Here is a 115,092-nt window from a genome sequence, read left to right as displayed (position 1 = left end):
TCTGAGTCCGAGCTGGCGGACGGTGCTAGTGCGCATGGAACGATGTTAAAACTCACTGGTGGCGCGGTGGCGACAAGTGCGCAAAGTCCGCGAAGTCTTGAAATCAATGGTCAAGAATTTGGACACATCATTTCGCCAGCTGACGGTTGGCCAGTATCTCACATCAAGTCGGCAAGCGTTTACGCTGCTTCGGCGATCGAAGCCGACGCAATCGCGACTGCGTTGATGGTCATGGAACTGAAGGGTGGTCTTGAATTTATAGAGTCCAAGCCTGGCGTGGAAGCAGAGATCATATCCTCAGACGGGCGACACCACGCGACATCTGGCTGGTCCGGCTTGCTATTGCAGAATGCTAGAAGTGACGAAGTCGGGGCCGTATGGCCGGACGGCACAGAGTTCGCGGTGAGTTTTGAGATACCCGAACACAACGTTGCCGACTACGAGCGCCCATATGTTGCGGTTTGGATTGCGGATGCCGAACGCAATTTGGTTAGAATCCTCATGCTGGCCGGTGAAGAGGCGCGCTGGATGGAAGAGAATTATTACTGGCACAGGCGCTTTGGCCGCAAAGCGGGAAGTCTTGTTGATGCAGTGTCAGGACCGACACGTCGTCCCGGTGAATATACCTTGAAGTGGGATGGTCTGAATGACGATGGTGAACCGGTGCCGGAAGGTGAGTACACATTGCACCTGGAAGCTGCGCGCGAGCATGGGGGACATCAGCACGAGCGCTTGAGCTTTACGCTATCCGATCAAGCTATAGCAGAGAAGCTCGAAGCTGGAGAAGAGCTGGGCGCCATCGCCATCACTTTTGGTAAGACGGGATAGTGCTATCTGACTGTTTCTGAACGTCGATAGTCAAGAACGACCGTTATCGGATTAGGTGGAAGATGTTTAGGTGCCTGCAATTTCAACAGTGAACATGGTGTTCACACCAAAGGGTGGCTTCGGATAAGGAGCCGCCTTTTTCACGACAATGATTGCCTCTCTATCAAAGCGTGACGAGCCAGAACTTCTTGAAATCCTGATGCTTTTCACCGCGCCACGTGGGCTGATACGAAACTCGACGAATGCCGATCCCGGACTGGAGGCGCGAGGGCGCCTTTGACGTGATAGATGCTGCATCACCAGGCCCTTGTAATTTGACTCTGCAGCGTTGCCAGGCGCACCTGAATTCGCATCGTTCAGAGTGTCACTTGGCGCTTCGCCCGCGGGGGTGGTCTCGGTTTCCGTCGTGGCGTTTTCAGCATCACTGGATTTTTCCGAGCCGGTGTCCGCCGATACAGCCTGATCGAGGTCCTTTGATGAATCCAGATGCGCGGGGTCTGAAACCAGATTGCTGCTGTCATCCTCTTGTTCGGGTGCGGCCTTAGTTTCGACGACAGGCTCTTGCTCTATTGTTGGAGGTGGCTCCGGAAGAAGTGTCGTATCCGGGAGCAGGGGGGCGGTTTCTTTGTTTGGGTTTGGCGCGGGAGTAGAATCCGGTTTGATGGGTGCAGGCTGTGGTTCTGGTTCCGCCGGAGCCTGCTTTGTAGGCTTTGGATCCGAACTTGGGGTCGTTTCGGCGATGGAGCCCAGTTCCACGCTGAAAGAGTTGCCAGCAATCAATGCCGGCCCGGACAAGGGCTGGGACATCGTATAAGCCAACACAGTCAAATGTGTTGCGGTCGCAGCTGAAAGCGCAGCGGAAAAACGCAGAATATTCTTCTGAATCACTTACTCGTATCCTCGGTAACGATGATGATATCGGTCAGGCCTCTCACGCGAAGCTGTTTGATCCGTTGAAGCAGCCGCTTTGCGGGTAACTCTCTATCCGGCAGCAATCTTAGAGGCTCACTTTGGTCGCGGTGTTCCGCAACAAGTTTATCAATCGTGATCACACCGCCAGACTGGGTGAAATGTCCAAACTCATCTACTGAAATAGCATTCGGCGGGACGCAACATTCAAGGTTTTGCGTCTGAACAAACTTTATAGACGGATCTGGCGGTGACGACAGAGAACCAGCCACCATGAAAAAAATCAGAATAAGGAATACAATGTTGATCAACGAGATCACAGGATCGCGCTGAGGCTTTTGACGAAGACGCTTCATGAGGGCTCCTCGACGACGATCTCAAAGTTTTCGAATGTTCGAATGAGGGACAAAGCATCAATCAGGTTCTGCGTAGTCGCTTGTTCGGTAACGCCTACCGCTACAATGGAACTGCTCTCTGGTCTGATAAGATCTTGAAGCTCAGTGGATAGATTTTCGACATGAATAGTTTTTCCGTACAGGTCGACGCCATTACTAGTAACCAGTAGTTTGATCACATGAGGATCGCTATCGACACCGCCATGGGATTTCGCTGAGGAAATTTCAACTTCGGAGAATTCCGAGAAAGTGGATGCCAGCATGAAGAACAACAACAACAAGAATATCACATCTATAAGAGAGGTGATTGAAGCGCGACGGCGTCGGCGAACCCGTTTTAATGCCATGGTTCAGTTACTCCAGTTTGGTGCTGGTGGGCTCTTCCGATGTAGGAGTGATTAAGACGGTAAAAGCATGCTCTGCCATTGCGCGTTCACGATCAATTTGAGCTTCGAACCATGAGAGCGCGATCGATGTCGGCATGGCGACGGAAAGACCAGCGGCCGTTGTGAGCAGTGCGACCCAAATGCCGCCAGCAAGGGCGGCCGGATCAACTTGAGAGCCGGCGGTTTGAAGCGCCTGAAATGCCTCAATCATGCCCAGAACCGTTCCCAACAGTCCAAGCAGAGGTGCAAGTTGAGCGATTGTGTCCAGAATTCGAAAGCCACTTTCATACGGCTGCAGAGACTGCTCGGCTTCCGTTTCCAAGCGAGGAATCAGGCCCTCGCGATCCCTTAGCGGGATCGCGTCGATCAGGAGTTGAGCGAGCCAATGGCTTGACCCGGATAAAAGCGTGTAGACCTCTCTGACATCACCACGATTCAACGAGGACAGAGCGGACTTGATAGCTTTCAACTGTCCGATTTTGTCAGAGCGAAACTGCCAATACTTGTAAACTATTAACGCCAGAGTAAACGTCGATATTGCGATGATTAGTACGAGGACGGGGCCGCCGACCTGATAAAGGGATTGAAACATGGTGAGCATAAGTATGTCCGTTCACGGTTCGAAAATATCATAATTCGATGGTCGATGTCGTCTGCCGATGGCTGCAAGCACCGAGCAACAGTGCGCTCGGTGCTTGCCTTTCCACGGACTAGAAGGTCGGAGCTCCTTCTAGAAGGATTTTGACACCGTGAATTTGATATTGCGTCCCGCAGCGGTCCGGGTGGCGAGCGCTGGCATGTAGTTCATGTCCAGTGCATTCTCGATTCCGAAGCGGAATGAGGTGCCTTCCAGAACGCCTTCCTGTGGCGTGATTGTGGCGCGCAGATTGACCGTGACATAGCCGGGGCGATCATTAATCTCATCGTCCGCGGCTGCAACAAACTCCGTGGACAGGTCAGCGAGCGGCGAGAATCTCTTGCCAAGTGTCACGCGCATGCTGTCAGCAGTGAGGTTTCGCCAGTCAGACTTTGTGCCGGTCGTGTTGGTTTGCTCACCATCAATGATGTTGGCGTTGACATCGACGTAAGTGCCGTCGCGTCGAGCGTATGACCCTTCCAATTCCAGGCCGGACAGTTCAACGGAATCGACGCCGGAATAGGATGTATTGTCTTCAAGATCGGTCCGGTAAAAATTGGCTTTGATAGATAGCGAGTCATCGCGGCCAAACACGCCGATACGATCATATGAGCCACCGATTTCGACCGTTTCTCCTATTTCAGGCTGGGTCATATAGGTTTCGTTCTCAAGATCGTCGAGGATTGGAAGGCTTTCTGTGTACGCATAGCTGCCGAACAGAGCGATGCCATTGTCGAACTCATAGCGGAGCGAAGCGCCACCCATGAGCGCATCATTATCATAGCTCGCATTGCTGCCGTCATCGAGAACGCCTTCCACTTCTGAAGTCTCGAAGCGAAGTGCCGGAGTAAAGCTCCAACCCCCGCCGAACTCGATATTGTCCACAACAAAGAATGCGTATCTGTTGTCTTCGCCTCCTGGAGCAGAGCTGGCATCCAGACGTTCTTTCAAAATGTACTCGAGGCCAGCGCGAATGTCGTGCGTAAGGACCCCCGCCTCAATGAAGGCAGAGTTCTTCACCGTTAACTTTGAGGTTTCATACTGGTGGTCTGCATCAACTGTCGCGAAACACCCGAATGGCCCGCTGCCAACGATGCAGGTCTGATCGATTTCTTGATTTGCGTATGAGTAGATTACGTCGAGATTGATCAGGTCGTTCGTGAGAGGGTTGTAGTTGTATTTCAGTGCGATGGTTTCTGACGTCGTGTCTCGATCGACGTTACCGAATGATCCACCGGTGGTTCCAAAAGAGTCGTACGGCTTGTCGCGTTCGGTCGTCTCTGTGTTTGTGTAGCTGGCTGTGACACTGTGGTCTCCGGCGGAGTAGCGCGCTTTCACGAGGTAGGACGGCAGCTCAAATTCACTATTCTCGATGACGCGGTCGTGACCATCTTCTTGGTTGTGTTGTTCACGCCAGGAATAGTTTGCCAGTACTTCGAAATTTTCGGTTGGCTGAATTGCGAGTGTTGTTGAAGAGTTGAAGCCATCCATGTTCGTTGCGCCGCCGAGTGTCTGGCGAAGCGCGAAGCCTGGTTCACCACCTGTCAGATCTGACGCATCAATGGTTTCAAGGCGTACAACGCCGCCAATGATGCCGGATCCATATTCAAAGCTGCCGACCGTTCCCCGAATGACTTCAACGCTCTTGTAGAGGTATGGATCGGTAAACAATTGAGTGCCAACACGATATAGTTCTTCCGACCCGACACTCGCACCGTCAATTTGAATGGCAACTTTCTGGTCGGTGCCGTATGTGCCGTTCGCGCCGAAACCCCTGATGTTGATGCCTGAGCCAACTGGCGTGGATCCGTTCACGAGAGATACGCCGGGAACAGAATCGATCAACTCCGCCACCGTACTCGCTTGCCTGTCATCTATTTCCTCTTGATCGATTACCGTAACGGGCGTCGCCGTATCAGCTTGGACTTCGCGCTTACTCTCCCCAAGAGTTAGCGTTCCAAGGAATTCGGCGTCATCGGAACCTGATGCATCCTGCGCCAATGCAGGCGTGCTGAACGCGATGGCTGTGACGATAGCGGTGGCGCCTAGTAGGGTGTTCTTGCGAATAGTGTGGTTCATGGACCCCTCCATAGAAGTAGAAAATGCAACTCAGTCGCAACTAGGCGGCCCGAATACCTCCGCTGCGCTTTTTTTGCAAATGAAAATTACTCGCAATTAGGATTTGCCATCGCGGGGAGGTGTTTGGCGGTTTGTCTCGTATCAGGGACGAAGGAATGGCAACTGTCGGAGATCGTTGAGGTGAGAGGATGTGGCGGCTGCAGCATCGTCTTCGCCGTTCTTTCCAGAGCTATACATTTACCCGGCAGCGACTACATTTGTTCGCATGACAGATCTCGCCCCCACGCTTAAGCAATTGTCTGCGCTCGGACAGGAAACGCGACTATTGGCATTTCGTGCTTTGATGGAGGCGGGACCGGAGGGGCTCCAAGCGGGCGCTATCGCGAGAGAGTTGGATGTCGCGCCTAACAAATTGTCGGGGCACATGAATATCCTGGTCAGCTCCGGTCTCGTAAGCGTCGCGCGTGATGGTCGACATATGATCTATCGCGCAGAGTTCGAAAACGTCAGTGAACTATTGTCGGTTCTTGTCGAGAATTGTTGTCGAGGACGGCCCGAAGTCTGCGGGTCACTATCCAATATCAGCGTCGTCAAATGCTGATTTGATATTTCAATAAACGTTGAAATAATGATCTTGCCGTACTATGTGCGATCCGAAGCTGGCGGAGCGCATTTGTCTTGGTGTCCCGCTGGATCTGGCAAGAGTGCCGATTGGTAGGAGACCTCGATGGGAAAATTTGAACGGTACCTGTCGCTGTGGGTCGCTGCTGCGATCGCCCTGGGCATAGGATTGGGGCAGATGCTTCCCGGTATATTTCGGGACTTGGCGTCGTTCGAGTATGCAAACGTCAATTTTCCAGTAGCCGTGCTGATCTGGGCGATGGTTCTACCAATGATGATGGGTGTCGATTTCTCCACATTGAAGGACGTTGGCAAGAAGCCGAAGGGCTTGATGATAACCTTGATCGTAAATTGGTTCGTAAAGCCCTTCAGCATGGCCGCGCTGGGCGTTTTGTTCTTCCGATACGTGTTTGCAGATCTTATCCCTGCGGAAAACGCCAACCAATACATTGCCGGATTGATACTGTTGGGTGCGGCTCCGTGTACAGCAATGGTATTCGTGTGGTCCCAGCTTACGCGTGGAGATCCAAACTACACATTGGTTCAAGTCAGCGTGAATGACGCCATTATGGTATTCGCTTTTGCGCCAATTGTTGCCGTTCTTCTTGGTGTGACTGAATTGAGTGTTCCGTGGGAGACGCTGATACTATCTGTAGGACTGTACGTCCTGCTGCCGCTCGCAGCTGGTGTGGCGTTGCGTTCGTTTCTATTGGGTCGCGGGGGAGAACCGCACCTGCATCGCTTTCTGTCACATATGAAGCCGCTTTCCATTATTGGGTTGCTCGGCACAGTCATTTTGCTTTTTGGGTTCCAGGGCCGCGTGATTCTGTCTGATCCACTGATCATTGTTCTGATTTCTGTACCAATCCTGATCCAATCATATGCAATTTTTGCGCTTGCCTACGGAGCTGCCTGGGCCTGGAAGGTGCCACACAATATTGCCGCTCCTTGTGCTCTGATCGGGACTTCAAATTTCTTTGAACTTGCGGTGGCGGTAGCGATCAGTCTGTTCGGTTTGAACTCCGGCGCTGCGTTGGCGACTGTGGTTGGAGTGCTTGTTGAAGTGCCAGTCATGTTGTCGCTTGTCGCATTCGCGAACCGAACAAGAGGAAATTTTTCTTCCGACTAGAGGCTGCGTCTGATCCGATGAAACCTTGAGCGGTTCGGAGAGTTGATGAGTTTTAAAGAGGTGAACATGATGACCCGGAAGACTCTGGAAACCGCAGCCCATCCGCGAACAACACCTAGCGAGGCCAGTCAAATAGATCACGCAGCCAAGCGTCGGCGCGAGCAAATGTTGCCCGGTGAGGGGCCAGCCGAACCCGAGAAGGAGGACGCAGTAAGTCACTTTAAGGGAGATGGAGATCCGATTGCCCTCGGCCCGGTACCCACTCAGATTGAACGTGTCGACGAAGAGCCCGACTAACTTGAAGGTCACGCCAACCGGAGGATTGAATCGTGTTCAATTCTCTGCGCAGCGTTTCTCTTCAGACTGTTGAGGAATGTTCCAGTCCACCAATGCACATCGTGTCGTGCGATTTCGTTCCATTGCGACTGATGGCGCTCAATTCGTTCTTCACGGCTCATGCTTGCAGCACTTTGAATCGCTTCTGAGACAGACCCGGGGTCGAAGGGGTTCACCATCAGCGCGCCAACTTTCAGCTGCTCAGCAGCCCCAGCGGCTTCTGAGAGGATCAGAACGCCAGGATCTGCTGGATCCTGAGCAGCAATGTACTCTTTCGCCACAAGATTCATCCCGTCGATGAGGGGGGTCACCAATGCAATATCGGCTCGGCGATAAAGGCCGGCTAGATAGTCCCTGGGCACTGATCGATGAATGTATTGAATTGGAATGTAACCCAGCTCAGCAAACCTGCCGTTTACCTGGCCGGTAATTTGTTCCAGTTCTCGGCGAACCTCCTGGTACGCCTCAACATCTTCTCGCGTTGGTGACGCAATTTGAAGCAAGGTTAGCGGTGAATCGCTTGATGCTCTATCCTCAAGGTAGCGTTGGAAACCGCGAAACTTGTGAGGCAGGCCTTTTGAATAATCCAGTCTATCGACGCCGATAAGCAGTCTTTGCCCTGATGCGATTTGGGGCGCCAGGGGTTTCTGGGCTTCTGCTGTTCGCCGAAAATTCTCGGCCTCAATACCTATGGGGAAACTGGCCGGCCAGATATCCCGACCTTGGCATCTTATGCGACCGTCTGAAAGCATCTGTCCGCCGAATACTGTTCTACAGACTTCAATCATTGCTGACACATCGCGCTGGGTTTGTAGACCTACAAGGTCATAAGCAGACAACCAGTCCAACAGGTTGCGTTTGTGAGTGAGGGCGTGCACATCGCTTGTAGTCGGGAAAGGCGTGTGCAGAAAGAACCCGATCGGGTTTTGGACGCCCAATTTTCTTAATTCTGATGCCAGTGGGATGAAGTGATAATCGTGAATCCAGATCGTATCGTCGTCTGTAATCAAGTGTCTCGTTGCTTCAGCCAATTTTTGGTTCACACTGGCGTAAGCCGCTAGTTGGCCGTGAGCAACGTCCAGTAGGTCTGTGCGTCCATGAAACAATGGCCACAGGACCGAGTTCGCGTATCCCAGATAGTAGTCATTGTACTCGCTCGGCTGCAGATGAAGTGCGTGGCGATCAAACTTTCCGCCATCATACTCTTTCAAGAAATGATCGGAGATGGACTCATCGAGCTTGGTGCCAATCCATACGCCACCTTGGCTCTCCATGGTCTTCTGCAGTGCGACAACCAGGCCGCCAGATGCGGTTTGTCCCAATGGAAGTCTATTGGAGTACACGACTAATCTGGACACGGTATTCCTCATTATATGGTCGAAGCAAAGTTCAAGCTTTGACCACTGCAACACATTTCACTCGGAAAGGTTGCGAGAAAAGATGTGACTATTTGAGCAAGGCACGGGGTTTCGCACCATGAGACGGCAGCGCTTTTGAAGAACTCGTGTGGGTTGTTCTTAAGCCTTGCGCGTAGGGCGCACTATGCGAGCAGAGCAAAATGCTGCGAGCGATCAACCTGTCCCAAAAGGATGGCACCCATCAACCCGGCATTATCGCCTAGATCAGGCGTGGTGATTAGATCCACAGTTGCGTTCCAGCCCATGCTGAGATACCCGCCCATTTGATCATAAAATGCATGACGTATTCGGCCAATCAGGTGAGGCGCAAGCAGCAGGCCGCCGCCAAGTATGATCCGCTCTGGCCGAGCGGTCAAATACAGGCTCCGACACGCTTGAGCCAGATAGTCTGCGGCGATCTCCCAAACAGGGTCATCTTCTGTCAGAAGAGAAGGTTCGCCAACGCGTGCGCCAACCGCCTTCGCTGAAATCATTCCCTCCAGACAGTCGGAATGGAAGGGGCAAAGGCAATCAAACGACTTGTCCTGCTCATTTCGCCGAAGAGGTATATGCCCGAACTCTGGGTGCACTGGGCGTCCCAGAAAGGATCCGTTCGCAAAGATGCTTGCTCCAATGCCAGTGCCAACCGTGACGTACACGGCAGATTTCGTTCCTTTCGCTGCGCCCAGTGTGCGCTCAGCGAGCAGCGCGCCGTTTACGTCAACATCTACTGCTACGGGGAGGCCGATGGTTTTTTCAAAGGCGGCTCGCAGGTTTGTATGTGACCATGCAGGCTTGGGCGTAGACAAGATGGTGCCATAATCAGGCGAACTGAGGTCAACGTCGATTGGGCCGAAGCTGGCTATGCCAAAGGACCTCAAGCGCTCAGATTCGTAGAGCGGGCGAAAGAACTCAAGGCATTGCGAAATTGTCTCTGTTGGAGAGGTGACGCGGACTCGGCATTGCTGAACCAACACACCTTCTTCGTCAGCGACGCCACATTTGAATGTGGTGCCACCGGCGTCGATACCGCCGCGATAGAATTTGCCTCCCATGATATCGCCTCCGCCGGTACAACAAGAAAGACCGGATTTATGTATTGCAATCGATTGTATTATTTAATACCACAGATGGAGAGGAAACGACAAGATGCATAAAAGTGTACAGGAATCGCAGCAGTCGCGACGGACCGGTAGCCATCTGGTGTCGGCGCTTACCTATGCGATGTTCTTCATGTTTGCGATGACCACGGACGCAGTTGGCGAAATTATCAAGATCGCGCGCGTGGATATGAACCTCACCAACACCGAGGCGAGTGCTTTCCATTGGGCAACGATGGTCGCTATTGCCGCGAGCGGTATCGGCCTTGGCTTTCTTGCGGATCGGTTCGGGAGGAAGTCCACAATTATTGGCGGACTGGCCCTGTATGGTGTTGCCAGTGCGCTCTTTATGTCTGGTCAGAGTTTTCAGTTGTACTTCGCATTGCTCTTCATCTCGGGACTGGCGATCGGTGTATTCAAAACATCAGCATTGGCGTTGATTGGCGATCTGGCCGGTTCGACGCAAGATCACACGGCACGAATGAATGCTGTTGAAGGGTTTTTCGGTGTAGGCGCAATCATCGGTCCGCTACTTGTCGTGTGGCTCACATCGCAGGGACTGTCCTGGACGTGGCTCTACATGATTGCGGCATGCCTATGTGGTTTAATGGTTGTTGCGGCACTGGTGACAGAATATCCGCCCATGTCTGGCGAAAAAGAAACGCCAGCCTCGATTGGGCATACACTATCGCTTTTGGGGAATGTGCACGCGCTCGGATTTTCACTTGCGATAGCGCTCTACGTCGCTTGCGAGGTGGCGATATTTGTATGGCTACCGACCTTTCTTGAAGGGTTCACGGGAACAGAGTGGGCGATGGGATTTGCGGCCTATTCGGTGATGATCTTCTTCGTACTCCGCGCGATCGGTCGGTTCATGGGAGCAATTGTGTTGCGGTTCGTTGACTGGAAATTGGTAATGCTGGCTTTCACGGCAATTATCTTCGGCTGCTTTCTTGCGAGTGCGCTTCTCGGAAAAACGGCAGCGGTTTTCCTTCTTCCGTTGTCGGGACTTTTCATGTCGATGATTTATCCAACGTTGAATTCAAAAGGCATCAGTTGCTTCCCAAAAAGTGATCATGGCGCTGTTGCGGGCCTGATCTTGTTCTTCACGGCAGCATCCGCAGCTTTTGCGCCGTTGCTAATGGCAGTTGTGAGCGATCAGTTCGGCAATGGCGATATGAGAATTGGATTTATTCTGGCCACGGCCTTTGCAGGCCTCTTGTTTGTCATGGGGCTGATTAATTGGGTCGCAAATCCAGCTGCATCTGCTCTCGAAGCGGCTGATCAACACGAGTACACTTAGGAAATTTTATGGTTCGTCGTACCGCTCCCATACCAGCGCCAAGCGAAACGCCGTTCGTCGGCGGAATTCGTCATCCCGATCTGTGGCTATGGGATTCCTGGACAGAGAAAACCGAGGATGGTGCGTTGCATTTGTATTGCCTTGCGTTGAGTAGGCGGAGCCTCGATGGAGGCAATATTCAACCGTCGCGGCGCAACGATCACAGCTTTCATGTGCGCCATTTCAGTTCATTGGATGCGGGGGCTACGTGGACTGATTGTGGGGTCGCAATCGAGCCGGGAAGTGCACCAGATGGTGCAGACGCCCATAACGTATGGAGCGGGTCCGTTCTCCAGAACACTGACGGTAACGTGCTGTTCGGATATACCGGCATCCGAGATGTCGCTGACGACCGTGCTTTTCTCCAAACGATATGCATAGGCAAGTGCCAGTCTGATGGCACAGTCGAAAGTGGAAGCGTGCAGACAATTAGTTGCCCCATGCGCGACTATGATAAGATCACGGCGTTGGGTTTCTATCTCGGGCCACGTGATCGGCTTGGAGATAGCGCAGGGGAAGAGGGCGGGCCAATCATGGCCTGGCGAGATCCATTCTTGGTGCGAGACAAAGATGGACAATTGAACGCATTCTGGTCAGCAAAGGTCGGGCCCGCGGTGCCTGCAATTGCGCGTGCGGTCATATATCGGGATGAGGGCGGAAAGGTGAGCGCTGACCTTATGCCCCCCATCCTTCTTCCGGATGCCCATGAGTACAGTCAGTCCGAGGTGCCAAAGCTGTACTATGATGCCGAAACGGACAATTGGTTGCTTTTGATCTCCGCATGCAATCGAATGTATGAGGGGCAGCCGGATAGCGAAGTTGAGATGCAGCAGCGTCTTTATCTTTCAAGTGCGCTGGATGGCTCTTGGCGACCTTGCTCGAAATCCGGGAGTGTATTGGGCGGGCTGGACTGCATGTTTGGTGCGAGCATGCTCTCCCATGATTTGACGAATGGAAGTGCGACGATTGTTGGGCCGTTTACGGAGCGTGCAGGCGAAGATGCACAATTGAGCTTCCCGCCGGTCCGCCAAATAGAGCTGCCAGAATTAGATCTTTCTACTGAGTAGGCTGTGCCTCGCCCGAAGTGGATTCCCGAACAATCAGGCGGGTAGGTGTCAATTCCGATTTGACGGATTCTCCTGAGAGTTGCGCAAGCAGTTTCTCCACCATCATGCGTCCACCTTGTTCAATATTCTGATCAATCGTTGTCAGTGGAGGAGTCGTTGTGCTGGCCTGGCTGATATTATCATAACCCGTCACAGCGACGTCTTCAGGAACGCGGATGCCGCGGGATGTCAGTGCCATCAGGGCAGCCATCGCGAGCACGTCTGAGGCGGCGAAGATGGCGTCAAATTTGGTGCCGGAATCCAGCATTGCGATCACGGCTTCAAAGGCATTGCGGCCGCCAAACTCAATCTCCAGCAATAAGTTGGTGTCCCAGTGCTTTCCATGTTTCGCGTGGGCTTCCAGGAATCCTTGGTGTCTCAACTTTACCTCTGGCAGATTGATGGGCCCAAGAAAAAGTATCTGTGATCGACCAATCGAGATCAGGTGATCAGCTGCAAGCCGACCGCCATCCACATTGTCACTCCCGACGAGGGTGTAGTTTGTGTGCCCGGTCTGTCCGCCCCAAACGACTATTTTCGAAGCAAGCGGGCCTATGTGTTCAAGTCGCTTGGACATGCCAGCCTGGCCGATCACGATCAGACCGTCGGCTTTTCCAGTTTGTAGGAGACGGCGTTCAGCAATCGTTTCGTCTTCTCGCGGAATGCTGACAATCAGATCATATCCGTTGGCGGATGCGGCCTTGCTGACCGCACCGACCATTTCCAGGTAGAACGGGTCCGAGATCGTCTGACCGGACTCCGGCCGAAGGGGAATCACGATTCCCAAGGCTTCAGACGATTGTCGGCGCAGATTTCGAGCGGATGCGTTAACTGCATAGCCGGTCTCTGCAGCAATCTTCATGATCTGCTTCTTGGTCTCTTCCTTGACCAAGGGGCTGTCATTCAGTGCGCGAGAGACAGTGGAAACATCTACATCGGCTAGCTTGGCCAACTCAGCCATTGTCATTTTTCTGGATGATTTTGCCACGTGATCATTCATTTGGCTTATCTTCCCTTCTACTGGCTGTGTCTTGTTTGGCTGGCCGCATCTGACCATGGTTGCGTTCCTGGCGCAGCTATTCGACGCCAGTTACTGACTTGAATACGCAGAATAAATCAAGAAATTACTTATGCAAATTCAATTGGCGTGTGATTCAACAGCTGAGTGTTAGGCCAATACAGTACTGACATGTGGCGCAAATAAAAGGCCCGCCTGCGGGAGTAGGCGGGCCTTGCTGCGCAGGGGGATACGCAGCTTCCTGATCTGGGTGGATCAGAATCTGTAGCGCAAAGTTGCGGTCGCAGAAGTTCCGTTGATGGAGCGAGCTACAATTACGTCGGGTGTTCCGTTGCCGTCCGTGTCGAAAACGCGTCCATTTTCTGCTTCAGTGAACAGCACTTCGTCAAAGACATTGTTGACGCCAATGGAAAGCGTTGCCTGGTCGGTGATGTCCCAATCAGCGAAGAGATTTGTCACCGTGGCACCTGGCATGACGTAGACGTTATCGTCATCGACGTAAGTGTCAGTCGTGCCGGTGAAGTTCACGCCAATACGGCCGAGGCCATCAATTGTATAGGATGGCGTCAACGACCATATCCAATCCGCTTGACGGCGCGGCGTGTTGCCCACATTTGTCGGTGCCGTGTCGCTCGCGTCGATTTCTGCATCTGTGAACGTGACAGATCCGCTAAGGTCGAACCCTTCATAGGCATAGTTGAGTTCTGTCTCGATGCCTTGGGAAACATATGTGTTGCCCAGCGCGGTCATCGTTGTGATCTCGTAGTTGTCTTCCTTCGTTTCAGCATTGAAATAGGTGACGTAGAGATCGAGCTGGCCTGGAACGGCGTCGCCGGATTCCTGCCATTTCAGACCTGCCTCGAACTGTTGGGTTTCATCCACAAAGGTTTCTTCTCCACCTGGGACGAGCCCTCCGCCGGCGTTGAGCGAATTAAACAGTTGACGCTCGCCATTAAAGGCCGCTCCCTCGCTATAGCGTCCGAACACCGACAATGATTCCGAGATCAGGTAGTTTGCGCCAAGCGTGAAAGACGTATGGTCTACTTCGAAGTTCGCTACGCCTCCGAGCCCGGTATTGAGCGAGACCGATGTCTCCGGCGCATCAATGACCCCGTCACCATCGACATCAAATGCGCCGGGTGCACCTTCGGTGCGGGTGCCGGTCTGCTCCAATGTGTCCAGTCGGATGGATCCGTCGAGCGTCAGGCCATTGTCCAGTGCCCAGTTTGCGGCAACAAATGGCGCGCGCGCTTGGTATTCGAGATCATAATTTCGGTTGGTGCCCGTCCATCCGAAAGCTTGATTGTAGCCCAGAATGCCGTTGTCAGTGAAGCCAGCGATGTCGATCAGCGACGCATTGGTATCTGTTGACGTCAGGAAGCGATTCCAATGCCAATCCTGGACGAACTTCTGATTCATGAAGAAATAGCCTGCGGTCAGGTCAAGTGTTGACCCGTCCAGCGACAGAGATTTCGACGCACGCAATTCGCTAGCGAAATTGCTCATATCGTCGAGATCTGTGTTGAAATAGGCGACTTCAGAGATCAGCGAATTGCCAGTTGCAGCGAGCAAGGTGTCCGACGTGACCGGATTGCCCGTGCCGGGGCCGTTGAAAAAGCTTGCTGTCGCGCCCCCATAGGTGCCGGCGAGCAGGGTGTCCGCGTCGCTGACAGCGTGCGTGAAGGGGGCATTGAAATATCCTGAGATGTCTTGGTAGCGTGCCTTGGCGTCCAGATTGATACCTGCGCCGATATCAAAATTCGCCTGTACTCCCAATGACTTGAGCTGGGTGCGGATGCCATCAGCCAGATCGTAGTTGTTGACTGTGTTTTCGCCGTCCACATCGCGACCATTGCGGATGAAGGGGCTATGAAGGCTGTCATTGGTGGCGGAAAACCCGGCTATGCTGTCAGTGACTTCATTGCCTGACAGACCTGCCGCCTGCGGCATGTAGGTGGCGTCGGCCTTGTCGAGCCATTTTGTATTGACCCTGATGAAGCCACTTTCAAATTCCTTGGTCAAACTGGCGCGAATTTGGCCGCCACTTACTGCGTCAAACCCCAGATCGCGGTAGTCGCCACCTTGCTGCCAGTGGCCACCGACATGGAAATACAGGCTGTCAGACAATGAGCCGCCATACTCGAAATCGGCGCGATAGTCGTCATGATCGAGGCCTGTGCTGAGTGCGATTGATCCGCCTTCGGTACTACCGGTTTTTGAGATGAAATTGATGATGCCGCCGGGGCCATTCGTGGTCAGCGTGGAGGCCGTGCCGCCGCGGACTGATTCTACACGATCGAGCGTGCTGTCAACTTTGTAGAACCCGTCTGCTGGGCCGAAGTCGAAGTCGCCAAATAGAAGGATTGGGAGGCCATCTTCCTGCAGGCTGACATATTTAGCGCCGCCAGTGGACAGTGGCATGCCGCGCACCGCGATATTGGAATTGCCGCCTCCAGCTGAACTTTCAGCGCGAATGCCGGGCAGGGCGCGGAATATTTCGGATGTGCTCCGGGGCGCGGTCTTCATGAGTTCCGACTGGTCGAGACTGCTGACAGAGATAGAGCTGTCCAATCGGTTTTGACCACCAGATTTTACCACGCCGGTCACGACCACGACTTCCTGACGAGCCTCGGATTCGGTGGCCTCAATAGCGTCTTGCGCAGACGCGCCATAAACGAGCGCGACGGCGCCGGCGCTCAACAAAAGAGAATTGCGAGTGATCGACATGACTTCTTCCTCCCTGTCACTGCTGGTGTTTTCACCAGTCGATATCTCATCCGGTAATCCGGCATATTGCCTTATAGGCATCGACTGCAATCGATTGCAACAGAAAAATACAATCGATTGCATAGCGGTCATTTGTATGACGTATCCGACTCGGAAACTCTTCCATGGGCGTGGCGGCGTCCCGCTATAATAATTTTGATTGTCCGTGCATCTCCTGACTACAAGCTTAACCAATAGTCTTCGAAGGCAAGAAATTTTTCGATATGCCGCGTATTCGCAGGATGGACCGAACGTTGGCTCAAAGCCTCAAATGGCGGGATCAAGAACAGCTGAATCTCCCGTGATTTTTCGTTTGATCGCTTGTCTGTCCCAACGACACCTTCTCTAATTCTCCGCGACGATAGCGGACGACTGATCCGTGGAAATGAACGCGTAGGAGGAAGTGTGAATGCCCGGCACCAATATTCTGTCAGATATCAAGATCGCTGATATGACGACCGTGATATTCGGGCCATATTGCACCCAGACATTGGCAGACCTTGGCGCAGACGTTGTTAAAGTGGAGCCGCAGGGGGGGGATGACTTTCGAAACGTTGGTAAGCCCGCCAACAATCGGAACATGGGGCCATGCCACCTTACCATAAATCGCGGAAAAAGGTCTGTCGTCTGGGACCTCAAATCAGATGAGGGGAAGGCGGCCATCCGGAGACTCATCGGTGAAAGTGACGTATTCATTCACAATATTCGGCCAGACGCCGTGGCCCGGCTCGGCCTGACATTCGATGAGGTAAAGGCCATCAAGCCTGACATCGTTTATGTGCACTGTCTGGGCTTTGGGTCTGATGGCCCGTACGCCGGTCGTCCAGCCTATGACGACCTGATCCAGGGCCTGTCCGGCGCGACGATGCTATTGCCCAAAGTTGATGGGAATGAACGCCCCCGGTTCATCCCGACAGCGTTTGCTGACAAGGTATCCGGAATGCATGCAATGTATGCGACGCTGGCGGCCTTGCACCATCGTGATCGAACAGGGGAAGCTGTTCATGTGGAAGTTCCGATGTTTGAGTGCGTCACGCATTTCCTTCTGGAAGAGCATTTTTACGAGGCGGAGTTCGATCCACCAGTTGGACCGTTCCTTTATCAGCGGCAGGTTGATCCATCACGGCAGCCCCTCAAAACGTCAAATGGCTGGATTGTGATCGCACCTTATGTGGATGCTCGGTGGATCAAGCTGTTTGATGTCATGGGGGCGCCGCACGAGCTGGAGGATGAAAGAATATCTGATCGCAAGGGTCGGTTCTTCAACCAAGACTATATGATGGAGCGTGTTCAGGAGTATTTTGAAAAGCAGCCAACTGAGTATTGGCTGGATGAGTTGGGAAAGGCTGACATTCCGGCTGCTCGTGTGAATGACTTTCCGGATCTCCAGAAGGACCCTCATCTGATTGCCACAAACTTTTTCAAGAGACGTGAGCACCCAACTGAAGGCGGATACTGGGAAACCCAACCTCCAGTCGTGTTCCGCGGTCAGCCAGAAAGAGAAATTTCACCCGCTCCCAGAATTGGTGAGCATACAGAAATTGTGCTCTCTGAACTTGGGCTGGGGATAGATTAAACTCCGCCGTCGACCGTGATGATTGAGCCTGTTGAGAAGCTTGCGGCATCGCTCAGAAGGTAGAGTGCCGCCGACACAATCTCCTCCGGTCGTCCTGGTCTGCCTAGCGCGTTATCGGCAGATTGACGGGCCTCTTCTGTCCACGCTTCGGCTATATCCGTCAGGAAAGGGCCGGCGCAAATACAATTCACCCGGACTTCAGGGGCGTACTCTTTGGCCATGCCGACGGTCATGGCGTTAAGCCCTGCCTTGGCGGCGCTGTAAGGAACGACTTGGGCAAGGGGCTGAAGTGCTGCAACAGACGAAATGTTCAGGATACTGCCGCACCCTTGTGACTTCATGCGCTCACCGAGGGCGCTTGCGAGGCGGTAGGGGCCTTTCAAATTCAAATTCAGTATACTGTCGTACAGGTTTTCAGGCACGTCATGGCTAGCCATGCGAGGCCCCATTCCGGCATTGTTGATCAGAATGTCTACACGCCCAAATTCTGTATATGCCGTTTCAACCAAACGATCAATCTCGTCCCATTTTCCGCAGTGCGCGGCGACAGCAAGAGCGCGCCTTCCCAATTTGCGGATATCGTCCGCCGCCGCCTCGCACGCTTCAAGTTTGCGGCTCGCGACGATGATGTCGGCTCCTCTTTCAGCGAGAGCTATGGCCATCTGATAGCCAAGCCCTCGGCTTCCGCCGGTTATAAGGGCAACTTTACCTGTGAAGTTCAGCAATGGATCAGTCATGACGTTTCCCCTGTTTTTTAAGAAGGGGGAGTGTACCGCCGTCAGCCTGCGGCGCCACCTGTGTCCTAGGGAGAGGAATCTACAAAAAGGAATTCAGGTCCGAGATGAATTGGTCAAATTTGTCATGGTGCAGCCAGTGTCCTGCATCTTGATACAGTTTGACTTCAGCGTTTCGGAAATTCTGGAGACGCCCGTCTTTCGCAGGATTCGAAGCCCAACTTTTCTCGCCGTACAGCAGAAGCGTAGGGCAGGTGATCTGACCCCAAAGGTATTCAAGATCTGCATGCGCCATGTCGTATGGTGGAAATGTGCGGAAGTAGTTGTCAAATTTCCAAGACCAGGTGCCATCTTCATTTTGGCTGATTCCGTGGACGGTTAGATGGCGTGCCTGTTCGTCATTCAGATAGCTGTTTTCTTCTTTCATGCGCGTAAAGGCGTCTTCTAGGCTGGCGTATCGTTTTGGCACTCGGCCAGCGATACCGCGCTTTGCTTCGATCCACTCGCGCATGCGTTCGTCGATTGGTCGTCCGAAGCGTTCTTCCAGCATTTTGGGTGAAGGTCCGAGACCTTCGATCGCGACGAGTTTGCGAACATTTTCTGGGTAAATGCCCGCATATCGGAGTGCGATATTCCCGCCATAAGAGTGCGCGACGATTGTCACTGGCGCGAGTTTCTTCTGATGGATCAGCTGTGCGAAATCATAAACGCAAGCGCGCGCAGAATACTCTCCATCTGCAGACCAGGCACTGTCACCATGTCCGCGAAGATCGGGTGCGATAACGTGCCAGTCCTGCCGCAATTCCTGAGCTGTCCAGTCCCAACTGCGGCAATGGTCTCGCCCGCCGTGAAGCAGGATCAGGGGGGGCGCGCCTTCATTCCCCCAGTCGGCATAATGAAGACGGAGGCGTTGCGAAATATATGTTTGCGAAGTGGGACCATGGATCATTCTCATATAGTCAACATGCGTGCATTGAATGTCCACCCGCTCCGTGGCGGCAGGTTAGCTAGTCATAATCCAAGCTCGCACGGCTTCCGGTCCCGTAGAATATTCGAGATACATATTTATGTATTTTTCTCGGACAGGATGAATTGTAAGCGCATATTAATCCTTTTCAGTGCTAATTATTTAATAGCGTGGTTGATCGGATTGGGCGGTCGGGTATGCGAGGGGATTTCGGGGGGAGTCACACATGGGAAAGGCCGCGAGACACTCGCCAGACGTTATCGAACTGGACTTGAAGCGTGGTCGCCAACTTGGGTCAGCACTGCGTGATGCATACGCCAGTGTGCTCAACGAGCCGTGCCCTCAGCATCTTCTGGATTTGCTGGATGAGCTGCGGCTAAAAGAAAAATCCAATCAGGACAAACAGACGAGCTGAAATCAGCCGAGCTGCTGAGATATATCCAGTTTTCGGGATTCAGAAAACGCGTCTGCCTGATCGAGGCGTTTCCGTGCCAAGTCCTTCGCCGCCTCACCTTTGTGACGAGCGTCGTTATTTCTAGAGCGAAGTGTCGGCGTACTCCGACTCGACAGCTGAAGTGAATTCAGCGTCTTGCGCAAAAAGGGAAGTCTCCAAACCATCACCAACCTCCTGCTGTAATGGCGAAGCCTACGAGGGGTGACCCACTCGATTCATCGACGCCAATTCTGGCGGACGGCTTGAAATATCTTCCGCATTTCCTGCGCCTATCCGGCCAACAACTCGAATATGTTAACGCATATTCTTCCGTTGCGCGAGTTCGATTCTATTAAATCGTGGCAAAGGTGATCTATCTCGGTTGGACCGAGCGAATTCCAGCTGCAATGAATTGGCTACCGGCGACCAGTTGGATTGTCCGGTGTAGCCTCATCAGTTCGTGGCAGCTGAACGGCTCCGATTGTGCCGAAGATTTGCTCCCAGAAGCCGAGTTCGCGTCCCCGTGTGGGTGTTTCGCGAGAGGCGTAATTGACGATTTGGCCTGCATTCTCGTCGTATTCTACCACTTCCTCTACCGCGTCATCCTCTCCGAATCGGATGGCCACGATACTGCGAGATTTGACCTTCGGGTTCAAATACGCGACGCGTTCCTGGAGTTCGGACATGTAGATCCAGGTGTTCTCGTCGAAAATGCTTGTCGTCGAAGGCGAGCCGAGTTGCGCCAGAACGCTCGACCGAGTGTCTTCGCCAGGTTTCATTTCCCGGGGTTGTGCCTCATCAGCCACATAGCCATGATAGTCACGCGAGGGCGTGAGGCAGGCTGTAAGAGGCAGAGCCACAAGTGACAGTGCCAGTATCGCGCATCGCGACATAGGACTACTCCTGTTAATTCGACACGAAAGACCTAGCTGTTGGTGGCACGTCTTGGCAAGCGGAGGAGTGCAGGTTTGATGGCGTTTCCCAAGTTTTGGAACAGTGACAGCAAACAGATTCGAAAGTCTTCAGACTCCCTGTATTCCGGTATGGCTGCGGCATCGCTGAGACCGGTTTTGTACGAACAAGGGGCCGCGATAGACAGTTTTGAGGGCCGTGCCGCGATGATTACGATTCACGCCACGCTAGTGCTCGGCCGTCTCGGGCGAATCAACACTACGCGTGCGAGGAAAATTGCCGAACGGCTCAATACCACAGTGTTGGACCAGTTCGACGCGGCCTATCGGGAAACCGGAGTGGGCGATTCCTCTATTGCCCGCAAAGTCCGCAAACTTGCGGAAGTTCATTACGGTCTTGGGAAGGCGCTTACCGAGGCCGTCTATAAATCCGGCGAAGATTCCACGAAGGCGGTAATTGCTTGCATTCAGCGAAACGCTTTGAGTGAGGCGGGAAGAGAACGGCTTCTGGCGCTGTACTTGTTACACAACAGACATCGTTTGGATGCCCTTGACGATGATACTGTCCTTGCGGGCGATTTCGATTGGGCACTTCCTGCGGACGACGAGACCTCCAGCACATGAGCGGCGTTGCCAATGCCCGAGGCGCGCCGTAAACACCGCAAAGTAACCCAAGTGACTTCACGGAGCGTGATAGCCCTATGGCTGACGGCTTGATTCTGGCAATTGATGCGATGGGGGGCGACGACGCCCCGGACGTAACCGTCGCGGGTGCTGAGTTGTTTGTTGCCGCTCGCCCCAGTGCGCGCGTGCGTCTTCATGGCGATGAAACCAAACTCGCTTCATTGCTTTCGAAAGCAACAGAAAGAATTGAGATCGTTCATACGGACTTGGCCATTACAAGCGATATGAAGCCCAGCCAGGCTCTACGTCGAGGCAAGGGCTCTTCGATGTGGAATGCGATTGAGGACGTGAAAGCTGGCCGCGCCCATGCGTCGGTATCGGCGGGTAATACTGGTGCGCTGATGGCCATTTCGATGCTTGTCCTGCGCAAGATGGATGGCGTTCACAGGCCAGCCATGACGGCAGCCTGGCCAACGCTTCGTGGTCGCAGCGTCGTTTTGGACGTAGGTGCAAATCTTGAGGCGGATGCGGCACAATTGGTAACGTTCGCGATCATGGGCGAGGCCTATGCGCGCGCCATTCTTGGAATTGAGAAACCGACGATCGGAATTCTGAATATTGGCTCCGAAGAAATGAAAGGTCACGACGAGATCCGAGAAGCGCACGAGCTTCTGAGGAACTCGGATCTGGACCTTGATTATCATGGCTTCATCGAGGGCGACGACATTTCGACTGGAACAGTGGACGTCATTGTAACTGACGGTTTTACTGGCAATGTCGCATTGAAGGCTGGCGAAGGCGTTGCGCGGATGCTCGGTACTCGCGTGCGCGAAGCGCTGACATCAAACATTCTTTCCAAGGTTGGCGCAGTACTGGCCATTGGCGGCTTGAAGCAGCTGCGCGAGCAGATGAACCCCAGCAATGTAAATGGTGGTGTGTTGCTGGGTCTTGGCGGTGTCTCCGTGAAAAGCCACGGTGGTACAGACGCAAAAGGGTTTGCGCGTGCTTGTGAACTTGCAGCTGATCTCGCGAATAGCCACTTCCGGGAAGAGGTCGCCCACAATCTGAACAAGATCCGGCAGAAGGGTATAGCCGCCGAATAGGCGTCTTATGTAAAGGTAGATCATGGCACGGCGCAGCTTTATCCGTGGAACTGGCAGCTATCTGCCAGCCAAGGTTCTGACAAACGATGACATGTCCCAAATGGTCGATACGACCAATGAGTGGATCATCGAGAGAACTGGCATAACCCGTCGTCACGTGGCCGCTGATGACGAGGTCACATCAGATATTGCGGTTGGCGCAGCGAAGCAGGCACTTGAAGCGGCCGGAATGAATGCCTCTGATGTCGATCTGATCGTGCTGGCGACCACAACACCAGACCGAACCTTTCCGGCAACCGCCACTGCGGTTCAGGCGAAACTTGGAATTGAACAAGGTGCAGCCTTCGATGTGCAGGCTGTTTGCTCAGGCTTTCTCTTTGCCCTGGCAACTGCTGACTCGATTTTGAAGCAGGGGCTATTTAACACGGCTCTCGTGATTGGTGCGGAAACCTTCACGCGCATTCTCGATTGGTCGGACCGCGGCACGTGCGTCCTGTTCGGTGATGGCGGCGGCGCTGTGGTGCTGCAAGCTGAAGAGTGGGATGGCGCGGAAGATGCCGGTGTGATCACCCACCACATCCGAACTGACGGAACCAAGTCAGATCTGCTCTACGTCGATGGTGGAGTGAGCTCTACAGGGACGATTGGGCATGTGCGTATGGAAGGTAACAAGGTGTTCCGGCACGCAGTTGCCAATATTTCATCGGCAATTCAGGCGGTGCTGGATGAAACCGGACTGTCCTCCGAAGAAATCGATTGGTTCGTGCCTCATCAGGCGAACAAGCGTATTCTGGATGCCGTTGCCAAGCGCATGAACATCGATGACGAAAAAGTTGTCATCACGGTCGACCAACATGCGAATACGTCTGCCGCATCTATTCCACTGGCACTTGATTACGCAGTCCGCAGCGGTCGCGCCAAACCCGGCGACTTGATTCTGTCAGAAGCGATGGGCGGGGGATTTTCCTGGGGCGCAAGTCTATTCCGGCTCTAGCCTGATCATCAAAAATCAGCATTATCAAAGAACTGACGCAACGGATCCGCTAGGGATCCGTTAACGAAATTCGTTCAATCATTAACCAAAGCGGGAGAATCCCCATGAGCAATCAGACCGTCACCCGGGCCGAAGTCACGGATGCGATCGTACGGGAAGTTGGCGTTACGCGTCAGGAATCGTCCGATCTGCTGGATCGGACCCTGGAACTGATCGGTTCTGCTCTGGAGACAGAGGATGAGGTGAAGCTCTCCCGTTTTGGCAATTTCGTGGTGCGCTCGAAGGCACCACGGGAGGGCCGAAACCCAAAAACCGGGGAGGAAGCCGTGATTGCCGCGCGCCGCGTCGTCACGTTCCGCCCTTCACCAATGCTCAAATCATTGGTGGATCATAAATAGTCAGAAAGGACCTCTCATGTCGGCAAGCCGAGCCCGTATCCATAAATCCGCTCAAGCGTTCCGGTCTATCGGTGAAGCGGCAGGGGAACTCGGTCTGGAGACACATGTCATCCGATATTGGGAAACCAAATTCACAAAAGACGTACGCCCTATCAAACGTGCCGACGGGCGACGTATGTTCCGTCCGCAGGATCTGGATGCGCTCAGAGCAATTCAGATCCTGGTCCACGAAAAGGGACTGACCTTGAAGGGAGCCAAATCGCTGTTGGCAGAACAAGGCGTTGCAGCTGTGCTATCTGGCGCAGCAACACTCGGTACAAGCCCGGCTAGAGAGCTTCAGAAAACGGTTGAAGAGGCATTCAGGTCTGACCCAGCAGACGTTCGAGATGACAAGCTTCAAGACACGCTTGTGGGTCTTACGGATCTGAAGGCTCGTCTGGATGCCGTTCGCCAAGAACGCGCAGCCTGATCCCACATAAGACATTGCGGAAGAGAGGCGGCTTGGGTACAAGCCGCCGAAGTCGGAGCGTGGCGCAGCCCGGTAGCGCACTCGCCTGGGGGGCGAGGGGTCGTAGGTTCGAATCCTATCGCTCCGACCATTTCCGTCCGATCCTGAAGAAGGACCGGACGGTTCGGAATTGCGATTATTCGTCCTGCAGTTTTACGCTCTCAACCTTGCCCATCGCGGCGAGCGCAAACGCGTAGTCCAGTGCGACATCTTTCAGGCCTTCAAAACGCCCGGAAGCGCCGCCATGACCGCCTTCCATTTCAATACGCAGAAAGTAAGGGCCGCCATTCGGAGCATCGTGACGCAGTCGCGCCGCCCATTTCGTCGGCTCCCAATAGGTAACGCGAGGATCGGACAGCCCACCCGTGATCAACATCGGCGGATAGGCCAGATCAGCGACATTGTCATAAGGGCTGTAGGCCATGATCGTATCGTAGTCTTCCGCAGATGTAAGCGGATTGCCCCATTCCGGCCATTCCGGAGGGGTTAGCGGCAGGCTCTCATCAGACATGGTGTTTACCACGTCCACGAATGGCACTGCCGCAATGATTCCGCCGAACAGTTCCGGATCCATGTTTGCTACGGCGCCCATCAACAAGCCGCCTGCCGATCCGCCATAAGCGACGATGTTGCCCTTGCTCGTGTAATTCTGCTCAACGAGATAGTGTCCGGCTGCAATGAAATCCTTGAATGTGTTCGGCTTCTTTTCAAGCTTTCCATCCAGATACCACTGGTAACCCTTCGCCTTGCTGCCTCGCGGGTGAACGATGGCGTAGACAACTCCGCGATCGACCAGGCTGAGGCGGCTTGTGCGGAAGTCTGCCGGGTAGGTGATTCCGTAGGAGCCGTATCCGTAGAGAAGCATCGGTGCAGAACCATCCACCGGAGTTGTCTTGTGTCGCAACAGAGTGATTGGTACTTCCACGCCATCCCATGACGGTGCCATCAGGCGCTCTGCAATATACTCATCCGGGGAGTGGCCGGATGGCACTTCCCGCGTCTTCCGCAGAATTCGTTCATGCGTGTCTAGATTATAATCGAAAACCTGTTCCGGAGTAGTTGGAGACGAATACTCGAATCTCAGAACAGGCGTTTCGAAATCATAGCCGCTATCCAGACCGAGTGAGTACGCTGCCTCTTCAAAACTGATTTCATGACTGGAGCCGTCCTTGCGCGCATGAATGACGATGCGAGGCAGACCGTTTTCGCGCTCAATAATGGTTAAATAGTCCTTCTGTGGCTGCATGCCCAGAAGCAGCGTTCCGGGCCGATGGGGAATAACTTCCTCCCAATCATCCCTGCTCGTCGACTCCATGGGTGCACGCATCAGCTTGAAATCAACAGCGCCATCCAGATTGGTGAGAATGTAGAATTGGTCGTCCCAGTGGGCGACATTGTACTCATTGTCGGTTTCGCGCGCGGCGATGAGACGAGGGGCTGGATCGGCTTCTTCTACTGGGAACCAGTAGACTTCAGACGTCGTATGGCTTGAAGCGCTGATGAAGATAACTTCCTCACTCGTGCTCTTGTTGATGCTCAGGAATACTCCGGGATCTTCTTCGCGGTAAACCAGGGTGTCTTCGCCGGTTTCGAGATCACGCTGCCATACGGAGTCGGGCCGGGCATTCTCATCACGATGGATCCAGAAAATGCGCTTTCCATCAGACGACCACTCGAATGGACCGTAGGCGTTGTCTATATGGACGCCAAGGTCGTCTCCTGACTCGATGTTCTTGAGGCGGATCGAGTAGAATTCGCTTCCTTGAGTATCTGTCGCGTAGGCAATCAGAGTGTGGTCAGGTGAGGTGTCTATACCGCCAAATGAAAAGTATTCCTTGCCCTCGGCCAGTGCATCTCCATCGAGCAGGATCGTTTCTTCTGCGCTGTCGTCAAATGCCTTGTCTGCGGGCTTGCGCGCGATAATTGCATATTCGCCGCCTTCGCGGAAACGGGTATAGTAGGCGTAAGGACCATCGATTTCGGGGACAGAGCTGTCATCCTCCTTGATGCGCCCTCTCATTTCCTTGAACAACTCTTCGCGCAATGCGGTTGTCGGGTCTTCAAGTGCCGCTTTGGTGAAAGCGTTTTCTGCTTCGAGATAGTCTCGAATATCTTGGCGAAGCACGGAAGGGTCGCGCATCACCTCTTGCCAATTCTCATCCTTCATCCAGTTGTAGGGATCATTTCGCGTTCGACCGACTTGTGTGATCTCATGGTCGACACGGGCCGCGACTGGAGGTGCAGGCTGTGAGGTCACCGGCGAGTTTTCAGGTATTGGTGCTGCGGTTTGCGCTTTCTGGGAAGAAGTTTCGGTCATTGTGCATCCGGTGCTGAGCGCTACTGCGGCAGCGCTAATCATTAGAAGGGAAAGGCGCATAATTGAATCTCCGGGGGTATGATTTGCCCGAATAGGATCAGGTGCGCCAGATATTGTCCAGCGCTATTCGGCTGGTCTGAATTCCAGCACCACGCCGTTGATACACCAGCGCTCACCTGTTGGAGGCGGGCCATCCTTGAAGACATGACCTTGGTGCATTCCACAGATCGCGCAGTGGCATTCGGTGCGGGGCAAGATCATCTTGAAATCTGTCTTGGTTGCGACGACGCCCTCGCTGGCAGGTTGCCAGAAACTCGGCCAACCCGTGCCGGAGTCGAATTTGTGTTCAGACGACCAAAGCGGTGTATCGCATCCCTTGCAATGAAAGAGGCCGTCTCGCTTCTCATCATTATGATTGCCGGGCGTAAAAGCGCGTTCTGTGCCTTCACGAATACCAACTCGGTATTCTTCTTCTGTAAGCATTTCGCGCCATTCGCGGTCGGACCGCTCAATTCTGGTCTTGGTCATGACAGGCTCCGTATTCGCGTCTGACCATGATATAGGCGTTCGGCCTGATCACGCCATTGCCAACTCTGCAATGGCGACAAATGGCAAACAAAAAAAGACCGCCAAACTGGCGGTCTTTTCCTGGTATTTATCTCTGGGGCCGGGTCTAGCCGTACAGCACTGTGATAGACTCAGCGACGAGTGCCGGACGGTCCTGTCCTTCGATCTCCACGGTCGCTTCCATCTTCATTTGCTTGCCACCCGCCTTCGGTTCCACAGACAGGCATTTCTGACGCAGACGAACCTTGGAGCCAACGGGGACCATGTTCGTGAAACGAACTTTGTCAGAGCCATAATTGATGCCACGTGTTGTGCCGGAAACGCGGAGCACCTCAGAGCCCAGCATGGGCAGCAGTGACAATGTCAGGAAGCCATGCGCGATCGGGCTACCGAGCTCTTTGGTGGCGCGCTCCACGTCGACGTGGATCCACTGATGGTCTCCGGTCGCCTCAGCAAACATGTTGACGCGATCCTGATCAATCACATGCCAATCGGACACGCCAACTTCCTGGCCGGCAAGCGATTCGAGATCATCGTAAGCAATGGTGCGTGGGTCCGCCATATAATCCTCCTATTGGTTTGAAGATGTTGTGGACCGGGATCGCCCATTCCGCAAGATTTACGGAAGGGCAAGGCGCCAATCACACACACGAACCTTAAACGATCCGGCTTTCTTTCTTGCCCCAGTAACGATCGCGGATCAGCCGCTTGTAGAGCTTTCCGGTTGGGTGGCGTGGCAGCTCAAGATCGAAATCGACAGATTTTGGACATTTGATCTTGGACAGCTCGCTGCGACAGAACTCCAGTAGTTCGGAGGCCAACTCGTCTGATGGTGCAATTCCCGGCATTGGCTGCACAATGGCCTTAACAGCTTCGCCAAACTCTTCATCCGGCACACCGATGACGGCGACATCGGCGACTTTAGGATGTGTGATGAGGACGTTCTCTGCTTCCTGCGGATAGATATTCACCCCCCCTGAGATGATCATGAACGCCTTTCGGTCCGTCAGATACAAGAAGCCATCGTCGTCGACTTTTCCGACGTCTCCCAAAGAGGACCAGTCCGGATGCTTTGGATTGAGCGCGGAAGCGTTCTTCTCCGGGTCGTTGTGATAGTTTGGCGGGGCTGTGCCGCCGAAATATACTTGGCCTTCTTCGCCAACGGGCACTTCGTCGCCGTTTTCATCGCAGATGTGAAGTTCGCCGAATATGGCGCGGCCAACAGTGCCTTTGTGCTCCAGCCATTCCGCGCTCTTGGCCCATGTCATGCCGTTCCCTTCGGACCCGGCATAGTATTCGTCGATGATAGGGCCCCACCACTCTATCATTTGCTCTTTGACCGGGATCGGACAAGGCGCGGCAGCGTGGATGACGAATTTCAGGCTGCTTACATCATATGAATTGCGAACATCTTCCGGCAGTTTGAGCAGTTTCACGAACATGGTTGGCACCATTTGCGTGTGCGTGGCCTTGTAAGTCTGAACGCAGTCGAGGAAGGCTTCTGGATCAAATTTCTCCATCACCACCAGCGTTGCGCCGAGGCGAGTGAATGTCATGCACCAACGTAGCGGCGCAGCATGGTACAGCGGTGCTGGCGACAGATAGACATTGTCCGGCCCGGCCCCGGCAAGTGCGCGGGTGATCTGAAGGAGAACATTGTCTGCATCTATCGGGGTGTTTGGTTCCAGTGGCGGCCGAATGCCTTTTGGGCGGCCAGTGGTGCCGGAAGAATACAGCATATCTGTGCCGGCCATTTCGTCGGCTATAGGTGTTGTGGAAAAAGCCGTCTGATGTGCTTCCAGGCCATCAAAGCCGTCGATATTTCCGTCGATGCACCAGTAGTGACCTAACGATGTCAGTTCCTTCACCTGTTCTGCAATGTCGGCTTTGCCCGCGCTGGCGATCAAGAGAGTGCTACCGGAATCTTCAATAATATACTGAACCTCGGGTGCGGTGAGCCGGGACGATACGCAGACGAAGTAAAGGCCTGAGCGCTGCGCCGCCCAGCAGATTTCGAAGTAGCGAGCTGAGTTCTCTGCGAACAAGGCGATCGTGTCGCCGGGCTTCAGGCCAGCATTGCGAAACGCGTGAGCGATCTGATTTGACCGCTCGTCCAATTCCTTGAACGTGACGGTTTTCCCAGATGGAGCCATGATATAGGCGGGCTTGTCCGGATGGGTTTTGGCGTGGTGACAGGGATGCATGGTTTCCTCCAGAATCGGCGCGGCTACTGTCGAGCGCGTTCGACTTTCAGGAGAAGTTTCTAGTCAGACGTGGACGTTCGTCTACCGGCAACGTCGCGTCAGCTAGGGCTATTTCGGGAAGCCAGGCGAGTCTCGTTTGTCTGGATTGTCTTCCAGATATGCGAATTTAAGCTCGGTTGAGCGATTGTGGTTGCCATCAGGTGACCAGCCAGGCGCATTGATCAGTCGGCCGATCCAATGGTGCGGCCGCCATCCATCAGACGCGCAATCTTTCAAAAGACCGAAAAACTCATGGAACGCGATGACAATTGGGTTGTGATCGTTGAGCGGCTTCACGATTCCGTAAATTGGCTTCTCATCTTCCAGCTCGGGTACGAAAGTACCAAACGCCTTGTCCCAGATAATGAAGACGCCGGCAAAGTTGGTGTCGAGATAGCGGGGATTGGTGGCGTGATGCACTCTATGATGGCTCGGTGTGTTGAACACCGCCTCGAACCACCGAGGCATTTTGTCGATGGCCTCAGTATGAATCCAGAACTGGTAAAGCAGGTTCAGACCGCCCACAAAGAAAATGACGTAAGGGTGGAAGCCTATGACGACCATTGGCAAACCGATCCATATCAATCCAGTGAACGGGCCAAACCAAGGCTGCCTCAGGGCCGTCGTCAAATTGTAGTTGGTCGAGGAATGATGGGTGACATGTTCCATCCACCACCAGCGCGCCCGGTGCGCGAAGCGATGCTTCCAATAATAGATGAAGTCGTAGAGCACGAACCCTGCCAAGGCGGACCAGAGCGTGAAAGGCAAGGTCAGGATACGAAATGGCCAAGCCACGAGCATCATCCAGATCGCGACAGAACCGGTCAGCGTATTGATGATGACATTGCCGAGGCCCATAGCGAGCGAAGCCACAGCATCTTTGGTATCGTATCGCCCCTGAGCGCGACCTGATTTGACCGCCCACCACTCCAAGGCGACTGAAGCGACAAAAACAGGGGCCGCAAAGGTGGTGACGGCGGGCAGGGGATTGAATTCCATCGATCAGCAGACCGTTGAGTAAAATATTAGGTTTACGCCGAGCGTTGCGAACCGCGATCGTCTTCTTCTAATCAGGCTTGGTCGCGTTGCGAAAGGGCCTGCGTCAGTATGCATCGGCAATTGGTTTGCCGTCGCGCTTGTAGACTTTTCCGTCTTTCATGACGAAGTCGACTGACTCGAATAGGGAGATGTCTTCCATCGGGTCCGCTTTCACGGCGACAAAGTTCGCAAAACACCCGACATCACCACAGCCCAGTTTTCCCTCCTGTCCGAGCGCTTCCGCTGCCAGGTTTGTGCCTGCCTGCAAGGCTTGCATGGGCGTCATGCCAAGCATCACCATGCGTGAGAATTGTCGCCCATTGTCGCCATGAGGATAAATGCCTGAGTCAGAGCCGAATACGACCTTGACCCCGGATTTCACTGCCGCCGTGAAGCTATCACGCTGGATCTTCGAGATCGCGCGTTCCTTGGCCAAGGATTCTTCAAGCACGCCATTCTTTTCCCCCTCAGATAGCGTGTATTCTGTATTGTAGATATCCATGGACAAGAAGGTGCCGTTGTCCTTCGCGAGCTTAATCGTTTTCTCGTCGAGGATGCTGGCATGCTCGATAGTATCGATACCTGCCAGAATGGCGTTTTTGATCCCAATCGTGCCGTGCGCATGGGAAGCGACCTTTAAACCACGTGCATGAGCTTCATCGGCGACGGCGGCGAGTTCCTCGAGGGTGCCCTGGGCAGCGCCCAGACTTGTGCCTTTGGAAAACACGCCACCGGTGGAACACGTCTTGATAAGATCCACCCCGTATTTGATATTTCGGCGAACCTTTTCTCGCATCTCCCAAGGGCCGGTCGCGACGTTCTCTCCGACCAGATTGTATTCTGACGGCAGCAGATTGTTGTCTGAGCAATGTCCGCCAAGAATGCCGACGGGCGGCCCTGACACAAACATTCGTGGCCCCGGCACGTCGCCTTCATTGATCGCATCCCGTAATGCAACATCGCTATAGCTTGAGGCGCCAACATTTCTGACTGTCGTGAAGCCCGCCAACAAGGTTTTGCGTGCATTCTTGACGCCTGTGATCGCATCACGTTCGTCGGAAAAGCTCAGCGAATAGTAGGCAGGGTCCTCCGGATCCGATGTCAGATGCGTATGCATGTCGATGAACCCTGGTACCAGGGTTGCATTGCCAAGATCGATTATCTCAGCGCCACGGGGTTTGCGCAATTCGTTCGCGCTTCCTCGTTCGACGACCTTGCCGTCCTCAATCAGAAAAGCAGGATTCTCGATTGTTTCGGCAGCAACTGGATCCACGAAATACTCTGCGGTCAGGTAAATCTGCTCAGCCGAGGCTGTCTGGACTATAATCGCGCAGGCTGTGCCGGCCAGCAAATTGGAGAGTTTCATCTCGGAATCCCTTTAACTGAATGGATGAGACTATCCGGCTGAGCCTTGCGTCCCGTCAAGCGCAACCCTGTGTGCCGCCGGGTAAGTCTTGACGAATGCTGAGGCGCGGGCAGCTTGGCGCGGAAAAACAGCAAAGGGAGTCCAGCCATGGCGCAGCCGAAGCAATTTGAGCAGATCATTCTAGACATCGAGGATGGAATCGCGACGCTCACCCTGAACCGGCCCGACAAGATGAACGCTTTCACGGGCAAAATGATGTACGAATTGATCGAGGCGTTCGACATCACCGATGCGGATGACAGTGTTCGCGCCGTGATCGTGACGGGTTCGGGAGACCGAGCGTTTTGTGCTGGCGCGGACCTTTCCGAAGGAGCCAAGACATTTGATTACGACAAGCGGGCTGCAGATGGAGAGGCCGGCCGCACCGAAGATGTAGACATCCAGCGTGATGGCGGCGGGCGTGTGACGTTGCGTATCTTCGACAGCCTGAAACCGGTGATTGGTGCCATCAATGGCGCGGCTGTGGGCATCGGGGTTACGATGCAATTGCCGATGGACATTCGGATCGCGGCCGACAATGCCCGGTTCGGCTTCGTATTCAATCGTCGGGGCATTAACCCGGAGGCTGCGTCCAGCTGGTTCTTACCGCGTCTTGTGGGAATTTCGCAGGCCCTTGAATGGTGCTATTCTGGACGCGTCTTTCCCGCTCAGGAAGCGATGGAGGGCGGATTGGTTCGTTCAGTTCATCCGCAGACAGAATTTATGGATGTCGCACGCGCAATGGCACGTGAGATTGCCGACAATACTGCGGCTGTCTCAACGTCTCTCACACGCCAGATGATGTGGCGCATGCTCGGCGCCAGCCATCCGATGGAGGCTCACATCGTTGACTCCGCTGCCATCTACTCTCGAGGGAAGACGGAAGACGCAAAGGAGGGTGTGATGAGCTTCTTGGAGAAGCGAAAGCCGGTCTATCCTGTGAAGGTGTCCGACGGTATGCCGAATTTTTATCCTTGGTGGAATGAGCCCGAATTCAAATGGATCGGCGACAAGGATTGAGTCGCGATGACACCAGAACTGAGACTGATAGAGACCAACGGTGTCCGGCTCCGCGTTGCGCTCGCTGGTGATGGGCCGCTCGTCATTCTCGTTCACGGCTTTCCTGAAAGCTGGTATTCTTGGCGTCACCAGATCGAGGCGCTGTCGATAGCGGGCTACCGTGTGGCAGCGCCCGATGTTCGGGGTTATGGAGAGTCCGACCGCCCCCATGCCGTAGAAGCCTACGACATGGAGAGCCTGACTGGCGACATTGCAGGTCTTGTGGATGCTTTGTCCCCGAATGATCCCGCTGTTGTGGTAGGGCACGATTGGGGCGCGCCGATCGCGTGGAATACCGCACGCCTCCACGCCGGAAAGTTCAGGGCAGTTGCGGGTCTGTCTGTGCCCTACATTCCGCCAGGCGACGTGGTATTCATAGACGCAGCACGTGCCTTGTTCACGGATCGTGGACTGTTTTTTTATCAGATATACTTCCAAGACGAAGGGCCACCTGAGGCCGAACTCGAAGCGGACCCGGCGGAGACGATCCGTAAATTCTATTATGCGATTTCGGGCGACGCGCCAGCAGGGACGTGGCCCATCGACAAGAAGCACGGCGACACGTTGCTTCACCGCCTTCCGGAGCCGGACATGCCGCTTCCGTGGTTATCGGAGGAAGACGTGGCCTACTATGATGCCCAGTTCCGCAAGTCAGGATTCCGGGGGCCTCTTAACCGATATCGCAATTGGCACCGAGACCATGCATATCTGTCGGCTCATCCCTCTTCTCCGATCATCGCCCAGCCCTCCTTGTACATCGGCGGAACTGAGGATCTTGTCTTGAAGATGTTTCCCGGAGACATGATCGCCGCGATGAAGAAAGCCCTCGCCGATCTCAGAGGGGCGGAGTTGCTCGATGGATGCGGACACTGGACGCAGCAAGAGCGGCCAGTGGAGGTCAGTGAACGTTTGCTGAGTTGGCTCGCCGAGCTCTGAGACTATTCGAAGTCTGCGCCATATCCCTGCTGATCGTGAGACAGATCGCCAAAGCGTGTGACATTCGAGTCGAAGGCGAGTTCGACCCGGCCGATGGGGCCGTGGCGCTGCTTGCCGATAATGACTTCAGCTTTGCCGTAAACCTGGTCCATCCGCTGGCGCCATTGGCTCCATTTTTCGTTGGACGCCGGATCATTCGGGTCTGCGCCTGGCTCAGTACGGGAGAGATAATACTCTTCCCGATAGACGAACAGAACCACGTCGGCGTCTTGCTCGATCGAGCCTGATTCCCGAAGGTCTGAGAGTTGTGGACGTTTGTCATCCCGTTGCTCAACGGCGCGAGACAGCTGTGACAGCGCAATGATTGGAACGTTCAAATCCTTGGCGAGGGCCTTCAAGGATGTTGTGATCTGGGTAATTTCCTGCACGCGGTTTGCGTTTGAGTTTCCGCTCGTGACGGTGATCAGCTGCAAATAGTCGATCACAATCATGTCCAGGCCGACAGACCGTTGCAGGCGACGCGCGCGCGCAGCCAACTGGCTGATTGAGATGCCGCCCGTGTCGTCGATGTAAAGCGGCAAATTCTGCAGTTCTTCCGTTGCCTCGCGAAGTCGCTCAAAGTCGCTCTTGTCCAAGTCACCTTGGCGAATGCGGTGCGTCGTGATGCCGGTGCGTTCGGCGATGATCCGTGTCGCCAATTGTTCGTTCGACATCTCCAGCGAGAAGAACCCGACAATAGCGCCGTCGACAGTTTTCTTGGAGCCATCGTCCTGCACCTCAGCGCGATAGGCTGCCGCCGCGTTGTAGGCGATGTTTGTCGCCAGCGATGTTTTTCCCATCGACGGACGACCAGCCAGAATGATCAGGTCTGAGCGATGCAATCCACCAAGCTTTTCGTCGAGATCGCGCAATACGGTTGGAATACCCGCGATCTTTCCTTCGCGCTTGAAAGCGGCTTCGGCGTTTTTCAGCGACTCGGTCAGTGCTTCGGAAAACGAACTAAAGCCTCGTCCCGAAGATCCACGCTCTGCCAGATCGAACAATTGACGTTCGGCGAGTTCGATTTGTCGCTCACCGCTTTCTTCAGGCGTCGGGTTCAGCGCGCGGCCTTGGAGTTCGCTGCCGATGCCGACCAGTGTACGTCGCATCGCAAGGTCGCGAATCATGCGCGCATAGTCGCCAACTTCAGGGCCGAATGCGGCGGAATCCAGCAATTGCTCGAGATAAAGGGCCCCACCAATCTCTGTGAGCTTTTCGGCCTTTTCGAAATGCTCTCGAAGAGTGACGCCGTCAGCGATCCGGCCCTGCTGGATCATTGTGGCTGAAACGTCGAACAGTTCCTGATGGGCAGGCGCATAGAAGTCAGACGGCCGGAGGATATCGGCAACACGTTGATACGCGTTGTTGTCAAACAGAATCGCGCCCAGCACAGCTGCCTCAGCCGACAAATTGTGTGGTGGAGTGATCGAGGCGGCGGGGGCGTCATCAAGTGGCATCCGAGTCTTTTACCTCAGCCGGGAGGTGAATTCACGGACTTGTTGCGCTGCTGACTGCGCAATTCACACGTCGTCCACAAAAAAGGCCGCAGCTGTGAAAAGCTGCGGCCTTCAATTTTGTGCGAAAGCTGAAGATTATTCTTCGTCTTCGCCGCCAGCTTCTGCGCGCTCTGCAGCAGCTTCAGCGAGTTCGCCTGCCTGCTCTTGAGCGAGTTCCATGTTGGCGGCCTGCAGGGAAGCAACAATGTCTTCGCCAGCAGCCTGACGCTCAGCCTCTTCGGTCGAGCGGGCAACGTTTGCCTGAACTGTGATGGTCACTTCCGCGTGCAGGCGGATCGCAACGTCATAGATGCCGATAGCCTTGATCGGACGGTTCAGGCGAACGCCAGAACGCGGGATCTTGTGGCCGGCAGCTTCAGCAGCATCGGCCACGTCGCGTGCGGTAACCGAACCGTAGAGCTGTCCCGTGTCGCCAGCCTGACGGATCAGGGTGAAGATCATGCCATCGAGCGTGCTGCCTTCGGACTCGGCTTTCGCGCGAGCTTCAGCGTTGCGGGTCTCAATGGCTTCACGTTCCGCTTCGAAGCGGGCGCGATTACGATCATTGGCCAGCAGGGCCTTGCCTTGCGGGATCAGGAAGTTACGGGCGAAGCCGTTCTTTACGTTGACTTCGTCGCCGATCGTGCCGAGGCGTTCGATACGTTCAAGTAGGATCACTTGCATGTCGGTGTCTCCTTACTTCACTTCGAACGGAAGCAGGGCCAGCATGCGGGCGCGTTTAATCGCCTGAGCAAGCTTGCGCTGGTTCTTGAGGTTTACGGCCGTGATGCGGCTAGGCACGATTTTCCCTTTTTCAGAGATGTAGCGCTGCAGCAGTTTCACGTCCTTGTAGTCGATGACCTGCGCGTTCTGACCGGTGAACGGGTCGACCTTGCGGCGACGACCGAACGGGCGGCGGGCAGGGATATTCGTGATGTTCAGTTTCTGAGCCATTTCGAGTGTCCTTCCCTAGTCGCGACGGCGGTCTTTGCGAGAAAGAACCGGGGATGGCTCTTCGCTCAGTTCTTCGACGCGAATGGTCATGTAACGCATGACGTCGTCAGAGATGCGCAGGCGGCGCTCCAGCTCGTGAACCGCGTCGGCAGGGCCGTCGATGTTCAGAAGGGAGTAGTGGCCCTTGCGTTGTTTCTTGATCGGATAGGCAAGGTTGCGCAGACCCCAGTACTCGGTCTTGCCAACTTTTGCGCCTTTTTCCTTGAGGAAGCCGCTCAGTTCTTCGACGAATGTCTCGACTTGAGCAGGCGAAATGTCAGGCCGTGTGATCACGACATGCTCATAAAATGCCATATTTTCAGTCCCATAGTAGAGCCATGCGGCGCCGGACAGCGGGAAACTGCCTGGCGATGGCCCCCCTTCATCTGGCTCATTCCAGTTTACCAAGGGCCGCATGCCTGCGAGTGAAGGCGGGTGTAAAGCGCATTTGCGCCTGTTTTTCAAGCGCTTGCTTACATTCGCGGTCACCTTTAACCACGGGCGCAATCTGGAGAATACTGACATGAAAAAGTTTGCGCTGATCTTTCCTGGGCAAGGGAGCCAGGAAATCGGAATGGGTAAGGCACTGGCGGATGCGTTTCAGTCCGCGCGGGACGTGTTTACCGAGGTAGACGAAGCCCTTGGCCAGGACCTGTCAAAGCTGATGTGGGCAGGAGATATTGAAGAGTTGACGCTGACAGCGAATACGCAACCTGCCTTGATGGCCCATAGTATTGCAGCGGCGCGTGCGCTGGAGAGTGAATTTGGTCTGTCGGCGAAAGATGCGGCCTATGTTGCCGGTCACTCGCTCGGTGAATATTCCGCGTTGGCTGCGGCAGGTTCGATTGGCTTGTCTGACACGGCTAAACTGTTGCGCATTCGTGGCAACGCGATGCAGGCGGCAGTTCAACCGGGCGAAGGCGCAATGGCAGCGCTGCTCGGGGCTGACATCGAGCAGGCTGAAGCAGCTTGCGCAGCCGGACGCGAAACCGGGGGGGCGTGTGACATCGCCAATGACAATGCACCCGGACAGTTGGTCATTTCTGGCAGGAAGGACGCGGTGGAGGCGGCCTGCGCTCATGCGAAAGACAATGGCGTCAAAAAAGCGATGCTGCTGAACGTTTCAGCACCGTTCCATTGCTCGCTGATGCAACCCGCCGCTGATGCAATGGCGGAAGCCCTTGCAGATGTTGCGATTTCCAGCCCTGCGACTGAGCTTGTAGCAAATGTGTCTGCCAGTGCAGTGAACGACCCTGAAATTATTCGTAAAAACCTGATATCGCAGGTCACAGGACGTGTGCGCTGGACCGAAAGTGTGCAATTCATGGTGGCTCAGGGAGTTGAAGCAACCGGCGAAGCAGGCAATGGCAAGGTTCTGACGGTCATGCAGCGCCGCATTGAAAAGGCGCTGAATGGTTTCACGCTCGGCACCCCAGAGGATCTGGAAGCCTTTGCAGAAGCAATGAAGGGATAAGGTAGAATGTTTGATCTGACCGGGCGTACGGCCCTTGTAACCGGCGCATCAGGCGGCATCGGCCGGGCCATCGCTCAGGCATTGTCAGAGGCAGGCGCGAAGGTGGCGCTGTCCGGCACACGCGAGAATGTGCTGGAAGAGGTCGCTGGTACGCTGAAGGGCGAGACGGCCATTGTTCCATGTAATCTTTCAGACGCTGATTCTGTTGATGGGCTGGTTGGGAAGACGGAAGAAGCGATCGGGCCGCTCGACATACTGGTCGCCAACGCCGGCATAACGCGCGACAAGCTGCTGATGCAGATGAAAGATGATGACTGGAACGATGTCCTTTCGGTCAATCTGGGCAGCTATTTCCGGCTCACCAAGAGTTGTGTGCGAGGCATGATGAAGCGCCGTCATGGTCGGATTATCGGGATCACGTCAATTGTAGGTGTGACCGGAAACCCGGGGCAATCCAATTATTGCGCGTCCAAGGCCGGGATGATCGGATTTACCAAATCGCTCGCGCAGGAAGTTGCCAGTCGCGGCATTACTGCCAACACAATCGCACCGGGATTTATCGAATCCCCTATGACGGATGTGTTGCCGGAAAAGCAGAAAGAGGCGCTCCTGGGCCAAATTCCAGCAGGTCGGTTGGGGCAGGGCTCTGACATCGCTGCCGCCGCCGTTTATCTCGCGTCAGATCAAGCCGCCTACGTCACGGGACAGACGATCCATGTGAATGGTGGCATGGCAATGATCTGATTTCACAACAGCAAGCTCCACTCATAGGACTTGGCGCTCGTCCCAAGTGTATGCTAGGCGCAACACAATGGTTCGAATCTGGGCCAGTCCTCAGGCATTTTCAGAGAGGTACTCATGTCTGACGTTCTAGAACGCGTTAAAAAAATTGTTGTCGATAATCTCGACGTGGATGGTGACAAAGTCGTCGAAAGCGCAAGCTTCATCGATGATCTGGGCGCTGACTCGCTGGACCTGGTCGAACTGGTCATGGCCTTCGAGGAAGAGTTCAACATCGAAATTCCGGATGACGTGCAGGAATCCATCCGCACGGTTGGTGATGCGGTAACGCACATCAAGGCTCACATCTAAGTTTCGGGTACTCTATGTCAGACCGCCGCGTTGTTATTACCGGAATCGGGATTGTCTCGCCGTTGGCCAATGGTCGCGAGGCAACTTGGGAACGCCTGATTGATGGCAAGTCTGGAGCAGGGCGTATTGATACGTTCGATCCAGAAGACATGCCGTGCAAGATTGCGTTTCAGGTTCCGTGGGTAACAGGTCGCGGTGGCGGCGAGGGGGACCCCAACGCGTTTGATCCGGATAAATACCTGTCTCCGAAGGAGATACGCCGGATCGACGAGTTTATTCTTTACGCTATTGCTGCAGCTGATGAGGCTGTTGAAGATGCGGCTTGGAAACCTGAGGATGATGAAGGTCAGGAGCGCACGGGCGTTTTGATCGGATCCGGTATTGGTGGCCTTGAGTCGATCTACAGCACAGCAATCACGCTTCACGAGAACGGGCCGCGCAAGGTGAGCCCGTTCTTCATCCCCTCTGCCCTGATCAATCTGGCTTCCGGCCAAGTATCTATCCGGCACAAATTCAAAGGGCCGAACCATTCTGTGGTGACGGCTTGCGCGACAGGCGCTCACGCCATTGGTGACTCTGCGAGACTGATCAAGTTCGGCGACGCCGATGTCATGGTCGCAGGTGGTTCCGAGGCGGTGATCGGGCGAATTGGAATTGCTGGCTTCTGCGCGGCAAAAGCCATGTCCACGAATTTTAATGATACGCCTGAAAAGGCTTCGCGGCCTTATGACAAGGATCGCGATGGCTTTGTCATGGGCGAAGGCGCTGCCGTAGTGGTGCTCGAAGAGTACGAGCACGCCAAAGCGCGCGGTGCGAAGATTTACGCTGAAGTCTCCGGCTACGGCCTGACCGGCGACGCCTATCACATCACGGCCCCGGCCGAAGGTGCGGAAGGCGGATATCGGGCCATGAAGATGGCGCTGAAGAATTCCGGGATCGACCCGACTGAAATCGATTATGTGAATGCACACGGTACGTCGACGCCCAAGGGCGACGAGGGAGAGGCGGGCGCAGTCGAACGCGCCTTTGGCGATCACGCCAAGAACATGTCCATGTCTTCCACGAAATCCGCGGTTGGGCATTTGCTGGGCGCTGCTGGCGCGATCGAGACGGCGTTCTGCGCGCTTGCTATTCGCGATCAGGTCATGCCGCCCACCTTGAACCTCGACAATCCGAGCTTCGAAACAGTACTCGACCTTATCCCGCATAAGGCGAAGAAGGGACGCGTACGCGCCGCCATGTCCAATAGTTTCGGATTTGGTGGGACGAACGCTTCGCTGGTTCTCAAGGAAGTTCAGTAAGCCCGTTTCTCCGGGCTGGGGTTGGCATATAGGCTGGCACAGTCAGGATTCGCGAGGCGTTCATGAAATTTGTCAAAGCACTGCTTTCGTTGCTGGTGTTGCTCCTGTTTGTGGGCGGTGCCGCCCTGGGGGGTGGCTGGCTCTGGTTTCAGAATGAAATCACGAAAGCCGGGCCGTCGACACAAGAACATGTCTTTGTCGTTGAGCCAGGCGAAACCCTTTCTAGCGTCGCGGTACGATTGGAACAGGAAGGCATAGTCAGCGATGATCGGCTGATCAGGCTTAAAGCGCGACTGGACGGTACCGAACTCGCCATCAAGACCGGCGAATTCATACTTGAGCCTCAGGCAAGCATCGCCTCAGTCATGGACGTGCTGATCGAAGGCAAATCTGTGTTGCACAAAATCACATTGCCGGAAGGTCGAACGACTGCGCAATTGCTCAAGATCATTGAGGCAGATCCCATTTTGACCGGCGCGATGCCTGAGACAGAGGTGCCTGAGGGCTCATTGCTGCCAGACACCTATCTTTTCCAGCGCGGCACGACGCGAATGCAGCTGGTTGAACGCGTGCAGAAGGCACAATCTGCAGTACTGGAAGAGCTTTGGGCCGGCAGGGCCGAGGATCTACCGGTTGCGAGCCCGGAGGACGCAGTAATTCTTGCATCCATTGTCGAGAAAGAAACTGGCGTTTTTGGAGAGCGCGCAAAGATTGCGGGCCTGTTTGTTACGAGGCTCAAGCGCGGGATGCGGTTGGAGAGTGATCCAACAATCATTTATGGCATCTCAAAAGGCGAGCCGCTCTACAACAAGCGTGGCCAGCGGCGCACGCTCTATCGCTCAGAAATTGACCGCAAGACAGACTGGAACACCTACCAAATAGATGGACTGCCAAAGACGCCAATCTGCAATCCGGGACGTGAGGCAATTGCTGCGGTCCTCAATCCGGATGAGACGGGCCACATATTCTTTGTGGCAGATGGCAAGGGTGGGCATTTGTTTGCCAAGACGCTCGCCGAACACAATCGAAACGTCGCGGCGTATCGAAAATATGAGCGGGAAGAGATTCAGAGGGAGCGCGCTGGGGAATGAGCGTATTGTCGGGAATGACCGGCTTTGCCCGAGTGGCGGGCGAAGCCGATTGGGGGGGCTGGGCCTGGGAAGCCAAAAGCGTGAACGGGCGTGGACTGGATGTCCGGGTAAACACGCCTCCAGGATTTGACGGCCTGGATAGAGCTGTCAAAGCTATCGCAAGCAAGGCGTTCAATCGCGGATCCTTACAGGTGTCCTTGCGAATTGAATTGAGTGATCAGGCAGGCGGTGCCGTTATCGATGAGGCACTGCTGTCGTCGCTGAAAGACGCCGCAGAGCGCGCTCATGGCGGAGCGCTGTCGAGTGAAGCGATTGCGACGCTTATGACGATGAAGGGTGTGGTGGAAACCGGATCTACGAGCTTGCGAGATGTGGCCGCGGATGAAGGGGCCATGTCTTTGCTGCTCAAATCGGCAGAGCAGGTGATCAAGGAACTGGAAGTCGCGCGGCATGCCGAAGGTGTGTCTTTGGCGTCGATGCTGGGTGAACTGGTCGAGGAAATGTCTGCTGTCACGGATTCTGCGATCTCGCTTGCAGCTGAACAGCCGGCGCTTCTGAAGGCTCGACTCTCTAAGCAATTGGAAGAACTGGGTGCCGAACAAAAGATCGACCCCGACAGGTTGGCTGCCGAACTTGCGCTTACGGCGGCGAAAGCTGACGTTCGCGAAGAACTGGACAGATTGCAGGCCCATTTCCAGTCAGCCCGGGAGTTGATGAGTGCCGGTTCACCGGTTGGTCGGAAACTCGACTTTCTCGCACAGGAACTGAACCGTGAGGCGAATACGCTGTGCTCGAAATCGATCAGCCTCGATTTGACGAATGCTGGACTCAGCCTCAAAGGAACAATTGACCAGTTCAAGGAGCAGGCAGCCAATGTCGAATAGTGGACATCCAAAAGATAGCGGCAAACGCCGAGGGCTGATGCTGGTTCTGTCGAGCCCGTCAGGTGCGGGGAAGACCACGCTGGCAAGGAAGCTGATTGACGAATTTGAAGATGTGAACCTGTCTGTCTCCGCGACGACCAGACCGCCACGGCCAGGAGAGGTGGATGGGAAGGACTATCACTTCCGGTCCGTAGATCAGTTCCACGACATGATTGAGCGCCGCGAATTCCTTGAATGGGCTCACGTCTTCGACAAGTATTACGGGACGCCAAAGGCAGATACCGTCGCCAAACTGGAAGCAGGCGAAGACGTCTTGTTTGATGTGGACTGGCAGGGCGCTGACGCATTGCACGACCAGATGCCGAACGACGTCGTATCGGTTTTCATTCTACCGCCGAGTATCAGTGCGCTGGAGCAAAGGCTGGCCGCGCGTCCCGGTTCGACGCCTGAGATCGTTGCGCGCCGAATGGAAGACGCCAAGCGCGAAATCATGCACTGGCGGCGATATGACTATGTGATTGTGAATGATGACCTGGAAGTTGCCTATCAGCGGCTCTGGCGCATCTTGTTGACAGAACGGCTCAAGCGTTTGCGGCAATTGGACCTTGAGGATCATGTGCGCCAGCTTCTTGGAGAGGCTTGATGGACGACAAGAAAGACGGCCTGGGAAACGTCAAGGCGCGGCCTGTCTGGTTGATCGCGCTCATACCATTGTTGGGTGTTGTCTTCGGTGCATGGTTCGTGCTGAAACACCTTTTCTGACAACGAAAAAGCCCCGCAGTTTCCTGCGGGGCTCAACTTTAATCTGGTCCTGCAGGGATCAGGATTTGGACATGGCTTCCTGGAAGTTCTTGTCCACCGCTTCGATGAAGCCTTCGGTCGTCAGCCATTCCTGGTCCGGGCCGACGAGCAGGGCGAGGTCCTTGGTCATCTGGCCGTTCTCAACCGTCTTGATGATGGTCTCTTCCAGCTTCTGAGCGAACGCACGTACATCCGGCGTGTCGTCCATGCGGCCACGGTGGTCGAGACCACGCGTCCAGGCGAACATGGAGGCAATGGAGTTGGTCGACGTCGCTTCGCCCTTCTGGTGGTTACGGTAGTGACGCGTCACCGTGCCGTGTGCAGCTTCAGCTTCCACCGTGTTGCCATCCGGCGTCATCAGAACGGACGTCATCAGACCAAGCGAACCATAGCCCTGAGCGACCGTGTCGGACTGCACGTCGCCGTCATAGTTCTTACAAGCCCAGACATATCCGCCGGACCACTTCATGGCTGCCGCAACCATGTCGTCGATGAGGCGGTGCTCATAGGTGCCGCCGAATTCGGCGAACTTGTCAGCGAACTCATTGTCGAACACTTCCTGGAAGATGTCCTTGAAGCGGCCATCATAGGCTTTCAGGATTGTGTTCTTTGTCGATAGGTAAACCGGCCATTTGCGCTGCAGTCCATAGTTCATGCTGGCGCGGGCAAAGTCGCGGATCGACTCGTCCAGATTGTACATGCCCATGGCAATACCGGAGGATGGGAAGTCGAAGACCTCAAATTCCTTGGAGTCGGAGCCGTCGGATGCTTCCCATTTCATGGTCAGCTTGCCCTTGCCCGGCACAAGGAAGTCTGTCGCCTTGTACTGGTCGCCGAAGGCGTGACGGCCAACGACCACCGGCTGCGTCCAGCCGGGTACGAGGCGCGGCACGTTGGAAATCACGATCGGCTCGCGGAAGACGACGCCGCCCAGAATGTTGCGGATCGTGCCGTTTGGCGAGCGCCACATCTTCTTCAGATCGAATTCCTCAACGCGAGCTTCGTCCGGCGTGATCGTCGCACATTTGACAGCGACGCCGTACTGCTTCGTTGCATTGGCCGCATCGACGGTGATCTGGTCATCCGTTTCGTCGCGCTTCTGGATCGACAGGTCGTAATATTTCAGGTCGACATCGAGATAAGGGTGAATCAGTTTGTCCTTGATCATCTGCCAGATGATCCGGGTCATCTCATCCCCGTCCATCTCGACGATCGGGTTTTTGACCTTGATTTTCGCCATGTGCATGCTTCCTTTGCCATTCAAACGGTTTGGGCTCGGCTATAGCAGGTGTTTGGCCCGCGTCAAAAGAGCGGTTTGGCACTTCGGCGGTTCAGCTGTCATTCAGCCAAAAAGTGTTTGATCGACCGACGGATGGGGGACGCCGGGATGGTGATTTCAAGATTTCTGTTTGCAGGACTAAGTCTGTGGCTTGGGATTGGTTTATCGGCGTCTGGCTATCCGATTGATGATCTGAGTCTATACGAGAAAGTATATCTGGAAGGCATGGTCACAAACTCGCCGGTGCTGATCATCGATATTGATCGAGCGGGCAACCGGGTAAAGGTGCAGGAAGATGACGGCTTTTCCAAATGGGTGCCTGCTGGTCGCATCATGTCGAAATGGGAAAACCGCACGGATGCCATGAAAAAAGTCGGCGGGATCGGTCTGATCGCCTACTGTGTCTATAAGGTTCCAGATTGCGACTCCGCACGCCTTGGCAGCATGCTGTATCAAAATGAGTATGTTCCAGGCGCCCCTCTGCCCAAGGTAGGGGGTGGCTTCGTTCCGTTCGTTTCTTCGCCACGCGATTCCGATCCGGCGCGGCAGGCAAAATCAGGCGGCGTACCTGATTTCATGAACCCCGACACGTTCGAACGAATTCCCGGTGCCGCGCAAGATGGGGCATCCGGACAATCCGCTTCACTTCCACCGTCTTCGGATCTGTCGAAGTCGCCTGATGTTCCAGAAGTGGGAACGGTCGAGGCTGCAATTAATGCCGGGATGATAAGGTTTCATGTCGAAAATGGGTGTCAGGAGGCGGTGGAGATCGAATACGCATTGCAGACTCCAAACTTTCAACGGGCGTCTCCCTTCGTGATTGCGCTGGATCCCGGCGAGCGCAAAGGTGTTAAGCTTGGGTCCCATTCGGAATTTGATCGAGCTTCGATTCTGTACATCCATGCCAAAAGCCAAGGCCACGAGTGGGGTGGGGCCGAGCTGATCACGATTGACGGCAAAACTCAGAAGTTCATGGAGCCATCCTATACAACACTCCCAAATCAAATTCGCCTCGTTCGACTAACTTGCGAATAGATGGCCCGGTAAGGGCAGCGATGCTTGTTGACGTTCCAGGGCTGAATGGGCACTGGAGGCTGCATGTCAAATCCTGCAATTATTCTTCATTCGCCGCAGCTTGGCGAGAATATCGGTGCCGCCGCGCGCGTCATGCGCAATTTCGGTCTTACAGATTTGCGCCTCGTCACGCCGCGGGACGGCTGGCCGAACCCAGCGGCCGACACGATGTCCGCTGGCGCGTTCGAGGCCGGTGTCACAGTGCAGGTTTTCGAGAACCTCCCGGATGCGCTGGAGGGCATCATGTGGTTGGCCGCCGCCACGGCGCGTCTGAGGGGAATCGAAAAGCGCGTGGGCGACGCTGCCGACGCCGCTGACGCCGCGTTCGAGCGTCTCGGCGCCGGCCAGTCCGCCATCATGTTCGGGGCGGAGAAGTCCGGCCTCCCGAATGATGCGGTGGCTGTGTCGGACTTTCTTATGACCTATCCGGTGGACCCGGACTTCAAGAGCCTGAACCTCGCCCAGGCCGTTTGCGTTTTCTGCGCTGAATGGGGCAAGCGTCGCGAGGATGCGGACCGGGTGATTTCTCAAGACAAGGCGAAACTGGGCGAACCGGCTCCACGCGATGAACTCTACCGCATGTTTGAGCATTTCGAGGACGAACTGGCGCGCGCGGGGTACTTCTTCCCGCCCGAAAAGACGCCGCTGATGAAGGACAATCTGCGCGCCGCGCTGATCCGGGCCGACTGGACACGCCAGGAGGTGCAGACGTTCCGTGGCGCGATCAAGGCGCTGGCCCTGGGGCGCGGCAAGGCCCGGGTCGATCGTGACGATTGACGCCCCGCTCGATGCGGCTGTGATTGGCGCGGGACCTGCCGGACTCATGGCGGCGGAAATGATCGCGGATGCGGGGCGCCGCGTTGCTGTGTTCGAGGCCATGCCCAGCCCGGCCAGGAAATTCCTGATGGCCGGCAAGAGTGGACTGAACATCACCCATGTCGCCAGCGATGCAGACCTTGCGGCAGTCTATCCGAACGCACCCCAGCGCCTCTTGCAGGCCGTCACGGACTTTGGCCCATCCAGAATTCAGGACTGGATGGCACAGCTGGGTGTTCAGCCGCTGACCGGTCCGACCGGGCGCGTTTTTCCAGAACAGATGAAAGCGTCACCCCTGCTCAGGGCGTGGCTGGCACGTCTGGAAAGCAAAGGTGTGGAACTGCATACCCGTCATCATTGGATCGGGTGGGAAGAGTCCGGCGAACTTATCTTCCTCACGCCGGACGGGCAAAGGAGTATCCCGTGTCGTGCCCAGATTTTCTCGCTGGGTGGAGCAAGTTGGAAACGGCTGGGGTCAGACGGTTCGTGGCTTCCGGCATTTGAAACACTGGGCGTTCCTGTATCGCCCTTCCGCCCGTCGAATTGCGGCCTGAGGATCAATTGGTCGGACAGGATGCAAGCCGAATTTGCGGGCGCGCCCGTCAAGAATGTAGCCGTGCGCTTCGAAGACCAATCAAGCCGGGAGGAGTTCGTGATTACCTCGCGTGGTATGGAAAGCGGGGCTGTGTTCACCCTGTCTCTCAGCGTTCGCGATGCGCTAGAGCGCGCATGCGAAGCCACGATCCATCTTGATCTTCTGCCAGATGTTTCTGCTGAAGACGTTCGACACCGCCTTTCAAGGCCGCGAGGCAAACAGTCCCTGTCCAACCATCTTCGCAAGACGCTGAACCTGGCCGGAGTGAAGCGGGCATTGCTTTTCGAATTCGGTGGGCTGGAAGCGGCTGAAGCTCCAGATCAACTTGCCCGTCTGATTAAGCACTTGCCCGTGCCGGTCATCGGCCTTTTTCCTCTGGATGAAGCCATATCGACGGATGGCGGAATATCCTTTGAGGCGCTGGATGACCACTTCATGCTGAAACATCGTCCCGGACGGTTTTTCGCCGGCGAGATGCTGGACTGGGACGCGCCAACCGGGGGCTATTTGCTCACGGCATGTCTTGCCACCGGACGCGCAGCGGGGCGTGGCGCAGTCCGGTGGCTCAACAATGCGGAGAATACTTGACTAACGCCCCTTCCAGACGGGTGCACGCTTTTCGATAAAGGCCTTGGGGCCTTCCTTGAAGTCTTCTGTGCCAACGATGCTGGCAAACGCCTTGCCGCTGTCCTTCCAGAGTTCATCATCGCTCTTGCTGGTAGCGTCCATAGCAACGGCGCGGCTTGCAGACACCGCAAGAGGCGCGTTCGCTGTGATCCTGGCAGCCAGTGCCTCTGCTTCTTTCATCACGTCAGCTTCTGGCACGACCTTGTTGACCATACCAAGCTCATATGCGCGTTGAGACGGAAGTGGATCACCCGTCAAGATCGCTTCGAGTGCAACAGCCCTTCCGATTGCGCGGGGCAGCCGAAACAGACCACCGGCACCTGCAACGAGCGACCGTTTCACTTCGGGAAGGCCGAAGTTTGTATCGTCGGCGCATACAATCATGTCGCAGGACAAGGCGATTTCGGTACCGCCAGCGAGCGCTGAACCGGTGATTGCTGCAATTAGCGGCTTTGTGCGTTCACGACGCGCGATGCCAGCGAAACCACCCTTCTTCGTGGAGAGCGCTGCGCCATTACCTGCAGAAATCTCCTTCAGGTCTGCGCCTGCACAGAATGCCTTGCCGACAGCGGTGAGAATGCCCACCCAAACCTCCGGATCCGCTTCCATCTGGTCAATGGCGGCTTCCATTGTGCTGGCCATTTCGCCATTGATTGCGTTGCGCGCTTCCGGGCGGTTCATCGTGATGATCGCGACATTGCCTTGTTTCTTGTATTCGACGGGCATTGAGTGTCCTCCTTTGATGAAACTCAGCTAGCCAGCTTTACGCTACGGTGTGCAAGACTCAGTTCAATTTTGGTGTTGCCGGACCTTGGGGAAGTCGTTCGAGACTTGTTTCATGGACCTGACACTTAGCCCCGAATATGCCGAATTTCGTGACCATGTCGCGGAAACGCTCAAAACCAATGCCCACCTTGCGCCCGGACCGAACGACAAGGGACTGAAGCATCCGAAACGACTCGCCTGGCAGGCCTTCCTGATAAAGGAAGGGCTCACGGCGAGGACAATACCAACTGAGTATGGGGGGTACGGCGCTGAACCGGATATTCTGAAGTCACGCATCATTGCTGAAGAGTTTGCGCGATCCGGTTTGCCAAGACCGCTTGCCGGACAAGGAATATCCATGTTGGTTCCTACCTTGCTGGAACTCGGTACGCCGGAGCAGAAAGCAGCCTATATAGAGCGAACGCTGAAGGGAGAACTGATCTGGTGTCAGGGATATTCCGAACCCGGAGCAGGATCGGATCTGGCTGCGCTGCGAACAAGTGCGGTGGAAGATGGCGATGACTTTGTCATCAACGGCCAAAAGATATGGACGTCTACCGCACGACAGGCCGACATGATTTTCTGTTTGGTGCGAACCGATCCTGAAGCGAAAAAACATCACGGCATAACCTACATTCTTTTCCCGATGGATATTCCGGGTATCGAAGTTCGTCCGCTCGTAGACATGACGGGTGCTGCCAATTTCAACGAGGTTTTCTTCACAGATGTGCGCGTGCCGAAAAGCGGAGTGGTGTTCGAGGTCAATAAGGGCTGGCAGGTCGCCAATGCTACGCTGACCCATGAACGGGGCATGTTGGGGGACCCCAACGCGACGAAAGCTCGCTTTGTTGAACTGGTCGAACTGATGAAGTCGGAAATCTTCAACGGAGAGCGCTTGATCGACAATCCAGTACTGAGGGATCGATTGATGGCGTTGCAGGCTGAAGTCTACGCCATGCAAGCCAATGGGCTACGTATCATGACCAGTCGCCTAAAAAGAGAGTCCGCAGGAATTGCGGGGCTGATTGTTAAGCTGCAAGGTTGTGAACTCAATCATCAGATCGCGGGGCTGGCGATCGATGCGTTGGGGGAACTTGGCGTGCTCTATGAGGAGGGTGAGCATCTTCGTGCAGGCGGAAGCTGGCAATGGAGATACATGTACGACCTCGGACTGATCATCGGTGGGGGCACAGCCCAGATACAGAAGAATATTATTTCTGAGCGCGGTCTTGGAATGCCGCGTGAACCAAAATTGGTGAGAGGATAAAGCTATGGAGTTTGGACTCTCAGAAGATCAGGTGATGCTTCAGGAAACTATCCGGCGTTTTGTTGCTGATGAGGCCTCCCTGGATACAATTCGCGCAATTGCGGACCAAGAGAGCGGCGCTCAGAATGTTCTGGACGAAAAGATCGCCGCGTTGGGTTTGGATGGATTGCTGGTTCCTGAACCAGAGGGCGGTTCAGGACTCGGGGTTCTTGACGCCATTCTTGTTCAAGAGTGTTTCGGGTACGGACTTGTGCCGTCTAGATTTCTGGCAAACACGGTAGCGGCTTATGCTTTTGGCGCGAGCGGTTCGGAACTTGCTGGTAATATAGCGTCCGGTGCTGCCAAATTTGGTTTGGTTTTGAACGATGTTGTTTCCCGCCGGGACTCCTCCGGTATACAGGTTAGTGGCACGTCGGTAACCGGGAAATCGCTCATGGCTATTAATGTACGCGATGCAACGCATCTTCTGTTCTATTCGGATGATGCGATTCATTGTGGCGCGCCTGACGAGACAAGCGTTGTTAAAACTATTGACCGGACACGTGAATTCTTTGAGGTGGCTGTCGCGGGCGCCGATCCGGACGCAAAGACTGCTGACGTCGAACAAGTGTTTGCGGTTGCATCTGTATTGATCGCTTCGGACACGCTCGGCGCTGCTCAAGCGATGCTGGACAAGGCCGTGGTGTATGCATCTGAGCGTGAACAGTTCGGCCGTGTGATCGGATCGTTTCAGGCCGTCAAGCATCTGTGCGCCGAAATGGCGGCGAAGCTCGAACCATGTCGTGCCTTGCTTTGGCATGCCGCGCACGCAATTGACGAGAACGACGACGAGGCGATCACCATGGCATATCTCGCGAAGGCGCACATGTCTGACGTGGCGACATTTATCGCGCGCACGTCAACTGAGGTGCATGGTGGTATGGGGTTCACGGATTTAGTCGGGCTACACTATTGGTTCAAACGTATCGGCGTTAACCGGCAATTGTTTGGAACGCCAATGGTGCTTCGTGAACGGGCGGCGAGACAGCAAGGCCTCGTTGCCTAGCCTAAATTCAATGTGACATTCAATTGCCGGAACCAATCACTTTCTGTTGGTGAGAACAGCCCCACAAGCCAATCAAGAAACCCATCGGCGCTTTTCACTCTTCGCAAACGCGGAGACTGTGTGAGCCAAATATCCAGGGCGGGAAGACCGGGGATGGGGCAGGCAATGACGTCAGGATACCGATGTATGATATGCGTTGGAAGAATGGCGGGGGATACTCCAGCGCTACAGAACGAGATCATCGCTTCCATGCTGTTCATACGGCGCATCATATCCAGACCCGGGAACAGTGTACGGGATTGTTCCAGTTGGGAGGCGTAGGACGCATGCACGAGCGCGTGCGCTTGGGTTAAGTCGGAAACCGATGCGGGAGTCCCGTTCGATAATTTCCAGTCGGACGAAACGAATGCCGCAAAGTGGGAGCGGCCTATCCGGCGTGAAATCTGGTCCGGGTTTCTGGGGCGATACGTCTGGATCGAAATGTCCCAGGCCGAGTCCTGCGATTCTAACGATGAGTTGCTGATTGAAACATCTATTGTGAGTTCGGGATTGAGTAGTTGAAACTCTGCAAGTCGCGGCACAATCCAGTATTGAGCCAGTGGTTCATTGCAGACGAGGTGGATTGCACGTCCGACGTCGTTTGCCACAGAGCCGACCTCTATTTGGGCAGCATGAATTGTGTCAGCCATTAGATCCGCGTGACGTAACAATGTTCGGCCGGCATCGGTGAGGTCTACGCCGGTATGGTTCCGTTGGAACAGTTCCGCCTGGAGCGCAGCTTCAAGATCGGTCACCCGTCGGCTGATGGTCGGCAATGAACCGCCCAACACGATTGCAGCGGCGCTCATGCTGCCCGTTTTGGCCACAGCCCTGAACACACGCAGCCTGTCCCAATCGAACTGATCGAACGGCGCTTCACCGCCTATCGTGTGTGAAAGCCCCCGTTTCATTCTGTGCCGAAGTCGCCCGCCTGAAACTGTGTCATGGAAATTAACCATCTAATGGAGAAATTTCATGAATGCAACGCAGACTAGAAAAATGGTGGTTGCGGATGTGGATCCTTTGGCCTTCGAGAGACGAGCAGGCGACTTCGGGTTCAGATTGGCCACACGCAGCGAGCTCGACCAGGCCGTAGCGATGGCTGAAGAACTAATCGACGGGAAGCTGGCCTCCGTTGATTCTATCGCGGATATGAACAATTGGACGGGAATGACGGCTTGGGTCACTGGTGATCCTGTCGACGGAGTTTTTCTCACACTGCCCCTGACAGAGGCAGGAGAAAGCGCTGTGCGAGACGGTTCATACAATCCTGCGAAACCCCTGAAGGCGCACTTGGCCAACATGGGACGGTGTGTTTCGGCGTTTTACGTCGGTGTTTATGCGGGCAAGACGTACGAGGCACGAAAGAAGATCATGACCGTTTCCGCGGTCCTGCGCGTTGAAATGTTCGGGGCATTTCCCGCATATGCGCGCGGCGCGACGGCAGACGGTCGCCGGTCGATGGAAAGTCTGGGCTTTCAGAAATTTGAAGGCGGGCTTCCGGATTTATACGTGCAGCCGCCATTCCAAACGCTGATGGACCAGGCTTCGTGACTGGGGCGCGCAATCGGATCGGAGAGCAAGTATTGCTGCGCCCCGTGCCGCCGGAAGCCTACCTGTCTTACACGGCGGAGATGGTCAGAACGCTTGATGAATATCATCAGGTTAGCGCCATTCGGGCCGCAGTCTTCCTATCCGAGCAAGACTGCCCTTATGAAGAAGAATTTGACGGCAACGATCTATGCGCCACGCATTTCCTGTTAAAGGCGAAGGGGCGGCCGGTCGGAACTTTGCGGATCAGATGGTTTGCTGACTTCGCAAAGCTTGAGCGCATCGTATTGTTGCCCTGCCAACGCGGCCGACCAGGTCTGCGTGTACTGCTCGCGACGGCGTTTGAGCTGGTCGCCCGCAAGGGATACGAACGAATGATCGGCCAGATTCAAGCGCGCTTATGGCCAGTCTGGTCGCGGACGTTCAGGTGTCGTTTGATAGATGGCCGAGCTCCATTCTGGTTCTCCGATTATGAGTATCGGGAGATCGAGATATTCATCCCACGCCATCCTAAGGCACTTCAGATGCTTGAGGACCCGTACCTCATTATCCGACCCGAAGGTGCCTGGGATGAGCCCGGGGTTCTGGAGGCATCTGCCCAGAGGAGCAATTCAGGAGAACAGGCAGCTTAAGGAGACGCGATTTCACTGGAAATGGTGCCCGGGGGCGGTGTGGATTGGCGTAACTAATCCCGAGAAAACCCAATAGATTCAGGTGTTCGCGGAGATGTGGATAGCTCGGCACACTGCCATTTGCAAGGCTGGGTGTATCATTAGGGGGTCATTGGGTGTGTCAGAGTGTGTGGTACTGCACCTAGGGAGCGACGATGGTTTCGGTTGCACCGGTGAGAGTGATATTGCTGAAGCTAAGAAAAACTTCTTCTGTGTCGTACCTGTCCAACCAACGCCGGATCGGCATGATTAGTGTGACGTTGGTCACATCGTCAGCTCTATCGCCTTCAATCACTGCCTCTACGTGAACTAGTATGGAGTGCTTCGAGGTAACGGGCGTAGAATCGCTGTAGTCGAACATTGTGCAAATGTGGCTGCATTCATCGATGCCGTTAACACTGGTCGTGGTCGTTTCACTAAAAGCTGTTCGCACTTTGACATCTCTCATGTCAGAAATAGCAAACCGCCTCGTGTTTCTTTTGTTGTTCGTGAGAATGAAAGAGATGCTGATCTTCTCGCCAACCCGAGTGGCAGATTTGAGTTCGGCAACGATTCCGTCAGCTGAAATAATGAAGCCGTTGTCGATGCGGCTTCTGCATTCCTCTGGAATGATGGCGAACGGGGATTCGACCGTCGCGCGTGCCCGCTCAAGCGAACTCAACGACTCGGACGCGCTCTCAATCTCCTGCACAAACGCGAGCATCATAGACCGCACAGCTGAGTCGCACTCAAGGGATTCACCGCTGAGAGTGGACCGTTCGACGGGTTTCTGGTCCGTATCCGTCAACACCACGGCAGTAGGGTAGAAATTTGGACGGTTAAGCGCATAGGCAACTGCGGACGAGCCCATAACGCAAAGCACAGCAATGACCGCTCCAAAAATAGCAACTCGTCGGTTCGTCCAATCTGGTAGTTTCCTCATACAGCTAGAATCCCCTCAGCACGTCTATAGATCACTCTTAAGGTTTCGACGGATTGAGGTATAGCCCGGGCCTCTACTTGAGGTGGCGGTTTCAAGAGCTTAAGGTGGTGTCGGGTCGTTACTAAGGTGCGCCGTGAAGATTCGCGTATTTTTGATTGCACTCGTTTGTGCTGGAGGTTGCTTGCACGCAGCTGTCGGCGAGGAAAGGTTGCGTGACGAGGTAAACTTGGCACCGCTAGCTTGGGCGCAAATTGAGTGTGCAGTGTATTCTAATTATGCTGAACAACCGAGCGTTCGAGAACCCTCCAATATTCTCGCGGACGCTGGCATCAATAACCTCATCGCATTCTTGGAGGCTTTCAAAGCGGGGCGTATCTCGCAAGAAGACATTGGGTCTAAGGTGCCGACGGGTATCGCCCTAAACCTGCAAGGTTCTTGGGTTTCAGCTGATTTCCTAGCTGGCAGGCTATACCAGACAATCTTCACGGATGCCTCAGACAGTGTCTGGAAGTATGGGCCGGGAGACGGTGATCGCTTTGGGGAGTACCGGCCCCAAGAGTTGCGGCCTCTCGTTGCAGAGAATTTGTACTTCACAAACAATTGCCACCTACTGGTGCCTTGAATTGATGGAGAGAGCCAATGTTCAAAGTCTGCACAGTGTTCATCGCTTCGTTGTTCTTAGTCCCTATTGCGTCCGCAGACCCATGTGAGGCGGACCTGCCTTCTAAGGCTGGCACCGTGTTCACCGGCAAGGTGAAGTACATTGTCGATGGGGACGGTATTTGCGTAGGAACTTCGTCCGACAATAACACTTGGATTGAGGTGCGCCTTGTGGATTTCAATGCGCCCGAGTTGAGCACCCCAGAGGGCAAGCTCGCTAAGAAGTAAATGAAGAAGCTGGCGATGGGTAAGCGTGCCCAGTGCGTTACCAAACGAGGTAGGACTGGCCGGACAACCTCATGGGACAGGGTCCACGCAAGCTGCATGATTGAGGGTGCTAGTCTCGCCAGCCTGCTGAGAGAGGCGGGTGTCCCTGAGGGTGGCAATTAGGGGAGCATTGGGCCCTCTCAAAAGGACAGCCGAACACTCTGGCATGCCTATACCAGGCAAATGGAGCGTTGATGAAATCCAGGGGGAATCAGCTATTCTTAGCGGGTTAAGAAGCCTTAAAGGTGCAATCCAGTGATTGGGAGCGAAGTAACATATCAGTTGAGCGAGTTGGAGCTATATAAGGCAACATCGCTGTGAGATCGCTGCTCGGTATTTTGCGGAGAGGGGTCTGCGCGGCTATATGCATAGGTTGTGCTCTAGGCGCGCAGTCTCAAAATGTTGTTGATGCTCCGCAACAAGAGTCCGTGGAAACAGATGGTCAGCGATTGTCTGTTCCAAACCCGTTGCCTGTAACTATCGTTGAATCTGAAGAACAAGCTCTTGATCGAAAGTCCATTCTGGAGCGAACCGAGCTTCTAGAGCAGGATAATTTAGTCGCACAACAGGGCGTGAACGCAGCCACGCAGAGAATGGCAGACTATGCTCTGTGGCAAACAATGCTGGTGTTTATCGGTACTGTGGCGCTCCTATTCACGCTTTACTTGACCCGGCAGGCAAACAAAGCTGCCCAAAATGCGGTTCGGGTAACTGAGCGGATTGGAAGAGCGCAACTAAAGGCAAACATTGAAGTCACGGGTGGAAGATTTGTGATCGACTCCGACGACACGTTTAAGGCTTTTTTGGTGTTTAGGAACACGGGCCAATCTTCAGCCAAGATCATTCGGTTTGATCAAGAATTAAGCTGCCTCAAACAAGAGTACACTTCGCCCCCTAGAGCCTTCAAAACCTCCCGGTTTCCAGAGTGGACAGTTCCGGCTGGTGAAAGCCGTTGGCATCCAATTGGCGAGGACGCTGACGACGCAGACTTCGTGGAGGCTGTAGAGGGTGTGAAGCACGATGGCCACGTTTGGCTCAGAGGAACCGTTCATTGGGTCAACTTGTTGGACGGCAGCGAAGAGCGAATAAACTTTGATTTGAGCACACTCAATCCTTTTGAGCATTTCGGGAAGTCTATTCCCGGGCGTGTAGTCGGCCAACTCTGGGTGCTTGGCGAGCTAAACGCTGACTATGAGCCACCAGAAGTTTGGAGTAAGCGTGCTCAAGGGGGCACCGGGGAATAGGCGGTCTTTCCTAATGATGTTCCTACAGTGCCGACACGGTGGTGCCGTAGTCCGGCATCGATGTGCCAGATAGAACTCTAGGAAACTCAATGCCTTTATCTAGGCCCGACTTAGATCTGCTCTGCAAATGGCGCTGAGGCGATACACCGACGGTACACTGCCGAGCACCGGAGCGGCGGAACGGGTGTTTGTCAGATCGACTTTAGGAGACCCCCTACGGGGGAATCTCGGGGAGGCGTTAGGGGTCATAAGGGCGCTTAGATTTTTGCTGCCGTTTTCAATCTAGGTTGTGTACGCTCAGGCGAGTGAGTGGCCTAAATTCTCAGTCGCAAGACTACGTTTCGAGCAAGCGGCTCTATGCCTCTGTATGGGGGGCAGTAGAGAGCGCTGCCGGGTGGGGCGCTCAGGATTAGTCGCTACCGCGTAACCTTCAGGATACTCTGACGGCAGGACAAACCCTGAAGTGTTGTACCGGTAGGCGGCTTTAGCCTGGCTATGGATGGGGGGTGTTTATACACCACCACCCCCCTCTCTAACGCAGAGCTAAGTGTAACTGTCAGGGACTGACCGGAGGCACTAGGAGGAACTAGAGGTACACTAATAGTAGAACTTAATGTTACCCTTAGTGTATATCTTAATGGTATCTCACCCTTGGAGCCTCTCCGGTTAGTGAGGGTTTTGATAAGTACTTGTTTTTATTAGACCCTTGAGGCTTGGTGTAAGACCATCTTTCTCTGTCCTTTTGTGGACGCTAATCGCCGCCCTCCGTGTCCGCCCCAGCGTCGTCGTCATTCGCTGCACACTGTGCGGTGTCATCCGTTGACGGTTGGCTGTGGCGGCTCTCGACGCGCTTCAGAACTTTGACCTCAACCAACTCCACCTCACCGGCTTCCTCGAACATGCGGCTGACAATGGTGGACTTTCGTTTCTTCATGATGTCGCTCCTTAAAATGCCTCTAGAAGACTCTAGGAGAGTCACTGAGAGGCGTTTCGGGTTTCCCGGGTGTTCTGACACCGGCGAGGAAAAACGCCTCTCTACGGGACTCTCAGAGTCTTCAGGCTCAGTCGGCTCCAGCAACCAAGCCGAACGAATCTCCGCCCATGAAAATGACGGCGTTGCCTCCGGGGACGGCTGGCCAGACAGGATTATTCTCCACTAGGTCTAGGCGTAGCGGCACATCAACTTCTGCATCGTCCTTCGGCTGTAGATACGTCTTCATGTTTGGTAACCCAGAAAAAACTGGGAGCGTCGTAAACACAAAGCCCAATGGATAGTATTTCAGAATAAACATTGGGATTACGCGCATGGGTGATGTGATGCCCAAGAATGCCCGCCGTTGGACGAATAGAGACTGCCCAAGGTACGTCCAATAGAACAAGTTCCAAGGACAGGAGCGCAAAGGCGTTTTCCCATGAAACGCTTTTCGAGCGTCATCGTCAAAGTCCGTGGGGTATCCTTGGTCGTTCGCAGAAGCGAGGTGTGCGAGCAGTCCACGATAAATGAGGTTCGGCTTTACAGCGACCTTCACTGTCGGTGTTAGGATTAAAGGGGAATCAACAAGCTTTCGCGCCCGGTCATACATGGAGCCTATGGCCTTATCTTCCGAGCCACCCAACTTGCTATTGCAGTCCCGGCATATCGTTCTGAATTTGAGGCCGTTTGCGAAGTGTCTACCGAAGTACAAGTCTTTGTTGGACGTAGAGGCAGTAAGATAGCTCTGCGCCACGAGTTTGGTAGCATTTCCCACTGCTCGTGGAGGTACATGATTTTCTGTCAGGTCGGAGTAGTGAGAGCACAGGGCACAAGGGCCCCGTTTCCCATGCACCGGCGCAATAAATGGGTCGGGCAGACGCTGGACTTTCTTCGGGACGATGATCATGCGATCAATTGATGAGAGATCGCCCTTTCAATCAAGGGAAGTTTTGAGGCCCGTCTCCTTAAACCCATTCCTCCGCTGTGTAGATATGTTCAGGGGCCTCTCCAAGCCGCTCAAATGCGGCCTGCATGGCCTCCCTAAGTTCCGCTAGGTCCACACTGCCTGCACCGTACACGGCATTCGTAGAGCTCTCTGTGTGGCCCAACAGAGCGTGGCGAAGATAGGGCTTGGCTCCACTAACGAGCATCGCTTGGTTGACCGTGTGGCGGAAGCTGTAGGCAACCAAACGCCTTTCCTTCGGCACCCCTGCGGCCCTTATGGCTTTGTTGCCCTTGTTGGAAAGTGTCGTGGTGTTGTGGAAGCCTTTTGGGAAGAGCGGAGTGCTAGGCAGCGCAGCGTCGTCCACAAGTGCGCGCACCTCTCCCATGATCTCAGGCATGATGGGAATGCGTCGTTCGCTTCCCTTGGTCTTCAATCCCCTCAATGCGTTAACCTGAATGCGCAGGTACGGCGTCGGAACGTCTAGGATCACGTCCGCCTTCAAGAGTCCGCCAATCTCCAAGGGGCGGGCCCCGGTGTACTTCAACATTCTCAGGTAGGTCCGCATGTGCGGGTCGATGTCGTTGCGCAGCAGGTACGCATCGATGAGGTTGAGGTGTCCATTGGTGAACGGCAGGCGTTTCTGAGAGGCTACCTTCTCGGCCTCTCTGGCGACCTTGGGAGGTGTCTGCCGAGCCCATGGGTTTTTGCTGCGGAGGGGCTCGTCCTCGAAGTGGTCAGCGGCCCAATTCCAGATGGCACGCAACACCCCGATCCGTCGCCGGATGGTCTCTGCGCCGTTGTCTAGGCTCTCATATAGGTAGATGATGAAGTCACGCGCCAAGGCCCTGTTGATTGTTGTCATCGGGAGGCGTTTGGGGTTGCCTTTGGTTTGCTTGCTCAGGGTTGGATGACCTGCAATCCATTCCTCGAAGCGAGGCAGCGTAGCAGCTTCTGCCTTGTCCTCTTTGCCGCCCCAATGGTGCTTGTTGCGCTCGTCAATGACGCGACCAAGGGTCAACTCTGTGGGTACTCGGGAGCCGTGCTTTACGGTCTCGATCTTGATACGAGTTGCCGGGTCGAGTTCGTGCAGTTCGGGCTCGCGGTGGTGGAGGCGATAGAAGGGGCCAATCACTTCCCGATCCAGCCAGAGCTCATATTCGTCTGGGCCTATTTCGCGCCCTTCGCTGTCCGTTGGTCCATAGAGGCCCGAAGTGTAGGGGCCGATGAACTTGTTCCGTAGGGCCCATTGTTCGGCCTGGGTTGCGAGATAGTGGGGGTCTTGGTTGAGGCGGTACGCTTGTTCGGCCTCTAGGAAGTGGGCATTCCACTGAGCGTCCAAGGCTTGCACCATGGCGATGGCGCGGGCCTCCTGTCCAACGCGGAGCCCTAGGGACTGTACGATCTCTCGTTTGCCTCCAAAGTAGGGTCTGAGGCGTTGTGGTATCTTTCTGCGGTAGCGCAGGGCCCCTCCACGGACCTGCAAATGCTTGATGTTCATGCGCATGGAAATAGTCCCGAGTCTTTCGTCATTGAACCCCCGTGGCCAAGGCAGGGTGACGCAATGGGCGTAGGGGAAAGCTTGGCGATGAAGAAGCGGCTTAGAGTATTGCGAGCTCGTGGCAGCCCAGACGCAACTCAGTTTCCAAGCGCTTATCCCTCAGGGTCGGGAATCCCTCTCCGCTGTGGAGACGAAACAAGAGCCTCGCTGTGGTAACCTTGGTAGTGTCATTGTGTGTCATGGGTGTATCTCTCAGTGTATCGCTGTTGATGCGTAACACCTTAGAAATACTGAGTTTTCAGGGGGCTATGCCGTCCAAATGGTGCCCGGGGGCGGAATCGAACCACCGACACGCGGATTTTCAATCCGCTGCTCTACCCCTGAGCTACCCGGGCAGGTCACTGGGGAAGCGCGGTATCTAACGAAGGCTTTTGGTCTTGTCCATGCTGTTTTCAGTCTTCTTCTGACATCTCTTGTCCGGGCGTGTCATCCGCCATGTCAGCGGGCGCCCCGGGAATAGCGTATCCATCCGAGAGCCATTTGTTCAGATCAATGTCGGCACAACGCTTCGAACAGAACGGTCGATAGTCTGCTGCTACCGGTTTGCGGCGACACTGCGCGCATTTTGGCTTGGAAACTTTAGGCGAGATCGGCTTGCTCATGGACTTTTGTAGACACTCGGTTTGCTTTTAGTGAAACCCTGAATGGTCAGTCTTTGACCGTATTTATCGGCCAGTAGGTCTTTCAAGGGGCGACCCACTTTTTCCAGCCAATCATAAGCGCGTTCAGGCAGCTCAAGGGTGTACCTGTCCAGGCGATTCTGTGTCGCCGCTTGTTCAAGTATTCTAAGGCCCTCAAGGCACAAGGTTTCGTCTGAGGCGTCGCCATTGTTGTTTTGAAGGCGGTCGCAAATAGGTGTTTCGCGCCAAGGGAGAGACATTTCCATCAAGCCGAGTTGGGACGGGGCCAGTATGGTACTTGAAGTTAAATCGGCTGCTCTCAGCTCTGACTTCATCGCGTCCTTTATCTTCTGACGCGAGCCAGCATTTAGGGGGGCCACACAGTCCAACACGACAAGTCCACCGAGTTTTCGAAGTTTCAACTGTCGCGCCAATTCGCGGCATGCCTCGAGATTGATCTGAAGTGCGCGGCTCGCGGCGCTTCCGGTTCCCTGGCGACCGGCTGTGTCGATATCGACTGAAGTCAGCGCGTGAGTGCGCTCTATGCGCAATCGTCCGCCTCTCGGCAATGTCAGTGCGCTCGAGAGTGCCTCATCGAAGGCCGCGGCGACGATGGGATCTCCCGGAGCTACGTCTTTAGTAGCTCCGTTCGACCAGACCAATTGACCCTTTGCTGGTGTTTTGTCGTTGAGCAGTTCGGCTCGCGGCAGCTTGTCTCCCCGTGCTTCGGAGGCAATTGTAACACGCACGGCCTGTCCTTCGGTGAGGCGGTGTGCATTCGGGAGACGCATGAAGGCCTCTGGGCCCGTATCGGTTTCGATGAAGGCGCCTCCCTGGTCCGGTCGGAGGGCACGTATTCTGCCGTTTGTTTGCAAGCCGAACGTCAATCTTTGACCTTGGTCTGACCAGCGCTCAAGGTTCAGCGCAACTGGCCGGTCCGCGTTATCCAGCAACACTTGTCGCGTTTCACCGACACAGGTTTCACGGAGAATCCGGATTGCGTCAGTTCCCCGTGATCATTGCGATAAGCGAATTGGTGACTGTGTCCGCGGCCGTCGCTTCACCGGCGACCGCAGGCTTCAGCCGAGAGGCCATGGTCTTGCCACGCTCAACTCCCCATTGGTCGAAAGGGTTCAAGCCCCATAGGTGACCCGCGAAATAGGTCCGATGTTCGTAAAGGGCGACAAGGGAACCAAATGCCTGGGGCTCGAACTGGCTATGTGCAAAGAAAGTCGAGGCGCGTCCGCCCGCATGGACTTTCTGTCGGGCGACTTCGTCGGTCAGATCAGGTTCTTCCTGTTTCACTTCTTCGAGCGTTCGGCCATTCGCGAGTACTTCCGCTTGGGCCAGCGCGTGAGCCGTCAGCGCTTTAACGCCTTCCGCATCGCGATTGCGATCGGGCGCGAGGATAAACTCGCATGGGACGTCCTGTGAGCCCTGATGGAGCCACTGATGATAGGAATGCTGGCCGACCGATCCTTCGCCGCCCCAGAGCGCTGGGGCCGTTGCGCCTGAGACAGCATCGCCGTGCGGTCCTACCGATTTGCCGTTCGATTCCATTTCGAGCTGCTGCAAATACGTCGGCAGCATGCGCAACCGGTTTGCATAGGCGAGTAATACGCGCATCTTCTCTTTGCGAATTGTCGCGTTCCAGTAATCGAGAAGCGCGAGCTGCATCGCCGCATTCTGGGCCATTGACGTCGTTCTGACGTGTTCGTCCATGTCTGCGGCACCCGTCAGGATATCTTCGAATACGTCTGCGCCGAGATAGATCATGCAGGCGAGGGAGGCGGCGGACCAGAGCGAGAAGCGGCCGCCGACGGACAGGGGCATGTCGAAAACATGTGCTTCACGTCCATCAAGCCAATTCTTCGCCCGGTCGGGATTTGCTGTCACCAAGGCAAGGTGTTGTTGCGATTTGTCGCCGATTGTCGCTTCCAGCCATTTGCGTGCGCGCGCGAGGTTGTAGAGTGTCTCCTCTGTGCCGAAGGATTTTGAGACGCCAATGACGAGGGTGCGCTCCGGGTTGAGCCCGGCGATCGCACGATCAAGATCGAACGGGTCGACATTCGCGCAAAATCTCAGATCTATCTCATCCGATGCGTGATCCTGGAAAGCGTCCGCAATCAGGCGTGGTCCGAAATCAGATCCGCCAATGCCGATATGAAGGACGGCGTTGAAGCGCTCGCCGGTGGAGCTGGTGACCGCTCCGGACGCAACATCCCTGGCGAACGCCAGAGCGGGAAGTACGCTTTGGCGGACAGATTCTGCCTCTCCCGACAAAGAGGATTGCGCACGGAGGGCCCAGTGGAGAGCGGGGCGGTTTTCCGACGGATTGACGATGTCGCCGGCGAACATTTTGTCGGCCGCGTCTTGCAAGCCTGATGAATCTCCAAATTGCTGAAGAGCGGCAGTCGATTCGGCGTCAAGAAACTGGCGAGATAAATCGATAGACCAGCCGCAGGCGTTCAACCTGCTTGAGGTTGCGCGAGCATCGGCGAGTTTCTTCAAAGGCGTCCGAGCAAGACGGTCCGCGTGCAGGGTCAGGTCATCGATCATGTCATTGTCCTTGCGTGAATTTTGTCGATTTCGGCTTATCCGTGCTTTGCAGGCGGGGCAAGACGGGAAACCTGACCGCAGTGAACTGGCAATTGCGAGCTTGAAACCCGCGCCGCAGATGGCTATGAGGCGCGTTTAACGGGCTATCCAGCCTGAACGCGTAACCCGTCCGGCGGGCCGGACACCTAAACAGAATTGAGGAGAGGCCCGATGGCCAAGGCAAAGTTTGAACGCAACAAGCCGCACGTCAACATCGGCACGATTGGCCACGTTGACCACGGCAAGACGACGCTGACAGCAGCGATCACGATGACGCTTGCAGAGCAGGGCGGTGGTGAGAAGCGGTCCTATGAGGACATCGACTCCGCGCCGGAAGAGAAAGCCCGCGGCATCACGATCAACACGGCGCACGTGGAATATGAGACGGAAAACCGTCACTACGCCCACGTGGACTGCCCGGGACACGCTGACTACGTCAAGAACATGATCACGGGTGCTGCCCAGATGGACGGCGCGATCCTGGTTGTGAACGCGGCTGATGGCCCGATGCCACAGACCCGCGAGCACATCCTGCTGGCGCGTCAGGTCGGCGTGCCGGCCCTGGTTGTCTTCCTGAACAAGGTTGACCAGGTTGACGATGAAGAGCTGCTCGAACTGGTCGAGATGGAAGTTCGCGAATTGCTGTCTTCCTACGACTTCCCGGGCGACGACATTCCGATCGTAGCCGGCTCTGCGCTGGCAGCTGTTGAAGGCCGCGACGACAATATCGGCAAAGAGAAAGTTCTCGAGCTGATGGCGGCTGTCGACGACTACATCCCGACGCCAGAGCGTCCGCTGGACAAGCCATTCCTGATGCCGGTCGAGGACGTGTTCTCGATCTCCGGCCGGGGTACGGTTGTGACCGGCCGCGTTGAGCAGGGCGTCATCAAGGTGGGTGAGGAAATCGAGATCGTCGGTATCCGCGACACCGTGAAAACGACCTGTACCGGCGTTGAAATGTTCCGCAAGCTGCTCGACCAGGGCCAGGCTGGCGACAACATTGGTGCGCTGCTGCGCGGTATCGACCGTGAAGGCGTTGAGCGTGGTCAGGTCCTGTGTAAGCCAGGCTCCATCACGCCGCACACCACGTTCGAGGCAGAAGCCTACATCCTGACGAAAGAAGAGGGTGGCCGTCACACGCCGTTCTTCTCCAACTATCGTCCGCAATTCTACTTCCGTACGACGGACGTGACGGGTGTTGTGACCCTGCCGGCCGACAAGGAAATGGTTCTGCCGGGCGACAACGTCAAAATGGACGTCGAGCTGATCCAGCCAATCGCCATGGACCAGGGCCTGCGCTTCGCGATCCGCGAAGGTGGCCGTACCGTCGGCGCCGGCGTGGTCTCCGCGATCAAAAAGTAAGACTTGCCCCCATCAGGCAAGACCGAGACAAGGCCGTCCCATCCGGGGCGGCCTTTTTTCTTGGGGGGCGTCAGTCCAGTTTGATTTCCGTGCCTTTGGGGCCGCCCTCTTCGACTTCGACCCCAAATGTCTCGAGGAAGCGGCAGACCATCATGTAGTATCCGATGAGCAAGACGAGTTCTTCCAGTCGCTCGGCTCCGAAATGTTTGAGGACCGGTTTCAGTGCTCCATCGGAGGGATGTGGATGGGTAACGAGATGGTCAGTGAAGGTCAGGGCGAGCTTCTGTTCGTGGCTGAGGCCCTCGGAGGATGGGCCCGCTTTGACGGCCTCGATCAAATCTGCGTCCATGCCAACGGCAAGCCCGATCGCTTCGTGCTGAGTGGTTTCGTATTTCGCATTGGAGAGATAACCGACTCGAAGAATTACGCATTCGCGCGTCACCGGATCCAGTTTGCCATTCTGAAGAAAAGCTGTGCCCATGCCGACGAAGGGCTTCAAAAGGTGAGGAGCGTGTGACAACATTCGGAAGATATTGAGCGGCGCAAGTTTCTCCAACTGCGATTTTGTGTCTTCCGGGAGCGCTTCGGCGTCGGGATAGGGAATGCGGGTCACAGTTTTTCTCCTGAGGCTGAACCTCTAGTCTTGCGGCATGTCTTCAATTGAGGCAAACCGCTGTTTCGCCTGAAGGGGTATAGCTCAGTTGGTAGAGCATCGGTCTCCAAAACCGAGGGTCGCGGGTTCGAGTCCTGCTGCCCCTGCCAGGCGTCTTCCAGTTCACCGTCATGATTGGTCGTCCACAGGCGGGCGCTGATTGCTTATTTTTGACGCCATGCGATTGTTGATGGGCAATGCATGATTTGGACAGGAACATGACACAGCGATCACCGAGTTCTTTTGATCAGCCTTGGTGGAAGGGTGCCGTTATCTATCAGATCTATCCGCGTTCGTATCAGGATACGACCGGAAACGGGGTTGGTGACCTGTCCGGCATTACCAGCCGGTTGGAACATGTTGCGTCCCTAGGCGTGGATGGGATCTGGATATCGCCCTTCTTCACATCGCCGATGAAGGATTTTGGGTACGATGTCGCCGATTATTGCAACATCGATCCTGTCTTCGGCTCCCTTGCTGATTTCGATCGCCTTTTGGACGAGGCGCACCGATTAGGCCTCAAGGTCATCATAGATCAGGTATACGCCCACACGTCGGACGCGCACGCGTGGTTCGCGGAAAGCAGACAGGACCGTTCAAATGACCGATCGGACTGGTATGTGTGGAGAGACCCAAAGCCTGATGGTAGTCCGCCCAACAATTGGCAGGCGGTGTTTGGCGGGCCTTCATGGACCTGGGATGCGCGTCGACAGCAATATTACATGCACAATTTCCTGCCGAGTCAGCCGCAGCTCAATCTGCACAATGCGAGCGTTCAGGGGGCGTTGCTGGACGTGATGCGGTTCTGGCTTGATCGCGGGGTTGATGGATTCAGGCTGGACGCCCTGAATTTCGCGCTGTTTGATCCAGAGTTTCGGGATAATCCACCGAAGCAGCGCAGACCCGATGTGGTATCGCGTCCCTTCGATCTGCAGGAGCACATATACAACCAATCCCATCCCGACTTGCCCGCATTCCTGCGCCGCTTGCGGTCATTGATGGATGAGTATGGCGACATCTTTTCTGTGGCAGAAGTTCCTGGAACGGATCCGCTGGAAGAGATGCGGGCCTACACGGCTGGAGAGGCGCATTTGCATTCCGCCTACAATTTCGATTTCCTCTACGCTGGAAATCTGACGGCAGAGATATTCGCGCGTTCACAGCGCAATTGGCTGGGCAGTGCGGGGGAAGGCTGGCCGTCCTGGGCTTTCTCAAATCATGACGCACCGCGCTGCATCAGTCGCTGGCTGAGCGAGGCGGATATCAATGTCCGCGCAAAGCTTACCAACGCGCTCCTTTATTGCATGCGGGGCAATCCAATTCTGTACCAGGGAGAAGAGTTGGGGTTGCCGCAGGCTGATATAGCCTTTGAAGATCTGCAAGACCCTGAAGCGATTGCGAACTGGCCTCGAACCCTGGGACGTGATGGCGCGCGTACGCCAATGCCGTGGAGTGGTGATTCCGCGAATTGCGGGTTCAGCAGCTCGAAGCCATGGCTGCCTATCGGGCAAGGGCATGGTGAACGTGCGGTGGCCGTCCAGGAAGCGCAGGCCGATTCTGTGCTCAACTTCACGCGCATGCTGGCAAAGGTTCGTTCAGAGTCGCCAGCGTTGCGCATCGGCGATATTCGAATCGATGTGGCCGAAGGCGATATTCTGGTTTTCCGGCGGAGCATCGAAAGTGAGACCGTAGAATGCGTGTTTAATCTGGGGCCCGCTGAGCAGGACAGTTCTGTCTCACTCGCTGAACCGGAAGACGTTTTGTTCGCTGTCGGAATGCAGGGTTCAAGCCTAGGGGGCTTGCCGCCGTTTTCGTGTCGTGTGTCTCGAATCTAGTTGAGTCCGCAGGATTCCCTCACGATCAGGTCGGTCGGTAGCCGTTCGGACCTCATGGCGCCGTTTTCGCCGGTGGCGATCAGCTTTGCGACCATGACCCGTCCCGCGCGTGTCGGATCCTGTGAAATTGTCGTTAGCGACGGGTGTCCATAGGCTGACAGTTGCAGGTCGTCGTATCCGACAACTGAAACGTCAGACGGAACCTTGAGTCCCTCTCGGGTCAGGCAGCGAATGGCCGCCATCGCAATCAGATCATTACCGGCGACGACCGCGTCGAAGGGAATGCCGCGTTCGAGCAGACTGGTGATCGCGGCCTCTGATGACTCCACGTCAAATCCTGCCTGGAGAGTGAGGTCGGGGTCCACTTCAAGATCGGCACGACGATGCGCGGCAACGTATCCTTCGTAGCGTTGATTGATTTCCGTGTTTGATGTGTCGCCGACAAATGCAAGGCGCCGTCGACCGAGATTAATTAGGTGAGTCGTCGCCTTGTTCCCGCCGCCAATATTGTCTGAACCGATCGAACAGTACTTTTGTCCTGGAATCTCCGCGCCCCAGACGATGAAACGTTTTTCAGTTTCGGCGAGTCGATTGAAGCGCTCGTGCAGGAAGCTTTGCCCCAGGAAAATGACTCCCTCCGCGCGATTGGCCGTCATGATTGAAGCAAGATCATCCTGGTTTTTTGGTGTCAGGTAAGAGATCAACACGTCGCATCCTGCTGAGCGGCCCGCCTCGCTCAAGCCACCAATCAGTTCCTGAAAGAACGGATCCGACACTTCGGTCTGGCGACCGGCAAGCGTTGGGACGACAACTGCAATGGTCGCAGCAGCGCCTGACATGAGGGCGGGCATGGATGGCCGGAAATTGTAATTGTGATCGCGAGCAATCTTCCAGACCCGGCGCTTTGTCTCATCATTCACGGCTGGACTGTTGTTCAGTGCGCGCGATACCGTTGCGATTGAGACGCCCGCAATGGCGGCCAAATCTTCCAACCGCGTTCTAGAGCTGGACATCCTATGCTTCCTCCGCTTATGAACCCCGTAAAACAACGTTGTCACAAGTTATGGTGTATCGTCCATACCTGTGGTTGCGAACGCTGCAAATTTTGCAGTGAATGGTATCTGCCGGGGAGGCATGGACAAATGACTGTCAAATCTGTTCGCCAATTCACGCATATGGCTCGCTGGGCCGTAAAGAAGGCCGGGGATACTGGAAACTTCTCGCGAACTGTACGTAGATGACGCTAGCCCGCCCCGCATTTTTTCCGACTATTGTGGAGACTGCCTGATGGCAAAGTTCATACCCGTCGATCCATTCGACATCGTTATTTTTGGTGGAACAGGAGATTTGTCTCGGCGCAAATTGTTGCCGGCGCTGTTTCATCGCTGGCTTGATGGTCAGATTCCTGAAACCAGCTGCATCGTCGGAACCGCGCGTAGCGAGATGGATACAAAGGCCTATCGCCAGATGGCGAAAGAGGCGTGCGAGGCGGCATCAGGAGATAATTGGGATTCTAAGGAGTGGGCCAGGTTCGAGAAGCTGATCCACTATGTTTCAATCGATGCAACTCAGGAAGATGCGGACTGGGCGACGCTGAAATCGTTCCTCACTCTGGATGACGCGCGTCCGTGTGTTTTCTATCTCGCCACATCGCCCCGCCTGTATGTCCAGATTTGTGAGGCGTTGGGCAAGGCCGGGCTGGCCGAGGAAAACATGCGTGTCGTTCTCGAAAAACCCATCGGGACAGATCTTGAATCCGCCAAGGCGATTAATGATGGCGTCGCCAAGGTTTACGCAGAACGGCAGGTGTTCCGTATCGACCATTATCTTGGCAAGGAGACGGTGCAGAACCTGATGGTTCTCCGATTTGCCAATATGCTGTTCGAGCCGATCTGGTCGCGCAACTATGTTGATCACGTCCAGATCACAGTTGCGGAAGATTTGGGGCTTGAAGGGCGCGCGGACTATTATGACAAGTCCGGCGCACTGCGTGACATGGTGCAAAACCATATGCTGCAGCTGTTATGCCTCACCGCCATGGAGCCGCCCAACAAGCTCGAAGATGATGATGTGCGTACCGAGAAGATCAAGGTACTAAGCGCGCTTGTGCCGATCTCCGGAGATTCTGCCAAAAAGCTGACGGTGCGGGGGCAGTACAAGGCTGGTGTAAAAGACGGAAAGCCAGTGAAAGGCTATCTTGATGAACTCAGCTCGGATGCTGACAGCGCGACTGAGACTTTTGTGGCTATCAAGGCAAGCATTGATAATTGGCGCTGGTCTGGTGTGCCGTTTTACCTGCGCACAGGCAAACGCATGTCCCACCGGCATTCGGACATCGTCATTCAGTTCAAGCCGACCCCGCATTCGATCTTTGGGGAGGGCTATGAAAGCGCCAACCGCCTGGTCATTCGTCTTCAACCTGATGAGGGTGTCAGACTGTTCGTGCAGATCAAGGAGCCGGGCCCAGGTGGCCTGCGGGTAAAGTCTCTTCCCCTCAACTTGTCGTATGCTGAGAGTTTTACCGTCCGGTATCCGGATGCGTATGAGCGGCTTCTGATGGATGTGGTTCGCGGCAACCTGTCTTTGTTCATGCGAAAGGATGAAGTCGAGGCGGCTTGGACCTGGGTCGATGGATTGATCGAAGCCTGGGAGCAATCGGGTGACAGGCCTGAGAACTATTCTGCAGGATCGGACGGTCCACTCGCGGCGGCAATGATGATGGACCGCGATGGGCGGGCTTGGTGGGAGGGATCGTGATGAGTCTCTCGCATGAGTTCCTGTCGTTCAATAGCCGTGAAGAGGCGACGCAATTTGCAACGCGTTTTATTCAGGGTGGGCTTACAAAAGCGCTTGAATCCAAGGCGACTGCTTCTCTCATGGTATCTGGCGGATCGACACCTGGCGGTGTGTTTGATGCGCTGACCGAAACCGGGCTGGATTGGTCGCGCGTGATTGTCGGTCTGGTGGACGAGCGGTGGGTGAACCCGGAGGACGAAGCGTCGAATGAGCGTCTGGTCAGAAATCGGCTGTTAAAGGGTCAGGCAGGCGCGGCCGGCTTCCTTCCGATGAAAACACTGGGTGACGCACCGCAAACTGCCGTGGAGGATAGACATCGCGCATATGGCCCTCATTGTGAGCCTGCGGACGTCGTACTTCTGGGGATGGGAGAGGACGGACACACAGCCAGTTGGTTTCCAAACTCTGGTGGAGTGGCAGAAGCACTTGAAAGCAGTGCGGTGATCGCCGCGATCAATGCGGAGGGGTGCCCGGTCGCGGGCAATCATACGCAGCGCATGACCCTCACTGGTCGCGCAGTAACGGAAGCGGCATCCGCTATCCTTCTGATTTTCGGCGCTTCAAAAAAAGATGTGTACGATAAAGCCTTGTCTTCACCGGTAGAGGAAATGCCGGTTCGGCACGCAATCGACAAGCTAGGGCCGCGCCTGACGGTCGTATGGGCAGCATGATGACAAAAATGAATCCACGCATAGTTGAAATAACAGAACGTATCCGGGAGCGGTCTCGGGATTCGCGGCAAGCTTACCTGGAAATGATCCGTGGTCGACGACCATCAGATTTTGCCCGTCGCCGTATGTCTGAAAGCAGTCTTGCGCATGCATCTGCTGGGTGCGCTGTCATTGAAAAAACCCAGATACTGGGTGCAGGCTGGCCCAATATCGGCATTATTACTGCGTACAACGACATGTTGTCAGCTCATGCGCCGTATCAGGACTATCCCGAGATCATTCGAAATGCTGCGCGAGAGGTGAACGCCATTGCGCAGGTTGCGGGTGGCGTGCCCGCGATGTGTGACGGGGTTACACAAGGCTTCACGGGTATGGAGCTTTCGTTGTTCTCCCGAGATGTTATCGCGATGGCATCGGCAATCGGGCTTAGCCATGATGTGTTCGATGGCGCGATGCATTTGGGCGTGTGCGACAAGATTGTTCCGGGTCTGGTGATTGCTGCGTTGCGGTTTGGGTGGATTCCTTCCATTTTCGTGCCGGCCGGCCCGATGCCATCCGGTCTTCCCAATCCGGAGAAGCAACGTGTCCGGCAACTCTTTGCGGAAGGCAAGGTCGGTCGTGACGCGCTTTTGAAGGCGGAGTCTGAAAGTTACCACACCCAGGGCACTTGCACGTTCTACGGAACCGCGAACTCAAATCAGATGCTCATGGAAGTGATGGGCTTCCATCTGCCGGGCGCGGCGTTTGCAAATCCAGGTACGCCAGTTCGCGAAGCGCTGACACGCGCAGCAACACAAAGAATTGCGATGCTTCACGCGCAAGGTGACGCGTACCTTCCCGCTGGCGAGATGGTAGACGAGCGCTCGGTTGTGAATGCTGTGGTGGGGCTGATGGCTACGGGTGGATCCACCAATCACGCTCTTCACCTTCCTGCTATGGCAGCGGCGGCGGGCATTATTCTGACGCTTGAGGATTTTGCCGACATCAGCGCGGTGACACCTCTGTTGGCGCGTGTCTACCCGAATGGACCGGCAGACGTGAACCATTTTCACGCTGCAGGCGGCATGGGCTTTCTGGTGCGCGAGTTGCTGGCAGCAGGTCTTATGGACGGCAGTGCAATGGGCGTCGCGGGGCCGATCTCGGAATACGGGGTTGAGCCATACTTGAACGATGGCGTACTTTCCTGGAGGCTGGCACCTGAAGAAAGTGCGAATACCGATATACTTCGTCCGGTATCAGATCCTTTCTCGAAGGATGGCGGGCTGCGCATGATGGACGGGCCGATTGGTCTGGGCGTCAGCAAGGTGTCAGCCGTCAAGCCAGAGCATCGCGTTGTCGAGGCGCCCGCAATCGTCTTTGATTCCCAGGAAGCCTTGAAGGCCGCGTTTGATGCGGGACAGCTTGAGCGTGATTTTATCGCAATCGTTCGCTTTCAGGGGCCCGCGGCAAATGGAATGCCAGAGCTGCACACGCTGACACCGCCTCTTGCTGTGCTGCAAGACCGTGGGTTCAAGGTCGCGCTTGTCACCGATGGCCGAATGTCTGGCGCAAGCGGCAAGGTGCCATCTGCAATTCATGTCAGCCCCGAAGGCTCTCGCGGTGGGCCAATCGCGAAAGTGCGCGACGGAGACGTGATCGTCTTCGATGCGGAACGGGGCGTATTGGATATCAAGGTTGATCCGGTTGAATTCGAGGCGCGCTCTGCTGACGAGTATCGCCCGAACGATAGCGGCATGGGCCTGGGGAGAGAGATGTTCACATACTTCCGGGAATTGGCCGGGCCTGCAGCCAATGGTGCGAGTCACTTCAAATTTTCCGGCCGGGGAGACTGACGTATGGGTGACCGGGTATTGGTCGGGGATGTTGGGGGAACCAATGTCAGGTTCGCGCTCGCCAAACGGGCCGACGGAAAGATTGAAATAGAAGAGTTTGCGAAATTGGCCGGCGACAATTTCGATACTTTCGACGCCGCGCTGCAGCAATATTTCGACGATACCGGTCTAACCCCGAAGCAGGCGTGCTTTGCAATGGCGGGGCCAGTGCAGGGCGGAGAAGTGGAGCTTACCAACCGGAACTGGCAGGTGTCCGCAAAACGCCTGTGCGACCGATTTGAATTTGATGATGTTCAGATCATCAATGATTTCACAGCAATGGCACGTTCTGTGCCGGAACACTCCCCTGACTATTTCGAGGAAGTGCTGACCGGCGAAGAGAAGCCCGATCTGCCGGTAATCGTCGCTGGGCCAGGGACTGGGTTTGGCGTGGCCACACTATTTCCGCTTGGTGATGACGCTTGGCGTGTCTTGACGGGCGAGGGTGGTCACATCGCCTACGCTCCCCGAGACACGCTCGAATTCGACGTTGCGAGCGTGCTGATGCGTGATCAGGGCTACGTGTCAAATGAACTGGTCGCTTCAGGCATGGGGCTCGAATACGTCCATAGTGCGTTCTGCGAAGTGTTCGGACGCGACATGGAAGACGTGTCCCCGGAAGACATGCGAAAGCGAGCGGATGCCGGGGATGAAATGTTCGACCAACTCATAGCAATGCGCGCCAAAGCTGTGATGGGTGCAGTAGGAGACTTGGCCCTGGCGAACGGCGCGCTTGGAGGCATTGTGCTTGCTGGCGGCGTGACGGAGAGAATTGTCGATTATCTCCGGCGACCGGAGGCGATAGCGCGATTCAGGGAACGGGGTCCCATGTCTGGTTACCTTGCGAATTGTCCAGTACGCCTTATGCACGATCCCGAAGCGCCACTGATTGGTGCGGCAGCCTATTATGCTCAGGAGATGCAGACATGAATTCTTCGCTCGATGGCCTGAAGGCCGCCGCCAGCAAAGCGCCCATTGTACCGGTTTTGGTTGTTCCTGACGTCGCGGCAGCTGCGCCCTTGGCCAACGCGCTCGTCGAGGGCGGCCTGACGACGGCGGAAGTGACGTTGCGCACACCAAGCGGTCTGAAGGTCATTGAGGAAATGAAAAAAGCGTGTCCTGAACTCATCGTTGGTGCGGGCACGGTTCTGACAGGGGAAGACGTCAGGAACTCGCTGGCTGCTGGGGCAGACTTCCTGGTTTCTCCGGGCATGTCGCCGCGCCTGCTGGATGCGCTCGGCGATCACAAGGATGTCACCTTTCCGGGCGTTGCGACGGCGAGTGAGGCGATGACGCGCTACGAGGAAGGCTTCGGCATGCTGAAGCTGTTTCCCGCCGCGATTGCCGGTGGCGTGGCAGCCTTGAAGGCGCTTTCCGGGCCGCTGCCACATTTGCAATTCATGCCAACCGGTGGAGTGAGTGCCGACAATGCTGGAGAGTATCTGGCGTTGCCGAATGTCGTCGCAGTTGGCGGGTCATGGATCGCAACGGAGAAAGACGTCTCATCCGGCGCGTGGGCAGACGTGACGAGCAAAGCAAAAACGGCGCTCAGCAAAATCTGAGCGCCGTCTGCCAATTTTCCTGAGACGGCGCTATCAGGCGCGCCCGAAAACCCGTTCGAAGATCGTATCGACTTGTTTGAAGTGGTAGTCGAGATCGAACAGGTCTTCGAGTTCGGCATCTGACAGGCGAGACGAGACTTCTTCGTCCTGTTTAAGAAGGTCAAGAAGATCACCTTCCTTGTTCCAGGTGCGCATCGCATTGCGTTGCACGAGGCGATAGCTGTCTTCTCGGCTGATGCCCTTTTCTACGAGCGCGAGCAGAATCCGCTGGGAATTGTGCAGCCCGCCCATGCTGTTGATCGTACCGATCATGGCGTCGGGATAAATCACGAGATTCTCAACAACACCGCCCAGGCGATGAAGCGCGAAATCAAGGTGCACGGTTGCGTCAGGGCCGATGCCGCGTTCAACGGATGAGTGGGAAATGTCACGTTCATGCCAAAGAGCGACATTCTCCATCGCTGGCGTAACCGACGAGCGAACGAGCCGGGCGAGACCGGTAAGGTTTTCTGTAAGGACCGGGTTTCTCTTGTGAGGCATCGCAGAGGAGCCTTTTTGGCCAGCCGAGAAAAATTCTTCGGCTTCAAGCACTTCTGTGCGCTGCAGGTGGCGAACCTCAGTAGCCAGGCGCTCAATGGAGGATGCGATGACGCCCAACACGGAGAAGAACATTGCGTGGCGATCGCGTGGGATAATCTGCGTGGAAACGGGCTCTACCTGCAGGCCCAGCTTTTTGGCAACGTGTGCTTCAATGGCCGGGTCGATGTTGGCAAACGTCCCGACCGCTCCTGATATGGCGCAGGTCGCGACTTCTTCCCGTGCCAGCTCCAGGCGTTTACGGGCACGTTGGAACTCTGCGTGGAATGTCGCGAGCTTGACGCCAAATGTCGTCGGCTCGGCATGGATGCCGTGGCTGCGACCGATGGTCGGCGTGAGTTTGTGCTCGAATGCGCGCTTTTCCAACGCAGCCAGGACGCGATCCACTCCCGTCAGAAGCAGATCAGTTGCGCGGACGAGCTGGACGTTGAAACACGTGTCCAGAACGTCTGAAGATGTCATGCCTTTGTGGAGAAAGCGCGCTTCCTCGCCGACATGTTCGGCGACATTGGTGAGGAAGGCGATGACGTCGTGTTTTACTTCACGTTCGATTTCATCAATACGATCCACATCGAAACCGGCGCGCTCTCGTACAGCGGCGGTGACGCCTGCGGGGATAAGGCCTTTCTGCTCCATCGCTTCGGCGGCGAGCGTTTCAATCTCCAGCCAGATGCCGAATTTCGACTTGGGCGACCAAATGGCTGCCATTTCGGGGCGGGTGTATCTGGGGATCATGTTTTACCTCGGCGCTGGGAGTTCGGCCCTCTAATACTGATTGAGCCAGATAAAACCAGTGCCTGTTCCAAGGGATCGCAGGCCTAATTGCTTTGACAATTGCTGCGCAGCGGCGTCGACGACTTGGTTCGTCGCCGAAATAGGTGCATTTCTTGGCGAGTCAGGCGTGGTTTCGCGAGGAGTTCGGCGATGACAATGAGGTCTATGCTGGTGATTGGGGCGATTTCCTTCGTGGCGCTGGAAATGCGTGCCGAAGAAAATGCCCGCATATGCAAGGCTCCAGTTGTTGTGCCAGCAACGTTCGAGATTGTGACAGAGCAGATACTGGACCAGCCGGAACGCACCGAAATCCAGACCGTGCCCGCTAAATACGAATCTGTGGAAAGGCAATTCCAGGTCCAGGCTCCGACAATTCAGTATAAAATAGTGCCGGCAATCTATGAGACGGTCACTGAGCAGGTTCAGATCAAGCCTGAGCGTACTGAAACCGTTGTAATTCCAGCAGAATATGAGTCTTACACCGAGCAGATACTCGTTCAGCCAGCGCATACGGTTTGGCGGTTGAGGCCGCAATATCTGGGCGAGGCGTTGGGGCTGGATGAGCGTAGTTCGATAGATTTGAAGGATTACTTCGAGGCTGTGGATGTTCCCGCCGAGTACCAGTCGGTGACGAGAACGCGGATTGTTACGCCGGAGCGATCTGAAACACGCATTATTCCTGCGCAATATCAGACGCTGGTGAAGCGAGTTGTGGTGGAGCCGTCGCGTATTGAGGAAGTGTACAAGCCTGCTGAATACGAAATTGTTCAAGTAGAAGAGTTAGTGGCTCCGGCTCGGGAGGAATTTGTGTCCGTTCCTGCTACCTATCGCACGATTGAAAAAAAGGTCGCCGCCAGTGAAGCCGTTCTGTCCTGGCGAGATGCGCCGTGCGAGGATCAGCTCTCCGTTGGCGACATCCGGCGCATTCAAGCGGCCTTGGCTACGGCCGGATTCCAGCTTGAAATTGACGGAGTTCTGGGACCGACAACCCTGAATTCGTTGAGCGAGTATCAGCGTAAGAACGGGCTGGCCGAGGGGCGTGTCACGTTTGAGTCGCTCAACATGCTCGGCGTCCAGTTGACGCAGTAATTATTTTGAGAATGAATCTCAAAAATGCTTGAAAATTCATGGAATTGGCAGGCTAGCTGTTGATCTGGCGGAACTTTTCGGCGTGACGCACCGCCGCAGAAACATGCCCGTGAATTAGGCAATTATTCGAGCTAGACTTAGTCGCTGCGATATATTGCGTCTGTCTGTTGCGCCATAAGCGAAACCGTCCTAATCCGGCGCCAGATCAAGCCACCCTTGGGGCAGGAGAATAGGTGACATGTCAGAAATTGAACGCTTAGCGCTCGATTATTTGCCGGTGATAATTTTCCTGGTCATCGGCGCCGTGATTTCGGGCCTGTTCATTGCAGGTTCTGCGCTACTGGCGCCCAGCGACCCTGATCCGGAGAAGAACTCAGCCTATGAATGTGGATTCCCGGCATTCGATGATGCGCGGATGAAGTTCGACGTGCGATTCTATCTCGTCGCGATCCTTTTCATCATCTTCGACCTCGAAGTGGCTTTCCTGTTTCCATGGGCCGTTAGCCTCGGAACAATCGGCCTCGTTGGTTTCTGGTCGATGGTTGGTTTCCTCGGCGTTCTGACCATTGGGTTTGTTTACGAATGGCGCCGCGGCGCGCTGGAGTGGGAATAATGGCAGACGATTTCAAGACCTATGCTCTTGGCGGCGCCCGCACTGGCGTTGAGGGCGGCTTCGCGCCTGGAAATGATGATCCATTTTATACCGGATTGTCCGACCAGTTGGCCGATAAGGGCTATTTTACCGCTGCGGCGGATGATCTGATCACTTGGGCGCGCACGGGGTCACTGATGTGGATGACCTTCGGCTTGGCATGTTGCGCAGTAGAGATGATGCACGCGGGCAACCCACGCTACGACCTTGAGCGTTTTGGGATGGCACCGCGTGGCTCGCCGCGCCAGTCGGACGTCATGATCGTCGCCGGAACGCTGACCAACAAGATGGCTCCAGCGTTGCGGAAGGTTTACGATCAGATGCCGGAACCGCGCTATGTAATCTCGATGGGCAGCTGCGCGAATGGTGGTGGCTATTACCACTACAGCTACAGTGTTGTGCGGGGATGCGACCGCATCGTGCCGGTAGATATCTATATTCCGGGCTGCCCGCCGACAGCGGAGGCGCTGGTCTATGGTTTCCTCCAGTTGCAAAAGAAAATTCGCCGCGAAGGCTCCCTGGAGCGCTAGAGGCTGACATGATGACGAGTGAAGCAATCGAAGCCCTTACCGAGTTGGGCGCGCATATCGCAGGCCGACAGCCTGATGCTGTGAAGTCCGCCGATGTTAACGTTGGCGAGCTTACCATTATGGCTGAACGCGATCATGTCTTGGGTCTGCTGCGTTTTCTGCGGGATGACCAGCAGTGCAACTTCGAGACGTTGATTGATATCTGCGGTGTTGATTATCCGGAGAATGCAGAACGCTTTGAAGTTGTTTATCATCTGCTGTCCATGCGCATGAATCATCGCATCCGCGTGCGCGTGAGCACGGATGAAGATACACCGGTTGCAAGCATTACGAGTCTCTGGCCATGTGCTGACTGGTTCGAGCGTGAAGCCTTCGATATGTACGGCATCCAGTTCGCAGACCATCCGGATTTGCGCCGAATTCTGACTGATTACGGCTTCGAAGGGTTCCCGCTCCGCAAGGACTTCCCGCTGACAGGGCACTACGAGGTGCGTTACGACGATCTTGAAAAGCGCGTCGTGTATGAGCCTGTAGAGCTGCCGCAAGAGTATCGCAATTTCGATTTCCTCTCACCATGGGAAGGTATGACGGGTCATATTCCCGGTGACGAGAAGGCCGAGGAGCCGACCGAATAATGGCTGACACTGCGCACATCTCTGAAATGGAAGACCGCAAGTTCACTTTGAACTTTGGTCCGCAGCATCCTGCTGCGCACGGCGTGCTTCGCATGATCCTTGATCTCGATGGCGAGATCGTTACCCGTGTCGACAGCCACATTGGCTTGCTTCACCGTGGCACTGAAAAGCTGCTGGAGTACAAGACCTACCTGCAAGGTATGCCATACTTCGACCGGCTGGATTACTGCTCACCCATGAACCAGGAGCATGCCTGGTGTCTGGCGATCGAGAAACTTCTGGGCGTTGAGGTTCCGCGCCGTGCGAGCTTGATTCGTGTGCTTTATTCCGAGCTTGGCCGGATCATGTCACACCTGTTGAACGTTGGAACAGGGGTGATGGATGTCGGTGCGCTGACCCCGATTACCTGGTGTTTCGAAGAGCGTGAGAAACTTTGCGTGTTCTACGAGCGAGCGTCAGGCAGCCGGATGCACGCAGCCTATTTCCGTCCAGGGGGCGTCCATCAGGACCTACCTCAGAACCTGATCGACGATATTGCAGAATGGTGTGAGCATTTTCCTCGTCTGCTCGATCAGATTGAGAGCCTCGTCACCGAAAACCGTATCTTCAAGCAGCGCAATGTCGACATCGGCGTCGTTGATGAGAAAACCATCATGGACTGGGGATTTTCCGGTGTGATGGTGCGCGGATCCGGGTTTGCCTGGGATCTGCGTCGGTCCCAGCCATATGAGTGCTACTCGGAGCTCGACTTCAAGATTCCGGTTGGCCGCAATGGCGATAACTATGATCGCTATGTCTGTCGCATGGAAGAGATGCGCGAGTCGGTGAAGATCATGCAGCAGTGCATCGATTTGATGTCCAAAGAAGGGCCGGGCCCGGTTCTGCTGGCGGGGTCGAAAATGGCGCCACCGCGCCGCGCCGAGATGAAGAATTCGATGGAAGCGCTAATCCACCACTTCAAGCTGTACACGGAAGGGTTTCACGTTCCCGAAGGCGAGTGCTACGCGGCGGTCGAGGCCCCGAAGGGCGAGTTCGGCGTGTATCTGGTTTCTGACGGAACCAATCGGCCATACCGCGCGAAGATACGTGCGCCGGGCTATCCGCACCTGCAGGCGATGGATCATCTTTGCAAGGGGCATATGCTGGCGGATGTGTCGGCGATCCTGGGTACGCTGGACATCGTGTTCGGGGAGATCGACCGGTGATCACGATCTGGGCAAAATTTTTGCGCGCCTCCGCTAAGCGGAATGTTGGCGCGACTGTTTCGAGAAGGGGCGAGTAGTGGCACTGCGCCGTTTTGATATTGAGGCTGGTGGCGATACGTTCGCATTCAAGCCTGAGACCGAGGAAAAGATCTCGTTCTGGCGGAATAAATATCCGTCCGACAAACAGCGCTCGGCTGTAATTCCGCTGCTGTGGCTGGCGCAGAAGGACAACAATGGCTGGCTGTCCGAACCTGCGATGCGCGAAGTCGCGGATCGTCTGGAAATGCCATATATTCGCGTGTATGAGGTCGCGACCTTCTACACGATGTTCCGTCTGCAGCCGGTCGGAAAATACCATATCCAGCTTTGTGGAACGACGCCTTGTCAGTTGCGTGGTGCCGAAAAACTCAAGGAAGTTTGCCAGACAGAAATTGGCAAGCAAATGTACGTCACGGATGACGGCCGCCTTTCCTGGGAAGAAGTTGAATGTTTGGGTGCGTGCGTGAATGCGCCCATGGTTCAGGTCAATGATGACTACTACGAGGATCTGACGCCAGAGTCGCTCGCCGTCATTCTCAACAAGCTGAAGAATGGCGTGGAGACGCACGCCGGACCGCAAGTAGACCGGATCAATAGTGCGCCTGAAGGCGGCACGGCGATCTTGACCGATCCAGATCTGTTTAACGGTTCGCGCAACGAAGTCGCCTTCTTGCCAAACTTGCCAACGGCTGAGCCAGAGCCCGAAGCGACCGCAGCCGGTAATCCCGAGGAAGGCGCGCCGACAAACACGCAGCGCGAAGTTCCGCAAAAGGAGAATGCTGGCAAGACGACGCTGATCTCCAAGACCGAGAAGGTTTCAGAAGGTCAGAATGCGGCAAGTGCTGAAAAGCCTGCTGCGGTCGAAGTGCCGACGGATCAGCGTGACGATCTCAAGCGGATCAGCGGGATCGGCCCGAAGAATGAAGACGCGCTCAACGCGCTTGGTATCTTCACATTCCAGCAGATCGCCGACTGGACACCGGCAAATGTCGACTGGGTGGAAGACTATATGAGCTTCCCTGGTCGGATCGAGCGCGAAGACTGGATTGGTCAGGCAAAACTACTGGCCTCCGGAGGCGAGACGGATTTTTCAAAGCGTGTCGACGCTGGCGAAGTTGAATCCAGCAAGGATGACGAGGAATAGGGCATGCTGCAGGACAAGGATCGTATCTTCACGAACCTCTATGGTTTGCACTCGCCTGATCTTGAGTCGGCGAAAAAGCGTGGTGCGTGGCATCTGACCAAGGAGATGCTGGACCAAGGGCCGGATTGGATCTGTGATCAGATCAAGGCATCGGGTTTGCGCGGCCGTGGTGGTGCGGGATTCCCGACAGGTCTGAAGTGGACCTTCATGCCCAAGGAAGTGCGCGACCGTCCGCATTATCTCGTGGTCAATGCGGATGAATCCGAGCCAGGCACGTGCAAGGACCGTGAAATCATGCGTCACGATCCGCACTTGTTGATCGAAGGGTGCATGGTGGCTAGCCGCGCAATGCGTGCACACAAATGCTATGTGTACTTGCGCGGAGAATACATCAATGAACGCCACGCCTTGGAGAAGGCGGTCAAAGAGGCATACGAAGCCAAGTTGATTGGCAAGGATAACGTGAACGGTTGGGACTTCGATCTCTACGTTCATCACGGTGCAGGCGCGTATATTTGCGGTGAAGAGACGGCATTGTTGGAGAGCCTCGAAGGCAAGAAGGGACAGCCACGCCTGAAGCCACCATTCCCGGCCAATGCTGGACTTTATGGCTGCCCAACGACGGTGAACAATGTCGAGTCGATTGCGGTTGCGCCGACTATTCTGCGCCGCGGCGCTGAATGGTTTGCGGGCTTCGGTCGTCCGAACAATACCGGCACAAAACTCTTTTGCATCTCCGGTCATGTGAACAAGCCGTGCAATGTCGAGGAAGAAATGTCGGTCACCTTCCGTGAGCTGATCGACAATCATTGTGGTGGCATCCGGGGTGGATGGGACAATTTGAAGGCCGTCATCCCTGGTGGCTCGTCGGTGCCGATGGTGCCCGCCGAACAGATCATGGATGCCTACATGGATTTCGATACGCTGCGGGACTTGAAATCCGGTCTTGGCACTGCAGCGGTGATCGTGATGGACAAGGATACAGACCTGATCAAGGCGATCGCGCGTCTGGCATACTTCTACAAGCACGAATCATGCGGCCAATGTACGCCGTGCCGGGAAGGCACCGGCTGGATGTGGCGTGTTATGGAGCGCATGGTGAAGGGCGAGGCGGAGCACGATGAGATCGAGACTCTGCTCGACGTAACGAAGCAAGTGGAAGGTCATACGATCTGTGCGCTGGGCGACGCTGCGGCGTGGCCGATTCAGGGGCTGATCCGCCACTTCCGACATGAAATCGAAGATCGCATCAACCAATACAGGCTGCCGCGCGCCATGGTGCAGGGCGCAGTTGTGGCAGCGGAGTAGAGATTATGTCTGACGATCTTTTCAAGCTGAACGTGGATGGCAATGACATTGAGGTCCCGCGTTCGTATACGTTGATGCAAGCGTGCGAAGAGGCCGGTGCCGAAATTCCGCGCTTCTGCTATCACGAGCGCCTGTCTGTGGCCGGTAACTGCCGTATGTGTCTCGTCGAATGGGAAGGTGCGCCGAAGCCGATTGCATCCTGCGCTCAGACTGTTGGCGACATGCGTCCTAATCGCGATGGGTCTGCACCGAACATCCGCACCAAGGGTGCGTATGTGGAGAAGGCTCGCAATGGTGTGATGGAATTCCTGCTGATCAATCATCCGCTGGATTGCCCAATCTGCGACCAGGGTGGTGAATGCGACCTTCAGGACCAGGCTATGGCCTATGGGCGCTCCGGCAGCCGCTATGATGAGAATAAGCGCGCGGTTGAAGACAAGAATATGGGGCCTCTGGTCAAGACGATCATGACGCGCTGTATTCAGTGTACGCGCTGTGTTCGGTTTGCGGCTGAGGTAGCGGGCGTTGAAGAACTCGGCATGATTTCGCGTGGCGAGAATGCAGAGATCACAACCTATCTTGAGAAAAGCCTCACGTCTGAACTTTCGGGCAATGTGATCGACCTTTGCCCCGTCGGCGCGCTCACCTCCAAGCCATATGCGTTCAATGCGCGTCCGTGGGAATTGCGCAAGACGTCCTCTATCGATGTAATGGACGCTATGGGCGCTGCCATCCGAGTCGATGCGAAGGGCGATGGCGTGATGCGCATCCTGCCTGAGGTGAGCGAAGGCATCAATGAAGAGTGGCTCTCCGACAAGTCGCGCTTTGTCTGGGATGGTCTCGCGCGTCAGCGGCTCGACAGGCCTTACATTCGCGAGAATGGCAAGCTGCGGCCGGCCACTTGGGGCGAAGCGTTTGGGGCCGTCAAAGCAGCTCTCTCGGTTCCGGCTGAGAAGATTGGCGTGGTCGCAGGTGACCTGATCGAAGTCGAACAAGCAAAAGCGGCGCTCGACCTGTTCCGTAGCCTCGGCGTAGCGAGCACAGATTGCCGTCCAGTGGGGGCACAATATGGTGTAGACGGCGTGCGCGAGCGTTACATTCTCAACGGGACGCTCGCGGGCGTTGAAGACGCGGATGCGCTCCTTTTGATTGGGACGAACCCACGTGTTGAAGCCGCAGTCTGGAACGCTCGCATCCGCAAGACCTGGCTGTGGGCTGACTTGAAAATCGGTCGTATCGGCGAAGCTGCAGACCTGACCTATGACCATAGCTGGCTCGGCGACGGTGCTTCGGCGCTTGCAGATATCCGCAACACTGATTTCGGAAAAGTTCTGGCCGGTGCCAAGCGTCCGATGATCGTTGTGGGTGAGGGGGCGCTTTGTGGCGAGGGCGGGCGGGCCGTTCTTGCGGAGGCACTGAAACTCGCAAATGAGATCGGCGCAGTGCAGGACGGATGGGCAGGCTTTGGTGTGCTCCACACTGCTGCGGGCCGAGTGGGTGCGCTGGATGTAGGCTTCGTGCCGGGTGACGGCGGGGCTGCTACCGGTGAGATCCTGTCCGGAAGCAAGGACACGGTCGTGTTGCTCGGCGCGGACGAAGTGAATTTGTCCGGTTTGGACGGCTCGACGGTTATTTATGTTGGCTCGCATGGCGATGCCGGAGCGGCTCGGGCGGACATCATCTTGCCGAGTGCAGCCTACACGGAGATGACCGCGACCTATGTGAACACCGAAGGCCGTGTTCAAATGACTTCCCGGGCCGTGCAGCCAAAGGGCGAGGCTCGCGAAGGATGGGCGATTTTCCGTGCCCTGTCGGATGTGATGGGCAAGACCCTTCCTTACGATACCGCTGAGGCATTGAGAGATGTGCTTCGCGGTCCAGAAGGCGAAAGTACAGTTTTCTCTGGCTTGGGATTTGCGCCCGGGGCGATGGGCGCTGAGGCCCTCAAGGCACCCGTGGAGGGTGTGGAAGGTTCGCTTTCTACCGCGACATTCCGTCCGGTGTTTGACGATTTTTACCTGACGAACCCGATTGCACGGGCGTCCAAGACGATGGCCGAATGTTCAGCGCTGGCCTCAGCGCTAGACACTCCGGTAGCAGCGGAGTAGGGCGGCGCCATGAGTAACTACGTCGAATCTCTTGGGCAACTTTGGGGGCCGCTGATGGTCCTTGGCCAGATCGGCCTGTTTACGCTTGTATTGCTTTTGTCGATCGCCTTCTTGCTACTGCTGGACCGAAAGGTCTGGGCGGGCGTGATGATGCGGAAGGGCCCCAACGTGGTCGGGCCGTTTGGCCTGATGCAGTCTTTCGCCGACTTCGGAAAGTTCCTCCTCAAGGAGATCGTCATACCGGCCGGCGCGAACAAGACGGTATTCCTGATCGCGCCAATTCTTACATGTACTTTGGCGTTTGCCGCATGGGCGGCGATTCCGGTTGCGCCGGGCACAGTCAGCGGTACCAGCTGGGTGATCTCAAACCTCAATGTCGGTGTATTGTATTTGTTTGCGATCAGTTCGTTGGGTGTCTACGGCATCATCATGGGCGGTTGGGCGTCTAACTCGAAGTATCCGTTTCTCGGTGCCCTGCGGTCTGCAGCTCAGATGGTATCCTATGAGGTGTCCATCGGATTTGTAATTGTGACAGTTATCCTGCTTGTCGGTTCCATGAACCTGACGGATATCGTCAACGCTCAGGAAGGTGGCATTTGGACATGGCATGCCTTCAGCTTTCAGCATTTCCCGCTGATTGTCGTTATGTTCCCGATGTTCGTGATCTTCTTTGTATCCGCGCTTGCTGAGACAAACCGTCCACCATTCGACCTTCCAGAGGCTGAGTCCGAACTAGTGGCCGGCTATCAGGTTGAGTACGGATCTACCCCGTACCTGCTGTTTATGCTCGGCGAGTATCTAAACATTGTTCTGATGTGCGCGCTGATGACGATCCTGTTCCTTGGCGGCTGGCATGGTCCATTCTCGCTCGGCGAAGAGTTTGTACGCGATCACCCATTCATCAATGCGTTTTCGGGCCTGTTCTGGTTCATGTTCAAGATTCTGATCCTGTTCATCCTCTTCGCATTGGTGAAAGCAATTGTTCCGCGGTACCGCTACGATCAGTTGATGCGCCTTGGTTGGAAGATTTTCTTGCCCACTTCGCTTGTCGCCGTCCTGATCGTGTCGGGTTACGTCGTCTACTTGGGAGTTCAGTGATGAGTCTGGCTCAAACCATTCGCGGCGCGCTTCTCACAGACTTTCTCGGTGCGCTTGTTGTCGCTGTGCGGGAGATGTTCTCGCGCAAAGCAACTGTGAACTATCCTTTTGAAAAGAATCCGCTGTCTCCTCGTTTTCGTGGTGAGCACGCGCTTCGTCGCTATCCCAGCGGCGAAGAGCGCTGCATTGCATGCAAGCTGTGTGAGGCAATCTGTCCGGCCCAGGCAATTACGATTGAGGCTGAGCCGCGCGCGGATGGCGCTCGCCGCACGACGCGCTACGACATTGACATGGTGAAGTGCATTTATTGTGGCTTCTGTCAGGAAGCGTGTCCGGTCGATGCGATTGTCGAGGGACCGAACTTCGAATTTGCGACCGAGACGCGCGAAGAGCTGTTCTATGACAAGGACCGCCTGCTGGCGAACGGAGATCGCTGGGAACGGCTGATCGCCAAGAATCTGGAACTCGACGCGCCTTACCGTTAGGCGCCGGTATTTTTAACTCGCGGGGCGTAGGCTCCGCCAAGAAAGGGGCCTTGTAGGGCTGTGGCAGTCTTCGCTTTCTATCTGATTGCGGCCGTCGTGCTCGTCTCGGCGCTGTCCGTGATCATGGCACGCAACCCCGTGCATTCGGTGTTGTGGCTCATTCTCGCTTTCTTTTCATCGGCGGGGCTGTTGGTGCTGATTGGCGCCGAGTTCCTCGCGATGCTGCTCGTCGTTGTCTATGTTGGCGCCGTGGCGGTGTTGTTCCTGTTTGTCGTAATGATGCTCGATGTTGATTTTGTTGAGCTAAAACGCGGCACGCTGCGGTATTGGCCATTCGCCGTTCTGGTCGGCATCGTGTTTGCTGCCGAGATTGTTCTCGCCTCTGTCGTCGGTACGTCGGAAATGACCACGAATTTCGACGCGTCGCCCGGTGCAGAGACGAACGCTGAGGCGATCGGCCAGGTGATGTACACCCAGTACCTTCTGCTGTTCCAGATGGCCGGCGTAATTCTGCTGGTGGCAATGGTTGGGGCGATCGTCCTGACGCTTCGCCACCGTCCGGAGACCAAGCGTCAGAACATTGCCAAGCAGACGTCTCGCCGCCGTAGCGATGCCTATGAATTGAAGGACCCCAAACCGGGGCAGGGGATCTAGGATTATGGACCTCGGACTTTCTCATTATCTCGCCGTTTCTGCGGCCCTGTTCACGATTGGTGTCGTAGGCATATTCGTGAACCGCAAGAATATCATCGTCATTCTTATGGCGATCGAACTGATCCTTCTTTCCGTGAATCTCAATCTGATTGCATTTTCCGTGTTCAGCGGAACGATTGCGGGACAGATTTTCGCGATGTTGGTTCTGACCGTTGCCGCTGCTGAGGCTGCGGTCGGGCTCGCTATCCTTGTTGTTTATTTCCGCAACCGCGGCGACATCTCGGTTGAGAATGTCGACATGATGAAGGGGTAGGATGATGCTTCCAGATTTCCTGATCCTCTACATCGTCCTCGCTCCGGGGCTCGTGGCGTTGACCGGACTGGTTCATAAACAGATTGGCGACAAGCTGGTTATGGGTCTGACGACCGCGGTTGTCTTGTCGGCGGGCATCTTGTCCTTGATCCAATTGTTCGCCTATGCGGCCGGCATAGGTGGTCACTCCGGCGGAGAAGAGCATCATGCCAGCTTGGTCGCCGCTGCGACCAGCTATGAATTAAAGCAACACATCATCACCTTGATGCCCTGGATTCATGTGGGTGAGTTTCAGGCAAATTGGGCCATCCGAGTAGACACGCTGTCGATTGTCATGATGGCCGTGATCACCGGTGTCTCCGGTCTCGTTCACCTCTACTCCTGGGGCTACATGAGTGAAGAGCCGCACAAGGCGCGCTTCTTCAGCTACCTCTCGCTTTTTACCTTCATGATGCTCATGCTGGTGACAGCTGATAACTTCATCCAGCTGTTCTTCGGCTGGGAGGGCGTCGGCCTGGCTTCCTACCTTCTGATCGGTTTCTGGTATCAGAACAAGGCACCGAATGACGCCTCGATCAAAGCGTTCGTGACAAATCGCGTGGGCGATTTCGGGCTCGCGCTTGGTATCATGGCTGTGTTTTTCGTGTTCCGTTCCGTGGAGTTCGGACCCGTGCTCGAAGCGGTTCGGAACAATATTGAAGTTGTTCCGGTTGGCTTTACAGAGGCCTACCATGTGCGCGAGCTGGTCATTCCATTCCTGAACTGGAATTTCAGTGCTCTGGAAGTTATCGGCGTGCTGCTCTTCATCGGTGCGATGGGCAAGTCCGCCCAATTCTTCCTGCATGTCTGGCTGCCAGACGCCATGGAAGGTCCGACGCCTGTGTCAGCGCTCATCCACGCGGCGACTATGGTGACCGCAGGTGTCTACCTCGTTTGCCTTTTGTCGCCGATCTACGAGTATACATTCTACGCCGCCGGCATGATTACCATCGTTGGTGCTGTCACCGCGCTATACGCAGCGACAGTCGGCATGGCGCAGAACGATATCAAGCGCGTCATTGCTTACTCAACGTGTTCTCAGCTCGGCTATATGTTCTTTGTGGCCGGTGTGGGCGCTTATGAAGCTGCCATGTTCCACTTGTTCACGCACGCGTTCTTCAAGGCACTTCTGTTCCTTGGCGCTGGCTCTGTCATTCACGGGATGCACCATGAACAGGACATGCGCCGCATGGGCGGCCTCGCCAGATTCATGCCGCTAACCTATGCGGCGATGATGATCGGCACGATTGCAATCATCGGTCTCGGTATACCGCACACGAAGATCGGCTTTGCAGGATTCTTCTCCAAGGACGCAATTCTTGAAAGTGCGTTCGCGGCGGGACAGGCAGAAGTTGTGTTCGGTCAAATGGCCTTCTGGTTTGGCCTGATCGCGGCTTTCCTCACAAGCTTCTACTCGTGGCGCCTGATTTACATGACATTCCACGGGCCCAAGACTTGGGAATCTCATGGTCATGTTGATGATCATGCTCACGCGGATGCGCATGGGGCAGAGGACAATCACGGGCATGGCCATGATCACACGCCGCATGAAAGCCCGCTCGTGATGTTGGTTCCGTTGGCGCTACTCAGTCTCGGCGCAATTTTTGCGGGCGTATATTTCTATGATGCGTTCGTTGATCACAACAATGAAGCGTTCTGGGCCGGCACGATTTATCGCGCTGCGGAGAACCACGTCCTCCATGATCGCCACAATGTGCCGGAATGGGTTCTGTTTGCGCCGCTCATTGTGACGATTACAGGCTTCGTCGTGGCCACGCTCACTTACTACTTCAACAGAGGTGTAGGGAAACGCGTCGCAGATAGTGGCGGACCGCTTCACTCATTGTTCTACAACAAATGGTATTTCGATGAGATCTATCAGGCGACCTTCGTCAAAGGATCTGCCTTCTTGGGCAATGTCTTCTGGAAAGCAGACAAGAAGATCATCGACGGGATTGGACCTGACGGTATTGCAGCGGTGACCAAGTCATCAGCAGGGCGTCTGTCCAAGATGCATACCGGATATCTCTACCACTACGCTTTCGTGATTATCGGCGCTGCACTCGTATTCGGTGCAATACTGTGGCTGCGCGCTGGAGGAGCTAACTGATGGGCGGTTTCCCCATTCTTTCGGCGATGACTTTCCTGCCACTGGCAGGCGCGCTCATCATCATGCTTGTGCGTGCCGCAACAGCTGGCAGCCGTGAAGCGACATCAAGCGACAAGGAAGGGCGTACTGCCCTAATGGCTGGCCTGATCATTTCAGGCGCCACTTTCATTGCGTCGCTTGCCGCGTTTGCAGGGTTTGATGCCAGCCAGTCTGGGTATCAGCTCGTGGAGCAGTATTCCTGGTATCGCAACATCAGCTATAAGATGGGCGTCGATGGACTCTCCATCTCACTGATCCTGCTGACCACGTTCCTTATTCCAATTTGTCTGTTGGCGAGCTGGAATTCGATCCATAATCGCGTGACGGAATATGTTGTCGCGTTCCTTGTGCTGGAAACATTTATCATCGGGGTTTTCACCGCGATGGACCTGGTGCTGTTTTACATTTTCTTCGAGGCGGGGTTGATCCCCATGTTCCTCGTGATCGGTATCTGGGGTGGCAAGGACAAGATATACGCCGCTTTCAAATTTTTCTTGTACACGCTCATCGGATCCCTCCTGATGCTGGTGGCAGTTGTCTACATGTACCAGGCGGCCGGAAGCACGGACTTTGAGGTCCTGGAAAAGTATGCATTCGATCCGGGCGTTCAAACATGGCTCTGGTTGGCATTTGTAGCTTCCTTTGCGGTCAAGCTTCCGATGTGGCCCGTCCACACTTGGTTGCCAGATGCTCACGTTCAGGCACCTACAGCTGGCTCTGTCGTCCTGGCAGGCGTGCTGCTCAAAATGGGGGGCTATGGGTTCTTGCGGTTCTCGCTTCCAATGTTCCCGGATGCGAGCCAACTCTTCCAGCCTGTCATGTTCGCGCTGGCAGTCATCGCTATCGTATATACATCTCTCGTCGCTTGGCGTCAGACGGATATGAAAAAGCTGATCGCTTATTCTTCGGTCGCACACATGGGCTTTGTCACGCTGGGTGTGTTTGCGTTTAATGAAGCAGGCGTCCAAGGCGCGATCTTCCAGATGCTTAGCCACGGCCTGATTTCTGGCGCACTATTTCTGATCGTGGGCGTTGTATATGATCGCATGCACACGAGAGAGATTGCTGCCTATGGCGGCCTCGTGCATCGGATGCCGGTCTACGCGACCTTCTTCATGCTGTTCACGATGGCTAATGTCGGCTTGCCTGGCACATCAGGCTTCATTGGTGAAATTCTAACTATGGTTGGTGGTTTCCAGGCCTCCACCTGGGCAGCGGCCGGTGCAGCGCTGGGCGTGATTTTCTCAGCTGTCTATATGCTTACGCTTTATCGCCGCACCGTGTTCGGACAGATGACCAATCCAGATCTCAATTCGATCAGGGATATGAACTTGATCGAATGGGTCTGCATTGCGCCATTGGCGTTCCTGACGATCCTGTTCGGTGTCGCGCCTAATTTGATATTCAACATTACAGAGGGTTCTGCCTTGCGCATTCTGAACCTTATGGCGGGAGGCTGATCAGATGATTGATTTCACTGCCATGATCCTGACGATTGGCCCGGAACTTTGGCTCGTCGCAATCGCTCTGGCTGGTGTCCTCATTGGCGCCACGTTCAAGGATCGCTTCAACAGCGTATCCATCAAGTTTGGTGCGATTGCATTGTTTGCGGCCGCAGCCATCTCGCTGATGAACTACGAAGGTGGTGAAGCCTTCGGCGGGCTCGTGCGGACAAACACATTTGTCAATTTCGCCAAGTTTGTCAGTTACGTTCTCGCAGGGTTCGCTCTGATAGCTTCGGAAGGTTTCCTGAAGCGCCACGGCACTATCCGTTATGAGTATTCGCTGCTTATCCTGCTCGCATCCTTCGGGATGGGGATCATCCTGTCGGCGGCCGATTTGATGACACTTTACATGGGGGTAGAAACCCTCAGCCTGTCATCATACGTGCTCGCCGCTTTCCATCGGGACTCCACAAAGGCGGCAGAAGCGGGCCTGAAGTATTTCGTGCTGGGCGCGCTTGCTTCGGGAATGCTGCTCTATGGTGCGTCCCTGGTGTATGGCTTCTCCGGATCAACAGAATATGCGTTGATCGCCGCGGCGGAACCATCCATCGGAATGATGTTCGGTATGGTCCTCATGATTGTGGGGCTGGCCTTCAAAGTGTCTGCTGCGCCAATGCACATCTGGACGCCAGACGTTTATGAGGGGGCGCCCACTCCTGTTGTCGCGTTCTTCGCATCAGCGCCAAAAATGGCCAGCATGGTCGTTTTCGCAAACGTCATGTTCACAGTGTTCGGAGACGTGATTGACCAATGGCAAATCATCCTGTGCATCATTGCCGGCCTGTCCATGATCATCGGGTCACTGGGCGCTCTGACCCAAACAAATATCAAGCGTCTGCTGGGATATTCTTCGATCGCGAACATGGGCTATGCGCTCGTTGCTGTTGCAGCGGGTAAGGAACTCGGCGCTGGCCCGTTACTCGTCTTCATGACGCTCTATGTAATTGCCTCACTCGGCCTGTTCATGGGGGTGCTGGCTATGCGCCGGAAGGGCGGAATGGTCGAAGGGATCAACGAACTTGGCGGCCTGATGCGCAAACGTCCGGTTCTCACCATCGCTTTGTCAATCCTGATCTTCTCGATGGCTGGTCTGCCGCCATTTGGCGGGTTCTTTGGGAAATGGGAAGTTCTGACGGCTGGTGTCGACGCTGGATTGATGCCCGTGGTGATCATTCTTGTCCTCGCATCGGTGGTCTCGCTCGGCTATTATCTGCGTCTGATCAAGATCATGTGGTTCGATGAGCCGACCGAAAAGTTCGAGACGATCGATGGTTCTGTCACAATGACCGTTCTGCTCGCTGCTCTTGTGGCCGGTATTCTGTTCCTGTTCTTCATCAACGCGTTGTCGGGATGGGCAGGGTCAGCCGCGCTGGGGCTCGCAGGTTGAGTTTATCCTGGCCGGTCCATCACCTTGGCGTAATCGACAGCACAAACTCTGAAGCCAGACGCCGGGCGAAAGAGGGGCGATTTGAGGATTGCTGGCTGGTCGCAGAAGCGCAGACCGCCGGCCGGGGGCGACTTCAACGTCCCTGGATTTCTCCGACCGGAAATCTGTTTTCGACGGCGCTGTTCAAAGAGCCCGGCGGCATTCAGGTTGCGGCGCGCATTCCGTTTGCATCGGCTCTTGCGGTGTCTGACGTTGCTGCAATTGTAGCACCTGAGGCGCCGGTCAGGCTGAAATGGCCGAATGATGCCCGGGTGAATGGCGCGAAAATATCCGGCATCCTTGTCGAGACCGGTGGGCAGGGCGATGATTTCTGGGTCGCGTCTGGCATTGGCATCAATGTCGCAGAGGCACCCGAAGGCGCCGGCCAGTCTGCGACGAGTCTTCATGCCCTTCGAGGTGACACCGCATTGACGCCAGCAGACGTTCTCTCTGCATTGCGCGAGGCTTTTTCCAACAGAATCACGCAGGCGCGCCAAGGATTCGAGGGGTTACGTCAGGACTGGCTGAAAGTGGCTGAGGGCCTCGGTCAGACCGTCTCGGTGTCTCGAAACGGAGATCCACTGGTAGGCATTCTGGAGGATATGGCAGAAGATGGGTCGCTTGTACTGCGGCTGCCTGATGGTCGCCGCGAAATCGTACGGGCCGGCGATGTCAGCCTGATAGGGAGCGAATAGGCAATGCTGCTGGCAATTGACGTAGGCAATACAAATACGGTGTTTGGCATTCACGATGGTGAAAGCTGGATCAATCAGTGGCGAAGTGCAACGGACCCGACCAAGACGGCTGATGATCACGCCGCCTGGCTCTGGCGCTTGGCAGATATGTATGGGGTCGATCTGAAGCGTATCAAAGGCTGCGTCATTTCGACGGTGGTACCGCAAGCGCAATTCAATTTCCGGAATCTGGCCCGGCGGTACCTTGAAATCGAGCCGATGTTCATTGGCGACCCCAATTTGAAAACTGGTGTCGAGGTCCGCATTTATAGGCCAGAGCAGGTTGGCGCAGACCGTATTGTCAGCGCGCTCGGGGCGCACAAGACCTATGAGGGTAATTTGGTCGTAATCGATAGTGGAACGGCCACGACGTTCGACGTCGTCGCCGAGGATGGCGGTTTTGAAGGAGGGATCATTTCCCCCGGCATAAACCTGTCCATGCGGGCGCTGCACGACGCTGCCGCGCAACTGCCGCGCATTGCGATACAAAGGCCTTCTCGCGTTATCGGGCAGGACACTGTCAGCGCCATGCAATCAGGTGTGTTCTGGGGTTACATTGATCTGATCGACGGATTGGTCACACGTATCAAGGCGGAATATGGCAAGCCGATGAAAGTGATAGCCACGGGTGGCGTTGCGTCACTGTTCGAAGGTGCCAGCCAGACTATAGATTATTATGATCAAGATATTACCATACGGGGTCTGCTCGAAATTTACAGACGGAATAGTTGATAAGAATGGCGGACACGATTGGCGTTGAGGATGAGCTGGTATTCCTTCCCTTAGGGGGATGTGATGAAATCGGTATGAATCTGAATGCCTATGGATATGGGCCTGCTCATGACCGCCGCTGGATTATCGCAGATCTGGGGGTGACGTTCGGATCGCTTGAAACGCCTGGTGTTGATCTGATCTGCGCTGATCCGGAATACCTTATTGGCGAGCAGATCGATGCAATATTCCTGACGCATGCGCACGAAGATCATATCGGCGCCGTGGGTCTGCTTTACCCACGTTTGCAAACCAACGCGCCGATCTATGCAACGCCGTTCACGGCTGAGCTTGTGCGGTCGAAAATGGTCGAACGGGGCGTGGATCCGAGCTGGTTAAAACCCGTCGCACTTGGCGGGACCGTGACGGCAGGACCGTTTGAGGTGACCTATGTTACGTTGACCCACTCTATTCCGGAGCCGAACGCGCTTGCGATCAAGACGCCGCTTGGAACCATACTCCACACCGGAGATTGGAAGATTGATCCCGATCCGCAGATTGGTGAAACCACTGATGTGGAGGGCCTCACAGCCCTTGGCGATGAAGGTGTTCTCGCAATGGTATGCGACTCCACGAACGTGTTCGAGGAGGGTGAGTCCGGGTCAGAAGAATCAGTCAAACAGGGACTGATCGACCTTATTTCGGAGCAAAAACAAGCCGTCGCCGTTACGACATTCGCGTCGAACGTCGCGCGTGTGAAGTCCATTGTGGAGGCTGCGGAAGCGGCCGGTCGGGCCGTGTGTTTAGTTGGGCGCAGCATGCATCGTATCACCGACGCGGCCAAATCGGTTGGAATCCTGTCAGACACAATGGAGTTCGTCGACGAGTCGGACGCTAGCCAGATTCCGGCGGAACACATTCTCTACCTTTGCACTGGGAGTCAGGGTGAGGCCCGCGCAGCACTGACGCGCATTGCGCGCCGCGATCATCGAAACGTTACCTTTCACGAGGGCGACACGGTCATATTCTCGTCCAGGCAGATCCCGGGAAATGAGAAGGGTATTTTCGAGCTGCAGAATGCGCTCGCCGAGCAGGGAGTGCGCGTGATTACACCGCGCATGGTGCCATATCCGATCCACGTGTCCGGACACCCGTGTCGCGATGAGTTGCGCCGAATGTATGGCTGGGTTCGTCCGAAAGTATCGGTTCCGGTTCATGGTGAGCGACGGCATATCATGGAGCATGCGACATTTGCGAAGTCCCTACAGGTGCCGAATGCCGTCACGCCTCGGAATGGCAGCTTAGTGCGATTGGCTCCAGGTAAAGCTGAAATCACTGATTTGGTGCCATCAGGACGATTGTTTCTGGATGGGGACCGTTTGGTTCCGGAGGGAGCTCAGGGCATTGATGAGCGTCGTAAACTGTCTTTTTCGGGCATCCTTTTCGCGACGATGACCCTCGATGATTCTGGCGACGTGCTCGACGGGCCAGTGGTGATCGCAAAAGGTCTGTCAGAAAGTGACGGGCGTATTGCTGATGAAAGCATCGAGCCACTAGAGATCGCGGCGGAAGACGCGATTGGTCGCATGAAGAAACGAGATCGCATGGATGATGATGCGGTAGAGCGCGCTGTTGGCCGCGCACTTCGTAAAGCCTGTTTGAACACGTTTGGTCACCGCCCAATAATAGAAGTGATCGTGCTGAGGAGTTGAAACCCGTGTCAGAGTTTAAAATTGGTCCACTGAATCATGTTGGCGTTGCTGTTCCTGATTTGGCGGCAGCATGTGAAACCTATCGAACGCTGTATGGCGCGACAGATATCACGACGCCATTCGATATGCCTGAGCAGGGCGTGAAGGTCTGTTTTGTGAATCTGCCGAACAGCCAGATCGAATTGATTGAGCCTTTGAATGCCGAGTCACCGATTGCGAATTTCATCGCAAAGAATCCTAAGGGCGGCCAGCACCATGTCTGCTTTGAAGTGGACGACATCAATCAGGCCGTTGATGAGATGGAGAAGCGTGGCGCGACGGTGCTGGGTAAACCGCGCATCGGCGCACACGGCACGCCGATCATTTTCGTTCATCCAAAAAACTCGAACGGCGTACTCATCGAGCTGATGGAAACGCCTAAGGAAGCTCACTGATGACTCTTTTCGGTGCCGGTGTTGTTTTCACCATTGCTTGGTGGTTGTCGTTTTTTGTCGTCTTGCCGATTGGCGTTGCGGGACAATGGGAAGACGATTCAACGACGCCTGGCACCGAAGAGGCCGCTCCGAAGAACCCGATGCTTCGTAAAAAAGCGATATGGGCGACGGGCGGCGCGATTGTCCTGACCACATTAACAGCCATCATCGTGCCACGTTTGCTTGCGCAATAGGGGGCGCTGCGGCTAGTTGGCCTTCGTTTAGTGCGCGATCACGGAGATTCCATGCGTCTGTCGAAGTATTTTCTGCCTGTTTCCAAAGAAGCCCCTTCGGATGCGGCCATTGTTTCGCACCAGCTTATGCTACGCACCGGCATGGTTCGCCAGAATGGCGCGGGCATATACACGTGGTTGCCGCTTGGCCTGCGCGTACTGAAGAAGATCGAACAGATCGTGCGGGAGGAAATGAACCGCGCGGGTGCTGTTGAGATCCTGATGCCAACCCTCCAACAGGCCGATTTGTGGCGCGAATCCGGTCGTTACGAAGCGTATGGCAAGGAAATGCTTCGCATCACAGACCGACATGATCGCGATATGCTTTTCGGGCCGACGAATGAGGAACTGGTCACAGACGTGTTCCGCTCCTACGTGAAAAGCTACAAACAACTGCCATTGAATCTGTATCACCAGCAATGGAAGTTCCGGGACGAGATCCGTCCGCGGTTTGGTGTGATGCGTGGTCGCGAGTTCATGATGAAGGATGCCTATTCCTTCGATCTAACCGCTGAAGACGCGCGGCATTCTTATAACCGGATGTTCTGCGCCTATCTAAACACGTTTTCCCGTTTGGGACTGACGGCTGTGCCCATGCGTGCGGATACTGGACCGATTGGCGGCGAATTGAGCCATGAGTTCATCATTTTGGCAGACACAGGCGAGAGCGCAGTCTTCTGTGACAAGACGCTTCTGGATATGCCCGCGCCGGGCATTGATCTCGATTTCTCTGCGGATTTGAGCGCCGAAGTGGAGAAACGCACGCAATACTACGCTGCAACCGAGGAAATGCACGACGAGGCCGCTTTCGAGGCGCTGCCGGAAGACCGGAGGGTCTCTGCACGTGGCATCGAAGTTGGTCACATCTTCTATTTCGGCACAAAGTATTCCGAACCTATGAATGCAGTTGTTCAGGGACCTGATGGTCAGATGGTCCCGGTGGAAATGGGAAGTTACGGTATCGGCGTATCGCGTCTGGTCGGCGGAATCATTGAGGCCTGCCATGACGAGAACGGTATCGTATGGCCTGATGGCGTTGCGCCGTTCCATGTTGGCATCATCAATATGCGGGCTGGTGACGAAGAGTGCGATGCAGCGTGTGAACAGGCTTATCAAGCATTGGAACTGGCTGGGATTGATGCGCTCTATGACGATACCGAAGACCGTGCCGGCGGCAAATTCGCGCGGATGGATCTGATCGGTCTACCGTGGCAGATCGTTATCGGGCCGCGTGGCCTGAAGAACGGTGTGGTCGAAGTCAAAAATCGCAAGACCGGTGAGAAGGAAGAGCTGCCACTCGCCGATGCATTGGCAAAGGTGCGCCCTGAATGAGTGACTTGCCCGCAGCTGCATCTCCCTTTGGGAAACTCGAGCGGACGCTTGCGTGGCGGTATCTACGCGCCAAGCGTGAACATGGCGGTGCGAGTTTGATTTCCATCATCTCGTTTGTCGGCATTTTCTTCGCAGTCGCAGCTTTGATCATCACCATGTCAATCATGAGCGGCTTTCGCGCAACATTGCTTGACGCCTTGTTGGGTGGCCAGCCGCACGTCTACGGCGTTGTCGCGTCGTACACTGAGGAAGAAGCCGAACAAATTGCCGAGACGATCAGTCTGATAGATGGCGTATCAAGTGTTGCGCCTTACATCGAAGAATACGTGCTGGTGACAGCGAATGGGCGCAAAACTGGCGCTGCTGTCCGCGCGATCCGTCAGGAGGATTTGGCGACGATGCCGTTTCTGAAAGATGGTGGAGAGGCAGCCATCGCGTCAGGCTTCGGCGAAGGCAAGAATGGCGGCAATGTCATCATGATGGGGGCGTTCCTGGCTGCAGGCCGCGAAGGTCTTGGGGTCAGGCCCGGCGACAAGGTGGAGATAATCACATCTCAAACGAATTCAGGGCCGTTGGGGTCGACGCCGCGCAGCAAAGCCTACACAGTTGGCGACGTGTTTAAGACAGGAAGTGTGGAGTTGGATCGGCTCTATATGTTCATGCCGATGGAGCAGGCACAGATCCTGTTCCAGTCCAAGGACCGTTATCAAATGCTGGACATCCGGCTGGACGATCCCAACAAGACCACCGAGGCAATGGCAGCCATCGCCGACGCGACAGGCAATGCGCTCTACACGTTCGATTGGAAGAGCCAGCGGGCCGGTTACCTGAATGCACTGCAAGTTGAACGCACCATGGTTCGCTTGCTTGTGATGGTGATTATGGGGATCGCAACTCTGAACATCATTGTTGGTGTTGTCATGCTGGTTAAAAACAAGACCCGCGACATCGCTATCTTGCGGACGATTGGTTTGGGACGAGGTGGGGTGTTGCGCGTATTTCTGCTTGTTGGCACCATTCTTGGAACGTTGGGTGCAGTACTCGGTATGGCAGTTGGCATTCTCGTCGTCACAAACATTGATGCGGTCGAGGCGTTCATAAACCTGTTTGTTCCGGGCGAGGTTTTTGATGCCGAAGTCTATGGCCTTGAGGGCCTTCCGGCGATCCTGGACTGGGGAGAAGTGATCCGAACTGGGCTCTATGCACTAGGCATGTCAATGCTGGTGTCAATCATTCCGGCCTGGTGGGCATCCCGTCAAGATCCGGTCAGTGCGTTGAGGTTCGAGTAATGAGCCAGCCAGTACTCGAGCTTCGCGATATCGACCGTTTCTACAAGACGGCGGCAGGCGAACTGCATGTGTTGAGCGGAACCAATCTCCAGCTGAACGCCGGAGAGTTGGTTGGGCTTGTGGGTCCCTCCGGCTCGGGCAAATCAACTCTATTGCATACAGCCGGCCTGCTCGAGCGCCCGGAGTCCGGCAAGGTGTTGTTGGATGGCATTGATTGCCTCGCTCTTGACGACAAAGGCCGAACCGCAATCCGCCGAGCAAAAATCGGGTTTGTATACCAGTTTCACCACCTTCTTCCGGAGTTCAACGCCGCGGACAATATCGCGATGCCGTTGATGATCGCGGGCGTAAAACAGAAACTTGCGCGCGAGAAAGCGGCGGCGCTTCTCGCCGAAATGGGTTTGAAGGATCGGGGGCACCACCAGCCTGCGCAGATGTCTGGTGGTGAACAACAGCGTGTGGCCATTGCCAGGGCCTTGGCGAATGACCCCCGGTTGGTCATTGCTGACGAGCCAACGGGCAATCTGGACCCGGCCACGACAGAGCGTGTATTTGCGACACTCATTAAAATGGTGCGAGACGAAGGCGCAGCCGTGTTGGTGGCGACGCACAATCTCTCCCTGATCAAGCACATGGATCGCGTTTTGACGTTGTCGGACGGAAAACTGGTTGATTATCAGCCGGATTAAGTTGTGAAACGCGGCTGACAGCGTCTGGTCTGGAAGAGGGCTTCACGGCACTGTATCCTGTGAACAGGAGCCGCCCCGTGACTGAGTCGACCTTTATCCACCTCGCCGTTCGTTCGAGTTATTCCCTGCTCGAAAGCATGATCACGCCGAAAGGCCTGAAGGCGTGGTGTGCTGAGCAGGGCATGCCTGCGATTGCGATAACTGACCGCAACAACCTATTTGGCGCGCTGGAGATCTCGCTGACGCTGACGGATGCGGGCATTCAGCCAATCATGGCCTGCTGTTTTGACGTCACGGACGGCCTCCCAAAAAGCGAACCCAGCCGTATTTCGCTCTACGCTCAGAATGATGTGGGTTACAAGCGTTTGATGCTTTTGTCTTCGCGAGCGTACCTGGACGCTGCTGATGGCGTGCCCAAGTTACATCGCGATTTGCTACTCGACAACACAGAAGGTCTGATCCTGCTGACCGGAGGGGCTGAGGGGCAGGTGGCCAAACATCTGTTGAAAGGCCGAGTAGCGGACGCACGCACAGAGCTATCTACATTGGCTGCAGCTTATCCCGGTCGCTGCTATGTCGAGATTACCCGGCACGGCACCGAAGATGAGTATGCAACGGAAGAGGGGCTTGTGGATCTGGCATACGAGCTCAGTCTTCCGCTCGTGGCCACGCACGATGCCCGGTTCATGAAGTCAGCGGACGCGAAGGCGCACGACGCCATGATGTGCATCTCCAACGGCCAGTATCTCGGCCAGGATGATCGCAAACGCGTAGACCCTTCGCAGTATCTCAAAACCGCCGGCGAGATGGTCTCCTTGTTTGAGGACCTGCCCGAAGCGATTGCCAACACGTCTGAGATCGCACGACGTTGCGCGGTAAAGGCCGAAACGCATAAGCCTATTCTGCCGAACTTCTCCAAGGAAGGTCGTTCCGAGTCAGAGGAATTACGGAAACAGGCTGTTGAGGGATTGGAATTCAGACTGTCCGCCGCTGACAAACTTTATGCGGACCGTGACACCTATTTCGAACGTCTTGATTACGAGCTTTCGATCATCGAACGCATGGGGTTCCCCGGTTACTTCCTGATCGTTTCCGACTTTATCAAATGGGCCAAGGAAAACGGAATTCCGGTGGGTCCAGGCCGGGGGTCTGGTGCGGGGTCTCTTGTCGCTTGGGTGTTGTTGATCACAGACCTTGATCCGCTCAGGTTTGACCTGCTGTTCGAGCGCTTCCTGAACCCGGAACGTGTGTCGATGCCCGACTTCGACGTCGACTTCTGTCAGGAGCGACGTGGAGAGGTAATTCGCTATGTCCGCGATAAATATGGCGCCGATTCGGTGGCGATGATCATTACCTTCGGTACGTTGCAGGCCAAGGCTGTGGTGCGCGATGTAGGCCGGGTCATGCAGATGCCATATGGTCAGGTTGACCGGCTTGCGAAACTCATTCCGTTCAACCCGGCGAATCCCCCCAAGCTTCAGGACGCAATCGACGACGAACCGAAATTTCAAGACGAAATAGACGCGGACGAGCGTGTCGGGGAGTTGCTAGAGATAGCCTTGTCGCTGGAGGGCAAATACCGAAACGCAGGCACTCACGCCGCTGGCGTGGTGATCGGTGATCGGCCTCTGGTGGAGTTGGTCCCGCTTTACAACGATCCGCGTGCTGATTTGCCTGCGACGCAGTTCAATATGAAATATGCCGAAACGGCCGGGCTGGTGAAGTTCGACTTTCTCGGTCTGAAGACGCTGACGGTCATCGACCGCGCGCTCAAGCTTATTCGCCGTGACGGGCGCGATGTCGGGCCGGAATGGCAAAGCCTGGATGATCAGGCCACTTATGATCTTATGGCTAGTGGCGAAACCCTTGGCGTGTTCCAGCTTGAAGGTGCAGGCATGCGGGACACGCTGAAAAAGGTGCGTCCGCACAACCTGGAAGACGTCATCGCCATTATATCCCTTTATCGCCCCGGGCCTATGGAGAATATTCCGGTTTACGTTCAGGGTAAGGAGGACCCGTCGTCGGTTGTCTACCAACATCCAGATTTGAAACCCGTTCTTGAAGCGACCTATGGTGTTCCCGTTTACCAGGAACAGGTCATGCGGATGGCGCAGGAGATTGCCGGTTACTCCCTCGGTGAAGCTGACTTGTTGCGTCGTGCCATGGGTAAGAAGAAAGTTGAGGAGATGATTGCCCAGCGGAAGCGCTTTGTCGAAGGCGCGGCCGAATTGAAAGGGATGGAAGAGAAACTGGCGAACGACATCTTTGATACGATGGAAAAGTTCGCTGGCTATGGTTTCAATAAATCACATGCGGCCGCATATGCTCTGATCGGCTATCATACCGGATACCTTAAACGGCATTTCCCGGTTGAATTCCTGGCCGCATCGATGAGCCTCGATATTGGCAACACGGACAAGCTGGCGGCGTTCTTTCAGGAAGCCAAACGTCTCAAAATTCCGGTTCTTGCTCCTGACGTGAATTCATCGACGGCTGATTTCGACGTGAAGGATGGCGCGGTTGTCTACGCCCTCGGCGCGCTTAAAGGCGTCGGACTTGAAGCCATGAAGCACGTCGTTGAAATTCGCGAGCGCGATGGTCGTTTCGAAGACTTGTACGACTTTGCCGAGCGTGTGGATCCAAAGCATGTGAACAAGAAGGCTTTTGAATCCCTGTCGAAGGCCGGCGCCTTCGATTCGTTTGAGCCGAACCGCGCGAAGATGCTCGAGTCAGCGCCCTTGTTGGCGAATATGGCTGTGAGTGCCGCTCAAGACCGGCAAGGGGGGCAGGGTGGTCTTTTCGGTGAAGCAGAACCAGCTCTTCGCCCCGTCTTGCCGAAGGCGAAAGCTTGGAACGGTCAGCAGAAGCTGGATCAGGAGTTCAAATCCATCGGATTTTACTTTTCGGGGCACCCGCTCGATGACGTCCTTGAGGGCTTGGACCGCGAGCGGGTCACACTGGCCATGGAAGTTCAGGATCGAGCGGCTGATGGTAAACCGCTCGAAATGATTGGCGTTGTACGCGCGCGCAGCGACAAGCCAGCTCGGAATGGCGGCAAGTTCGCCTTCTTGACGCTGTCTGACCCTTCCGGCGAAGTCGAGATGATGGTGTTTCCGGAAACGCTCTCTCAAAATTACGATCTCTTGCAGGTTGGCAATGCCGTCGCGATTACAGTCGGCGTGAAACGGAATGCGGAGGAGATAAAGCTGAACGCCGAGCGGGTGCTCAAGCTAGAGGCTGCACGCCTGTCTAAGGCAATGGGGGCTTTGAAGATCAGGCTGGCCGTTGGTGCCTTCGTCGGAGATCTTGCGGGTGTTGTCGAGCATTTGACGAAGCTTCAAGACCTTGAAAAAGGAGAGCTTCTGATAGAAATGCCACTTGAGGATGGTCGAGTTGTGACCATGAAACTTCCATCTACTTACACGATTGGCCTCAGCGCGCAGAGAGCGCTTAAAGAGGCGCCTGGCGTTGAGCGTGTAGAACCGCTCAAAGCGGCCTGACAAAACCCAAGCTGAAAGCCTTGCAGCCATTGGCAATATCTGTATAAGCCGCCCCATTAGAAACCAGTTCACGGGTGCATCCGGTGCGAAGGGCCATGGTGGTCCAAAGTTCCACCCGTGACGGCCAACCGGATGGAGACAATCTATGGCCCTACCTGACTTCAACATGCGTCAGCTGCTCGAAGCTGGCGTTCACTTCGGTCACCAAACTCACCGCTGGAACCCACGCATGAAGCCGTACATCTACGGCGAGCGTTCCGGCATCCACATCATGGACCTTTCCCAGACAGTTCCAGCACTGCATCAGGCGCTCGTTTTCGTGCGCGATACAGTCGCAAAAGGCGGTCGTGTCCTGTTTGTTGGTACGAAGCGTCAGGCAGCAGACCCAGTTGCTGAAGCTGCACAGCGCTGTGCCCAGTACTACATGAATCACCGCTGGCTCGGCGGCACGCTGACCAACTGGTCAACTGTGTCCAATTCCATCAAACAGCTCAAAGAGCTGAATTCGATGTTTGAAAGCGGCAGCGGCCAAGGCTTGACCAAGAAAGAGCTGCTCGATCTGGAGCGTCGCCGCGACAAGCTGCAGATGTCCCTCGGCGGTATCGCCGACATGGGCGGTCTCCCGGCTGCAATGATCGTGATCGATACCAACAAAGAGGCGATCGCCGTTCAGGAAGCTCGCAAGCTGGGCATCCCGGTTGTGGCTGTACTCGACACGAATTGCGATCCGGCCGATGCGGATTACGGCTTTGCCGGAAACGACGATGCGGCTCGCGCTATTTCTCTCTACTGCAACCTGTTTGCGGACGCCGTGCTGGACGGCCTTGCCGAATCTACCGCAGGCCTTGGCGTAGACCTTGGTGAGCTGGAAGATGTAGACGCCATGGCTGAAGCTGATGCGGCTGTTGCCGCTGAGGGTGAAACCGCTGAAGACGCAACAGGCGCCTAAGACAGGGCGTCTGACCTGAAGACCAAACTGAAGGAATACAGCAATGGCTGAGATTACCGCTGCGCTTGTTAAAGCACTGCGCGAGAAGACTGGCGCAGGCATGATGGATGCCAAAAAGGCGCTCGTTGAAAACAATGGTGACGAAGCTGCAGCCGTGGATTGGTTGCGCGCAAAAGGCCTCTCGAAAGCCGCGAAGAAGTCCGGTCGGACTGCGGCAGACGGTCTTGTGTCTGTTAAAGTCTCTGAAGACGGCAAAACAGGCGCCATTGTTGAGCTGAACGCAGAAACCGACTTTGTGGCGCGGAACGAAAAGTTCCAGACTGCGCTCGCCGGGATCACCAAAGCCGCGCTCGATACCGATGGATCGGTTGAGGCGTTGTCGTCTGCCGGTTCGCCGGATGGCGAAGGCACTGTTGACGATCTGATCAAGCGCCTCATCGCGACAATCGGCGAAAACATGACTCTTCGCCGTAGCGCGAAACTGACTGCTGACGGCAAAGTGGCTTCCTACATCCACAACGCCGAAACTGCGGGCATGGGTAAAGTGGGCGTTCTGGTTGCTCTGGACGGATCAGGTGATCTGGAAGACATCGGTCGCAAGGTTGCGATGCACATTGCTGCCACATCGCCTGCCGCTGCAACGACCGATGAGCTGGATCCGGCAATCGTTGAAGCCGAGAAGCGTGTTTTGACCGAGCAGGCACGTGAAAGCGGCAAGCCAGACAATGTCATTGAGAAGATGATTGTTGGCCGCATGCAGAAATTCTACAAGGAAGTAGTCCTCGTAGAGCAGCCTTTTGTGATGAATCCAGACCAGACTGTCGGCAAGTTCCTTGAGGAACAAGGCGCCACTCTGAAAGGCTTCGTGCACTTCAAGCTGGGCGAAGGTGTCGAGAAAGAAGAAGACAACTTCGCGGATGAAGTTGCCTCAATGACAAAAGGCAGCTGATCTAGCTTGCCTTTCTGCCCGCAAAGGGCTTTGAACATCCCGGTCGCCCATGACAGGCGGCCGGGAATCTTTTAGGAGCCTATACAAGGCCGCCATATCCGGAGAACCCCCTCATGCAAGCTGAAGAGTCCGACTCCAACCCGTTGAAATACAAGAGGGTGTTGCTGAAGCTCTCCGGCGAGGCACTCATGGGGCCTGGGCAATTTGGCATTGATATTCCTACCTGCGAAAAATTTGCTCACGCGATCAAGGCGGCTCAGGATTCTGGCTCTGAAATCTGCCTTGTTATCGGCGGAGGGAATATATTCCGCGGTGTTGCTGGGGCGGCGAAAGGTATGGAGCGAGCACAAGCAGACTCCATGGGTATGCTCGCGACCATCATGAACGCTTTGGCGATGCAAAGCGTCTTGGAGAGCATCGGTGTTCCGACGCGCGTTCAGTCTGCAATTCGGATGGAATCGATTTGCGAGCCATATATCCGGCGGCGTGCTCAACGCCACATGGAAAAGGGTCGCGTGGTGATATTTGCGGCGGGTATCGGAAATCCGTTCTTTACAACTGATACCGGCGCAGCTCTCCGAGCGATTGAGATGAATTGCGACGCCTTGCTGAAGGGGACGCAGGTAGACGGCGTCTACACGGCCGATCCCAAGATCGACGCTAATGCCACGCGATACGATGAAGTTGGGTATCAGGAGCTCTTGGCCAAGGATCTTCGCGTGATGGACCCGTCAGCGGTAAGTCTCATGCGTGACAACAACATTCCAATCGTGGTCTTTTCTCTGAAAGAGGAAGGTTCGCTGCTTAAAGTTCTGCATGGTAAAGGCACATCCACAACAATCACAAATCATGGAGCGTAAGTGTCATGAGCTACAACAAAAAGGATCTTGAACGGCGCATGGAGGGCGCACTGGCGTCTCTCTCGACCGAATTTAGCGGACTCCGGACAGGACGTGCATCGGTGAACTTGCTGGATTCTGTCATGGTGCCAGCTTACGGATCTACCGTGCCGCTCAACCAGGTGGCTTCCGTGACGGTGTCTGATAACCGCATGTTGTCTGTAAATGTGTGGGATAAATCAGTTGTCGGCGCCACCGACCGCGCTATCCGGGATTCGGGCTTGGGGCTTAACCCCGTAACAGATGGACAGAATCTCCGCATTCCGATTCCACCGCTGAATGAAGAGCGTCGCATAGAGTTGCAAAAAGTCGCCGGCAAGTACGCTGAAGCTACGCGTGTTGCCATTCGTAACATTCGCCGCGACGGAATGGATGCTCTGAAGAAGATGGAAAAGGATGGAGAAATCAGTGAAGATCGTCTTCATTCTTTGTCTGACGAGGTTCAAAAACTGACTGATCAATATGTCGCCAAAGTTGACGAAGCACTCAAAGGCAAAGAAGCGGAGATCATGCAGGTCTGATGTCGAATGAAGATGCCTCTGTGACATCTGCGATTGACACGGTCCGTTCTGACGTTCCGAAACATATTGCTATTATCATGGATGGTAATGGCCGGTGGGCGAAGGCTCGCGGATTACCTCGAGCCTCCGGCCATGAGCGCGGGGTTGAGGCCCTCAGGCGCACGGTAGAGGGCGCCGCGGATATTGGTATCCGATATTTGACGGTTTACTCGTTCTCGACGGAGAACTGGCGTAGGCCTGCTTCTGAAGTGAATGCCCTTTTCGGGCTGCTCAAGCTTTTCATTCAGAAAGACTTGAGCCGTTTGAAGCGAGAGGGCGTCAAAATTCGGGTTATTGGGCGCCGGGAAGGCCTTCCCAAAGATATTTCCGAGTTGGTTGACAAGGCAGAGTTCGAAACTGCCGAGAACGACACTTTCTTTCTAAACATAGCCTTCAATTATGGTGGCAGGGAAGAGATTGCCCGAGCTGTAAAGCGGTTGGCAGCAGACGTTGGGAGCGGCGTTCACGCTTCATCTGATGTTACTGAAGACTTGGTTGCGAGCTACCTTGATACTGCGGGTATGCCAGATCCGGACCTGCTCATCCGAACAAGTGGAGAGTATCGCCTCAGCAATTTTTTACTTTGGCAGGCAGCGTATAGCGAACTCGTCTTCTTCGATGTTCTGTGGCCTGACTTCGACCAGGTCTGGCTTATGAAAGCTGTAGAAATGTTTCGCGAGAGGGAGCGTCGCTTCGGCGGCGTGACGCCGGAGGATAACTAATGGGCGACTGGACATCGCCCGAACGGCGTTTTTCTCAACTTGGCCAAAGGCTACTGACAGCCGCAGTTCTCATACCCACGGGCCTATTCGTCGTGTGGAATGGTGGTTGGTGGTTAGCCGCCGCATGCGCTTTTTTTGGGGCGATCATGGCTTGGGAATGGGCAGGGATGAGCGGTCATCCGCGTGGGGGGCTGATAGGGCTGGCCACCAGTCTGTTTTGCTTGGCCCTGCCACTCAAGATGCCAGCCGTCCTGATTTCAATTGCTGTGTTTGGCCTGGCACTCACGTTCGCTTCGCGAGCGGGCAACGTGCGGATACGTTCCGTCTCAGTGTTGGGCTGGGTATATGTTACTGGCATGGCTGCCGGGCTCTGGGTGCTTCGGGAAGGTCCGTGGGATGGACGTGCTGTCGCGCTATACTTCATGTCCTTCGTGTGGGCCTCGGATGCTGCGGCGTATTTCGTGGGGCGTGGCCTCGGTGGGCCCCGTTTGTTGCCTCAAGAGAGCCCGAACAAAACTTGGAGCGGCGCAATTGGCGCTCTGCTGTTCACGGCTGTTTGCGGTTTTGCTGCTGCGGACATACTCGAAGTGAATTCAGTATGGTGGATCGCGACTGGATTTGCGCTCTCGGCGACAGCGCAATTCGGCGATTTGTTTGAAAGTGGTTTGAAGCGGCGGTTCAAGGTAAAAGATTCAAGTAATCTGCTGCCCGGTCATGGAGGCGTACTGGATCGGGTGGATGGCTTGGGAGCTGTGGGAATCTTGGGTTCCATTGCACTTCTTCTTGTGCCCGATCTGCCGGGCGCGCTGGGGCTTTCATGACGCGGCCGCATCACATCAGCATAATGGGGTCGACGGGGTCGATCGGAAAATCAGCATTGGATGTGGTCCGACATGCCAATGCGTGTGGCGATCAGAAGTTCAAGATTGTGGCCTTGGCTGCCGGGAGTGACGCTGAAGGGTTGGCGGCGCAGGCTCGCGAATTTGATGCGGATGTCGCCGTCATTGCGGATGAAACCAAGATTGATGAGCTTCGAAGTCGACTGGCCGGAACAAACGTCACCGTCGATGCGGGATTAAGCGCTGTTGTTGAAGCCGCCAGCCGGCCCGTGGACCGTTTGCTTGCAGCGATTGTCGGGTCCGCCGGCCTTGAATCCACCATAGCCGCTGTGCGCGCGGGCAATGATGTTGCGATTGCCAATAAAGAGAGCGTCGTTTGCGGGGGCAAATTGATTCTGAGGGAGGCCGCTCGACGGGGCGTGAAGATCTTGCCTGTGGATTCCGAACATTCCGCCATTTTTCAATGCATTGGTGACGGTCGTTCGCTAGAGAAAATGACCATTACAGCTTCAGGGGGGCCGTTTAGAAAGGCTAGCCTCGAAGAGATGCGCAGCGCGTCACCTCAACAAGCCGCGGCTCACCCGAACTGGAGTATGGGCGTCAAGAACTCGATTGATAGCGCCACACTCATGAACAAAGCGCTGGAGTTTATCGAGGCAGGTTTCCTGTTCGACGTGGGAGAAGATCAATTGGACGTGGTGGTTCACCCTCAGTCCATTATTCATGGAATGGCCCATTTTTCTGACGGTTCCGTGATCGCGCAATTGGGCGCACCGGATATGAAAACGCCGATATCATACGCGCTTGCTTGGCCGGACAGGACTGCCACAAACGTCGACAGGCTCGATTTGGCCAAGTTGGGTTCTCTTGATTTTGAGTCGGTAGATGAAGACCGATTCCCGGCAATCAGGTTGGCTCGGTGCGCCTATCAGCACGGCGCAGCGGCTACCACGGTATTAAATTGTGCTAATGAAGTCGCCGTTTCTGCTTTTATCGCGGGTCAATGCGGGTTTCTGGACATAAGCTGGCTCGTGGAACAGGCGCTAAGCCGGTATTTGGAGGGAAGCATGCAAGGGATTGCGTGCGAGACGCTTGAAGAGATAGCGTTTCTTGATCGCATGACGCGTGAAATGACGCGGGACATTCTGGGGAGTGACCTGCGTCGCATGGGAGGATGAACGCTTTGGGTGATGTGATCAGCCAGGGACCACTGTTTCTTGTGTGCCTCATCTTCATGATGGGCATCGTGGTAATCGTACACGAACTCGGCCACTATCTTGTTGGCCGTTGGTTTGGTGCGGCGGTGGAATCGTTCTCCGTTGGCTTCGGTAAGCCCATGTTTGAACGGAAGGACAAATATGGCACGCGTTGGCGCGTGAATTGGATTCCGCTCGGGGGCTTTGTGAAATTTGTCGGTGAAAGCCAATTGGCCGGAGACGTTGGCAAGTTAGAGACAGGGCCCGTGGGCAAAGCGTACCCGGAATTGGGGGTAGGGCAGCGGTCGCTTGTCAGCCTTGCTGGGCCATTCGCCAATTTTGTGCTGTCGACGCTGATATTTGCATTGATTTTGGGCGCGCATGGCCGGCCAAACATGAAAGTAGGCGTGGCAGATGTAAGCCCAACAGGTGCGGCCGCTGCGGGCGGTATGCAGGCTGGGGACGTGATTCTCGCGGTAAACGGTAAGGAAATCAGCAATTCATCAGACGTTCTGATTCAGATTGTTCTCAACCCAAATGAGGCGATGAACTTTCGGGTGCAGCGCGATGATTCGGAAGAGTTGCTGACTATCACCCCCGAAGAAGTCATTCGAGAGAATGATTTTGGCCAGAAAGTGCCGCAGGCGACGATCGGAGTGGCTATTGCGCCTGTGTCCTATGGAGAACACATCACCTACAATCCCGTACAGGCGCTGGGTCAGGGAGTGATCGAAACGGGTGCCACAATAGATAGAACCATTACGATGTTGACCCGTATCGTGACGGGTAAGATGTCCATGCACGCCATGACAGGTCCAGTTGGCATTGGTGACATATCGCGACGCGCTGTTAACCGTGTTTGGGAACAGGAACAGGTTTCAACCGGTCAGAAGATAGAGCAGCTATTTTGGATGTTAGCCAGTATCTGCGCCGCAATTTCAGTCGGAGTTGGTTTTTTCAACCTGCTTCCACTGCCAGTTCTCGATGGTGGACATCTTGTTTTTAACGCCTATGAAGCGATTGCAGGCAAGGAAATGCCGCAGAAAGTGCAGGAAATGGCCCTGACATTCGGATTGATCCTGTTATTGGGGATGGTCGTTGTGATCACTTGGGGTGACCTCATCGAAGCCGGCTTGTTCGGAACAAGAGGCGGCTGACCCGCCCGCCGAAATTAACCAGAGAGTATATCGACGATGCGTAAGTTCCTTGCAGCAACCATGATGGCGAGCAGTGTTCTGGCTGTGAACACGGCTCTGGTTCCCATGGGAACTGCTGATGCTCAGGAAGATAGTCGATATGGCGGCACGATCCGATCGATCATCGTTGAGGGCAATCAGCGAATCGAAGCGAGAACGGTACAGTCTTATCTGCTGGTGGAACCGGGCGACGCATTTGACCCTGACCGTATCGATCTTTCCCTTAAGACGCTGTTTGCAACAAACCTGTTCGCGGACGTTTCAATTGACCGGGTAGATGACAATCTCGTCGTGCGCGTGGTGGAAAACCCGATCATCAACCGTGTGGTGTTTGAGGGCAACAGCGCGCTTGACGACGATAAACTTCGAGAAGATATCCAAGCTGCGCCTCGCGGTATTTTTACCGCGGCTCGTGTCCAATCAGATGTTCAGCGCATTTTGGAGCTTTATCGCCAATCAGGTCGTTTTGCTGCCAAAGTCGAGCCGCAGTACAAGCCGCTTGAGCAGAACCGGGTTGATCTGATATTCGAGATTACAGAAGGCCCGGTCACCGGCGTTCGAGCGATCAACTTCATCGGGAACGAAGCATATTCGGACTCGCGCCTGCGCAGCGAGATCGTCACACGTCAGTCGCGCCTGTGGCGTTTCTTCAGCTCGAACGACAATTACGATCCAGGGCGCCTTGAATACGACCGGGATCTTCTTCGCCAATTCTACCAGAACAATGGCTATTACGATTTCCGCGTAACGTCTGCTGTCGCGGAGCTGACGCCCGACCAGAAAGACTTCTACATCACCATGACGGTGGACGAGGGGCGTCAGTATTACTTCGGCGAAGTGAAGGTCGAAACGGCGCTTGAAAAGCTTGACGCCAATGCGTTGCGCCGCGCTGTTCCGATCCAGACTGACTCTCTATTCCGGGGAGATTCAATTGAAGATACGATCGATGCGCTGACTTATGCGGCGGGTATTGCGGGATACGCTTTCGTTGACATCCGTCCTCAGATTGATGTGAACCCGGAAACCGGCCTGATTGACGTGACCTTTGCTGTCGACGAGGGGCCTCGCGTCTATATTGATCGCATCAATATTGTCGGAAATACGCAAACTCTGGACCGGGTCATTCGGCGGGAACTTCGAATTGCAGAAGGTGACGCGTTCAACCGTATTTTGCTCGACCGTTCAAAGAACCGCGTGCGGGCGCTTGGTTACTTCAAGGAAGTCGAGGTCATTGAGACGCCTTCCGATCAGCCAGATAGAACCATTGTTGATATCAAGGTTGAAGAACAGCCGACTGGCGAATTGTCCTTCGCGGCCGGTTTTTCATCCGTTGATGCGTATCTGCTGGATGTCAGTGCGTCCCAACGAAATCTGCGTGGGCGCGGGCAGTCTGTGGTCGCACGTGTTTCTGCTTCGAGTCGGCAACAGATCCTGGATTTCCGGTTTACAGAGCCGCGATTGTTCGATCGAAACCTTTCGGGCGGTATTGATGCATTTGCGACGCGCCAGGATTACGAAGACTATTCTGGCTTCAGCAGCGAAACGATTGGCGCGGGCGTGCGTTTGGGCTTCCCTCTGACGGAGCGAATGCAGCTTGGCTTGAGCTACCGTCTGCAGGCGGATGAAGTGAACGTACTCGACCGCAATTATATTATCGATGAGAACGGCTTCTTCATCACAGATCGAATTCAGACCGCCGGGCAGGATACGCCGGACGATATTTCTGATGACCGGTACCGCTTGGTCGAAGAAGGCGATGCTGGTGCGGGACAGCGCGTCGTGGACCAGTGCTCTCGCGACTATGTTCTGAGAGATCCGATTTGTCGTGCAGAGCGAAGCGATATCTCTAGTATCATCGGGTACAACTTCTTCTGGGATCGAACGAATGATCCTATCCGCCCATCTCGTGGTTTTGACTTCCGCTTCAGTCAGGATTTGGCCGGTCTGGGCGGCGATGTTAAATATTTGCGAACGGAATCCAGCGCCACGGCATATCGGGGTATTTGGCGCGATATGATCGCGAGTGTTCGCCTCTCAGGCGGATACGTTTTCCCATTGGAAGACAATCAAGGCGTTCGGATCAACAATCGCTTCTTCCGGGGTGGCAGCACGTTCCGTGGATTTGATGTTGCTGGTATTGGACCTCGCGAGATTGTCAGGGTTGTGGATCCTGAGACGGGCGAAGTTGTTCAAACGCGGCGCCTGAATTCGCAAGGGGGCAACGTCTATTATCAAGGCACAGCGGAATTGAGTTTGCCCAACTTCCTGCCGGAAGAATATGGCATTCGGAGCGCGCTGTTTGCTGAGGCGGGTGCATTGGGATCGCTGCGCGGTCCGGATGTGGGGCCAACCATTTACTTTACCGACACAACAACTGGGCTGCCTGCAGTACGTCTGACGAAAACCGCCGCGTCGCTCAGGGCATCTGCCGGATTGAGTGTTTTCTGGGACTCGCCATTTGGGCCAATTCGCTTCGACTTCTCGCAGATCCTCAGGCGTGAAGATTATGACCGGACTGAAACGTTCCGGTTCTCAACATCAACAAGATTCTAAATTCCAAGCCGAAAGACAGGAGACTAGAATGTCCCGCATCAAGAATTTCTTCCTCGCAATTGCGATGTCAGTCGCAGCAATTGGTTTTATCTCACCTGCCGCTATGGCGCAGGGAACCACCGTAATCACCATTGATGAAGCTAAGATTCTCCGTGACAGCAAGGCTGGTCAGGATATTCAGGCAAAACTCAAGAACATCGAAAATCAGATCAACACGGAGCTTTCTCCGACAAAGACGTCTCTTGAAACAGAGGGCCAGTCGATCAACGCCGAGCTTCAAGGCAAGACTCGAGAGCAAATTGCAGGCGATGCTGCTCTTGTTACGAAGTTGAACACTTATGAGAAGAAGGCGAGCGATTTCGCAAAATCTCGTCAGAAAGCTTCGAACGAACTTGCTCTAACTGAGCGTCAGGCGCTGGTGGACTTTAACAAAGCGCTTGAACCGGTTCTCTTGCAGGTCGTCAGCGAAAAGAACGCTCAAATCGTCCTTTCAAAAAGCTCGGTCATCTACGGTGTGGATGCAGTAGACGCGACAGCACTCGTTATCAGCAAGCTCGACGCTGCAACGCCTACCATTTCAGTTGTTCGCAAGCGTATTCCTGAGCAACCCGCTCAATAATTGAGAGTGTCCCCGTGCCTGTAGACGTACGTTTTTATGCGCCTGTAGGTGCTTTGTCGCTCGGTGAACTGGCTATCAAAACTGGTTCGGCGTTAAGCGGCAAAGAGGATTTGGAGATAACCGGGATCTCCTCCGCCGAGAACGGTCGGCGGGGAGATCTCGGGTTTCTCGATGGAGATGGAAAGTCGACTGGTTCGATCAGCTCCGATATCTCCGCACTAGTCGTAAATGAAGCAAACCGAATAAATGTGCCGGATGGCATACCTTTTCTGGTGTCTGCCTTCCCACGGCACGTTCACAGTGTGGCTGCCGGAATTCTATTCCGGGCCCGACAGCTGGACTGGGGCGGTGAGGAGTTGGTTTCACCTGATTCCGTTATTGATGAGTCTGCAAAACTAGCCCCCGGCGTTGTGGTGGCACCCGGTGCAGTCATCGGAGCGGGGACTTTCATTGGCGCGAATGCCGTCATTGGGCCTGGTGTTCAAATAGGCCAGAATTGCCAGATCGGTCCGGGTTCCAGCATCCAATGCGCTCTGATTGGTGATCATGTTAAGTTGCTTGCTGGCGTGCGCATTGGTGAAGCTGGTTTCGGGGTAATGCCTGGCCCAAATGGTCCAGAAGATGCGCCCCACTACGGGCGCGTTATCTTGCAGGATCACGTCACCGTTGGCGCGAACTCATGCATCGATCGCGGCGCCTTCGATGACACGATCGTTGGAGAGCGGACTCGTATCGATAATCTCTGCCAAATAGCACATAATGTGGTTCTCGGGCGTTCAGTTCTTGTTGCGGCCTTTGGCGGAATTTCCGGTTCCGTGAAAGTGGGTGATGGCTCGATGCTCGGTGGGCGCGTTGGGATTGCTGATCATGTCGTGGTGGGTGAGGGGGTGTCGCTCGCCGCATCTGCTGGTCTCTTCCGAGACGTAGAGGACGGTCAGACGTGGGGAGGAACACCGGCCAAACCGATCCGTCAGTGGATGCGGGAAGTGGCATGGTTGCAGAAAAACTCAAATCCGAAGAAAAAGGGTTAGACGGCATTCTGGCCGTTTCAACTCGTTTGGGATAACATGTCCGCACACATTCATTCGACGGCTTATGTAGAGGATGGAGCCATCCTGGGCGACGGAGTCCAGATCGGACCATTCTGCCACGTTGGACCCCACGTAACGCTAGGCTCTGGCGTTGTTCTTAAATCTCATTCGGTCGTTACTGGTCACACCGAGGTGGGAGCAGGCTGCGTACTGCATCCACACGCTGTCATCGGTGGCCTGCCGCAAGTTATCGGATTTGAAGAGACCCCGGAGTCCAGACTGGTTGTCGGCAGCAATTGCGTCTTCCGTGAATACGCAACTGCGCATTCTGGAATGCCCAAGTTCGGCGGGCTGACGACGATTGGCGACAATTGTTTCGTAATGATCGGCGCCCATGTGGCGCATGATAATCAGATTGGCGACAATGTGGTCATGGCAAACAACGTCTCCCTGGCAGGGCATATTACCGTTGGAGATAATGTTTGGTTTGGTGGTTTAGCCGCAGTGCATCAATTTTCGAGGATTGGGCGCAACGCTTTTATCGGGGGCGGCGCAATTGTGGTAGAAGATGTCATCCCATTCGGATCAGTCGTTGGCAACCACGCTAAACTTTCTGGCCTCAACATGGTCGGTTTGAAACGTCGAGGTTTTTCCAAAGCACAAATTCAGGGTATTCGCGCAGCGTACAAGGCCATCTTCCTTGGCGAAGGTTTGTTCAAGGATCGATTGGACCAAGCCAAAAAAGACTTCGCGAACAACGAGCTCGCCATGGAAATCATCGCTTTCATCCGCGAAAGTGAACGCCCAATTTGCAAACCGGGCTAAAAGCACATGGCGCCACTTGGTATCATCGCTGGACTTGGAGATCTCCCCGTTGCTATTGCGGAGCATGCAGTCGAGAGCGGGCAGGGTGCGTACGTTCTCCGACTGAAAGGTTTCGACGACCCTGGACTTGCAAAGTTTCCTGGAGATCTCGTGGGAATTGGAGAAGTTGGTGGAATTCTCAAAAAACTGAAGTCTGCAGGATGTGAAGAAGTAGTCTTTGCGGGGATTGTTAAGCGGCCGGATTTTGGCGATCTCAAGCTTGATGTCAAAGGCGTCACCCTTTTGCCGAAGGTTCTTTCAGCCGCGAAAAAGGGCGACGATGCTTTGCTGCGCGTGTTGGTGCGCGAGTTCGAAAAACAGGGCTTCAAGGTTCTGGGTAGCCACGAAGTTCATGCCAAGCTACTCGCTCCGGAAGGTGTAATTGCTGGTGCAAAGCCAACCTCAGAACAGATGGAAGATATTCTGCATGGAGCGCGTGTGGCATCGGCAACCGGCGCGCTTGATATCGGCCAAGGGGCAGTCGTTTGTGAGGGCTTGGTCTTGGCAGTTGAGGCGCAGGAGGGAACCGACTCTATGCTTGAGCGGTGTCGAACCTTGCCGGAAGAGATCCGGGGCACAGAGTTCGCGCGAAAGGGCGTATTGGTAAAGCGTCCGAAGCCGGGGCAGGAACTGAGAATTGATCTGCCAACCACTGGCGTCTCGACGGTAGAAAAAGTGGCCGCAGCGGGGCTTGCAGGATTAGCAGTTGAGGCTGGCGGTGCGCTGTTGCTCGATCGCCGGAGAATGGTTGAGCGGGCCGAAGAGCTTGGGGTCTTCATTTATGGCTTCGCTCCAGAGGATGAAGCGTGAGCAAGCCCCGCATCTACATGGTTGCCGCAGAACCGTCTGGCGACCTTCTTGCCAAGGAAGTCGTACAGAAAATTCGCCTAGATAGTCCAGAGGCGCACATTTCCGGAATTGGTGGACGAGAACTCAAGAGCGTGGGGATTGACTCACCGGTCGACGTGTCTCCGTTATCGATCCTCGGCTTTT

General features: G+C 55.2%; 110 protein-coding genes and 3 tRNA genes (2 of these 113 running past the window's edge). 77 read left to right on the top strand and 36 right to left on the bottom strand.

Translation table 11 applies throughout. The annotated features are described in order from the left end of the window. Positions 1-828: the 3' portion of a DUF2271 domain-containing protein gene (locus HF931_RS13515; protein WP_273240489.1), read on the top strand. It extends 660 nt beyond the left edge of the window; the window shows 828 of its 1,488 coding nt (coding positions 661-1,488); its start codon lies beyond the left edge, outside the window; the stop codon is at positions 826-828. A gap of 66 nt (positions 829-894) precedes the next feature. On the opposite strand, the gene HF931_RS13510 is transcribed toward HF931_RS13515, so the two are convergent. From HF931_RS13510 to HF931_RS13490, 5 genes are all read right to left on the bottom strand, one after another. Continuing rightward, the gene (locus HF931_RS13510; RefSeq protein WP_035552155.1) at positions 895-1,716 is read right to left on the bottom strand and encodes an energy transducer TonB family protein; all 822 of its coding nucleotides are present in this window, start codon (positions 1,714-1,716) and stop codon (positions 895-897) included. Then, positions 1,713-2,093: an ExbD/TolR family protein gene (locus HF931_RS13505; protein ID WP_035552153.1), complete on the bottom strand. Its 381-nt coding sequence runs from the start codon at positions 2,091-2,093 to the stop codon at positions 1,713-1,715. The genes HF931_RS13510 and HF931_RS13505 overlap by 4 nt, the downstream gene beginning before the upstream one ends. Next, positions 2,090-2,479, bottom strand: coding sequence for a biopolymer transporter ExbD (locus tag HF931_RS13500; protein ID WP_051602687.1), 390 nt, complete (start codon positions 2,477-2,479; stop codon positions 2,090-2,092). The genes HF931_RS13505 and HF931_RS13500 overlap by 4 nt, the downstream gene beginning before the upstream one ends. A 7-nt stretch (positions 2,480-2,486) precedes the next feature. Next, a complete protein-coding gene (locus HF931_RS13495) occupies positions 2,487-3,119 on the bottom strand; it encodes a MotA/TolQ/ExbB proton channel family protein (RefSeq protein ID WP_273240486.1) in 633 nt (210 codons plus the stop codon). 129 nt (positions 3,120-3,248) lie between these two features. Further along, the gene (locus HF931_RS13490) at positions 3,249-5,234 is read right to left on the bottom strand and encodes a TonB-dependent receptor domain-containing protein (RefSeq protein ID WP_273240484.1); all 1,986 of its coding nucleotides are present in this window, start codon (positions 5,232-5,234) and stop codon (positions 3,249-3,251) included. A gap of 190 nt (positions 5,235-5,424) precedes the next feature. Here HF931_RS13490 and HF931_RS13485 point away from each other — a divergent pair, with 190 nt between their 5' ends. From HF931_RS13485 to HF931_RS13475, 3 genes are all read left to right on the top strand, one after another. After that, positions 5,425-5,835, top strand: coding sequence for an ArsR/SmtB family transcription factor (locus HF931_RS13485; RefSeq protein WP_241764188.1), 411 nt, complete (start codon positions 5,425-5,427; stop codon positions 5,833-5,835). Positions 5,836-5,961: 126 nt separating this feature from the next. Next, positions 5,962-6,984 (top strand): ACR3 family arsenite efflux transporter, encoded by a 1,023-nt coding sequence (arsB, locus tag HF931_RS13480; protein WP_035552145.1) that lies wholly within the window; start codon positions 5,962-5,964, stop codon positions 6,982-6,984. 45 nt (positions 6,985-7,029) lie between these two features. Beyond that, positions 7,030-7,281, top strand: coding sequence for a hypothetical protein (locus HF931_RS13475; protein ID WP_035552142.1), 252 nt, complete (start codon positions 7,030-7,032; stop codon positions 7,279-7,281). A gap of 8 nt (positions 7,282-7,289) precedes the next feature. Here HF931_RS13475 and HF931_RS13470 read toward each other — a convergent pair whose 3' ends face one another. Beyond that, on the bottom strand, positions 7,290-8,642 hold the full coding sequence (locus HF931_RS13470; RefSeq protein WP_206741182.1) for an alpha,alpha-trehalose-phosphate synthase (UDP-forming): 1,353 nt from the start codon (positions 8,640-8,642) through the stop codon (positions 7,290-7,292). Positions 8,643-8,860: 218 nt separating this feature from the next. Next, positions 8,861-9,772, bottom strand: coding sequence for an ROK family protein (locus HF931_RS13465; protein WP_035552141.1), 912 nt, complete (start codon positions 9,770-9,772; stop codon positions 8,861-8,863). A gap of 94 nt (positions 9,773-9,866) precedes the next feature. Between HF931_RS13465 and HF931_RS13460 the strand changes: the two genes are divergently transcribed. Further along, positions 9,867-11,120: an MFS transporter gene (locus HF931_RS13460; protein ID WP_051602685.1), complete on the top strand. Its 1,254-nt coding sequence runs from the start codon at positions 9,867-9,869 to the stop codon at positions 11,118-11,120. A 479-nt stretch (positions 11,121-11,599) separates the two neighbouring features. After that, positions 11,600-12,226: a glycoside hydrolase family protein gene (locus HF931_RS13455; protein ID WP_035552139.1), complete on the top strand. Its 627-nt coding sequence runs from the start codon at positions 11,600-11,602 to the stop codon at positions 12,224-12,226. On the opposite strand, the gene HF931_RS13450 is transcribed toward HF931_RS13455, so the two are convergent. After that, positions 12,216-13,226 (bottom strand): LacI family DNA-binding transcriptional regulator, encoded by a 1,011-nt coding sequence (locus HF931_RS13450; protein WP_051602727.1) that lies wholly within the window; start codon positions 13,224-13,226, stop codon positions 12,216-12,218. The two genes, HF931_RS13455 and HF931_RS13450, sit on opposite strands and share 11 nt — an antisense overlap. Before the next feature lie 312 nt (positions 13,227-13,538). Further along, on the bottom strand, positions 13,539-16,010 hold the full coding sequence (locus tag HF931_RS13445) for a TonB-dependent siderophore receptor (RefSeq protein ID WP_273240478.1): 2,472 nt from the start codon (positions 16,008-16,010) through the stop codon (positions 13,539-13,541). 448 nt (positions 16,011-16,458) lie between these two features. Between HF931_RS13445 and HF931_RS13440 the strand changes: the two genes are divergently transcribed. Then, entirely contained in the window at positions 16,459-17,625 is a 1,167-nt protein-coding gene (locus tag HF931_RS13440) for a CaiB/BaiF CoA transferase family protein (RefSeq protein WP_035552132.1), read from the top strand. Here HF931_RS13440 and HF931_RS13435 read toward each other — a convergent pair. Together HF931_RS13435 and HF931_RS13430 are read right to left on the bottom strand one after the other, a co-directional pair. Continuing rightward, the gene (locus tag HF931_RS13435; RefSeq protein WP_035552130.1) at positions 17,622-18,362 is read right to left on the bottom strand and encodes an SDR family NAD(P)-dependent oxidoreductase; all 741 of its coding nucleotides are present in this window, start codon (positions 18,360-18,362) and stop codon (positions 17,622-17,624) included. The genes HF931_RS13440 and HF931_RS13435 overlap by 4 nt on opposite strands. 79 nt (positions 18,363-18,441) lie before the next feature. Continuing rightward, positions 18,442-19,308: an alpha/beta fold hydrolase gene (locus HF931_RS13430; protein ID WP_081806142.1), complete on the bottom strand. Its 867-nt coding sequence runs from the start codon at positions 19,306-19,308 to the stop codon at positions 18,442-18,444. Between the two features lie 244 nt (positions 19,309-19,552). On the opposite strand from HF931_RS13430, the gene HF931_RS13425 reads away from it, so the two are divergent. Then, positions 19,553-19,741 carry a NepR family anti-sigma factor gene (locus HF931_RS13425; RefSeq protein ID WP_035552125.1) on the top strand — a complete coding sequence of 63 codons (189 nt, stop codon included), beginning with the start codon at positions 19,553-19,555 and terminating at the stop codon, positions 19,739-19,741. Between the two features lie 434 nt (positions 19,742-20,175). Here the strand turns inward: HF931_RS13425 and HF931_RS13420 are convergent, their stop codons facing one another. Beyond that, the gene (locus HF931_RS13420; protein ID WP_035552119.1) at positions 20,176-20,652 is read right to left on the bottom strand and encodes an outer membrane protein assembly factor BamE; all 477 of its coding nucleotides are present in this window, start codon (positions 20,650-20,652) and stop codon (positions 20,176-20,178) included. Between the two features lie 78 nt (positions 20,653-20,730). Here HF931_RS13420 and HF931_RS13415 point away from each other — a divergent pair, with 78 nt between their 5' ends. The 6 genes from HF931_RS13415 to HF931_RS13390 all read left to right on the top strand — a co-directional run bounded on the left by HF931_RS13415 (position 20,731) and on the right by HF931_RS13390 (position 24,388). After that, the gene (locus tag HF931_RS13415; RefSeq protein WP_273240475.1) at positions 20,731-21,294 is read left to right on the top strand and encodes a ubiquinol-cytochrome C chaperone family protein; all 564 of its coding nucleotides are present in this window, start codon (positions 20,731-20,733) and stop codon (positions 21,292-21,294) included. 77 nt (positions 21,295-21,371) lie between these two features. Then, a complete protein-coding gene (plsX, locus tag HF931_RS13410; protein ID WP_273240473.1) occupies positions 21,372-22,397 on the top strand; it encodes a phosphate acyltransferase PlsX in 1,026 nt (341 codons plus the stop codon). Positions 22,398-22,419: 22 nt separating this feature from the next. After that, on the top strand, positions 22,420-23,391 hold the full coding sequence (locus HF931_RS13405; protein ID WP_273240471.1) for a beta-ketoacyl-ACP synthase III: 972 nt from the start codon (positions 22,420-22,422) through the stop codon (positions 23,389-23,391). Positions 23,392-23,495: 104 nt separating this feature from the next. Further along, positions 23,496-23,789, top strand: coding sequence for an integration host factor subunit alpha (locus HF931_RS13400; protein WP_035552112.1), 294 nt, complete (start codon positions 23,496-23,498; stop codon positions 23,787-23,789). A 16-nt stretch (positions 23,790-23,805) separates the two neighbouring features. After that, entirely contained in the window at positions 23,806-24,258 is a 453-nt protein-coding gene (locus HF931_RS13395) for a MerR family transcriptional regulator (RefSeq protein ID WP_051602684.1), read from the top strand. A gap of 53 nt (positions 24,259-24,311) precedes the next feature. Continuing rightward, positions 24,312-24,388 (top strand) — tRNA-Pro (locus HF931_RS13390). 45 nt (positions 24,389-24,433) lie between these two features. Here HF931_RS13390 and HF931_RS13385 read toward each other — a convergent pair. From HF931_RS13385 to HF931_RS13360, 6 genes are all read right to left on the bottom strand, one after another. Beyond that, positions 24,434-26,614: a S9 family peptidase gene (locus HF931_RS13385; RefSeq protein WP_241764187.1), complete on the bottom strand. Its 2,181-nt coding sequence runs from the start codon at positions 26,612-26,614 to the stop codon at positions 24,434-24,436. Between the two features lie 123 nt (positions 26,615-26,737). Next, positions 26,738-27,142, bottom strand: a complete 405-nt coding sequence (msrB, locus tag HF931_RS13380; protein WP_035552109.1) for a peptide-methionine (R)-S-oxide reductase MsrB — start codon at positions 27,140-27,142, stop codon at positions 26,738-26,740. Positions 27,143-27,287: 145 nt separating this feature from the next. Then, on the bottom strand, positions 27,288-27,743 hold the full coding sequence (locus HF931_RS13375; protein ID WP_035552106.1) for a MaoC family dehydratase: 456 nt from the start codon (positions 27,741-27,743) through the stop codon (positions 27,288-27,290). A 94-nt stretch (positions 27,744-27,837) separates the two neighbouring features. After that, complete coding sequence (locus tag HF931_RS13370) at positions 27,838-29,385, bottom strand: acyl-CoA synthetase (RefSeq protein ID WP_035552104.1); 1,548 nt, start codon at positions 29,383-29,385, stop codon at positions 27,838-27,840. Between the two features lie 108 nt (positions 29,386-29,493). Beyond that, on the bottom strand, positions 29,494-30,423 hold the full coding sequence (locus HF931_RS13365) for a sterol desaturase family protein (protein WP_035552101.1): 930 nt from the start codon (positions 30,421-30,423) through the stop codon (positions 29,494-29,496). A 103-nt stretch (positions 30,424-30,526) separates the two neighbouring features. Continuing rightward, entirely contained in the window at positions 30,527-31,828 is a 1,302-nt protein-coding gene (locus tag HF931_RS13360; protein ID WP_035552097.1) for a Xaa-Pro dipeptidase, read from the bottom strand. 147 nt (positions 31,829-31,975) lie between these two features. Here HF931_RS13360 and HF931_RS13355 point away from each other — a divergent pair, with 147 nt between their 5' ends. Continuing rightward, on the top strand, positions 31,976-32,887 hold the full coding sequence (locus tag HF931_RS13355) for a crotonase/enoyl-CoA hydratase family protein (RefSeq protein WP_273240469.1): 912 nt from the start codon (positions 31,976-31,978) through the stop codon (positions 32,885-32,887). A 6-nt stretch (positions 32,888-32,893) separates the two neighbouring features. Further along, a complete protein-coding gene (locus HF931_RS13350; protein ID WP_273240467.1) occupies positions 32,894-33,862 on the top strand; it encodes an alpha/beta fold hydrolase in 969 nt (322 codons plus the stop codon). Between the two features lie 2 nt (positions 33,863-33,864). Here HF931_RS13350 and HF931_RS13345 read toward each other — a convergent pair whose 3' ends face one another. The 4 genes from HF931_RS13345 to rpsF all read right to left on the bottom strand — a co-directional run bounded on the left by HF931_RS13345 (position 33,865) and on the right by rpsF (position 36,705). Continuing rightward, positions 33,865-35,358 (bottom strand): replicative DNA helicase, encoded by a 1,494-nt coding sequence (locus tag HF931_RS13345; RefSeq protein ID WP_035552090.1) that lies wholly within the window; start codon positions 35,356-35,358, stop codon positions 33,865-33,867. Positions 35,359-35,493: 135 nt separating this feature from the next. Further along, positions 35,494-36,081, bottom strand: coding sequence for a 50S ribosomal protein L9 (gene rplI / locus HF931_RS13340; protein ID WP_035552087.1), 588 nt, complete (start codon positions 36,079-36,081; stop codon positions 35,494-35,496). Positions 36,082-36,093: 12 nt separating this feature from the next. Next, positions 36,094-36,351, bottom strand: coding sequence for a 30S ribosomal protein S18 (gene rpsR, locus HF931_RS13335; RefSeq protein ID WP_027839724.1), 258 nt, complete (start codon positions 36,349-36,351; stop codon positions 36,094-36,096). A gap of 15 nt (positions 36,352-36,366) precedes the next feature. Continuing rightward, positions 36,367-36,705, bottom strand: coding sequence for a 30S ribosomal protein S6 (gene rpsF / locus HF931_RS13330; RefSeq protein WP_035552524.1), 339 nt, complete (start codon positions 36,703-36,705; stop codon positions 36,367-36,369). Positions 36,706-36,913: 208 nt separating this feature from the next. Here rpsF and fabD point away from each other — a divergent pair, with 208 nt between their 5' ends. From fabD to gmk, 7 genes are all read left to right on the top strand, one after another. Next, positions 36,914-37,864, top strand: coding sequence for an ACP S-malonyltransferase (fabD, locus tag HF931_RS13325; protein WP_273240465.1), 951 nt, complete (start codon positions 36,914-36,916; stop codon positions 37,862-37,864). 6 nt (positions 37,865-37,870) lie between these two features. Beyond that, complete coding sequence (gene fabG / locus HF931_RS13320) at positions 37,871-38,608, top strand: 3-oxoacyl-[acyl-carrier-protein] reductase (RefSeq protein ID WP_035552085.1); 738 nt, start codon at positions 37,871-37,873, stop codon at positions 38,606-38,608. Between the two features lie 114 nt (positions 38,609-38,722). Beyond that, positions 38,723-38,956, top strand: coding sequence for an acyl carrier protein (locus HF931_RS13315; RefSeq protein WP_027839729.1), 234 nt, complete (start codon positions 38,723-38,725; stop codon positions 38,954-38,956). A gap of 14 nt (positions 38,957-38,970) precedes the next feature. After that, positions 38,971-40,257: a beta-ketoacyl-ACP synthase II gene (gene fabF, locus HF931_RS13310; protein WP_035552083.1), complete on the top strand. Its 1,287-nt coding sequence runs from the start codon at positions 38,971-38,973 to the stop codon at positions 40,255-40,257. A 62-nt stretch (positions 40,258-40,319) separates the two neighbouring features. Beyond that, on the top strand, positions 40,320-41,348 hold the full coding sequence (gene mltG / locus HF931_RS13305) for an endolytic transglycosylase MltG (RefSeq protein ID WP_035552080.1): 1,029 nt from the start codon (positions 40,320-40,322) through the stop codon (positions 41,346-41,348). Beyond that, a complete protein-coding gene (locus HF931_RS13300) occupies positions 41,345-42,232 on the top strand; it encodes a YicC/YloC family endoribonuclease (RefSeq protein ID WP_035552077.1) in 888 nt (295 codons plus the stop codon). Before mltG ends, HF931_RS13300 begins: the two co-directional genes overlap by 4 nt. Next, complete coding sequence (gene gmk, locus HF931_RS13295) at positions 42,222-42,875, top strand: guanylate kinase (protein WP_035552075.1); 654 nt, start codon at positions 42,222-42,224, stop codon at positions 42,873-42,875. Before HF931_RS13300 ends, gmk begins: the two co-directional genes overlap by 11 nt. Before the next feature lie 177 nt (positions 42,876-43,052). On the opposite strand, the gene HF931_RS13290 is transcribed toward gmk, so the two are convergent. After that, positions 43,053-44,273 (bottom strand): NADP-dependent isocitrate dehydrogenase, encoded by a 1,221-nt coding sequence (locus tag HF931_RS13290; protein ID WP_035552073.1) that lies wholly within the window; start codon positions 44,271-44,273, stop codon positions 43,053-43,055. Between the two features lie 147 nt (positions 44,274-44,420). Here HF931_RS13290 and HF931_RS13285 point away from each other — a divergent pair, with 147 nt between their 5' ends. From HF931_RS13285 to HF931_RS13275, 3 genes are all read left to right on the top strand, one after another. Further along, a complete protein-coding gene (locus HF931_RS13285) occupies positions 44,421-45,347 on the top strand; it encodes a hypothetical protein (protein WP_035552071.1) in 927 nt (308 codons plus the stop codon). Between the two features lie 63 nt (positions 45,348-45,410). Further along, entirely contained in the window at positions 45,411-46,163 is a 753-nt protein-coding gene (locus HF931_RS13280) for an RNA methyltransferase (RefSeq protein ID WP_035552068.1), read from the top strand. Continuing rightward, a complete protein-coding gene (locus HF931_RS13275) occupies positions 46,153-47,385 on the top strand; it encodes a TIGR03862 family flavoprotein (RefSeq protein WP_035552066.1) in 1,233 nt (410 codons plus the stop codon). The genes HF931_RS13280 and HF931_RS13275 overlap by 11 nt, the downstream gene beginning before the upstream one ends. On the opposite strand, the gene HF931_RS13270 is transcribed toward HF931_RS13275, so the two are convergent. After that, positions 47,386-48,150 carry a crotonase/enoyl-CoA hydratase family protein gene (locus HF931_RS13270; protein WP_035552064.1) on the bottom strand — a complete coding sequence of 255 codons (765 nt, stop codon included), beginning with the start codon at positions 48,148-48,150 and terminating at the stop codon, positions 47,386-47,388. A gap of 112 nt (positions 48,151-48,262) precedes the next feature. On the opposite strand from HF931_RS13270, the gene HF931_RS13265 reads away from it, so the two are divergent. Together HF931_RS13265 and HF931_RS13260 are read left to right on the top strand one after the other, a co-directional pair. After that, positions 48,263-49,456 (top strand): acyl-CoA dehydrogenase family protein, encoded by a 1,194-nt coding sequence (locus tag HF931_RS13265; protein ID WP_035552063.1) that lies wholly within the window; start codon positions 48,263-48,265, stop codon positions 49,454-49,456. A gap of 4 nt (positions 49,457-49,460) precedes the next feature. Then, entirely contained in the window at positions 49,461-50,501 is a 1,041-nt protein-coding gene (locus HF931_RS13260; protein ID WP_035552060.1) for an acyl-CoA dehydrogenase family protein, read from the top strand. Here the strand turns inward: HF931_RS13260 and HF931_RS13255 are convergent. Continuing rightward, positions 50,498-51,451: a LysR family transcriptional regulator gene (locus tag HF931_RS13255; RefSeq protein ID WP_035552057.1), complete on the bottom strand. Its 954-nt coding sequence runs from the start codon at positions 51,449-51,451 to the stop codon at positions 50,498-50,500. The genes HF931_RS13260 and HF931_RS13255 overlap by 4 nt on opposite strands. Positions 51,452-51,515: 64 nt before the next feature. On the opposite strand from HF931_RS13255, the gene HF931_RS13250 reads away from it, so the two are divergent. Together HF931_RS13250 and HF931_RS13245 are read left to right on the top strand one after the other, a co-directional pair. Then, positions 51,516-52,094 (top strand): hypothetical protein, encoded by a 579-nt coding sequence (locus HF931_RS13250; protein ID WP_155841852.1) that lies wholly within the window; start codon positions 51,516-51,518, stop codon positions 52,092-52,094. After that, positions 52,091-52,723: a GNAT family N-acetyltransferase gene (locus HF931_RS13245; protein ID WP_241764185.1), complete on the top strand. Its 633-nt coding sequence runs from the start codon at positions 52,091-52,093 to the stop codon at positions 52,721-52,723. The genes HF931_RS13250 and HF931_RS13245 overlap by 4 nt, the downstream gene beginning before the upstream one ends. Before the next feature lie 181 nt (positions 52,724-52,904). Here the strand turns inward: HF931_RS13245 and HF931_RS13240 are convergent, their stop codons facing one another. Further along, positions 52,905-53,684 carry a hypothetical protein gene (locus HF931_RS13240; RefSeq protein ID WP_273240457.1) on the bottom strand — a complete coding sequence of 260 codons (780 nt, stop codon included), beginning with the start codon at positions 53,682-53,684 and terminating at the stop codon, positions 52,905-52,907. A 1,355-nt stretch (positions 53,685-55,039) separates the two neighbouring features. Between HF931_RS13240 and HF931_RS13235 the strand changes: the two genes are divergently transcribed. Further along, positions 55,040-55,855: a hypothetical protein gene (locus tag HF931_RS13235; protein ID WP_273240455.1), complete on the top strand. Its 816-nt coding sequence runs from the start codon at positions 55,040-55,042 to the stop codon at positions 55,853-55,855. Between the two features lie 751 nt (positions 55,856-56,606). Here HF931_RS13235 and HF931_RS13230 read toward each other — a convergent pair. The 7 genes from HF931_RS13230 to pgi form a co-directional block, all read right to left on the bottom strand. Then, positions 56,607-56,789 (bottom strand): hypothetical protein, encoded by a 183-nt coding sequence (locus HF931_RS13230; RefSeq protein ID WP_273240453.1) that lies wholly within the window; start codon positions 56,787-56,789, stop codon positions 56,607-56,609. Positions 56,790-56,916: 127 nt separating this feature from the next. After that, positions 56,917-57,075, bottom strand: coding sequence for a hypothetical protein (locus tag HF931_RS13225; RefSeq protein WP_273240451.1), 159 nt, complete (start codon positions 57,073-57,075; stop codon positions 56,917-56,919). Between the two features lie 718 nt (positions 57,076-57,793). Further along, the gene (locus tag HF931_RS13220) at positions 57,794-59,272 is read right to left on the bottom strand and encodes a DUF6538 domain-containing protein (protein WP_337957162.1); all 1,479 of its coding nucleotides are present in this window, start codon (positions 59,270-59,272) and stop codon (positions 57,794-57,796) included. 320 nt (positions 59,273-59,592) lie between these two features. Then, positions 59,593-59,667: transfer RNA gene (locus HF931_RS13215), tRNA-Phe, on the bottom strand. Between the two features lie 57 nt (positions 59,668-59,724). After that, positions 59,725-59,934: a DNA gyrase inhibitor YacG gene (locus HF931_RS13210; RefSeq protein WP_035552053.1), complete on the bottom strand. Its 210-nt coding sequence runs from the start codon at positions 59,932-59,934 to the stop codon at positions 59,725-59,727. Beyond that, the gene (locus HF931_RS13205; protein ID WP_155841851.1) at positions 59,931-60,743 is read right to left on the bottom strand and encodes a ribonuclease E/G; all 813 of its coding nucleotides are present in this window, start codon (positions 60,741-60,743) and stop codon (positions 59,931-59,933) included. Before HF931_RS13205 ends, HF931_RS13210 begins: the two co-directional genes overlap by 4 nt. 211 nt (positions 60,744-60,954) lie before the next feature. After that, positions 60,955-62,511 carry a glucose-6-phosphate isomerase gene (pgi, locus tag HF931_RS13200; RefSeq protein WP_035552048.1) on the bottom strand — a complete coding sequence of 519 codons (1,557 nt, stop codon included), beginning with the start codon at positions 62,509-62,511 and terminating at the stop codon, positions 60,955-60,957. A 210-nt stretch (positions 62,512-62,721) separates the two neighbouring features. On the opposite strand from pgi, the gene tuf reads away from it, so the two are divergent. Next, positions 62,722-63,912: an elongation factor Tu gene (gene tuf, locus HF931_RS13195; RefSeq protein WP_272983375.1), complete on the top strand. Its 1,191-nt coding sequence runs from the start codon at positions 62,722-62,724 to the stop codon at positions 63,910-63,912. A gap of 70 nt (positions 63,913-63,982) precedes the next feature. Here the strand turns inward: tuf and HF931_RS13190 are convergent, their stop codons facing one another. Beyond that, complete coding sequence (locus HF931_RS13190) at positions 63,983-64,525, bottom strand: carboxymuconolactone decarboxylase family protein (RefSeq protein WP_273240447.1); 543 nt, start codon at positions 64,523-64,525, stop codon at positions 63,983-63,985. A 73-nt stretch (positions 64,526-64,598) separates the two neighbouring features. On the opposite strand from HF931_RS13190, the gene HF931_RS13185 reads away from it, so the two are divergent. Further along, positions 64,599-64,674: transfer RNA gene (locus HF931_RS13185), tRNA-Trp, on the top strand. Positions 64,675-64,782: 108 nt separating this feature from the next. Next, entirely contained in the window at positions 64,783-66,399 is a 1,617-nt protein-coding gene (locus HF931_RS13180; RefSeq protein ID WP_273240445.1) for an alpha-glucosidase, read from the top strand. Here the strand turns inward: HF931_RS13180 and HF931_RS13175 are convergent. Beyond that, the gene (locus HF931_RS13175) at positions 66,396-67,412 is read right to left on the bottom strand and encodes a LacI family DNA-binding transcriptional regulator (protein WP_035554975.1); all 1,017 of its coding nucleotides are present in this window, start codon (positions 67,410-67,412) and stop codon (positions 66,396-66,398) included. The genes HF931_RS13180 and HF931_RS13175 overlap by 4 nt on opposite strands. A gap of 274 nt (positions 67,413-67,686) precedes the next feature. On the opposite strand from HF931_RS13175, the gene zwf reads away from it, so the two are divergent. Genes zwf through HF931_RS13150 form a run of 5 tightly spaced genes read left to right on the top strand, consistent with a single transcriptional unit; the run spans position 67,687 to position 73,299 of the window. Beyond that, the gene (gene zwf, locus HF931_RS13170) at positions 67,687-69,156 is read left to right on the top strand and encodes a glucose-6-phosphate dehydrogenase (RefSeq protein WP_035554978.1); all 1,470 of its coding nucleotides are present in this window, start codon (positions 67,687-67,689) and stop codon (positions 69,154-69,156) included. Beyond that, positions 69,156-69,866: a 6-phosphogluconolactonase gene (gene pgl / locus HF931_RS13165; protein ID WP_035554982.1), complete on the top strand. Its 711-nt coding sequence runs from the start codon at positions 69,156-69,158 to the stop codon at positions 69,864-69,866. The genes zwf and pgl overlap by 1 nt, the downstream gene beginning before the upstream one ends. Beyond that, positions 69,866-71,698, top strand: coding sequence for a phosphogluconate dehydratase (edd, locus tag HF931_RS13160; RefSeq protein ID WP_035555334.1), 1,833 nt, complete (start codon positions 69,866-69,868; stop codon positions 71,696-71,698). The genes pgl and edd overlap by 1 nt, the downstream gene beginning before the upstream one ends. Positions 71,699-71,701: 3 nt before the next feature. Next, positions 71,702-72,667, top strand: a complete 966-nt coding sequence (locus tag HF931_RS13155; protein ID WP_035554985.1) for a glucokinase — start codon at positions 71,702-71,704, stop codon at positions 72,665-72,667. Then, positions 72,664-73,299 carry a bifunctional 4-hydroxy-2-oxoglutarate aldolase/2-dehydro-3-deoxy-phosphogluconate aldolase gene (locus tag HF931_RS13150; protein WP_273240441.1) on the top strand — a complete coding sequence of 212 codons (636 nt, stop codon included), beginning with the start codon at positions 72,664-72,666 and terminating at the stop codon, positions 73,297-73,299. Before HF931_RS13155 ends, HF931_RS13150 begins: the two co-directional genes overlap by 4 nt. Before the next feature lie 33 nt (positions 73,300-73,332). Here HF931_RS13150 and purB read toward each other — a convergent pair whose 3' ends face one another. Beyond that, the gene (gene purB / locus HF931_RS13145) at positions 73,333-74,631 is read right to left on the bottom strand and encodes an adenylosuccinate lyase (RefSeq protein WP_273240439.1); all 1,299 of its coding nucleotides are present in this window, start codon (positions 74,629-74,631) and stop codon (positions 73,333-73,335) included. 204 nt (positions 74,632-74,835) lie between these two features. Between purB and HF931_RS13140 the strand changes: the two genes are divergently transcribed. The 38 genes from HF931_RS13140 to lpxB form a co-directional block, all read left to right on the top strand. Continuing rightward, positions 74,836-75,759: a peptidoglycan-binding domain-containing protein gene (locus HF931_RS13140; protein WP_273240437.1), complete on the top strand. Its 924-nt coding sequence runs from the start codon at positions 74,836-74,838 to the stop codon at positions 75,757-75,759. A gap of 238 nt (positions 75,760-75,997) precedes the next feature. Beyond that, positions 75,998-76,372 carry an NADH-quinone oxidoreductase subunit A gene (locus HF931_RS13135; RefSeq protein ID WP_035554994.1) on the top strand — a complete coding sequence of 125 codons (375 nt, stop codon included), beginning with the start codon at positions 75,998-76,000 and terminating at the stop codon, positions 76,370-76,372. Then, complete coding sequence (locus tag HF931_RS13130) at positions 76,372-76,941, top strand: NuoB/complex I 20 kDa subunit family protein (protein WP_035554996.1); 570 nt, start codon at positions 76,372-76,374, stop codon at positions 76,939-76,941. The genes HF931_RS13135 and HF931_RS13130 overlap by 1 nt, the downstream gene beginning before the upstream one ends. An 8-nt stretch (positions 76,942-76,949) precedes the next feature. Then, positions 76,950-77,576, top strand: coding sequence for an NADH-quinone oxidoreductase subunit C (locus tag HF931_RS13125; RefSeq protein WP_241764241.1), 627 nt, complete (start codon positions 76,950-76,952; stop codon positions 77,574-77,576). Further along, entirely contained in the window at positions 77,576-78,781 is a 1,206-nt protein-coding gene (locus HF931_RS13120) for an NADH-quinone oxidoreductase subunit D (protein ID WP_035554998.1), read from the top strand. Before HF931_RS13125 ends, HF931_RS13120 begins: the two co-directional genes overlap by 1 nt. 76 nt (positions 78,782-78,857) lie before the next feature. Beyond that, positions 78,858-79,964, top strand: coding sequence for an NADH-quinone oxidoreductase subunit NuoE (nuoE, locus tag HF931_RS13115; RefSeq protein WP_273240434.1), 1,107 nt, complete (start codon positions 78,858-78,860; stop codon positions 79,962-79,964). 3 nt (positions 79,965-79,967) lie between these two features. Then, complete coding sequence (gene nuoF / locus HF931_RS13110; RefSeq protein ID WP_035555003.1) at positions 79,968-81,272, top strand: NADH-quinone oxidoreductase subunit NuoF; 1,305 nt, start codon at positions 79,968-79,970, stop codon at positions 81,270-81,272. A gap of 5 nt (positions 81,273-81,277) precedes the next feature. After that, complete coding sequence (gene nuoG, locus HF931_RS13105) at positions 81,278-83,380, top strand: NADH-quinone oxidoreductase subunit NuoG (protein WP_035555006.1); 2,103 nt, start codon at positions 81,278-81,280, stop codon at positions 83,378-83,380. A gap of 9 nt (positions 83,381-83,389) precedes the next feature. Then, entirely contained in the window at positions 83,390-84,478 is a 1,089-nt protein-coding gene (nuoH, locus tag HF931_RS13100) for an NADH-quinone oxidoreductase subunit NuoH (protein WP_035555009.1), read from the top strand. Beyond that, positions 84,478-84,963 (top strand): NADH-quinone oxidoreductase subunit NuoI, encoded by a 486-nt coding sequence (gene nuoI / locus HF931_RS13095; RefSeq protein ID WP_035555012.1) that lies wholly within the window; start codon positions 84,478-84,480, stop codon positions 84,961-84,963. The genes nuoH and nuoI overlap by 1 nt, the downstream gene beginning before the upstream one ends. Before the next feature lie 60 nt (positions 84,964-85,023). Continuing rightward, positions 85,024-85,617, top strand: a complete 594-nt coding sequence (locus tag HF931_RS13090) for an NADH-quinone oxidoreductase subunit J (RefSeq protein WP_035555015.1) — start codon at positions 85,024-85,026, stop codon at positions 85,615-85,617. A 4-nt stretch (positions 85,618-85,621) separates the two neighbouring features. Next, entirely contained in the window at positions 85,622-85,930 is a 309-nt protein-coding gene (gene nuoK, locus HF931_RS13085; protein ID WP_035555019.1) for an NADH-quinone oxidoreductase subunit NuoK, read from the top strand. A 4-nt stretch (positions 85,931-85,934) separates the two neighbouring features. After that, positions 85,935-88,079 carry an NADH-quinone oxidoreductase subunit L gene (gene nuoL / locus HF931_RS13080; RefSeq protein ID WP_035555344.1) on the top strand — a complete coding sequence of 715 codons (2,145 nt, stop codon included), beginning with the start codon at positions 85,935-85,937 and terminating at the stop codon, positions 88,077-88,079. Then, positions 88,079-89,578: an NADH-quinone oxidoreductase subunit M gene (locus HF931_RS13075; RefSeq protein WP_035555022.1), complete on the top strand. Its 1,500-nt coding sequence runs from the start codon at positions 88,079-88,081 to the stop codon at positions 89,576-89,578. Before nuoL ends, HF931_RS13075 begins: the two co-directional genes overlap by 1 nt. Before the next feature lie 4 nt (positions 89,579-89,582). Continuing rightward, positions 89,583-91,010, top strand: coding sequence for an NADH-quinone oxidoreductase subunit NuoN (nuoN, locus tag HF931_RS13070; protein ID WP_051602892.1), 1,428 nt, complete (start codon positions 89,583-89,585; stop codon positions 91,008-91,010). Beyond that, positions 91,007-91,744, top strand: a complete 738-nt coding sequence (locus HF931_RS13065; RefSeq protein ID WP_273240429.1) for a biotin--[acetyl-CoA-carboxylase] ligase — start codon at positions 91,007-91,009, stop codon at positions 91,742-91,744. Before nuoN ends, HF931_RS13065 begins: the two co-directional genes overlap by 4 nt. 3 nt (positions 91,745-91,747) lie before the next feature. Beyond that, the gene (locus HF931_RS13060; protein ID WP_273240428.1) at positions 91,748-92,515 is read left to right on the top strand and encodes a type III pantothenate kinase; all 768 of its coding nucleotides are present in this window, start codon (positions 91,748-91,750) and stop codon (positions 92,513-92,515) included. 5 nt (positions 92,516-92,520) lie between these two features. Beyond that, on the top strand, positions 92,521-94,206 hold the full coding sequence (locus tag HF931_RS13055) for a ribonuclease J (RefSeq protein ID WP_273240426.1): 1,686 nt from the start codon (positions 92,521-92,523) through the stop codon (positions 94,204-94,206). 5 nt (positions 94,207-94,211) lie between these two features. Further along, a complete protein-coding gene (mce, locus tag HF931_RS13050) occupies positions 94,212-94,640 on the top strand; it encodes a methylmalonyl-CoA epimerase (RefSeq protein ID WP_273010994.1) in 429 nt (142 codons plus the stop codon). Continuing rightward, positions 94,640-94,873: a DUF1467 family protein gene (locus tag HF931_RS13045; protein ID WP_035555032.1), complete on the top strand. Its 234-nt coding sequence runs from the start codon at positions 94,640-94,642 to the stop codon at positions 94,871-94,873. The genes mce and HF931_RS13045 overlap by 1 nt, the downstream gene beginning before the upstream one ends. Before the next feature lie 51 nt (positions 94,874-94,924). Then, complete coding sequence (gene proS / locus HF931_RS13040) at positions 94,925-96,244, top strand: proline--tRNA ligase (protein WP_035555035.1); 1,320 nt, start codon at positions 94,925-94,927, stop codon at positions 96,242-96,244. Next, entirely contained in the window at positions 96,241-97,533 is a 1,293-nt protein-coding gene (locus tag HF931_RS13035; protein WP_035555037.1) for an ABC transporter permease, read from the top strand. Before proS ends, HF931_RS13035 begins: the two co-directional genes overlap by 4 nt. After that, positions 97,533-98,222, top strand: a complete 690-nt coding sequence (locus HF931_RS13030; RefSeq protein WP_035555040.1) for an ABC transporter ATP-binding protein — start codon at positions 97,533-97,535, stop codon at positions 98,220-98,222. Before HF931_RS13035 ends, HF931_RS13030 begins: the two co-directional genes overlap by 1 nt. Positions 98,223-98,299: 77 nt before the next feature. Beyond that, complete coding sequence (gene dnaE / locus HF931_RS13025; RefSeq protein WP_035555043.1) at positions 98,300-101,722, top strand: DNA polymerase III subunit alpha; 3,423 nt, start codon at positions 98,300-98,302, stop codon at positions 101,720-101,722. 145 nt (positions 101,723-101,867) lie between these two features. After that, a complete protein-coding gene (gene rpsB, locus HF931_RS13020) occupies positions 101,868-102,671 on the top strand; it encodes a 30S ribosomal protein S2 (RefSeq protein WP_035555046.1) in 804 nt (267 codons plus the stop codon). 43 nt (positions 102,672-102,714) lie between these two features. Then, positions 102,715-103,620, top strand: coding sequence for a translation elongation factor Ts (tsf, locus tag HF931_RS13015; protein WP_273240421.1), 906 nt, complete (start codon positions 102,715-102,717; stop codon positions 103,618-103,620). Positions 103,621-103,733: 113 nt separating this feature from the next. Next, positions 103,734-104,480 carry a UMP kinase gene (gene pyrH / locus HF931_RS13010; protein WP_035555053.1) on the top strand — a complete coding sequence of 249 codons (747 nt, stop codon included), beginning with the start codon at positions 103,734-103,736 and terminating at the stop codon, positions 104,478-104,480. A gap of 5 nt (positions 104,481-104,485) precedes the next feature. Then, positions 104,486-105,040 (top strand): ribosome recycling factor, encoded by a 555-nt coding sequence (frr, locus tag HF931_RS13005; protein ID WP_035555056.1) that lies wholly within the window; start codon positions 104,486-104,488, stop codon positions 105,038-105,040. After that, positions 105,040-105,801 (top strand): isoprenyl transferase, encoded by a 762-nt coding sequence (locus HF931_RS13000; protein WP_035555060.1) that lies wholly within the window; start codon positions 105,040-105,042, stop codon positions 105,799-105,801. Before frr ends, HF931_RS13000 begins: the two co-directional genes overlap by 1 nt. After that, positions 105,801-106,622, top strand: a complete 822-nt coding sequence (locus tag HF931_RS12995; RefSeq protein ID WP_035555063.1) for a phosphatidate cytidylyltransferase — start codon at positions 105,801-105,803, stop codon at positions 106,620-106,622. The genes HF931_RS13000 and HF931_RS12995 overlap by 1 nt, the downstream gene beginning before the upstream one ends. Then, complete coding sequence (gene dxr / locus HF931_RS12990; protein WP_035555067.1) at positions 106,619-107,818, top strand: 1-deoxy-D-xylulose-5-phosphate reductoisomerase; 1,200 nt, start codon at positions 106,619-106,621, stop codon at positions 107,816-107,818. The genes HF931_RS12995 and dxr overlap by 4 nt, the downstream gene beginning before the upstream one ends. Positions 107,819-107,832: 14 nt before the next feature. Then, positions 107,833-108,993, top strand: a complete 1,161-nt coding sequence (locus HF931_RS12985) for a M50 family metallopeptidase (protein WP_241764256.1) — start codon at positions 107,833-107,835, stop codon at positions 108,991-108,993. Between the two features lie 36 nt (positions 108,994-109,029). After that, complete coding sequence (bamA, locus tag HF931_RS12980) at positions 109,030-111,585, top strand: outer membrane protein assembly factor BamA (protein ID WP_035555073.1); 2,556 nt, start codon at positions 109,030-109,032, stop codon at positions 111,583-111,585. Positions 111,586-111,613: 28 nt separating this feature from the next. Next, entirely contained in the window at positions 111,614-112,204 is a 591-nt protein-coding gene (locus tag HF931_RS12975) for an OmpH/Skp family outer membrane protein (RefSeq protein WP_272983146.1), read from the top strand. 53 nt (positions 112,205-112,257) lie between these two features. Next, complete coding sequence (gene lpxD, locus HF931_RS12970) at positions 112,258-113,235, top strand: UDP-3-O-(3-hydroxymyristoyl)glucosamine N-acyltransferase (protein WP_241764243.1); 978 nt, start codon at positions 112,258-112,260, stop codon at positions 113,233-113,235. A gap of 36 nt (positions 113,236-113,271) precedes the next feature. Beyond that, positions 113,272-114,060, top strand: coding sequence for an acyl-ACP--UDP-N-acetylglucosamine O-acyltransferase (gene lpxA, locus HF931_RS12965; protein ID WP_035555082.1), 789 nt, complete (start codon positions 113,272-113,274; stop codon positions 114,058-114,060). A 6-nt stretch (positions 114,061-114,066) separates the two neighbouring features. Next, positions 114,067-114,909: an LpxI family protein gene (locus HF931_RS12960; protein ID WP_035555085.1), complete on the top strand. Its 843-nt coding sequence runs from the start codon at positions 114,067-114,069 to the stop codon at positions 114,907-114,909. Continuing rightward, positions 114,906-115,092 carry the 5' end (the start) of a lipid-A-disaccharide synthase gene (gene lpxB, locus HF931_RS12955; protein WP_035555090.1) on the top strand. 980 nt of this gene lie beyond the right edge of the window, so only the first 187 of its 1,167 coding nucleotides appear in the window; the start codon lies at positions 114,906-114,908; its stop codon lies off the right edge, out of view. The genes HF931_RS12960 and lpxB overlap by 4 nt, the downstream gene beginning before the upstream one ends.

Origin of the sequence: Hyphomonas atlantica corrig. (assembly GCF_017795365.1) — a bacterium.
Classification (GTDB): Bacteria; Pseudomonadota; Alphaproteobacteria; order Caulobacterales; family Hyphomonadaceae; genus Hyphomonas; species Hyphomonas atlantica.
Note: the sequence above shows the minus strand (reverse complement) of the source record. Positions and strands in the feature narration are given on the sequence as shown.

Coding starts and splice junctions, on each gene's coding strand:
- HF931_RS13400 (WP_035552112.1), top strand. CDS start 23,496: ATGAGCAATCAGACCGTCACCCGGGCCGAAGTCACGGATGCGATCGTA.
- HF931_RS13450 (WP_051602727.1), bottom strand. CDS start 13,226: ATGGCTGAGTTGGCCAAGCTAGCCGATGTAGATGTTTCCACTGTCTCT.
- HF931_RS13465 (WP_035552141.1), bottom strand. CDS start 9,772: ATGGGAGGCAAATTCTATCGCGGCGGTATCGACGCCGGTGGCACCACA.
- mltG (WP_035552080.1), top strand. CDS start 40,320: ATGAAATTTGTCAAAGCACTGCTTTCGTTGCTGGTGTTGCTCCTGTTT.
- HF931_RS12995 (WP_035555063.1), top strand. CDS start 105,801: ATGGGCGACTGGACATCGCCCGAACGGCGTTTTTCTCAACTTGGCCAA.
- HF931_RS13365 (WP_035552101.1), bottom strand. CDS start 30,423: ATGGAATTCAATCCCCTGCCCGCCGTCACCACCTTTGCGGCCCCTGTT.
- nuoF (WP_035555003.1), top strand. CDS start 79,968: ATGCTGCAGGACAAGGATCGTATCTTCACGAACCTCTATGGTTTGCAC.
- nuoL (WP_035555344.1), top strand. CDS start 85,935: ATGCTTCCAGATTTCCTGATCCTCTACATCGTCCTCGCTCCGGGGCTC.
- HF931_RS13415 (WP_273240475.1), top strand. CDS start 20,731: ATGGCGTTTCCCAAGTTTTGGAACAGTGACAGCAAACAGATTCGAAAG.
- HF931_RS13120 (WP_035554998.1), top strand. CDS start 77,576: ATGGCTGACACTGCGCACATCTCTGAAATGGAAGACCGCAAGTTCACT.
- HF931_RS13035 (WP_035555037.1), top strand. CDS start 96,241: ATGAGTGACTTGCCCGCAGCTGCATCTCCCTTTGGGAAACTCGAGCGG.
- proS (WP_035555035.1), top strand. CDS start 94,925: ATGCGTCTGTCGAAGTATTTTCTGCCTGTTTCCAAAGAAGCCCCTTCG.
- HF931_RS13435 (WP_035552130.1), bottom strand. CDS start 18,362: ATGACTGATCCATTGCTGAACTTCACAGGTAAAGTTGCCCTTATAACC.
- HF931_RS13375 (WP_035552106.1), bottom strand. CDS start 27,743: ATGGCGGACCCACGCACCATTGCTTACGATGATCTCGAATCGCTTGCC.
- msrB (WP_035552109.1), bottom strand. CDS start 27,142: ATGACCAAGACCAGAATTGAGCGGTCCGACCGCGAATGGCGCGAAATG.
- gmk (WP_035552075.1), top strand. CDS start 42,222: ATGTCGAATAGTGGACATCCAAAAGATAGCGGCAAACGCCGAGGGCTG.
- HF931_RS13225 (WP_273240451.1), bottom strand. CDS start 57,075: ATGAAGACGTATCTACAGCCGAAGGACGATGCAGAAGTTGATGTGCCG.
- HF931_RS12975 (WP_272983146.1), top strand. CDS start 111,614: ATGTCCCGCATCAAGAATTTCTTCCTCGCAATTGCGATGTCAGTCGCA.
- HF931_RS13140 (WP_273240437.1), top strand. CDS start 74,836: ATGCTGGTGATTGGGGCGATTTCCTTCGTGGCGCTGGAAATGCGTGCC.
- HF931_RS13155 (WP_035554985.1), top strand. CDS start 71,702: ATGGGTGACCGGGTATTGGTCGGGGATGTTGGGGGAACCAATGTCAGG.
- fabD (WP_273240465.1), top strand. CDS start 36,914: ATGAAAAAGTTTGCGCTGATCTTTCCTGGGCAAGGGAGCCAGGAAATC.
- HF931_RS13270 (WP_035552064.1), bottom strand. CDS start 48,150: ATGCCCGTCGAATACAAGAAACAAGGCAATGTCGCGATCATCACGATG.
- HF931_RS13460 (WP_051602685.1), top strand. CDS start 9,867: ATGCATAAAAGTGTACAGGAATCGCAGCAGTCGCGACGGACCGGTAGC.
- HF931_RS13000 (WP_035555060.1), top strand. CDS start 105,040: ATGTCGAATGAAGATGCCTCTGTGACATCTGCGATTGACACGGTCCGT.
- rplI (WP_035552087.1), bottom strand. CDS start 36,081: ATGCAAGTGATCCTACTTGAACGTATCGAACGCCTCGGCACGATCGGC.
- HF931_RS13135 (WP_035554994.1), top strand. CDS start 75,998: ATGTCAGAAATTGAACGCTTAGCGCTCGATTATTTGCCGGTGATAATT.
- nuoK (WP_035555019.1), top strand. CDS start 85,622: ATGGACCTCGGACTTTCTCATTATCTCGCCGTTTCTGCGGCCCTGTTC.
- pgl (WP_035554982.1), top strand. CDS start 69,156: ATGAGTCTCTCGCATGAGTTCCTGTCGTTCAATAGCCGTGAAGAGGCG.
- rpsR (WP_027839724.1), bottom strand. CDS start 36,351: ATGGCTCAGAAACTGAACATCACGAATATCCCTGCCCGCCGCCCGTTC.
- bamA (WP_035555073.1), top strand. CDS start 109,030: ATGCGTAAGTTCCTTGCAGCAACCATGATGGCGAGCAGTGTTCTGGCT.
- HF931_RS13075 (WP_035555022.1), top strand. CDS start 88,079: ATGGGCGGTTTCCCCATTCTTTCGGCGATGACTTTCCTGCCACTGGCA.
- HF931_RS13285 (WP_035552071.1), top strand. CDS start 44,421: ATGGTGATTTCAAGATTTCTGTTTGCAGGACTAAGTCTGTGGCTTGGG.
- HF931_RS13125 (WP_241764241.1), top strand. CDS start 76,950: ATGATGACGAGTGAAGCAATCGAAGCCCTTACCGAGTTGGGCGCGCAT.
- plsX (WP_273240473.1), top strand. CDS start 21,372: ATGGCTGACGGCTTGATTCTGGCAATTGATGCGATGGGGGGCGACGAC.
- lpxA (WP_035555082.1), top strand. CDS start 113,272: ATGTCCGCACACATTCATTCGACGGCTTATGTAGAGGATGGAGCCATC.
- HF931_RS13210 (WP_035552053.1), bottom strand. CDS start 59,934: ATGAGCAAGCCGATCTCGCCTAAAGTTTCCAAGCCAAAATGCGCGCAG.
- HF931_RS13250 (WP_155841852.1), top strand. CDS start 51,516: ATGAATGCAACGCAGACTAGAAAAATGGTGGTTGCGGATGTGGATCCT.
- HF931_RS13430 (WP_081806142.1), bottom strand. CDS start 19,308: ATGATCCATGGTCCCACTTCGCAAACATATATTTCGCAACGCCTCCGT.
- HF931_RS13370 (WP_035552104.1), bottom strand. CDS start 29,385: ATGCATCCCTGTCACCACGCCAAAACCCATCCGGACAAGCCCGCCTAT.
- HF931_RS13240 (WP_273240457.1), bottom strand. CDS start 53,684: ATGAGGAAACTACCAGATTGGACGAACCGACGAGTTGCTATTTTTGGA.
- HF931_RS13385 (WP_241764187.1), bottom strand. CDS start 26,614: ATGACCGAAACTTCTTCCCAGAAAGCGCAAACCGCAGCACCAATACCT.
- HF931_RS13290 (WP_035552073.1), bottom strand. CDS start 44,273: ATGGCGAAAATCAAGGTCAAAAACCCGATCGTCGAGATGGACGGGGAT.
- tsf (WP_273240421.1), top strand. CDS start 102,715: ATGGCTGAGATTACCGCTGCGCTTGTTAAAGCACTGCGCGAGAAGACT.
- HF931_RS13420 (WP_035552119.1), bottom strand. CDS start 20,652: ATGTCGCGATGCGCGATACTGGCACTGTCACTTGTGGCTCTGCCTCTT.
- HF931_RS13280 (WP_035552068.1), top strand. CDS start 45,411: ATGTCAAATCCTGCAATTATTCTTCATTCGCCGCAGCTTGGCGAGAAT.
- HF931_RS13130 (WP_035554996.1), top strand. CDS start 76,372: ATGGCAGACGATTTCAAGACCTATGCTCTTGGCGGCGCCCGCACTGGC.
- HF931_RS13445 (WP_273240478.1), bottom strand. CDS start 16,010: ATGTCGATCACTCGCAATTCTCTTTTGTTGAGCGCCGGCGCCGTCGCG.
- HF931_RS13440 (WP_035552132.1), top strand. CDS start 16,459: ATGCCCGGCACCAATATTCTGTCAGATATCAAGATCGCTGATATGACG.
- HF931_RS13395 (WP_051602684.1), top strand. CDS start 23,806: ATGTCGGCAAGCCGAGCCCGTATCCATAAATCCGCTCAAGCGTTCCGG.
- HF931_RS13220 (WP_337957162.1), bottom strand. CDS start 59,272: ATGAACATCAAGCATTTGCAGGTCCGTGGAGGGGCCCTGCGCTACCGC.
- tuf (WP_272983375.1), top strand. CDS start 62,722: ATGGCCAAGGCAAAGTTTGAACGCAACAAGCCGCACGTCAACATCGGC.
- HF931_RS13455 (WP_035552139.1), top strand. CDS start 11,600: ATGCGCGACTATGATAAGATCACGGCGTTGGGTTTCTATCTCGGGCCA.
- purB (WP_273240439.1), bottom strand. CDS start 74,631: ATGATCCCCAGATACACCCGCCCCGAAATGGCAGCCATTTGGTCGCCC.
- HF931_RS13300 (WP_035552077.1), top strand. CDS start 41,345: ATGAGCGTATTGTCGGGAATGACCGGCTTTGCCCGAGTGGCGGGCGAA.
- HF931_RS13230 (WP_273240453.1), bottom strand. CDS start 56,789: ATGAAGAAACGAAAGTCCACCATTGTCAGCCGCATGTTCGAGGAAGCC.
- HF931_RS13265 (WP_035552063.1), top strand. CDS start 48,263: ATGGACCTGACACTTAGCCCCGAATATGCCGAATTTCGTGACCATGTC.
- HF931_RS13055 (WP_273240426.1), top strand. CDS start 92,521: ATGGCGGACACGATTGGCGTTGAGGATGAGCTGGTATTCCTTCCCTTA.
- rpsF (WP_035552524.1), bottom strand. CDS start 36,705: ATGGCATTTTATGAGCATGTCGTGATCACACGGCCTGACATTTCGCCT.
- HF931_RS13345 (WP_035552090.1), bottom strand. CDS start 35,358: ATGCCACTTGATGACGCCCCCGCCGCCTCGATCACTCCACCACACAAT.
- pgi (WP_035552048.1), bottom strand. CDS start 62,511: ATGATCGATGACCTGACCCTGCACGCGGACCGTCTTGCTCGGACGCCT.
- nuoG (WP_035555006.1), top strand. CDS start 81,278: ATGTCTGACGATCTTTTCAAGCTGAACGTGGATGGCAATGACATTGAG.
- HF931_RS13315 (WP_027839729.1), top strand. CDS start 38,723: ATGTCTGACGTTCTAGAACGCGTTAAAAAAATTGTTGTCGATAATCTC.
- fabF (WP_035552083.1), top strand. CDS start 38,971: ATGTCAGACCGCCGCGTTGTTATTACCGGAATCGGGATTGTCTCGCCG.
- frr (WP_035555056.1), top strand. CDS start 104,486: ATGAGCTACAACAAAAAGGATCTTGAACGGCGCATGGAGGGCGCACTG.
- HF931_RS13030 (WP_035555040.1), top strand. CDS start 97,533: ATGAGCCAGCCAGTACTCGAGCTTCGCGATATCGACCGTTTCTACAAG.
- HF931_RS13045 (WP_035555032.1), top strand. CDS start 94,640: ATGACTCTTTTCGGTGCCGGTGTTGTTTTCACCATTGCTTGGTGGTTG.
- dxr (WP_035555067.1), top strand. CDS start 106,619: ATGACGCGGCCGCATCACATCAGCATAATGGGGTCGACGGGGTCGATC.
- nuoN (WP_051602892.1), top strand. CDS start 89,583: ATGATTGATTTCACTGCCATGATCCTGACGATTGGCCCGGAACTTTGG.
- HF931_RS13150 (WP_273240441.1), top strand. CDS start 72,664: ATGAATTCTTCGCTCGATGGCCTGAAGGCCGCCGCCAGCAAAGCGCCC.
- HF931_RS13500 (WP_051602687.1), bottom strand. CDS start 2,479: ATGGCATTAAAACGGGTTCGCCGACGCCGTCGCGCTTCAATCACCTCT.
- HF931_RS13360 (WP_035552097.1), bottom strand. CDS start 31,828: ATGAAACTCTCCAATTTGCTGGCCGGCACAGCCTGCGCGATTATAGTC.
- edd (WP_035555334.1), top strand. CDS start 69,866: ATGACAAAAATGAATCCACGCATAGTTGAAATAACAGAACGTATCCGG.
- HF931_RS12960 (WP_035555085.1), top strand. CDS start 114,067: ATGGCGCCACTTGGTATCATCGCTGGACTTGGAGATCTCCCCGTTGCT.
- HF931_RS13355 (WP_273240469.1), top strand. CDS start 31,976: ATGGCGCAGCCGAAGCAATTTGAGCAGATCATTCTAGACATCGAGGAT.
- HF931_RS13505 (WP_035552153.1), bottom strand. CDS start 2,093: ATGAAGCGTCTTCGTCAAAAGCCTCAGCGCGATCCTGTGATCTCGTTG.
- nuoI (WP_035555012.1), top strand. CDS start 84,478: ATGAGTCTGGCTCAAACCATTCGCGGCGCGCTTCTCACAGACTTTCTC.
- HF931_RS13350 (WP_273240467.1), top strand. CDS start 32,894: ATGACACCAGAACTGAGACTGATAGAGACCAACGGTGTCCGGCTCCGC.
- HF931_RS13175 (WP_035554975.1), bottom strand. CDS start 67,412: ATGTCCAGCTCTAGAACGCGGTTGGAAGATTTGGCCGCCATTGCGGGC.
- HF931_RS13425 (WP_035552125.1), top strand. CDS start 19,553: ATGGGAAAGGCCGCGAGACACTCGCCAGACGTTATCGAACTGGACTTG.
- HF931_RS13260 (WP_035552060.1), top strand. CDS start 49,461: ATGGAGTTTGGACTCTCAGAAGATCAGGTGATGCTTCAGGAAACTATC.
- zwf (WP_035554978.1), top strand. CDS start 67,687: ATGGCAAAGTTCATACCCGTCGATCCATTCGACATCGTTATTTTTGGT.
- arsB (WP_035552145.1), top strand. CDS start 5,962: ATGGGAAAATTTGAACGGTACCTGTCGCTGTGGGTCGCTGCTGCGATC.
- fabG (WP_035552085.1), top strand. CDS start 37,871: ATGTTTGATCTGACCGGGCGTACGGCCCTTGTAACCGGCGCATCAGGC.
- nuoH (WP_035555009.1), top strand. CDS start 83,390: ATGAGTAACTACGTCGAATCTCTTGGGCAACTTTGGGGGCCGCTGATG.
- rpsB (WP_035555046.1), top strand. CDS start 101,868: ATGGCCCTACCTGACTTCAACATGCGTCAGCTGCTCGAAGCTGGCGTT.
- HF931_RS13060 (WP_273240428.1), top strand. CDS start 91,748: ATGCTGCTGGCAATTGACGTAGGCAATACAAATACGGTGTTTGGCATT.
- HF931_RS13495 (WP_273240486.1), bottom strand. CDS start 3,119: ATGCTCACCATGTTTCAATCCCTTTATCAGGTCGGCGGCCCCGTCCTC.
- HF931_RS13255 (WP_035552057.1), bottom strand. CDS start 51,451: ATGAAACGGGGGCTTTCACACACGATAGGCGGTGAAGCGCCGTTCGAT.
- HF931_RS13180 (WP_273240445.1), top strand. CDS start 64,783: ATGACACAGCGATCACCGAGTTCTTTTGATCAGCCTTGGTGGAAGGGT.
- HF931_RS13490 (WP_273240484.1), bottom strand. CDS start 5,234: ATGAACCACACTATTCGCAAGAACACCCTACTAGGCGCCACCGCTATC.
- HF931_RS13475 (WP_035552142.1), top strand. CDS start 7,030: ATGAGTTTTAAAGAGGTGAACATGATGACCCGGAAGACTCTGGAAACC.
- pyrH (WP_035555053.1), top strand. CDS start 103,734: ATGCAAGCTGAAGAGTCCGACTCCAACCCGTTGAAATACAAGAGGGTG.
- HF931_RS13205 (WP_155841851.1), bottom strand. CDS start 60,743: ATGCGTCTCCCGAATGCACACCGCCTCACCGAAGGACAGGCCGTGCGT.
- HF931_RS13405 (WP_273240471.1), top strand. CDS start 22,420: ATGGCACGGCGCAGCTTTATCCGTGGAACTGGCAGCTATCTGCCAGCC.